Annotated in this window: 110 protein-coding genes, 11 pseudogenes and 1 other annotated feature (2 of these 122 cut by a window edge); of the genes and pseudogenes, 42 read left to right on the top strand and 79 right to left on the bottom strand. The window is 64.9% G+C overall.

Annotated elements, in window-relative coordinates:
- The 4 genes in view from OHB21_RS13610 to OHB21_RS13595 are tightly spaced (each overlapping or abutting the next) and all read right to left on the bottom strand, a layout consistent with a single transcriptional unit that may run on beyond the window.
- On the bottom strand, positions 1-940 hold the 5' portion of the coding sequence (locus tag OHB21_RS13610) for a DHA2 family efflux MFS transporter permease subunit (protein WP_195142484.1). Its footprint begins 638 nt before the window's first position; only the first 940 of its 1,578 coding nucleotides appear in the window; the start codon lies at positions 938-940; the stop codon falls past the left edge of the window.
- The gene (gene lspA / locus OHB21_RS13605) at positions 891-1,421 is read right to left on the bottom strand and encodes a signal peptidase II (protein ID WP_195142485.1); all 531 of its coding nucleotides are present in this window, start codon (positions 1,419-1,421) and stop codon (positions 891-893) included. The genes OHB21_RS13610 and lspA overlap by 50 nt, the downstream gene beginning before the upstream one ends.
- On the bottom strand, positions 1,418-3,382 hold the full coding sequence (locus OHB21_RS13600) for a heavy metal translocating P-type ATPase (protein ID WP_006902503.1): 1,965 nt from the start codon (positions 3,380-3,382) through the stop codon (positions 1,418-1,420). The genes lspA and OHB21_RS13600 overlap by 4 nt, the downstream gene beginning before the upstream one ends.
- Positions 3,379-3,768, bottom strand: coding sequence for an ArsR/SmtB family transcription factor (locus tag OHB21_RS13595; protein WP_019290696.1), 390 nt, complete (start codon positions 3,766-3,768; stop codon positions 3,379-3,381). Before OHB21_RS13595 ends, OHB21_RS13600 begins: the two co-directional genes overlap by 4 nt.
- A 208-nt stretch (positions 3,769-3,976) precedes the next feature.
- Between OHB21_RS13595 and OHB21_RS13590 the strand changes: the two genes are divergently transcribed.
- Both OHB21_RS13590 and OHB21_RS37495 read left to right on the top strand, forming a co-directional pair.
- Positions 3,977-6,136 (top strand): MMPL family transporter, encoded by a 2,160-nt coding sequence (locus OHB21_RS13590; protein ID WP_228815669.1) that lies wholly within the window; start codon positions 3,977-3,979, stop codon positions 6,134-6,136.
- Positions 6,137-6,268: 132 nt separating this feature from the next.
- Positions 6,269-6,832 carry a MerR family transcriptional regulator gene (locus OHB21_RS37495; protein ID WP_407675240.1) on the top strand — a complete coding sequence of 188 codons (564 nt, stop codon included), beginning with the start codon at positions 6,269-6,271 and terminating at the stop codon, positions 6,830-6,832.
- Between the two features lie 273 nt (positions 6,833-7,105).
- Here the strand turns inward: OHB21_RS37495 and OHB21_RS13580 are convergent, their stop codons facing one another.
- Positions 7,106-7,483, bottom strand: a complete 378-nt coding sequence (locus tag OHB21_RS13580) for an ArsR/SmtB family transcription factor (protein ID WP_005179587.1) — start codon at positions 7,481-7,483, stop codon at positions 7,106-7,108.
- Positions 7,484-7,607: 124 nt separating this feature from the next.
- Between OHB21_RS13580 and merA the strand changes: the two genes are divergently transcribed.
- The 3 genes from merA to merB all read left to right on the top strand — a co-directional run bounded on the left by merA (position 7,608) and on the right by merB (position 10,204).
- Positions 7,608-9,044 carry a mercury(II) reductase gene (merA, locus tag OHB21_RS13575; RefSeq protein WP_195142487.1) on the top strand — a complete coding sequence of 479 codons (1,437 nt, stop codon included), beginning with the start codon at positions 7,608-7,610 and terminating at the stop codon, positions 9,042-9,044.
- Positions 9,045-9,068: 24 nt separating this feature from the next.
- Positions 9,069-9,491 carry a MerR family transcriptional regulator gene (locus OHB21_RS13570; RefSeq protein ID WP_195142488.1) on the top strand — a complete coding sequence of 141 codons (423 nt, stop codon included), beginning with the start codon at positions 9,069-9,071 and terminating at the stop codon, positions 9,489-9,491.
- 71 nt (positions 9,492-9,562) lie between these two features.
- Positions 9,563-10,204 (top strand): organomercurial lyase MerB, encoded by a 642-nt coding sequence (gene merB, locus OHB21_RS13565; RefSeq protein WP_005179592.1) that lies wholly within the window; start codon positions 9,563-9,565, stop codon positions 10,202-10,204.
- A 119-nt stretch (positions 10,205-10,323) separates the two neighbouring features.
- Here merB and OHB21_RS13560 read toward each other — a convergent pair.
- The 6 genes and pseudogenes from OHB21_RS13560 to OHB21_RS13535 all read right to left on the bottom strand — a co-directional run.
- A pseudogene (locus OHB21_RS13560) lies at positions 10,324-10,855 on the bottom strand (transposase); the annotation flags it as partial.
- Positions 10,856-10,862: 7 nt separating this feature from the next.
- Positions 10,863-12,395, bottom strand: coding sequence for a 2Fe-2S iron-sulfur cluster-binding protein (locus OHB21_RS13555; RefSeq protein WP_195142490.1), 1,533 nt, complete (start codon positions 12,393-12,395; stop codon positions 10,863-10,865).
- Positions 12,368-13,300 carry an FAD:protein FMN transferase gene (locus OHB21_RS13550; RefSeq protein ID WP_195142491.1) on the bottom strand — a complete coding sequence of 311 codons (933 nt, stop codon included), beginning with the start codon at positions 13,298-13,300 and terminating at the stop codon, positions 12,368-12,370. Before OHB21_RS13550 ends, OHB21_RS13555 begins: the two co-directional genes overlap by 28 nt.
- Positions 13,290-13,679 (bottom strand): hypothetical protein, encoded by a 390-nt coding sequence (locus tag OHB21_RS13545; RefSeq protein WP_195142492.1) that lies wholly within the window; start codon positions 13,677-13,679, stop codon positions 13,290-13,292. The genes OHB21_RS13550 and OHB21_RS13545 overlap by 11 nt, the downstream gene beginning before the upstream one ends.
- Before the next feature lie 176 nt (positions 13,680-13,855).
- Complete coding sequence (locus tag OHB21_RS13540) at positions 13,856-14,401, bottom strand: hypothetical protein (protein ID WP_195142493.1); 546 nt, start codon at positions 14,399-14,401, stop codon at positions 13,856-13,858.
- Positions 14,402-14,451: 50 nt separating this feature from the next.
- Entirely contained in the window at positions 14,452-16,899 is a 2,448-nt protein-coding gene (locus tag OHB21_RS13535) for a heavy metal translocating P-type ATPase (protein WP_328438965.1), read from the bottom strand.
- Here OHB21_RS13535 and OHB21_RS13530 point away from each other — a divergent pair.
- Positions 16,898-17,356 carry a heavy metal-responsive transcriptional regulator gene (locus tag OHB21_RS13530; protein WP_328438963.1) on the top strand — a complete coding sequence of 153 codons (459 nt, stop codon included), beginning with the start codon at positions 16,898-16,900 and terminating at the stop codon, positions 17,354-17,356. The genes OHB21_RS13535 and OHB21_RS13530 overlap by 2 nt on opposite strands.
- A 407-nt stretch (positions 17,357-17,763) precedes the next feature.
- On the opposite strand, the gene OHB21_RS13525 is transcribed toward OHB21_RS13530, so the two are convergent.
- The 4 genes from OHB21_RS13525 to OHB21_RS13510 form a co-directional block, all read right to left on the bottom strand.
- On the bottom strand, positions 17,764-18,105 hold the full coding sequence (locus tag OHB21_RS13525; RefSeq protein ID WP_195142495.1) for a DUF1707 SHOCT-like domain-containing protein: 342 nt from the start codon (positions 18,103-18,105) through the stop codon (positions 17,764-17,766).
- Between the two features lie 58 nt (positions 18,106-18,163).
- Positions 18,164-18,463, bottom strand: coding sequence for a glutaredoxin family protein (locus tag OHB21_RS13520; RefSeq protein ID WP_195142496.1), 300 nt, complete (start codon positions 18,461-18,463; stop codon positions 18,164-18,166).
- Positions 18,460-19,056, bottom strand: a complete 597-nt coding sequence (locus OHB21_RS13515) for a peroxiredoxin family protein (protein ID WP_228815652.1) — start codon at positions 19,054-19,056, stop codon at positions 18,460-18,462. The genes OHB21_RS13520 and OHB21_RS13515 overlap by 4 nt, the downstream gene beginning before the upstream one ends.
- 109 nt (positions 19,057-19,165) lie before the next feature.
- A complete protein-coding gene (locus OHB21_RS13510) occupies positions 19,166-19,912 on the bottom strand; it encodes a cytochrome c biogenesis CcdA family protein (RefSeq protein ID WP_456153869.1) in 747 nt (248 codons plus the stop codon).
- Between the two features lie 771 nt (positions 19,913-20,683).
- Here OHB21_RS13510 and OHB21_RS13505 point away from each other — a divergent pair.
- Positions 20,684-21,004, top strand: coding sequence for a DUF2752 domain-containing protein (locus OHB21_RS13505; protein WP_195142783.1), 321 nt, complete (start codon positions 20,684-20,686; stop codon positions 21,002-21,004).
- On the opposite strand, the gene OHB21_RS13500 is transcribed toward OHB21_RS13505, so the two are convergent.
- The 3 genes from OHB21_RS13500 to OHB21_RS13490 form a co-directional block, all read right to left on the bottom strand.
- Complete coding sequence (locus tag OHB21_RS13500) at positions 21,005-21,220, bottom strand: heavy-metal-associated domain-containing protein (RefSeq protein ID WP_195142782.1); 216 nt, start codon at positions 21,218-21,220, stop codon at positions 21,005-21,007. It lies immediately after the preceding gene.
- 14 nt (positions 21,221-21,234) lie between these two features.
- The gene (locus OHB21_RS13495) at positions 21,235-22,311 is read right to left on the bottom strand and encodes an urease accessory protein UreH domain-containing protein (protein WP_195142781.1); all 1,077 of its coding nucleotides are present in this window, start codon (positions 22,309-22,311) and stop codon (positions 21,235-21,237) included.
- 119 nt (positions 22,312-22,430) lie between these two features.
- Positions 22,431-22,916 (bottom strand): hypothetical protein, encoded by a 486-nt coding sequence (locus OHB21_RS13490; protein ID WP_195142780.1) that lies wholly within the window; start codon positions 22,914-22,916, stop codon positions 22,431-22,433.
- A gap of 148 nt (positions 22,917-23,064) precedes the next feature.
- Between OHB21_RS13490 and OHB21_RS13485 the strand changes: the two genes are divergently transcribed.
- The 6 genes from OHB21_RS13485 (at position 23,065) to OHB21_RS13460 (ending at position 26,373) form a co-directional block, all read left to right on the top strand.
- Positions 23,065-23,442: an ArsR/SmtB family transcription factor gene (locus tag OHB21_RS13485; protein ID WP_195142779.1), complete on the top strand. Its 378-nt coding sequence runs from the start codon at positions 23,065-23,067 to the stop codon at positions 23,440-23,442.
- Positions 23,439-24,536, top strand: coding sequence for an ACR3 family arsenite efflux transporter (gene arsB, locus OHB21_RS13480; protein WP_195142778.1), 1,098 nt, complete (start codon positions 23,439-23,441; stop codon positions 24,534-24,536). Before OHB21_RS13485 ends, arsB begins: the two co-directional genes overlap by 4 nt.
- A complete protein-coding gene (locus OHB21_RS13475) occupies positions 24,533-24,952 on the top strand; it encodes an arsenate-mycothiol transferase ArsC (protein WP_195142777.1) in 420 nt (139 codons plus the stop codon). Before arsB ends, OHB21_RS13475 begins: the two co-directional genes overlap by 4 nt.
- 30 nt (positions 24,953-24,982) lie before the next feature.
- Positions 24,983-25,651 (top strand): arsenate reductase ArsC, encoded by a 669-nt coding sequence (locus OHB21_RS13470; RefSeq protein ID WP_195142776.1) that lies wholly within the window; start codon positions 24,983-24,985, stop codon positions 25,649-25,651.
- 9 nt (positions 25,652-25,660) lie between these two features.
- Positions 25,661-26,071: an arsenate reductase ArsC gene (locus OHB21_RS13465; protein ID WP_195142775.1), complete on the top strand. Its 411-nt coding sequence runs from the start codon at positions 25,661-25,663 to the stop codon at positions 26,069-26,071.
- A 158-nt stretch (positions 26,072-26,229) separates the two neighbouring features.
- Positions 26,230-26,373 carry a hypothetical protein gene (locus OHB21_RS13460; protein WP_195142774.1) on the top strand — a complete coding sequence of 48 codons (144 nt, stop codon included), beginning with the start codon at positions 26,230-26,232 and terminating at the stop codon, positions 26,371-26,373.
- Here OHB21_RS13460 and OHB21_RS13455 read toward each other — a convergent pair.
- Genes OHB21_RS13455 through OHB21_RS13440 form a run of 4 tightly spaced genes read right to left on the bottom strand, consistent with a single transcriptional unit; the run spans position 26,363 to position 30,010 of the window.
- Positions 26,363-27,169, bottom strand: coding sequence for an alpha/beta fold hydrolase (locus OHB21_RS13455; protein WP_195142773.1), 807 nt, complete (start codon positions 27,167-27,169; stop codon positions 26,363-26,365). The two genes, OHB21_RS13460 and OHB21_RS13455, sit on opposite strands and share 11 nt — an antisense overlap.
- Positions 27,166-28,248, bottom strand: a complete 1,083-nt coding sequence (locus OHB21_RS13450; protein WP_195142772.1) for a flavin-containing monooxygenase — start codon at positions 28,246-28,248, stop codon at positions 27,166-27,168. Before OHB21_RS13450 ends, OHB21_RS13455 begins: the two co-directional genes overlap by 4 nt.
- Positions 28,245-29,474: an MFS transporter gene (locus OHB21_RS13445; RefSeq protein ID WP_324192325.1), complete on the bottom strand. Its 1,230-nt coding sequence runs from the start codon at positions 29,472-29,474 to the stop codon at positions 28,245-28,247. Before OHB21_RS13445 ends, OHB21_RS13450 begins: the two co-directional genes overlap by 4 nt.
- Positions 29,475-29,494: 20 nt before the next feature.
- On the bottom strand, positions 29,495-30,010 hold the full coding sequence (locus tag OHB21_RS13440) for an ArsI/CadI family heavy metal resistance metalloenzyme (protein ID WP_195142785.1): 516 nt from the start codon (positions 30,008-30,010) through the stop codon (positions 29,495-29,497).
- A gap of 96 nt (positions 30,011-30,106) precedes the next feature.
- On the opposite strand from OHB21_RS13440, the gene OHB21_RS13435 reads away from it, so the two are divergent.
- Together OHB21_RS13435 and OHB21_RS13430 are read left to right on the top strand one after the other, a co-directional pair.
- Complete coding sequence (locus OHB21_RS13435) at positions 30,107-30,466, top strand: Rv2640c family ArsR-like transcriptional regulator (protein WP_195142771.1); 360 nt, start codon at positions 30,107-30,109, stop codon at positions 30,464-30,466.
- 785 nt (positions 30,467-31,251) lie between these two features.
- Entirely contained in the window at positions 31,252-31,866 is a 615-nt protein-coding gene (locus OHB21_RS13430) for an AAA family ATPase (protein WP_195142770.1), read from the top strand.
- 26 nt (positions 31,867-31,892) lie between these two features.
- On the opposite strand, the gene OHB21_RS13425 is transcribed toward OHB21_RS13430, so the two are convergent.
- Positions 31,893-32,822: a dihydrodipicolinate synthase family protein gene (locus tag OHB21_RS13425; protein ID WP_228815810.1), complete on the bottom strand. Its 930-nt coding sequence runs from the start codon at positions 32,820-32,822 to the stop codon at positions 31,893-31,895.
- A 53-nt stretch (positions 32,823-32,875) separates the two neighbouring features.
- Positions 32,876-33,649, bottom strand: a complete 774-nt coding sequence (locus OHB21_RS13420) for a class I SAM-dependent methyltransferase (RefSeq protein ID WP_195142768.1) — start codon at positions 33,647-33,649, stop codon at positions 32,876-32,878.
- 116 nt (positions 33,650-33,765) lie between these two features.
- On the opposite strand from OHB21_RS13420, the gene OHB21_RS13415 reads away from it, so the two are divergent.
- Together OHB21_RS13415 and OHB21_RS13410 are read left to right on the top strand one after the other, a co-directional pair.
- Positions 33,766-34,269: an HIT family protein gene (locus tag OHB21_RS13415; protein ID WP_195142767.1), complete on the top strand. Its 504-nt coding sequence runs from the start codon at positions 33,766-33,768 to the stop codon at positions 34,267-34,269.
- Between the two features lie 232 nt (positions 34,270-34,501).
- Positions 34,502-34,861, top strand: a complete 360-nt coding sequence (locus tag OHB21_RS13410; protein ID WP_195142766.1) for a hypothetical protein — start codon at positions 34,502-34,504, stop codon at positions 34,859-34,861.
- Positions 34,862-35,019: 158 nt separating this feature from the next.
- On the opposite strand, the gene OHB21_RS13405 is transcribed toward OHB21_RS13410, so the two are convergent.
- The 11 genes and pseudogenes from OHB21_RS13405 to OHB21_RS37480 form a co-directional block, all read right to left on the bottom strand.
- Positions 35,020-35,721: an HAD family hydrolase gene (locus OHB21_RS13405; protein WP_195142765.1), complete on the bottom strand. Its 702-nt coding sequence runs from the start codon at positions 35,719-35,721 to the stop codon at positions 35,020-35,022.
- Positions 35,718-37,088: a DUF459 domain-containing protein gene (locus tag OHB21_RS13400; protein ID WP_195142764.1), complete on the bottom strand. Its 1,371-nt coding sequence runs from the start codon at positions 37,086-37,088 to the stop codon at positions 35,718-35,720. The genes OHB21_RS13405 and OHB21_RS13400 overlap by 4 nt, the downstream gene beginning before the upstream one ends.
- Before the next feature lie 24 nt (positions 37,089-37,112).
- Positions 37,113-38,807, bottom strand: coding sequence for a carbamoyltransferase family protein (locus OHB21_RS13395; protein WP_195142763.1), 1,695 nt, complete (start codon positions 38,805-38,807; stop codon positions 37,113-37,115).
- A 4-nt stretch (positions 38,808-38,811) separates the two neighbouring features.
- Entirely contained in the window at positions 38,812-39,837 is a 1,026-nt protein-coding gene (locus OHB21_RS13390) for a glycosyltransferase family 9 protein (protein WP_328438948.1), read from the bottom strand.
- A 122-nt stretch (positions 39,838-39,959) separates the two neighbouring features.
- Positions 39,960-41,234: a PLP-dependent aminotransferase family protein gene (locus OHB21_RS13385; RefSeq protein WP_195142761.1), complete on the bottom strand. Its 1,275-nt coding sequence runs from the start codon at positions 41,232-41,234 to the stop codon at positions 39,960-39,962.
- On the bottom strand, positions 41,231-42,223 hold the full coding sequence (locus OHB21_RS13380; RefSeq protein WP_328438946.1) for a cytochrome P450: 993 nt from the start codon (positions 42,221-42,223) through the stop codon (positions 41,231-41,233). The genes OHB21_RS13385 and OHB21_RS13380 overlap by 4 nt, the downstream gene beginning before the upstream one ends.
- Before the next feature lie 284 nt (positions 42,224-42,507).
- A complete protein-coding gene (locus OHB21_RS13375) occupies positions 42,508-43,617 on the bottom strand; it encodes a hypothetical protein (RefSeq protein WP_195142759.1) in 1,110 nt (369 codons plus the stop codon).
- Between the two features lie 14 nt (positions 43,618-43,631).
- Positions 43,632-44,606, bottom strand: a complete 975-nt coding sequence (locus OHB21_RS13370) for an NAD-dependent epimerase/dehydratase family protein (protein ID WP_195142758.1) — start codon at positions 44,604-44,606, stop codon at positions 43,632-43,634.
- Positions 44,603-45,016 (bottom strand): adenylyltransferase/cytidyltransferase family protein, encoded by a 414-nt coding sequence (locus OHB21_RS37490; RefSeq protein WP_407675239.1) that lies wholly within the window; start codon positions 45,014-45,016, stop codon positions 44,603-44,605. Before OHB21_RS37490 ends, OHB21_RS13370 begins: the two co-directional genes overlap by 4 nt.
- A 117-nt stretch (positions 45,017-45,133) precedes the next feature.
- Positions 45,134-45,958, bottom strand: a pseudogene (locus tag OHB21_RS37485) (bifunctional heptose 7-phosphate kinase/heptose 1-phosphate adenyltransferase); the annotation flags it as partial.
- A gap of 105 nt (positions 45,959-46,063) precedes the next feature.
- Positions 46,064-46,606, bottom strand: a pseudogene (locus OHB21_RS37480) (D-sedoheptulose-7-phosphate isomerase); the annotation flags it as partial.
- Between the two features lie 62 nt (positions 46,607-46,668).
- Between OHB21_RS37480 and OHB21_RS13360 the strand changes: the two are divergent.
- Positions 46,669-46,800 (top strand): hypothetical protein, encoded by a 132-nt coding sequence (locus OHB21_RS13360; protein ID WP_328438939.1) that lies wholly within the window; start codon positions 46,669-46,671, stop codon positions 46,798-46,800.
- Here OHB21_RS13360 and OHB21_RS13355 read toward each other — a convergent pair whose 3' ends face one another.
- The 4 genes from OHB21_RS13355 to OHB21_RS13340 all read right to left on the bottom strand — a co-directional run bounded on the left by OHB21_RS13355 (position 46,801) and on the right by OHB21_RS13340 (position 49,186).
- On the bottom strand, positions 46,801-47,595 hold the full coding sequence (locus OHB21_RS13355) for an SAM-dependent methyltransferase (RefSeq protein WP_328438937.1): 795 nt from the start codon (positions 47,593-47,595) through the stop codon (positions 46,801-46,803). It lies immediately after the preceding gene.
- A gap of 153 nt (positions 47,596-47,748) precedes the next feature.
- The gene (locus OHB21_RS13350) at positions 47,749-48,717 is read right to left on the bottom strand and encodes a nucleoside hydrolase (RefSeq protein WP_328438935.1); all 969 of its coding nucleotides are present in this window, start codon (positions 48,715-48,717) and stop codon (positions 47,749-47,751) included.
- Complete coding sequence (locus OHB21_RS13345; RefSeq protein ID WP_068048176.1) at positions 48,695-48,976, bottom strand: hypothetical protein; 282 nt, start codon at positions 48,974-48,976, stop codon at positions 48,695-48,697. The genes OHB21_RS13350 and OHB21_RS13345 overlap by 23 nt, the downstream gene beginning before the upstream one ends.
- A 6-nt stretch (positions 48,977-48,982) precedes the next feature.
- Positions 48,983-49,186, bottom strand: coding sequence for a hypothetical protein (locus OHB21_RS13340; protein ID WP_043737910.1), 204 nt, complete (start codon positions 49,184-49,186; stop codon positions 48,983-48,985).
- A 200-nt stretch (positions 49,187-49,386) separates the two neighbouring features.
- Here OHB21_RS13340 and OHB21_RS13335 point away from each other — a divergent pair, with 200 nt between their 5' ends.
- Both OHB21_RS13335 and OHB21_RS13330 read left to right on the top strand, forming a co-directional pair.
- Entirely contained in the window at positions 49,387-50,166 is a 780-nt protein-coding gene (locus OHB21_RS13335) for an aminotransferase class IV family protein (protein ID WP_328438930.1), read from the top strand.
- Between the two features lie 66 nt (positions 50,167-50,232).
- The gene (locus tag OHB21_RS13330; protein WP_084537811.1) at positions 50,233-51,168 is read left to right on the top strand and encodes an SUMF1/EgtB/PvdO family nonheme iron enzyme; all 936 of its coding nucleotides are present in this window, start codon (positions 50,233-50,235) and stop codon (positions 51,166-51,168) included.
- A gap of 29 nt (positions 51,169-51,197) precedes the next feature.
- On the opposite strand, the gene OHB21_RS13325 is transcribed toward OHB21_RS13330, so the two are convergent.
- Both OHB21_RS13325 and OHB21_RS13320 read right to left on the bottom strand, forming a co-directional pair.
- Entirely contained in the window at positions 51,198-51,491 is a 294-nt protein-coding gene (locus tag OHB21_RS13325) for a hypothetical protein (RefSeq protein ID WP_043737905.1), read from the bottom strand.
- Positions 51,492-51,529: 38 nt separating this feature from the next.
- Complete coding sequence (locus OHB21_RS13320; protein ID WP_147265986.1) at positions 51,530-52,348, bottom strand: hypothetical protein; 819 nt, start codon at positions 52,346-52,348, stop codon at positions 51,530-51,532.
- 480 nt (positions 52,349-52,828) lie between these two features.
- Between OHB21_RS13320 and OHB21_RS13315 the strand changes: the two genes are divergently transcribed.
- On the top strand, positions 52,829-53,710 hold the full coding sequence (locus tag OHB21_RS13315) for a helix-turn-helix domain-containing protein (RefSeq protein ID WP_197986986.1): 882 nt from the start codon (positions 52,829-52,831) through the stop codon (positions 53,708-53,710).
- Positions 53,711-53,712: 2 nt separating this feature from the next.
- A complete protein-coding gene (locus OHB21_RS13310; RefSeq protein WP_051047393.1) occupies positions 53,713-54,123 on the top strand; it encodes a DUF397 domain-containing protein in 411 nt (136 codons plus the stop codon).
- A 116-nt stretch (positions 54,124-54,239) separates the two neighbouring features.
- Here the strand turns inward: OHB21_RS13310 and OHB21_RS13305 are convergent, their stop codons facing one another.
- The 3 genes from OHB21_RS13305 to OHB21_RS13295 are packed head-to-tail and all read right to left on the bottom strand — an operon-like array spanning position 54,240 to position 59,707.
- Positions 54,240-57,287 (bottom strand): glycine--tRNA ligase, encoded by a 3,048-nt coding sequence (locus OHB21_RS13305; protein ID WP_328438920.1) that lies wholly within the window; start codon positions 57,285-57,287, stop codon positions 54,240-54,242.
- The gene (locus OHB21_RS13300; protein WP_051047388.1) at positions 57,284-58,678 is read right to left on the bottom strand and encodes a radical SAM protein; all 1,395 of its coding nucleotides are present in this window, start codon (positions 58,676-58,678) and stop codon (positions 57,284-57,286) included. The genes OHB21_RS13305 and OHB21_RS13300 overlap by 4 nt, the downstream gene beginning before the upstream one ends.
- Before the next feature lie 24 nt (positions 58,679-58,702).
- Entirely contained in the window at positions 58,703-59,707 is a 1,005-nt protein-coding gene (locus tag OHB21_RS13295; protein ID WP_043737901.1) for a PqqD family peptide modification chaperone, read from the bottom strand.
- A 401-nt stretch (positions 59,708-60,108) separates the two neighbouring features.
- Between OHB21_RS13295 and OHB21_RS13290 the strand changes: the two genes are divergently transcribed.
- The 5 genes from OHB21_RS13290 (at position 60,109) to OHB21_RS13270 (ending at position 64,157) form a co-directional block, all read left to right on the top strand.
- Complete coding sequence (locus OHB21_RS13290) at positions 60,109-60,663, top strand: hypothetical protein (RefSeq protein ID WP_328438916.1); 555 nt, start codon at positions 60,109-60,111, stop codon at positions 60,661-60,663.
- 75 nt (positions 60,664-60,738) lie between these two features.
- Positions 60,739-61,647, top strand: a complete 909-nt coding sequence (locus tag OHB21_RS13285; RefSeq protein ID WP_328438914.1) for an IS5 family transposase — start codon at positions 60,739-60,741, stop codon at positions 61,645-61,647.
- Between the two features lie 140 nt (positions 61,648-61,787).
- Complete coding sequence (locus OHB21_RS13280; RefSeq protein WP_195142877.1) at positions 61,788-62,696, top strand: IS5 family transposase; 909 nt, start codon at positions 61,788-61,790, stop codon at positions 62,694-62,696.
- A 115-nt stretch (positions 62,697-62,811) separates the two neighbouring features.
- The gene (locus OHB21_RS13275) at positions 62,812-63,426 is read left to right on the top strand and encodes a hypothetical protein (RefSeq protein ID WP_328438912.1); all 615 of its coding nucleotides are present in this window, start codon (positions 62,812-62,814) and stop codon (positions 63,424-63,426) included.
- Entirely contained in the window at positions 63,423-64,157 is a 735-nt protein-coding gene (locus tag OHB21_RS13270) for a glycosyltransferase family 25 protein (protein WP_328438910.1), read from the top strand. The genes OHB21_RS13275 and OHB21_RS13270 overlap by 4 nt, the downstream gene beginning before the upstream one ends.
- Before the next feature lie 13 nt (positions 64,158-64,170).
- On the opposite strand, the gene OHB21_RS13265 is transcribed toward OHB21_RS13270, so the two are convergent.
- From OHB21_RS13265 to OHB21_RS13255, 3 genes are read right to left on the bottom strand one after another with little or no spacing between them, the layout of a single operon-like run.
- Positions 64,171-64,788 carry an acyltransferase gene (locus OHB21_RS13265; RefSeq protein ID WP_232110915.1) on the bottom strand — a complete coding sequence of 206 codons (618 nt, stop codon included), beginning with the start codon at positions 64,786-64,788 and terminating at the stop codon, positions 64,171-64,173.
- A 41-nt stretch (positions 64,789-64,829) separates the two neighbouring features.
- Complete coding sequence (locus OHB21_RS13260) at positions 64,830-65,594, bottom strand: alpha/beta hydrolase (RefSeq protein ID WP_232110914.1); 765 nt, start codon at positions 65,592-65,594, stop codon at positions 64,830-64,832.
- Between the two features lie 42 nt (positions 65,595-65,636).
- Positions 65,637-66,227, bottom strand: a complete 591-nt coding sequence (locus OHB21_RS13255; RefSeq protein WP_456153868.1) for a HalD/BesD family halogenase — start codon at positions 66,225-66,227, stop codon at positions 65,637-65,639.
- Between OHB21_RS13255 and OHB21_RS13250 the strand changes: the two genes are divergently transcribed.
- Positions 66,139-66,438 (top strand): transposase, encoded by a 300-nt coding sequence (locus tag OHB21_RS13250; protein WP_195058841.1) that lies wholly within the window; start codon positions 66,139-66,141, stop codon positions 66,436-66,438. The two genes, OHB21_RS13255 and OHB21_RS13250, sit on opposite strands and share 89 nt — an antisense overlap.
- Before the next feature lie 2 nt (positions 66,439-66,440).
- Entirely contained in the window at positions 66,441-67,322 is an 882-nt protein-coding gene (locus OHB21_RS13245; RefSeq protein ID WP_195142960.1) for an IS3 family transposase, read from the top strand.
- Here the strand turns inward: OHB21_RS13245 and OHB21_RS37740 are convergent.
- From OHB21_RS37740 to OHB21_RS13235, 3 genes are all read right to left on the bottom strand, one after another.
- Positions 67,298-67,651: a HalD/BesD family halogenase gene (locus tag OHB21_RS37740; RefSeq protein WP_456153867.1), complete on the bottom strand. Its 354-nt coding sequence runs from the start codon at positions 67,649-67,651 to the stop codon at positions 67,298-67,300. The two genes, OHB21_RS13245 and OHB21_RS37740, sit on opposite strands and share 25 nt — an antisense overlap.
- Before the next feature lie 17 nt (positions 67,652-67,668).
- Positions 67,669-68,607, bottom strand: coding sequence for a phosphotransferase (locus OHB21_RS13240; protein WP_051047385.1), 939 nt, complete (start codon positions 68,605-68,607; stop codon positions 67,669-67,671).
- Positions 68,608-68,795: 188 nt separating this feature from the next.
- A complete protein-coding gene (locus OHB21_RS13235) occupies positions 68,796-69,350 on the bottom strand; it encodes a GNAT family N-acetyltransferase (protein ID WP_195142878.1) in 555 nt (184 codons plus the stop codon).
- 360 nt (positions 69,351-69,710) lie between these two features.
- Between OHB21_RS13235 and OHB21_RS13230 the strand changes: the two genes are divergently transcribed.
- The 3 genes and pseudogenes from OHB21_RS13230 (at position 69,711) to OHB21_RS13220 (ending at position 73,120) form a co-directional block, all read left to right on the top strand.
- Positions 69,711-70,505 carry a site-specific integrase gene (locus tag OHB21_RS13230; protein ID WP_232110913.1) on the top strand — a complete coding sequence of 265 codons (795 nt, stop codon included), beginning with the start codon at positions 69,711-69,713 and terminating at the stop codon, positions 70,503-70,505.
- 54 nt (positions 70,506-70,559) lie between these two features.
- Positions 70,560-70,901: pseudogene (locus tag OHB21_RS13225) on the top strand (tyrosine-type recombinase/integrase); the annotation flags it as partial.
- A 77-nt stretch (positions 70,902-70,978) separates the two neighbouring features.
- A complete protein-coding gene (locus tag OHB21_RS13220) occupies positions 70,979-73,120 on the top strand; it encodes a tyrosine-type recombinase/integrase (RefSeq protein WP_054814846.1) in 2,142 nt (713 codons plus the stop codon).
- Between the two features lie 94 nt (positions 73,121-73,214).
- Here OHB21_RS13220 and OHB21_RS13215 read toward each other — a convergent pair.
- From OHB21_RS13215 to OHB21_RS13200, 4 genes and pseudogenes are all read right to left on the bottom strand, one after another.
- A pseudogene (locus tag OHB21_RS13215) lies at positions 73,215-73,340 on the bottom strand (recombinase family protein); the annotation flags it as partial.
- A gap of 138 nt (positions 73,341-73,478) precedes the next feature.
- On the bottom strand, positions 73,479-74,006 hold the full coding sequence (locus OHB21_RS13210; protein ID WP_051047383.1) for a PaaI family thioesterase: 528 nt from the start codon (positions 74,004-74,006) through the stop codon (positions 73,479-73,481).
- A 21-nt stretch (positions 74,007-74,027) separates the two neighbouring features.
- Entirely contained in the window at positions 74,028-74,471 is a 444-nt protein-coding gene (locus OHB21_RS13205) for a universal stress protein (protein ID WP_043737890.1), read from the bottom strand.
- Positions 74,468-75,991: an MFS transporter gene (locus OHB21_RS13200; RefSeq protein WP_210747209.1), complete on the bottom strand. Its 1,524-nt coding sequence runs from the start codon at positions 75,989-75,991 to the stop codon at positions 74,468-74,470. Before OHB21_RS13200 ends, OHB21_RS13205 begins: the two co-directional genes overlap by 4 nt.
- A 188-nt stretch (positions 75,992-76,179) precedes the next feature.
- On the opposite strand from OHB21_RS13200, the gene OHB21_RS13195 reads away from it, so the two are divergent.
- Positions 76,180-76,827 carry a TetR/AcrR family transcriptional regulator gene (locus tag OHB21_RS13195; RefSeq protein WP_043737888.1) on the top strand — a complete coding sequence of 216 codons (648 nt, stop codon included), beginning with the start codon at positions 76,180-76,182 and terminating at the stop codon, positions 76,825-76,827.
- Between the two features lie 19 nt (positions 76,828-76,846).
- Here OHB21_RS13195 and OHB21_RS13190 read toward each other — a convergent pair.
- The 4 genes and pseudogenes from OHB21_RS13190 to OHB21_RS13175 form a co-directional block, all read right to left on the bottom strand.
- A pseudogene (locus OHB21_RS13190) lies at positions 76,847-79,862 on the bottom strand (Tn3 family transposase).
- Between the two features lie 223 nt (positions 79,863-80,085).
- A complete protein-coding gene (locus tag OHB21_RS13185; protein ID WP_195142877.1) occupies positions 80,086-80,994 on the bottom strand; it encodes an IS5 family transposase in 909 nt (302 codons plus the stop codon).
- Positions 80,995-81,122: 128 nt separating this feature from the next.
- Positions 81,123-82,229: a DUF4238 domain-containing protein gene (locus tag OHB21_RS13180; RefSeq protein WP_157227746.1), complete on the bottom strand. Its 1,107-nt coding sequence runs from the start codon at positions 82,227-82,229 to the stop codon at positions 81,123-81,125.
- A 64-nt stretch (positions 82,230-82,293) separates the two neighbouring features.
- Positions 82,294-82,728 carry a GNAT family N-acetyltransferase gene (locus OHB21_RS13175; RefSeq protein WP_068049986.1) on the bottom strand — a complete coding sequence of 145 codons (435 nt, stop codon included), beginning with the start codon at positions 82,726-82,728 and terminating at the stop codon, positions 82,294-82,296.
- Positions 82,729-82,864: 136 nt separating this feature from the next.
- Here OHB21_RS13175 and OHB21_RS13170 point away from each other — a divergent pair.
- Positions 82,865-84,006, top strand: a protein-coding gene (locus tag OHB21_RS13170; RefSeq protein WP_086007605.1) for an IS3 family transposase whose coding sequence is annotated in 2 segments (ribosomal slippage) — positions 82,865-83,132 and positions 83,132-84,006 — 1,143 coding nt in all. Because the reading frame shifts where the segments join, the coding sequence is not laid out codon by codon here.
- A 60-nt stretch (positions 84,007-84,066) separates the two neighbouring features.
- Here the strand turns inward: OHB21_RS13170 and OHB21_RS13165 are convergent.
- The 4 genes and pseudogenes from OHB21_RS13165 to OHB21_RS13150 all read right to left on the bottom strand — a co-directional run.
- Positions 84,067-84,935 (bottom strand): annotated as a pseudogene (locus tag OHB21_RS13165) (IS3 family transposase); the annotation flags it as partial.
- Positions 84,523-84,654, bottom strand: a sequence feature (AL1L pseudoknot). (Overlaps the previous pseudogene by 132 nt.)
- A gap of 167 nt (positions 84,936-85,102) precedes the next feature.
- Positions 85,103-86,143 carry a BtrH N-terminal domain-containing protein gene (locus tag OHB21_RS13160; protein WP_043737843.1) on the bottom strand — a complete coding sequence of 347 codons (1,041 nt, stop codon included), beginning with the start codon at positions 86,141-86,143 and terminating at the stop codon, positions 85,103-85,105.
- A complete protein-coding gene (locus tag OHB21_RS13155) occupies positions 86,137-87,315 on the bottom strand; it encodes a cytochrome P450 (RefSeq protein WP_178128353.1) in 1,179 nt (392 codons plus the stop codon). The genes OHB21_RS13160 and OHB21_RS13155 overlap by 7 nt, the downstream gene beginning before the upstream one ends.
- Before the next feature lie 38 nt (positions 87,316-87,353).
- Positions 87,354-87,884 (bottom strand): PaaI family thioesterase, encoded by a 531-nt coding sequence (locus OHB21_RS13150; RefSeq protein WP_051047376.1) that lies wholly within the window; start codon positions 87,882-87,884, stop codon positions 87,354-87,356.
- 220 nt (positions 87,885-88,104) lie between these two features.
- On the opposite strand from OHB21_RS13150, the gene OHB21_RS13145 reads away from it, so the two are divergent.
- Positions 88,105-88,761 (top strand): TetR/AcrR family transcriptional regulator, encoded by a 657-nt coding sequence (locus tag OHB21_RS13145; protein ID WP_195142885.1) that lies wholly within the window; start codon positions 88,105-88,107, stop codon positions 88,759-88,761.
- Between the two features lie 476 nt (positions 88,762-89,237).
- On the opposite strand, the gene OHB21_RS13140 is transcribed toward OHB21_RS13145, so the two are convergent.
- The 5 genes from OHB21_RS13140 to OHB21_RS13120 form a co-directional block, all read right to left on the bottom strand.
- On the bottom strand, positions 89,238-89,981 hold the full coding sequence (locus OHB21_RS13140; RefSeq protein WP_051047375.1) for a TetR/AcrR family transcriptional regulator: 744 nt from the start codon (positions 89,979-89,981) through the stop codon (positions 89,238-89,240).
- Positions 89,982-90,087: 106 nt separating this feature from the next.
- The gene (locus OHB21_RS13135; protein ID WP_014349817.1) at positions 90,088-91,119 is read right to left on the bottom strand and encodes a ferredoxin--NADP reductase; all 1,032 of its coding nucleotides are present in this window, start codon (positions 91,117-91,119) and stop codon (positions 90,088-90,090) included.
- A 45-nt stretch (positions 91,120-91,164) separates the two neighbouring features.
- Positions 91,165-92,022: an SDR family NAD(P)-dependent oxidoreductase gene (locus tag OHB21_RS13130; RefSeq protein WP_014349816.1), complete on the bottom strand. Its 858-nt coding sequence runs from the start codon at positions 92,020-92,022 to the stop codon at positions 91,165-91,167.
- On the bottom strand, positions 92,019-93,617 hold the full coding sequence (locus tag OHB21_RS13125; RefSeq protein WP_083888066.1) for a flavin-containing monooxygenase: 1,599 nt from the start codon (positions 93,615-93,617) through the stop codon (positions 92,019-92,021). Before OHB21_RS13125 ends, OHB21_RS13130 begins: the two co-directional genes overlap by 4 nt.
- A 197-nt stretch (positions 93,618-93,814) precedes the next feature.
- Entirely contained in the window at positions 93,815-94,801 is a 987-nt protein-coding gene (locus tag OHB21_RS13120; protein ID WP_014349814.1) for an AurF N-oxygenase family protein, read from the bottom strand.
- Positions 94,802-95,057: 256 nt separating this feature from the next.
- Here OHB21_RS13120 and OHB21_RS13115 point away from each other — a divergent pair, with 256 nt between their 5' ends.
- From OHB21_RS13115 to OHB21_RS13105, 3 genes and pseudogenes are all read left to right on the top strand, one after another.
- A complete protein-coding gene (locus OHB21_RS13115; RefSeq protein WP_014349813.1) occupies positions 95,058-95,393 on the top strand; it encodes a DUF4873 domain-containing protein in 336 nt (111 codons plus the stop codon).
- Between the two features lie 54 nt (positions 95,394-95,447).
- Positions 95,448-97,085 carry an MFS transporter gene (locus tag OHB21_RS13110; protein ID WP_051047379.1) on the top strand — a complete coding sequence of 546 codons (1,638 nt, stop codon included), beginning with the start codon at positions 95,448-95,450 and terminating at the stop codon, positions 97,083-97,085.
- Between the two features lie 182 nt (positions 97,086-97,267).
- A pseudogene (locus tag OHB21_RS13105) lies at positions 97,268-98,323 on the top strand (integrase core domain-containing protein); the annotation flags it as partial.
- Positions 98,324-98,850: 527 nt separating this feature from the next.
- Here the strand turns inward: OHB21_RS13105 and OHB21_RS13100 are convergent.
- From OHB21_RS13100 to OHB21_RS13055, 10 genes are all read right to left on the bottom strand, one after another.
- Entirely contained in the window at positions 98,851-99,684 is an 834-nt protein-coding gene (locus OHB21_RS13100) for an alpha/beta fold hydrolase (RefSeq protein WP_084538232.1), read from the bottom strand.
- A gap of 105 nt (positions 99,685-99,789) precedes the next feature.
- Positions 99,790-100,425, bottom strand: a complete 636-nt coding sequence (locus OHB21_RS13095; RefSeq protein ID WP_228815885.1) for a hypothetical protein — start codon at positions 100,423-100,425, stop codon at positions 99,790-99,792.
- Positions 100,426-100,457: 32 nt separating this feature from the next.
- Positions 100,458-101,294, bottom strand: a complete 837-nt coding sequence (locus tag OHB21_RS13090; RefSeq protein ID WP_228815887.1) for an MlaD family protein — start codon at positions 101,292-101,294, stop codon at positions 100,458-100,460.
- Positions 101,295-101,410: 116 nt separating this feature from the next.
- On the bottom strand, positions 101,411-102,415 hold the full coding sequence (locus OHB21_RS13085; RefSeq protein WP_043737836.1) for an MlaD family protein: 1,005 nt from the start codon (positions 102,413-102,415) through the stop codon (positions 101,411-101,413).
- 77 nt (positions 102,416-102,492) lie between these two features.
- Positions 102,493-103,596: an MlaD family protein gene (locus OHB21_RS13080; protein WP_043737862.1), complete on the bottom strand. Its 1,104-nt coding sequence runs from the start codon at positions 103,594-103,596 to the stop codon at positions 102,493-102,495.
- Between the two features lie 2 nt (positions 103,597-103,598).
- Positions 103,599-104,561, bottom strand: a complete 963-nt coding sequence (locus OHB21_RS13075) for an MlaD family protein (protein WP_051047371.1) — start codon at positions 104,559-104,561, stop codon at positions 103,599-103,601.
- 65 nt (positions 104,562-104,626) lie between these two features.
- Entirely contained in the window at positions 104,627-105,646 is a 1,020-nt protein-coding gene (locus OHB21_RS13070; RefSeq protein ID WP_043737834.1) for an MlaD family protein, read from the bottom strand.
- A complete protein-coding gene (locus tag OHB21_RS13065) occupies positions 105,643-106,695 on the bottom strand; it encodes an MlaD family protein (RefSeq protein WP_195142912.1) in 1,053 nt (350 codons plus the stop codon). Before OHB21_RS13065 ends, OHB21_RS13070 begins: the two co-directional genes overlap by 4 nt.
- A 6-nt stretch (positions 106,696-106,701) precedes the next feature.
- Positions 106,702-107,568 carry an MlaE family ABC transporter permease gene (locus tag OHB21_RS13060; protein ID WP_043737831.1) on the bottom strand — a complete coding sequence of 289 codons (867 nt, stop codon included), beginning with the start codon at positions 107,566-107,568 and terminating at the stop codon, positions 106,702-106,704.
- Positions 107,569-108,405, bottom strand: a complete 837-nt coding sequence (locus OHB21_RS13055; RefSeq protein ID WP_043737830.1) for an MlaE family ABC transporter permease — start codon at positions 108,403-108,405, stop codon at positions 107,569-107,571.
- A 605-nt stretch (positions 108,406-109,010) separates the two neighbouring features.
- Here OHB21_RS13055 and OHB21_RS13050 point away from each other — a divergent pair.
- Positions 109,011-110,012 carry an IS481 family transposase gene (locus tag OHB21_RS13050; protein ID WP_328435373.1) on the top strand — a complete coding sequence of 334 codons (1,002 nt, stop codon included), beginning with the start codon at positions 109,011-109,013 and terminating at the stop codon, positions 110,010-110,012.
- Positions 110,013-110,368: 356 nt separating this feature from the next.
- Complete coding sequence (locus OHB21_RS13045; protein ID WP_267464434.1) at positions 110,369-110,500, top strand: hypothetical protein; 132 nt, start codon at positions 110,369-110,371, stop codon at positions 110,498-110,500.
- A 597-nt stretch (positions 110,501-111,097) separates the two neighbouring features.
- Here the strand turns inward: OHB21_RS13045 and OHB21_RS13040 are convergent.
- Both OHB21_RS13040 and OHB21_RS13035 read right to left on the bottom strand, forming a co-directional pair.
- Positions 111,098-111,998 (bottom strand): annotated as a pseudogene (locus OHB21_RS13040) (NAD(P)/FAD-dependent oxidoreductase).
- Positions 111,995-112,585 (bottom strand): annotated as a pseudogene (locus OHB21_RS13035) (cytochrome P450); the annotation flags it as partial. The pseudogenes OHB21_RS13040 and OHB21_RS13035, both read right to left, overlap by 4 nt.
- An 81-nt stretch (positions 112,586-112,666) precedes the next feature.
- On the opposite strand from OHB21_RS13035, the gene OHB21_RS13030 reads away from it, so the two are divergent.
- Together OHB21_RS13030 and OHB21_RS37475 are read left to right on the top strand one after the other, a co-directional pair.
- Positions 112,667-113,808 (top strand): IS3 family transposase gene (locus OHB21_RS13030; protein WP_086007605.1). Its coding sequence is split into 2 segments (ribosomal slippage): positions 112,667-112,934 and positions 112,934-113,808, totalling 1,143 coding nucleotides; the frame shifts between segments, so codons are not numbered across the junction.
- A 239-nt stretch (positions 113,809-114,047) separates the two neighbouring features.
- Positions 114,048-114,784 (top strand): annotated as a pseudogene (locus OHB21_RS37475) (recombinase family protein); its annotated part runs 352 nt beyond the window's last position; the annotation flags it as partial.

Below are 114,784 nucleotides of genomic sequence, written 5' to 3'. Positions count from 1 at the left end.
CGAAGGCGTCGTGGTAGCGCAGTATCTGCAGGTATTGCGGCAGCACGAACAGCACGCCGACCAGGGTGAAGGTGCCCGCGGTTGCGGCCAGGGTGGGCCAGGTGAAGGCCGGATTGGTGAACAGTGCCAGATCGACCAAGGGGTCGCGGGCACGGCTTTCCCACACCAGAAATCCCGCGATCAGCCCCACACCGGCCGCCAGAGCCGCGAGCACGACGGGATCGGTCCACCCGTACGCGGGAGCCTGGATGATGCCGAATACCAGCGCCGCCGTACCGGGCACGGCGGTGAGGATCCCGAGCCAGTCCAACGCCGGTGCATGCGGGTCGACCGATTCGGGCAACAGCACCACACAGGCAACCAGGGCGGCGACACCGACCGGGACGTTGATCAGAAACACCGAGCCCCACCAGAAATGCTGCAGCAGCCAGCCACCGACGATCGGCCCCAGCGGCAACCCGACACCCAGTGCACCGACCCACACCGCGATCGCGCGGCGACGCTGGTCGGGGCCGAACAGGGTCGGCAGGATCCCCAGCGACAGCGGCACGATGATCGCGGCCCCGATGCCCATGACCGCGCGGGCGGCGATCAGCGAGCCGGTGGACCCGCTGAAAGCGGCCCAGGCTGAGGCGGCGACGAAGGCGACCAAACCTATCAGCAGCAGCCGTTTGCGACCGTAGCGGTCACCGAAGCCGCCGGCGGGCAGCATGAGCGCGGCGAAGACCAGGGTGTAGGCGTTGACGATCCACTGCAACTGGGTGGTGCTCGCGCCGAGGTCTTGGGCCAGGGTGGGCAGGGCGACGTTGAGAACCATCAGGTCCAGCCCGACGGTGAGCAGGGCGACGACCAGCGCCGCCAGCCCTGCCCACCGACGTGACGGGCCCGGCTCAGTTCCGGTCGTCGGCGTGGTGTTCGGGTGAGAGTGGTTCTCGCTCATCGGAGTTTCCGATCAGAGTGGCGTTGATGAGGGCGGTCGCGCCGAGCACGATGAAGGTGTCGGCGAGGTTGAAGGTGGGCCACCAGCCGGTGTGCAGGTAGTCGGTGACCACACCGTCGGGGGCCCGGTCGATCACGTTGGCAACCGCGCCGCCCAGGATTGCGGCGAGCGCGACGCGAGTGAGCAGGTTCGCTCGCGGCGCGACCACCCATCCGCCGACCGCGACCGCGGTGGTGATCACGGTGGTGATGGTGAGCATCACCCAGCTCGGTGCGTCGGCGGCGATCGAGAACGCGGCGCCGGGGTTGAACGCCAACTTAAGGTCCACCGGACCCGCCTCGATCGGGGCCCCGGCCAGCGTGGTCTGCGCCCACGCTTTGAGCGTGAGGTCGATACCGGCCAGCGCGGCCGCGGCAGCGACCCACCGCAGTCGCCGCCCCCACCGCGACACGGTGGGAGCAGACGACGCGGTGGCGGTCACGCGGGCGCTCCGGCCAGTACCGGTGCGGGCTTTGCCGCCGAATCGGTCAGCGAGGCCAGGGGTTTGGTGCGTCCGGCGCGGACACCGTTGGCGATGACGACGATCTCGGCGAGTTCGTGCACCAGCACCACCGCCGCCAACCCGAGAATCCCGAACAGCGCGAGCGGGATCAAGATCGTGATCAACCCCAACGACAAACCGACGTTTTGCAACATGATCCGGCGAGCCCGACGAGCGTGCTCGAGAGCCCGCGGCAGGTGCCGCAGGTCCTCACCCATCAACGCCACATCCGCGGTTTCGATAGCGACATCGGTGCCCATCGCGCCCATCGCCACACCGAGGTCGGCGGTTGCCAGTGCGGGGGCGTCGTTGACGCCGTCGCCGACCATCGCGGTGAACCGGTCGCTGCGCAGTTCGCCCACGATGTGGGCCTTGTCCTCCGGGCGCAGATCCGCGTGCACGTCCTCGATCCCCGCCTCAGCGGCCAGAGCGGCGGCGGTGCGGGCGTTGTCACCGGTGAGCATCGAGACCCGGATTCCCAGCGCGTGCAATCGGTCGATGACCTCGTGTGCCTCGGGCCGCAGTTCGTCGCGCACAGCGATCGCACCGATCACCTGGCCGTCGAGCTCGATCAGCACCGCGGTCGCCCCCGCGTGCTGCATCCGTTCCACATCGGCGGCCAGAACACCCGGTTCGATCCAGCCCGGACGGCCCAGCCGCGCCCGGCGTCCGTCGACGCGGCCGGTCAACCCGGCACCGGTGACCGCCTCGACGTCGGTGGCGGGAGTGACGGTGTCGACGGCGGCGAGGATGGCGCGGGCGAGGGGATGTTCACTGCGCGATTCCAGCGCGGCCGCGACCGCCAGCACCCGGTCCCCGTGCACACCGCCGGTGGCGGCGATCTCGACGACGGCAGGCTTGTTCGCCGTCAGCGTGCCGGTCTTGTCCAGCGCGACCTCGCGCACCCGGCCCATCGCCTCGAGTGCGGCACCGCCCTTGACCAGCACACCCAGCTTGCTCGCCGCACCGATCGCGGCGACCACGGTCACCGGCACCGAGATCGCCAGCGCGCACGGTGAGGCGGCGACCAGCACCACCAGCGCACGTTCGATCCAGGTGACCGGATCCCCGAAGAGCGCGCCGATCACCGCGATGGCTGTGGCGGCGATCATGATGCCGGGCACCAGCGGTTTGGCGATCTTGTCGGCCAAGCGTTGAGCGTCGCCCTTGCGGGCCTGCTCGGCCTCCACGATCCGCACGATCCGTGCCAGGGAGTTGTCCTCGGCGGTCGTGGTGACCTCGACGGTCAGCACACCGGTGCCGTTGATCGCCCCGGCGAACACCTCCGCGCCCGGCCCGGCCTCTACCGGTACCGATTCGCCGGTGATCGCCGAAACATCCAGCGCGCTACGCCCGTCGACGATCACCCCGTCGGTCGCGACCCGCTCACCGGGGCGCACCAGCATCCGGTCCCCGACGCGCAGCTCGGCAGGGGCGATGACGGTTTCGGTGCCGTCGCGTAGCACGGTGGCCCGGTCCGGTACCAGGTTCAACAGGGCGCGCAGCCCGCGGCGGGTGCGCGCGACCGCGTACTCCTCGAGGCCCTCGCTGATGGAGAACAGGAACGCCAGCATGGCGGCTTCGCCGACCTCGCCGAGGATCACCGCGCCGATCGCGGCGATCGTCATCAGCGTGCCGACACCGATCTTGCCCTTGGCCAGCCGTTTGAGCGTGGAGGGGACGAAGGTGTAGGCACCGACGAGCAGTGCGGCGATCTCCAACCCCAACTCGACGGCGCGTGGGCCGCCGGTCCAGCCGACGATCAGTGCCGCGACCAGCAGCACTCCGGCGACCGCGGCGGCGCGCAGTTCACTGACTTCCCAGAGCTTTTCGGGTTCGCGTTCCTCGGCCTCGCCGTCACCGGCGGGTTCGTCGTGGCCGCAGCCGCATGCGTCGCTCATGCTCGTACCTCCGCGCTCTCCGTCTCGGTGGTGGAGTCGGTGCCGTAGTTCGGGCACAACGCCACCGCATTGCCTGTCGCCGCGAGCAAGGTCTCTGCCGAGGCGAGTAGGTCCATCAACTCCGGGCGGGCCAGGCTGTAGAACACCTGCCGCCCTTGCGGGCGGCCCACGACCAGCCCGCAGTCGCGCAGGCACGCTACGTGCGCCGATACCGTTGACTGAGCCAGTCCGAGCCCGGCCATCAGGTCCGAGACCCGCGCTTCCCCGCACGCCAGCCGGTGCACGATCGCCAACCGTGTCGCATCGGAGAGGCTGTGGAACAGGGCCACCGCCGGATCCAACCCCTGCGTCTCGACGAGGCAACCCCCGCCATCATTAATCGCCATAAAGCGATGATAGCGGCGAAAGCTATTGATATCGAGTGAGAGTGTGATTAATCTCGTTTCAACGATTACATCGTGATATGACGATCAATTCGTGGTCGCTACGGAGGGAGAACGCGTGAACCAGCAGAAGTCCGCCGTCGTCGAGAACTCGCCTCAGCAACCATCGCCGCCGGGCTCGCCCGGAGTGCTATATCGGTGGGGCGTTCTGATGGCCCGGCGCAGACGTGCGGTCCTGGCGGTCTGGGGACTGCTGCTGGTGGTGTGCGCGGTGGCCTACCCGCTGCTCGAGAACCGGCTCGGTGCGATGGATTTCGGTGTCGAGGGCTCGGAGTCCACCGAGGTGGATCGCCTGGTTACCCGGCACTTCCCGCAGTTCGGTACGGAACAGGCGGTCATCGTGCTGCAGTCTGGCGCGGTCACCGCCACCGACGCCGAGTTCCGTGCAGCGGTGGCTCGCACGATCACCGCCGCCACCGCGGTCGAGGGCGTGGTCGACGTCGTCGGCCCCTACGACGGGCTGCCCGGATCCCAGATCTCGGCCGACGGTCACGTCGCGATCGCGCTCGCCGGCATGAACGGCGACATGGCCGAACGCGCGAAAGTCGCGCGCGACCTGCAAGACGCCATCGCCACCACCGGCGACGATTCCATCGACGTGGGGGTCACCGGGTACTCGGCGGTACAGAACGCGGCCACCGAACTGCAGAACGCCGACCTGGCCCGTGCCGAGGCAATCGGCATCCCGGTCGCGCTGGTCCTGCTCGTCCTCGCCCTCGGCGCCCTGGCCGCAGCGGCGGTCCCGATCGCAGTGGCCATCGCCGGGATGCTGACCGCGGTCGGAGTGTTGTTCACCCTCACTGCTGTGACCGCGTTCGACTCGCTGACCGTAGCCATGGCCACCATGGTCGGCCTCGGCGTCGGTATCGACTACGCGATGTTCATCGTCAGCCGCTTCCGCGAAGAACTCACCCACCACACCGGGCCAGACCATGCCGCGATCAGCGGCGCCGTCGGTCGCTCCCTCGCCACAGCAGGCAAAACGATTCTGGTCTCGGGCTTGGTGGTGATGATCTCGCTGTGCGCGTTGATCATCATCCAGGCACCGATCTTCCGTGGCATCGCCATCGGCGTCGCCACCGCCGTCACCAGCATGCTCACCGTCGCCGTCACCCTGCTACCCGCCCTGCTCGCCGCCTTGGGCCCGGCTGTCAACCGCGGTAGTCTCCCGGCCCGCTGGCGCCCTGCCGACAGCGCCACCGACGCTCCCGGCGTTCTCGGTGGCCGCTGGGCGCGCTGGGCGTATCTCGTCATGCGCCGACCCGTCCTCTTCGGCACCGCGGCCGCAGCGGTGCTGGTCCTCGCCGCGCTGCCGGTATTCGGGATCCGCTACGGCCTCGACATGGGCACCACCGCCCTCGACGACAGCCCGACCGGACGCGCCAGCACCGCATTGACCACCAACTTCCCGCCCGGAGCACTCTCCCCGGTCGAGATCATCGCCACTGGCCCCGGCGACACCCCACTCACCGCAGACGCCGAAGCACGGGTCAACCGATTCCTGACCGAGATCGACGGCGACGCCCGCATCGACACCGTCCTGCCCGCCCAGCTCAATGACGGTCGAATGCTCGCGATGGCGATCCCCTCGGTCACCTTCGACTCGATGGCCGCCACCGACCTCGTCCGCGACCTGCGCAACACAGCCGCCGGCGCAGCCGGAGCCGAGATCCGCATCGGCGGCAGCACCGCCGAATTCGTCGATCTCTCCGACGAAATGACCACCAAACTTCCGCTGGTCGTAGCCCTGGTGCTGACCGCCTCGCTGGTCTTCCTCATCGCCGCTTTCCGCAGTATCGCCTTACCCCTCAAGGCCATCGCGATGAACCTGCTCGCCACCGGCGCCGCCCTCGGTATCACCGTCGCGGTGTTCCAGTGGGGTCTGGGCGAGAACGTCCTCGACTTCACCAGCCCCGGATTCGTGCAGGTCTACCTACCCACCGTGGTGTTCGCGCTACTGTTCGGGCTCTCGATGGACTACGAGGTGTTCCTGATTCGTCGCATCCGCGAATACTGGGACGCCAGCGGCGACAACCAGCGCGCCGTCGCGGCCGGGCTCACCCACACCGCACGCCCCATCACCGCGGCCGCCGCGATCATGATCGCCATCTTCGCCAGCTTCCTCACCGCCGACATCCTCGAACTCAAACAACTCGGACTCGCCCTCGCCGTCGCCGTCGCCATCGACGCCGTCCTCATCCGCCTCGTCCTCGTCCCCGCCCTCATGCGCCTGCTCGGCGCGTGGAACTGGTGGCTGCCCTCCCTCAGGTTTCGCCCCAACACTCGCGCACCACGGGCCGCCGCTGAGTAGCGCGGCGATCAGGCCAGGTTGATTCGTCGCGGACACGGGACCGGCCGCCGGGGCCACACCGCCCTCGGGGGCAACCGTCACGGCCGGTCTGACCTTCGAGTCGAGTCGAAGGTTCAGGGTCGCGGGGTGGTGATGATGCGTATTTCCCAGCTGGCGCGGCGGAGCGGTGTCCCTGCCACCACGCTGCGGTTCTACGTCGGATCTGGCCGAGTTCGTGGAGGCCGGACCGTTCCTGGAAGCGTTCCTCGTGTTGATCGTCATCCCACTGACGCTGGCGTGGCTCACCCCAGGTGTACCGCGCCGAGACCGGGCAGTCGGTCTCGGCGCGCGGTGAGCACCGGCGATGGCGCCATTGACGGCTACGGTGCTGATCACCGTGGTGGCCTCGCAGGCGCCAAACTCGGTGACGGCCTGAGCCAGGTCGCGGCGGTGGTGCGGGCCGGAGTGCCCGCGTCGCCGGAAGGTGTGGCTGCGCAGCCCTCATCGCAGCCGCGGGCGCGAGTCATTGGCGGGACCAGATCAGTCCGAGGAGCCCGAGTCCGATGGGCGAATCCGAGCGGTTGGAGCCATGACAGGCTCACCAGCAGCGTGCCGCTGCTCAGTGCTACGGCCGCGATCAGCAGCGGGGCACCACCGCGCAACAGCCCAGGCAGCAGTGCCGCGGTCCCGATGCAAGCCCGCCAGCGGCGTGTCTAGGTCGCAGCAGCCACAACGGCCTCCCCCGCAGCTCGCCGAGCCACCGCTGCCTGGCGCTGGGTTCGGTGTCGATGGGACAGGGCAGCAGGGGGGATTCGCTGCACTCGAGCAGGTCTTCGCGTCCGGCCGCCAGCGCGGCGGCCAGGGTGTCGCCGGACCGCGGTGAGTTCGGCGAGCTCGGCATCGACCTCGGCGAGCTTGACACCCAGTCCCAGCCGCGGTGAACCCGCCGACGGTGAGCGGCTGCCGAGACGTGAGGGCTGTCGAGGGCGTTCATGTCCGGTCACCGTCCGGTACCTGGTCGATGCGGGTGCAGCACGTCAGGGCGGCGGCGTTGTCGGCCGCGAGCAACCGGGCGAGCAGCACCAGTTCGGCCACGCGCGGGTCTCCGACCGTGTACCGCAGCTTCTTGCCGTCGCGGCGCGCGACGATGTATCCGCAATCGGCCAGACACGACAGGTGCACCGACACCCGCGGCTGGGAGATGCCGGCGTGGGCGACGCAGTCGGCCGAGGTGCGTTCGCCGGCGAGGATGTATTCCAGCAGCTTCAACCGGGTCGGATCCGACAGGGCGCGAAAGAACTTCGCCGTCGTATCCAGATGTGTGCACGCCAGCTCGTCGCCGGGCACGGCGGTCGTGGACCGGGACATGGGGCACCTCCACACCACTTGAACTATTCGCTTAAGCGCATAGTATGAGCCCTGTAGGTATTCGTCAATGCGAATAGCAACCGTTGGCTGGCGACGCGGTTGCTCAACCCCTCAGGAGGCAGGCGTGGCCACGACACAATCCCGTCCGGATCTGGCGATCGTCGGGTCCGGTTCGGCGGCGTTCGCCGCCGCTATCGCCGCGGTCGGCCACGGCAGGTCCGTGGTGATGATCGAGCGCGACACCGTCGGTGGCACCTGCGTGAACGTCGGGTGTGTGCCGTCGAAGACGTTGCTGGCCGCCGCGGAGGCCCGCCACGCCGCAGCCGCCGCCGACCGGTTTCCCGGCCTGGGTGCCGCTGCGGTGCCGCTGGATTTTCCGGGCCTGATCGCCGGTAAGGACGCGCTGGTCGCGCAGCTGCGGGCAAACAAGTACATCGAGCTGGCGGGCGAGTACGGGTGGGAGATCGTCTCCGGCACGGCAGTGTTCGACGGCACGAGTGCGGCGCCGGGGTTGCGGGTCGGAGCGAACGACGGCGGGACCCGGGTGATCGAGGCTGGCCATTACCTGATCGCGACCGGTGCGACGCCGTGGATCCCGCCGATCGACGGTCTGGTCGAGGCCGGGTATCTGACCTCGACCACCGCCATGGACCTGAAGCGGCTCCCGGAGTCGCTGATCGTGATCGGCGGCAACACTGTCGGGCTCGAACAAGCCCAGTTGTTCGCCCGCCTCGGCACCCGGGTGACGGTGATCGAGGCCCTGGGGCGGCTGGCGCCGGGCGAGGAACCGGAAATCTCGGCCGCGATCGAGGCTGTCTTCGCCGATGAGCATATCGCCGTGTTGACCGCGGCCACCGTCGAGAAGGTCCTGGCCGGTGGCGGCCACAAGCTGGTGAGCGTGCGCACTCGGGCCGGGGTCAGCGAGCTGCGGGCCGAACACGTGTTGGTCGCGACCGGTCGCCGCCCGAACACCGCGGGGCTGGGCCTGGAGGCGGTCGGGGTCGGTGTCGACGGGCGCGGCGCGGTGATCGTCGATGACCGTCAGCGCACCGGCAATGCCCGGATCTGGGCGGCCGGGGACGTGGCCGGGGGCCCGCAGTTCGTGTATGTGGCCGCCTCGCAGGGAACGCTGGTGGCCGACAACGCGTTCGCCGACGCGGATCGGGTCCTGGACTACGCCACAGTGCCGCGGCTGACGTTCACCAGCCCCGCCCTCGCCGCCGTGGGGCTCACCGAGGCCGAGGCGGTGACGGCCGGATACCGGTGCCGGTGCCGGACGCTGGCGTTGTCGAGTGTGGCGCGGGCGCTGGTCAATCGCGATACCCGTGGCCTGGCCAAGATCGTCGCCGACGCCGATACCGGCCGGATCTTGGGCGTGCACGCGCTGGCCGAGGGTGCCGGAGACCTGATCACCGCCGCCGGATACGCGATGACCGCGGGTATGACCGTCGACCGGCTCGCCCACAGCTGGGCGCCGTATCTGACCATGGCCGAAGCGTTGAAACTGACCGCCCAGACCTTCACCACCGACGTGACGAAACTGTCCTGCTGCGCAGGCTGACGATCTCCTCCAGGAAAGGCCGAGATGAACGGGCACATGACGATCGGCGTGTTGTCGGCGCGGACCGGGGTGAGGGTGAAGGCGTTGCGTGAATACACCGACCTCGGGCTCATCCACACCCTGGGGCGCAGCGCGGCCGGCTACCGCCTCTACACCGATGACGCACTGTGGTGTGTGCGGTTCATCGGCGAGCTGCGCGGGCTCGGGCTCACCATCGCCGAGATCTGCCAGCTCACCGATGCCGCCGTCGATAGTGGAGACGGAGCGGTCGGCGCGCGTCTGGCCGAGCTACTGGAGCGGTCGCGACAGCGGCTGCACCGCCGGATCAGCGACGCCCAGCAGATCCTCGACCGCATCGACGACTTCACCAGCATCCACCGTGCGCGGTGGGCCGCCGACGATGTGTGCTGGACCGAGGTCCCGTGCCGATGCCCGAGGCGGGCTTGACTCTGCCCCCGGGGACAGACCCTACCGTCATCGACATCGCACCCGACGCATTCTCGGAAAGGCTGACTCTCATGAGCACCGACTCCATTCCCGCCGACGTTTTCGCCACGATCGCACCAGCCGACCGTGACCGGGCGCTGCTGCGGGCCGCGCTGCGGCTGCTGGCCCACGGAGCGCCGGTCACCGTCACGGAGTTGGCGGCCGCAGCCGGTGTCGACGCCGGAGATCTCGAAGAGACACCGATCGGCGCCGACATCGAATACGACGAGCAGGGCCGGGTCCTCGGGTGGGGATTGACCCTGAATCCGACCCCGCACCGATTCACCGTCGCAGGCCATCAGCTCTACACCTGGTGTGCGCCCGACACGCTCGTCTTCCCCGCCGTGATCGGGGCGAGCGCACACGTCGAATCCGAGTGCCCGGTTACCGTCAGCGCCGTGCGATTGACCGTCGATCCAGTCACGGGAGTCACCGACCTGCAACCGGCCGCCGCGATGGTGGCCTTCGTCGACCCCGCCGGGATCCGGGGCGGGCAGGTCCGCGCCACCTGCTGCAATCCGCAGATGTTCCTGGCCACTCCCGACGCCGCCGAGCAGTGGCGATCCGAGCATCCTGGGATGACCGTGCTACCGGTCGCCGACGCCTACACCCAGCTCGCACGCCCACTGGCCGAGGCGCTCATCGACCCGGCCGGCGAGGCGCCGTGCTGCTGACTCAGAACAGGGTGTCGCGCACCCACAAGGGCCGGTACCCGGTCGGGCCGAGCTGGGCGAGTTCGGCGTCGATATCGGTCTTGAACGCGCCGAAGAAGACCTCCGATCACACCAAGAGGTCAAGCCGCGATCTCGAAGGACGCGTCCTGAGCGGGCCCGAACGCCTTGATCGGGTCGTAGTGCTGACCGGTTTGCAAGCAGTAGTGGAGCTGCCCGAGGAAGCGGTCGAAGAGGTGCCGAAGCGCAGCGGCGTGCCGATCGCCGCGGTCGCGTCCTCGGCGTTAATGGTCTTGGGGTGCGCCGGCTTTCGCCATCGCGGCGAACGCCCAAAGGAATCCTGCAGCGTTGAGTCGGTTGTTCTTCACCACGCGGCGGGTAATCGAGATGCTGCGCCCGGAGGCCCGCGTGATCAGCACAGAACCGGCGTAGGTCCTTCAGCGAACGGGCGTCGGTGAACCGCTCGCGGTCGTCGCCGATCTCGCCGAGCACCCGAGCGCCGGAGAGGTCAGCCAGGCCAGGAAAACTGGTGATCACCGCGTAGTCGGGGTGCTGCTGGAATGCCTTGGTAGTGGCCTCGGTGAGCTGATCCACGGCGGCGCATTCAGCATCGACGCTACCCAGCAGCGCGAGGGCCTGGCGGCCGAAGGCATCCGCTGATCTACAGATCGAGAGTCAGGGTGGCGGTGCGCGCTCGAGATACGCACGGGTAGATGACGTCGCGGCGGTCGCGTTGCCCAGGAGGGAGCACGGTGTCGCGGTGGTCGGGGACGCCGTCCAAGACCGGGGTCTCGCAGCTGCCGCAGAAGCCCTGCTCGCATGACGACGACACCGCTCCCGGCGCTGCGTCGCGCAGGACGCAGAGCAGGCTGCGGTCGGCCGGAACCACCAGGTTCTGTCCGCTGCGCCGCAGTTTCACCGTGAACTCGGTGTCCGGGCCGACGGCCGTTACCCGTGGTTGCCCGCGACCGAACCGTTCGGTGTGCAGAGGGCGGTCGGGGAATTCGGTAGAAATCAGATTCTCGAGCGCTGTCAGCATCGGCTCGGGCCCGCAGGCATAGATCGCCGTTTCGGGTGAGGTGGCGGACACTGCCGCAGCGAGATCGGGCAGCCCAGCGATATCGGCCGGAACCAGCCGGACTCGGTCACCACCGAAAGTGACGAGTTCGTCGGCGAAGGCCATGGCCGAGCGAGACCGGCCTCCGTACACCAGACGCCATGGCAAGCCCGCGGATTCGGCGGCGCGGACCATCGGCACGATCGCGGTGATGCCGATACCGCCGGCGACGAACAGGTACTCCTGGGCCAGCACCAGCGGGAAATTGTTTCGCGGGCCGCCGATGTCGATCCGGTCGCCCGCCCGCAAGGTGTGCACCTCGGCCGAGCCGCCGCGACCGTCCGTGACGTGCAGGACCCCGATGCGATACGACCCGGTGGCGGCGGGCTCCCCGCACAGTGAGTACTGCCGGATCAGGCCCGACGGCAGGCACACGTCGATATGCGCGCCCGGCGCCCACCCCGGCAATGGCGCACCGTCCGGGTCGGCCAGGTCGAGGGCGACCACACCGTCGGCTACTCTCTGCACTGCCTGAATCTGCATCGACTGTGTTCGGAGCCGAGCTGTTTGCGCAGGAGGCGCCGTGCCGGACCGGGCTGAGGAAATACCACCGTCGTTTCGGCGCCCGACCAGTAGACGATAGATGGCAAGGAAGGCGATCGACGCGACCAGGGCAAGCGCGGTCGCGCGTACGAGAGTCCGGTCGGTCCCGGCGGTGAGCGCGTGCACGGTCGCAAGGGCGAACAGCACGAACGCGGTGGTGTGTACCCAGCGCCACCACCGATGCGGGATACGTGACCGCAGCAGCGACGTCACCTGTACCGCGCCGAGCAGATACACCGCGATCACACCCCACCCGACGGCGACGGGCCGGTACTGCGAGGTGAACGGGACCAGCACCTCCAGCACGCCGAGCCGTACCCAGCGATCGGTCAGCAGACCGGCCAGATGCAGCCCAAGAAACACCAGCGACAGCACCGACACGAACCGATGCAGGTCGTACAGGCGCGCGGGCATCGCCCGCGGACCGAGTACCCGGCTCGACATCAACAGCCCCCACACCACCGTGGCCGACAGCAGCCACCAGGAGACCAGCCCCCCGGAACGGGCTATGTACCAGGACAGTTGGGAGCCCACGTCACAAACCTTTCCCACGGGCCGGCGCGATGCCCTGACCCGTCCTCGGTCACGATCAACCCCGCGACACCCCACTTCTCCAGCACGGCCGTCCCGGCCGCGATCCCCGCGATCAGCGCGGCCTTGGCCAGGACCTCGGCCCAATATGCCTCGCCCGCAATCACCGTGACGGCGTCGACGCCATTGCTCGTAGAGGTCCCGGTGCGTGGGTCGATCAGGTGGTGGCGGTCGCGCCCGTGCTGCTGCCAGCGCCTGCGCAGCCGAGTCGATGTCGCGACCGCTCCCTCGGTCATGGCCACATGAACAAGGTCGGATTCGGGGGCGGTTTCATCGGCGACCGCGACCCCCCACGGCTGTGCGCCGGGCGCGACTCCTGCCACGCGTAGGTCACCCCCGAGGTTTACGCTGACGCCCTCGGCGCCGGCCGCGATCAATTCCGCCGCGATCAGATCCGCCGCGTAACCCTTCCCGATGCCGCCGAGATCGATCCTCACCCCCCGAGGCAGCCGGACCATGTCGCGCCGGAACTCGATCCCCGCGCACCCCGGTGCCGGCACGGGCATCGGATTGGCAGGTGAATCCGGCTGTGGCGCACCGAAACTGCGGAGGTAGCCGACGGACTCCAGCGCGGGTAGCACGGTCGGATCGAAGAGCCCGCCGGTCACCTCCCAGGCTCGCACCGCAAGCGATGCCAGTGCGAGCGTGGGGGGCGAGAGCCGAATCCAGCTGCCCGCGGCCGCGTTGAGAGCACACAGTTCACTACTGGATCGGAACCGCGACCAGCGTGCCTCGCACTCCTCGAGCCTCTCGCGTGCGATGGTGAGCAGCTGCGGGTCGCCGACCACGATCAGGTGCCCGTCGCTGCCCATCACCGGGAACCGTGACTCCGCGTGCTCAGCTGCCATGGCTGCGCGTCATCGGAGCAGGCGGTGTCGCCTGCCGTTGCGGCTGGCCCGGCGCGGCGGCCGACGGTGCGGCAGCCGTTGTCGGGACCGTCGGTCCGGTCTCGGCTTCGCCGCCACCACAGCCGCTGCCGCTGCTGCGTGTCATCGGCGCAGGCATCGTGGCTGTGCTCGGTGCCGGGGTGGCCGTGGTGGGCACTGGCTGGCCCGCCGAAGCGTCGGCGGTTACCGCGACCGCCAACGGCGCAGGATCGGACTGTTGGCCGTTGGTGATCAGCACCGTGGTCACCGCGATCGCGCCGACTATGCTTGCAGCGCCCACCCCGATCCGCGTCGCGATACGTCGGTCCTGTTCGTCGGCCTGATCCGGCTGGTCAGCCATCACTGCCTGCCTATCTCGCGATAGTCACGGTGCCGGGCCACCACGGTGGCCCGGTCGTCGAGTGCCAGCGTGGCTCTGTCGCCGGGGGAACCGATTCTGTGCATGTCAGCGGCAACCTCTCTCTGGGCGGGGCACTGTGGGTGGTTCTGGTCAGTTCTGTCCGAGCGGCGGCATGATCACTTGCCGTTCGTCGTGCCATCCGTCGCTCCGGTATTGCCGTTCATGCTGCCCATCCCGTTCATGCCACCCATGCCCATGCCCATGCCCATGCCCATGCCGCCGTTGTTCATGCCCATGCCCATGCCGTTGCCCATACCCATCCCGTTGTTCATGCCCATGCCGTTGTTCATGCCGGGATTCATCCCCATTCCCATTCCCAATCCGGTCTGCATGCCCATGCGCATGGCCTCCAGCCACATCTGCATCTCCATCGGGGACATGCCGGCGGTGCCGTTCGGAACGACCGGCGTTGTCGGAGCGGGTGTGGCGGCCGGTGCTGGGGCTGGCGCGGTGGTGGGCTGCGGGGCTGCCGGAGCGGGTGTACTGGTCGGAATCGTGTTGTGTGACGGCATGTCGGCGGTACTCGTCGCCGCGGCGGTGGTGATCGCTGGGGTATCGGGTCCGGAGCTGATCGCCACTCCGGCGACGACGACAGCGACGCCGACCGTCACGACTCCGGCCGCGATCGCGAGGGCGGAGCGGTGTTTGATGCCATTGACCATGTTCTTGTCTTCCTTGTCTGTGGTTTCGGGGGTTGTTTGCGGGTGGGCTGTCACTGTTTGCGCAGCGGCTGGAATCGGCGTAGTCGCAGGCTGTTGGACACCACGAACACCGAGGAGCTGGCCATCGCGGCCCCGGCGATCAGTGGGTTGAGCAAACCGAGGGCAGCCAGCGGCAGAGCCGCGACGTTGTAGGCGAACGCCCAGAACAAGTTGCCCTTGATGGTCGACAGGGTTTTGCGGGCCAGCCGGATCGCGTCGACGGCGCCGAGCAGGTCACCCTTGACCAGGGTGAGGTCCGCGGCGGCGATGGCGGCGTCGGTACCGGTGCCCATCGCCAAACCGAGGTCGGCTTGGGCCAGCGCCGCGGCGTCGTTGACGCCGTCACCGACCATCGCCACCACCTTGCCCTCGGTCTGTAGCCGCTTGACCTCGGCGACCTTGTCTTCAGGGTGGACCTCGGCGATGACCCGCTCGATGCCGACCTCGGCGGCGACGTGCCCGGCGGCGGCGGTGTTGTCACCGGTCAGCAGCACCGGGGTGAGCCCAAGCGCCTTCAACTGCGAAACAGCTTCGGCGCTGGTCGCCTTCACCGTGTCGGCCACCTCGAACGCGGCGCGAACATAGCCATCCCACGCCGCGAAAACCACGGTGCGCCCGGCCTTCTCGGATTCCCGCTGGGCGCGCAGCAGCGCCGGGGGGATCTCCAGATCCCGGTCATCGGCCAGCCAGCTCGCCCGCCCGGCCAGCACCTCACGACCGTCGACGGTGCCGGAGACACCGCGACCGGCGTGGTTGACGAACCCGATCACCGGCGCCAGGTCGCCGGTCTCCTGCACGGCTGCGGCGGCGATGGCCGCCGCGATCGGGTGTTCGCTGGCGTGTTCCACCGCGCCGGCCAACCGCAAGACCTCATGACGATCCTCACCCTCGGGCAGGACCACGCCGACCAGGCGCATCCGACCCTCGGTGACGGTACCGGTCTTGTCCAACACGATCGTGTCGATGCGGCGGGTCGATTCCAGGACCTCGGGGCCCTTGATCAGCAGACCGAGCTGGGCACCGCGACCGGTGCCGACCATCAGCGCGGTCGGCGTCGCCAAACCCAGCGAACACGGGCAGGCGATGATCAGCACCGCGACCGCCGCGGTCAACGCCATCGCGGCGGGGAATCCGAGGATCAGCCACGCGAACAAAGTCTCAATCGCCAGCAGGATCACGACCGGGACGAAGATCTCGGAGATCGAATCGGCGAGCCGCTGCACCTCGGCCTTACCGGTCTGCGCGTCCTCCACCAGCCGCGCGATCTGCGCGAGCTTGGTATCGGCACCCACCCGGGTGGCGCGCACCACCAGACGGCCACCGGCATTCACGGTCGCACCGGTCACCGGATCACCCGGACCGACCTCCACCGGCAACGATTCACCGGTCAGCAGCGACTCATCCACAGCCGACGAGCCATCGACCACCACACCGTCGCTGGCGATCTTCTCACCCGGCCGCACCACGAACTCGTCGCCGACCACCAACTGCTCAATCGGAACTCGCGTCTCACGACCGTCACGCAGGACGGTCACGTCCTTGGCGCCCAGATTCATCAGCGCCCGAATCGCCTCGCCGGCCCGGCGGCGGGCCCGTGCCTCGAAGTAGCGGCCGGCCAGGATGAACGCCGTCAGCGCGGCCGCGACCTCGAGGTAGATCTCGGCCTGCCCGGTCGCCCCGGCGTGCGGGAGCAGCGAGAAGCCCATGCTCATGCCCGGTTCGCCCGCACCACCGAAGAACAGCGCGTAGATGCTCCACAGCCAGGCGGCCAGCACGCCGAGCGAGACCAGGGTGTCCATGGTCGCGGCCTTGTGCCGCAGGTTCAGTGCCGCCGCGCGATGAAACGGCCACGCACCCCACAACGCCACCGGCGAGGCCAGCGCGAACACCAGCCACTGCCAGAACCGGAACTGGAAGGCAGGCACCATCGACAGCAGCACCACCGGCACCGTCAGCGTCACACAGACCACCAGCCGATCCCGCAGCGCCCGCACATGCCGTGCCTCGTCGTTGTCGGCACCCGCACCGGCATCATTGCCCGCCGATTCGGCGGTGGGTACGGGAGCCGGAACGCTCGCCCCGTATCCGGCGGCTTTGACCGCGTCGATGAGATCCTGTGCCGCGAGATCCTGTGGGCCCTCGACGCGGGCGCTGGCCGTTACGAAGTTCACGGTCGCGGTGACATCGGGCAGCTTGTTCAGCCTGCGCTCGATCCGCGCCGCGCATGACGCGCACGTCATCCCGGTGATGGACAAGTCAATGGTGCGGGCCGGTGCTCCCGAGCCGGATGACTCGGCAGCAGGCAACTCGATGGTGGTCGTCACTGCGGGGATGCGCCCTTTCTGTCCGAAGCCGTGCACACCGCGCGGCACACAGGTGCTTCTCGGCGCCGGGCAACTCCCGGGCTCACAGAAAGGGTTACACTTCCAGTCGACTGGAAGATCAAGGGGAAATCGCATGAGAATCGGTGAAGTGGCCGAACTCACCGGAGTGAGCACCAAGACCATCCGCTTCTACGAGGAATCCGGCCTGGTCCCACCCCCGGGCCGCACCCACAGCGGTCACCGCCGCTATGGCAAGGACACCGTCGACCGGCTGCGATTCATCCGACGCTGCCAGACCGCGGGCATGTCACTGACCGAAGTGCACGAGATCCTCGCCCTGCACGACCGCGGCGAAATGCCCTGTGGTCAGGTCGAGCAGACCCTCACCGATCGGCTGCATCACGTGCGCGCCCGCATCGCCGAACTCGAGGTGTTCGAAACCTACCTGGCCACCCTGCTCGCCCACGCCGCCAACGAAGGCCGATCCGCGCACCAAGCCGGGGCCGAAGTGTGCTGGATCCTCGAAAGCGCCCCCGAGCCCGCGCCGCCCCTCGGCCGGTCCGCCGGCAGCGGTCTCACCGAATTCCGGTAATGGCTACGTGCCCGGAACCAGCCGACGAGCACCGTATGTACCCGATCATCCGGTCGCCACGGTGGCAGCTCCCTCGACGGGCAGCCGGTGCGCGACCGAGTGTTGCGCTGCCAGGCTGAAGCTACCTGCGGCAGATGCCGCTCGTCGAGCCGGGTCGGCGCGCCCGAAGGGGCGCCCGTGCAGACCGGCAACCCCGTCCGGCCACGCCAGCCTGGCCGGTCGCCGTACGGACCGACCGGCCAGGTCGTGACGTCACATCATCGGACAGCAGGACCCCATCGCACGGCATAACATGTCGCAGATCATCTGCAGGGGATTCATCTGGCTCACCCCCTTTCGCGTTGCGGCCCCTAACGGGGACTTGCTGAATACGACAACCAACGATGGTCGCGTCGAGTGTATGTGGATCAGGCGCAGCCGAATCCCCATGCACTCATCAGAGGGCCTGCGTAGGCCACCGAGGCAGCGCCCAGACCCGTCACGGCCACCGCGACAGCGATGGCGGCCGAGACACCCAACAGTGAGCGCGCCGACCAGTTCGCGGTGAGTCCGGCGGCGCGGGGCGGCGCGAGCGCCGGCAGATCGCTGGTGATCACCGACAACTCGCCCATGGTGCGCGCCCTATAGGCAGCCGCGACCCGCTCGGAGAATTCGTCGAGTGTCAGCCGCCCCGCACCCGTGTGGCTCGCCAACGCCGACGCCACCCGCTCGCGGTCGGCGTCCGCGGCGCGAATATCAGCCGGAGTCATCGCCATACCTCCTGTCAACGAACCTCATTATTCAATGGGGTATCCGTGTGGCTATCACTCAATCCGGCGATCTTGTGGCGCGGACGCCGGTGTCAGTCCGGCTTCTGCGGGCGAGGACACGGCGTAGCCTGCGCTCGGACAACCGGCCGAAGGAAAACGGTGCACCGTCGACAAGGACGCCGGGGGCGAACAACACACCCGCCCCTTCGGCGAGTCGGCGGCCTTCTTCTAAGGCCAGATCGATCTCGGTGATCCGCAGCGGGTAGTCGCGGCCCACTCGCTCCAGCACCTGTTTCGCCTGATCGCAGTAGGCGCACGCGTGCTGGGTGAGCAGGGTGATCTCGATCGGTGCGGTCACGAGATACGTTCCTTGCTCAGGTCGGCGAGCATCTTGTCGGTCGGCAGGAACATGGTGTAGTCCGGTGCGCCGCCATAGTCGGCGCGCCAGGTGATGGCGCCGTCCGGGCCGACCAAAACGAAGCTGTGTCCGGCCATCTGCCCCTGCATCATTCCGTACTTCTGGGCGTCGTAGGCGCGGATGACCTGCTGGGAGGGATCGGACAGGATCGGGGTCGACAGGTTCTCGTCGGCGGCCTTGCGTGCCTGCTGATCCACCGAGTCGTGCGAGATCGACACCACTGCATCGATCCCGGCCGCTTGCAGCGCGGCGGTGTTGGCCTCGAGGTCGGCGATCTGGGCCCAGCACGGCTGACACATCAGGCCCTCCTGGAAGTAGAGCAGCACACTGCGGCCGCGGAAGTCGCTGAGCCGCACGGTTTCTCCCGTGGTCGAGGTCAGCGCGAAATCCGGGGCCGGGGCACCGATACCGGGTTCGCCAGCCACATGCCGGTAGCCACTACCGCCGTCGGTGGCGTTCCGGGCACCCTGAGCATTCTGGTAGATGAGGAACAGCACCCCGAGGGCGAGGACAGCCAGCATCGCGACGATCATCGGCCACCGCCGCGACGTGGATCCGCGCGACGACGCTGCGAGGCGCACCGTTCGATGCCGCCGGTCTTTGGCCCGATCCCGCTTACCGTGCGGCGGCGTAGTGGCGGTCTTACCGCTGCTGGCGTTCATGTCGATTCTCCTCCACGGACTCCGGGCTGAACCCGGAGGCGTCGTTGTCGTGGCAGCACCTGGGCGCCGCGTTCTCGGTGAACGTGACGGAGGGTGCTGGCCTTCGGATAGCGCGGCGGATGAGGACGGCGAGGCCGAGTAGCAGCAGCGCGGCGAATACCCAGCCCGGCAGCCAGGACACGGCGTCCTGAATGCGCGTGCTGGCATGTTGTAGCCACGCGCTGACCTCGGATTGCCAGCCACCGGCGTTCATGCCCGCACCGGTGAAAGCCAGCAGACCCGACAGCAGGCCCATGGCGATCAAGAGTGCGCCGCTGAGGGCGGTGCCGACTGCCAACGGGTGCTCCCAGCGCCCCACCCGCAGCCACAGCGTTCGTTCGGTCAGCAATCGGGTGGCGCCCTCGCGGCGGCGGTCCCAGACGAGCGCGATCAACGCCAGCGGCGCGACCATCCCGGCCACATAGGCCAACCCGACCGCGAGCGCCACCGGGAACGACGACGATGCGCCCGACAACACGGCCACACCGACCAGAACAGGCGCACAGCATGCACTGGCGACACCGGAGAACGCACCGAGTACATAGGCAGAACCGAAGCTGCCCTCCCGCGCCGCACGGGCACCGGGCATAGGCAGATTCGGTTTCCACCCCGACAGGACCGCGATTCCGCCGAGCACCATCAGTGCACCGCCGATCGAGAACAACCACACATGCTGTTCGATGAACAACCTGCTCAACGCGGTTGCCCCGAGACCGATCGGCAGAATCACCGTCGCCACCCCGGCCCCGAAAACCAATGTCGCGGGCACCACCCCACCCCGATGCCGGAACCCGGTCGCCAGGTACGCCGGCAACATCACCGACACACAACAAGGCGCCAACAGGGCTACCACTCCGGCGAAGAACGATGCCAACAGCGTCGTCCCGATCAGAAGTTCACCCATGGCGATTGTCCTTACTCGACCAAACGGAATCAGCCCAGCAGCGTTCCGTGATCGATGTGTACGTAATTGCTGTCAACGGCGGTCCTACAGCCGAACCATCGATCGGCACTGTCACGCTTCCGGCCCCGGCCTACCGACACGCTAGATACGAGGCGTGAAGATTCCGTGAAGGCGCCGTGTGCAAATCCTGTTGCCCAGGACGTGGCAGCGACCCCTCGTCGGCAAAGCGAGGTCGACAGCGGCGCCTCGACAATCGAGTTGACCTTCCATTCGACTGGAAGGTGCATGATGAGCGAGTGATCCGGAACTACCGGACGCCCATTTCGACGATGCAGCAGCCAGTAATCCGAGCTCGTGGTCATCTCGCCGTGTCCGGCAGCTCACCTACTGGTGTTTCGATATCAAGTACAAGTCACGGAGTCGACAATGTATGGCCGGTCTGTAGCCCCCGATATCGCCGCTCAGTCCGGCGGTGACCGCTTACAGTGGCTGACGATTTCCGCTCTTGCACTCTCCGTCGGTGCCGCGGCACTGCGGGTCGTCGGGGTGCCGACGGTGGACCTGCACGGCCCCCTGCATTACATCGGGATCATGGATCCGTTCTGCGGCGGGACCCGGGCCACGTTTCTGCTGCTCACCGGTGACGTTGGCGAGTCGATTCGCTACAACCCGGGCGTTGTCGCGCTGGCAGGCGTTGTCGTCGTTGTGCTCGTTCGAGGTGCAGTCGGTGCGCTCACCGGATGGTGGCTACACATCACACTGCGTCCGCGACTGCGCCGACTGCTGCTGATCGGTGTGGTGGTCGCCGTGGTGGCGCTGTGGGTGCGTCAGCAGGTCAACGCGGACCTGCTGACGCAACCCTGGCCGGTCGGGTAACTATTCCACGACCGCGGCGGTGTAACCGAGTTCGGTGATCGCGGCGATCACATCCTCGGGCGTGTTGACCGCGAGGTCGAGGTCGACGGTGCTGCGTGCCTTCTTCATCGAGGTCTGCGTGGCGCGAACGCCAGGAAGGTCCTCGAGGGCGTCGTCGATGAGCAGCGCGCAACTGCCGCAGTGCATGCCGTCGATACGGAAGACGTGCGTTGTCATGCCGATTGGTCCCTTCAGAGAATGGTGATCATGCCCGAGTACATGCCCATGCCGCAGGTGTAATCGAGGCGGCCGGGCTGCAAGGTGCCCAGGTCGATGCGGGTCTCGCCGCTGGTCGGCAGCGTTTTGGTGATGCCGAGGCTCGGGAAGACGATCGACCGGATACATCCTTGGGTTCGGTCGGTCTTGACCACCAGCGTGGTCGGCATGCCGGAGGTCGCCTCGATGTTCTTCGGGCTGTAAGAACCGGTGTTCGCGTTGATCGTCAGGGTCTGGACGCCGTTGACGATCGTCGCGGCTGAGGCATCCGCCGCCGGCGGTTCGAATCCGACGGACTCCGCCAACCGGCTGGCCGCGAGCGGAGATCCGGCCAGCTCCAAACCGCCGTTGAGGGTGTAGAAGCCCATGGCCAGCACGACAAGCCCGGTGGCCAAGGCCAGTCGGCCCCGCCACGCGGTGGCCGCGACCCGAGCGGCGTATCCGAGTACCGCGAACAGCGGGCTGGTACCGAGCACGAATACCGCCATGATCGCCGCACCCCACCACGGCGACCCCGACGCCAGCGCCAGCGCCTCCACCGACAGCGTCACGCCACACGGGATCAGGATCGTCAGCACACCCAGCACCGCAGGCGCCAGCGCAGCCTGGGAACGCGCCCGCTTGCGCAGCAATCGCATCCACGAGGCGGGCGGTTCGACCACAATGCGCCGGAAGCCCGGCACACCCAATTGCGCAAGACCGAACACGATGATCAGCAACCCGGCCCCGATCTGCAGCCAGGTACGCGCACCCGTCGACAACTGCACCGCACCACCGAGCGCGCCCAGCACCGCACCGAGCACGGTGTGCGACGCCAGCTTCCCGGCGAGGAACCCCCCGACCGGTGCGAGATCGTCGGCGACGCGTTGCCGCCATCGCGGCTCGACCGCCGTCATCACCGTCGCGCCATCGCCCGGCCCCGCAGCCGACGTATCGGCGACGGTCGCGGCCCGCTGACGGCTGATCAGACCAGTGAGCAGGCCGCCCTGAACAGCAGCACAAGAAACGCCTCCGGCGAACAAGCCGGTGACAAGAACAGGAACAAGATTCACAAAGACTCCTGCGAGTGGAAGGACAGAGAAAGGGCATGAGTAAGTCACGCCGGCATTCCAGACGCCGACGCGATACCCGAGACCGTCGCAATACCCGACACGTCCCGGGCGCCCGCTCTCTATGTCCGCAACACGCAGAGTTCAGCCAAAGTCGGTGCTCGGGGCAGCACCGACCGCACCCCCGTCATCTCCGCGTCCTGAACCAACCGCACCCGATGGGTGAGTCCTCCCCGACGCGGTAGCGCGAACGCCGCCAGCAGCGCTAGGAACACAGCCAGGCAGGCCATCACCAGCCCAGCAGGAAACACCGGCTCGGGATCCTCGGCGACCTGCACGGCCATCGGCGCATCGAGGCCAACGGCGACCATTCCCGAATCGTGCCCATAGTCGGCAACGTGCCCTGCCCCAGCATCGACCGGCACCACACCGCACTGGTCGCTCGTCGCGCCGTCGATCGTGGCGAGCGACTGTGCCATCGCCATGCCCATCGGCATGCCGGCCTGGCACTGCGCCCCCTGAATAAGCGCGATCCCGACGAACGCCGACACCACGACCGCGAGCCGCAGCAGCACGACTCGTCGCGGAACCAGAGGCGCGAAGATCACGTGGCGATACTACTAATCGTCGTCGTAGATCGCACGCAGGGCCTGGAAACCCGCTTTCAGCGACGCAAGCTCGCCAGCCAGCCTGGCACTGGCTTGTTCACCACCTGTTCGCTTGCCGCACCGGTTAGATAGCTGTCAATATCGATTGATGTCGAAGTCGCAGTTGCGAGTAATACCCGATGATGCCTGCAGCCCCGGGTTGCAGGTGCGTGAGCCTTTATCAGCGGAGGCAGCGGTGGAGTTGGCGGCGGTGTTCAAGGCGCTGTCGGACCCGATCCGGCTGCGGCTGCTGAGTTCGATCGCCGCCCACACCGGCCAGGAAGCCTGCGTATGCGACCTGTCCGAAGGCATCAAGCTCACCCAGCCGACCATCTCCCACCACCTGAAGGTGCTCCGTGAAGCGGGACTGCTGACCAGCGAACGCCGAGCTTCCTGGGTGTACTACCGGGTCGTGCCCGAGGTATTGACCAAGGTTTCGCACACATTGCTGGCCGAAAGCGACGCGACCGCCGAGGTGAACGCATGACCGCCACCGACACCCCCACGTCCGGCGCCGAGCATGGTGTGGTCGGGAAGCTGTCGACGCTCGACCGATTCCTGCCGGTCTGGATCGGCATCGCCATGGCCGCCGGGCTGCTGCTGGGCCGACTCATCCCTGGCCTCGGAGACGCGCTGGCGGCAGTGGAGATCGACGGAATCTCGCTGCCGATTGCGCTCGGGCTGCTGATCATGATGTACCCGGTGCTGGCAAAGGTCCGCTACGACCGCCTCGACACCGTCACCGGCGACCGGCGCCTCCTCGTCGGATCGCTCGTGCTGAACTGGGTGCTCGGCCCGGCGCTGATGTTCGCCCTGGCCTGGCTGCTGCTGCCCGATCTCCCGGAGTATCGGACTGGGTTGATCATCGTCGGCCTGGCGCGCTGTATCGCCATGGTGATCATCTGGAACGACCTAGCCTGCGGCGACCGCGAAGCCGCCGCTGTCCTGGTGGCGCTGAATTCGATCTTCCAAGTCATCATGTTCGCGGTCCTGGGCTGGTTCTACCTCTCGGTACTGCCCGGTTGGTTGGACCTGGAACAGACCACGATCGAGGCGTCGCCCTGGGAGATCGCGAAATCGGTGCTGACCTTCCTCGGCATCCCGCTGCTCGCGGGCTATCTCACCCGCCGGCTTGGGGAACGCACCAAGGGCCGCGACTGGTACGAATCCACCCTGATCCCGCGGATCGGGCCGTGGGCACTATACGGGCTGCTGTTCACCATCGTGGTGCTGTTCGCTCTCCAGGGCGACCGCATTACCTCCCAGCCGCTGGATGTGGTGCGGATCGCGGTGCCGCTGCTGGCGTATTTCGCGATCATGTGGGGCGGCGGCTACCTGTTCGGGGCGGTCATGGGTCTCGGCTACGAGCGCACGACCACGCTGGCGTTCACCGCGGCAGGCAACAACTTCGAGCTCGCCATCGCGGTCGCGATCGCCACCTACGGCGCCACCTCCGGCCAAGCCCTCGCCGGTGTGGTGGGCCCGCTGATCGAGGTCCCTGTCCTGGTGGCGCTGGTGTACGTGTCGCTGGCTCTGCGCAACCGATTCGCACCGGTTACCTCCGAGGCGGGACCGCGATGAGTACGACTCCAACGGTGTTGTTCGTGTGCGTGCGCAACAGCGGCAAATCGCAGATGGCAGCCGGACTGATGCGCCAGGCCGCCGGGCAGATTGTTGCGGTCTCGGCGGGCACCGACCCGGGTACGAATCTCAACGCGCTGTCGGTGGCCGTTCTCTCCGAGGTCGGGGTCGATATCAGCGGCGAGCACCCGAAACCGGTGGATCCATTGCTGCTGCCCACCGTGGACCTGGTCGTCGTGCTGGGCCGCGAAGCCCAGCTCGACATCCCGGACAGTGTGCGGGTGCTGCGGTGGGACACCGATGAACCCTCGGAGCGCGGGATCGAGGGGATCCAACGGATGCGGTTGGTCCGTGACGATATCGCCGCCCGCGTCCAGACCCTCGCGGCCGAATTCAACTCACCCATCCAATCCTGATCCATCCTTCTCGAGTATCGGACAACGGATATGACCGAATCACCCCTCCCCACCGCCGCGTTGCGTGCGGATCTGAGTATCGACCAGCATGTGGCGTTGAAAACTGCTGCGGCCCGGTTGCAGCGGGAGTTCGATGGCACCTTCGGTGTGGAAACTATCGAACGATTCCTGCGCTCCTCCTACGAGCAGTTCGCCGGCCGCGCCACCGTCGTGAACTTCCTGCCCCTGTTGGCCGAGCGGTTCGCCCGCCAACGCCTTCAGGCGTTGGCCAAGGTGGAAGGGCTCCACCACACCGGGACTCCGACCGTGCTGTTCCTGTGCACCCATAACGCCGGCCGTTCCCAGATGGCGCTCGGCCTGTTCACCCACCTCGCCGGCGAGCACGCGATCGGCTGGTCCGGCGGCAGCGAGCCGGGCGAGGAGATCAATCCTGCGGCGGTCGAGGCGATGGCCGAGATCGGGATCGACATCACCGGTGAGTACCCGAAGCCGTGGACCGAGGAGATCCTGAAAGCCGCCGACGTCATCATCACAATGGGCTGCGGCGATGCCTGCCCGGTGTATCCTGGCCGCCGCTATGAGGATTGGGATCTGCCCGATCCCGCCGGTCTGGATGTCGCCGCGATCCGCCTGATCCGCGCCGAGATCGAAGCCCGCGTGCGCGCGTTGCTCGCCGAACTCGACGTCCCCATCGTCTGAAAGGCCGCTGTGACCGATAAGCCGAGTGTGTTGTTCGTCTGCGTTCACAACGCCGGCCGTTCCCAGATGGCGGCCGGATTCCTCACCCACCTCGCGCACGGGGCGATCGAGGTTCGGTCTGCGGGCAGCGCTCCCGCTGATCAGTTGAACCCTGCTGCGGTGCAGGCCATGCGCGAGGTCGGTATCGATATCACCGACCAGGCCCCGAAGATCCTCACCCTCGACGCGGTGGAATCGTCCACGGTGGTGATCACCATGGGTTGCGGTGACACCTGCCCGGTGTTCCCGGGTATCAGCTACCGCGACTGGGACCTCGACGATCCCGCCGGGAAAGGCGTGGAGTCGGTGCGCCCGATCCGGGACGAAATCCGCGCACGGGTCGAGGCACTCATCGCCGAACTGCTGCCCACCCACGCATGACTTCCCCGCAGTAGACCGAGGTCGCGGAAGGAGGATGGCCGCCGCCGCGACTGTACCGAGCCCAAGAGTCGGGGCTGCCGCGCGATATCGCACGGAAGTGCTCGGCACCGGGATGCTGACGGGGGCACCCGGGTTTTCTCGGCAATCCGGCCGTGGTCATGGGTGCGGTCGTGCTGGGATTGAATCCGGTGTCGACGTTGGTGATCGCGGTATGCCAACTGGGTGGTTGCCTCATCGGCTACGGCCTGGCGACCGCGTGGTGGCCCGACACCGGCCATCGCCTCGATACCCTCACTGCCTGATCAGGGCCTCGGCCAGGGCGCCTGGGTCGACGTGATGGCCCTGCCCCGGAAGGGTTTTCAGGGTCGGGGCCGGGAGCGCGGCGGTGAGCTGGTCGGCGGCGTCGAGGAGGTAGTCTGCGCTGGTGGTGCCGGTGATCACCGTGGCCGGCGCGCTGATCGCACTGTAGCGGCCCACCTCCGGATCCAGGTCGGCCAGCACCCTCGAGGTCGCGACCAGAGTTGGGGCCTGGGCAACCTTGTGCCACCACAACGGATCGCTGCGCAGCGAGGCCAGCTCAGCTGGGGAGAACCCGCCTGATGTGGCGGAGGCGTCCAGGACCAGGCGCTCGTAATCCCCGGCCGCTATCGCCGTATCCACTGCCGCGAGATCAGGGATCGGGTAGGTGACCGGCAAGGGTGGTTCATAAACGGCCAGCCGTGGCACCTGTTCCGGTGCGCGTAGCGCGGTTTCCAACGTCAATACCGCGCCGAACGAATAGCCGAACAGTACTTCGATCGGCCCGACTGCGTCGATCACGGCGGTGATGTCGGCGACCTCGTGCGTGATGTCCGGCGCCGACTGCGGGGTGCCGGAGGTACCGTGGCCGCGGCAGTTCATCGCCACCACCGTGTAGTGCTCGGCGAGGTGACCGGAGAGCGGCAGCATGCTCACCGCGCTACCCAGCCCACCGTGTACTGCCAGCAACACCGGCCCCGCACCCTGGACCAGGTAGGTGATCGGGGTGCCGTCGGCGGAGACCACGTGTCCGCCGCGGACCAGTATCTGTGCGGTCGTGTCCGCTGGTGTGGTGGTCATCGTGCGTGCTCCGGGTGCCGTGCGGTCGCGGGCCGCAGATGCCGCACCAGATAGGCCGCGTCGCGTCCGACCCCGCGCAGCGAGTTCGACGACGGGGTCCGCTGCCATTCCAATCCGAGGAACCCCAGCCCGGGGTGGGTGAGCGACACGCCCTGACGGTGTCGCGGGGCCCCGGCATCGGTGAGCGCCCCGGTTCCGGCGAGATAGCGCAGGTGCGGGCGGTAACCGGTGGCGAAGACGACCGTATCCACCCGAGCGCGGGTGCCGTCCGGCCACACCACGCCATCGGCGGTGAAGGCGGTGAACATCACTCGTCGCTGCGGTTTCCCGGTCGCGAGCGCGGCGCGGTAGCGGCCTTCGTCGAGCACCGGCTGCGTCGGCGCCTGTTTCACGATCCGGCCCAGCGAGGCGGCGTCGAATCCTGTGAGGCCGAACCAGAAATGGACATCCCGGCCCAGCGGGCGCTGCGGCACGAACTTCACCGGCGCCCGGCTAGCCAACACGGTCTCCGCGTGTTCGGCCAGCTCAGCGGCAATCTGCACTGCCGAGTTCCCTCCCCCGACCACGACCACCCGTTGGCCCACGAACTCGCCGGGGTGGCGGTACTGGCTCGCGTGCAGAATCCGGCCCTCGAACTCGTCTTGTCCTGGCAGCGCGGGCAGAAACGGGGAGCCGAAGGATCCGGTCGCCGCGATCACCCGCGGTGCGGTGAAGACCGTCCCGGATGCGGTGGTAACCGTGAATCCGTCGCCGCTGTTCGCGGTGACGGTCTCGACGGGAGTGCTGGTGTGGATATCGGTGTCCAGTCCGGCGGCGTACGAACGTAGGTAGTCGATCACCTCGTCGCGGTGCGGATACCGATCCGGGTCTCCGGGGAACCGGCGGCCGGGCAGGGCGCTGTAGCGGGCCGGGGAGAACAGGGTCAGGCTGTCGTAATACCGCGGCCAGGAGCCGGTCGCCTCCGGCGCGGCTTCCAGCACTACGGTGCGCTGACCGGCACCAGTGAGGTGGTAGGCGGCAGCGAGGCCGGACTGGCCGCCGCCAATGACCACCGCGTCGTATGCGTATTCGCTTGTCACAACATCTCTTTCGTCGATCGGGTAATTCCGGTCAGAGGAGCGATCACCGCGGCAAGGGCGGCGATCACACCGAGGACGAGATAGGCGTTCGCGTAGCTACCGGTGGCCGCCGACAGCACGGTGCCCGCCCACGGAGCCAGTGCCGACACGATGACCACCGGCGCGGACAACAACCCGTTGAGGCGCCCGTAGTGGGTCGCGCCCCACCGGTCGGTGATCGCGGTCGCCTGAATCAGCGTGAAGACCCCGCGCACCAACCCAGCGCCGATCGCCACCGCGATCGACACGACGACCGTCGACACCACCCCGAGCAACGCGGTCGAGGCGGCCAGCGCGACCAAGACCAGCACTGTGCGCGGGGTGACGTCGGCGTTGCGGGCCAGCGGCAGATACCCGATCCGGCCCAAGACCTGTCCGGCGCCGCCGAGCCCGAGCGCGGTAGCGGCCAGGCTCGGGCTGAAGCCGTGTTCTTGAAGTAGGGCGACGAGGTTGAAGATGCCGGCGAAGCTGGCGAACGCCGCCAAGCACATGGTCACGACCAGCGCGGCGAAACGCGGGCTGCGCACGATCTCGCTGTGGTCGGCATGCGCGGCCTCGGCGGGCGGCGGTGGGTTCGGCCATCCGGCACGCAGCCCGAACCAGTGCACTGGCACCGTCAGCACCGCGAGGACGGCAGCGAGGACGAGATATGCGGCGCGCCAACCGGTTTGCGTGCCCAGGGCGGCGGTGACCGGTGCGAATACCGTGGACGCCAGGCCACCGGCCAGGGTCAGGATCATCAGCGCGGTCACACTCTGCGTCCCCCACCAGCGGGTCAATGCCGCGAACGCCGGCGGATACAGGACCGCCCCCATCGCCACTCCCGCTGCCAGCCAACCGAGATAGAACACAGGCAGGTTCGGTGCGGCGGCGACCACGATCAGCGCGACCACTCCGAGAACGGATCCGGCGGTCATCACCCGCCGCGGGCCGGTCCGGTCGATGAGCGCGCCGACCGGGATCCCGGTGAGCGCTGTTGCGAGCTGGCCGATCGAGAATGCCGCGGTGATCACCGGCGCCGACCACCCGGTATCGACGGTAATCGAGGTCGACAGTACCGGAAACGCGTAATACAGAATCCCCCAACTCGATATCTGCGTCAGGCACAGCACCGCCAGTACTCGGCGCCGCTCGGCCCGCGGCAACCCGTCTACCGCGACCACGGGCGCGGTCGTCGTACCGGTCACGTCGAGGCACTCGGGCCGTTTTATCGAGCGGCGGCGGGCGCGCAGCACGCCACCGTCGGCCCCGCCTCGGCCTCCTCAGCGGTGGTGTCGCCACGACCGTCGGTGCCGCAGCACGCCTGCACCGCCTCCGCATCGTCTTTCCCGACGAACCGGGGTTCGGTGCCGAAGTGCTCGGTATCGGCCAGCACGGTGTAGACCTCCCACCGCTCGGAATTCGGGCCGGTGACCCACACCTTGTCCTGGGTCGCGAAGCAACAGGTCGTCGCGATCTGCTCCTCGGTGAACACACCCGCCTCCGACAGACGCGCGATCTCGGCATGCACCTTCTCCGAGGACTCCACCTCCACCCCGAGATGGTTCACGCTGCCGCCCTGGCCGGGGTTCTCGATCAACACCAGCTTCAGCGGCGGCTCGGCGACCGCGAAGTTCGCATACCCCGGCTTCCGCTTCGCCGGCTCCACACCGAACAGGGTCGAGTAGAACTCGACCGCATGCTCCAGATCGTCAACGTTGAGCGCGAGCTGAACACGTGACATCATGACCACCACCTATGTGACGTATATCGAAGGGCTGACAGCGGCTAGTCTGCCACCTTTTCGACATATGTCAACATCATGAGTAGGATTGATTCCATGCCCAAAGCGCTGCCCGTCATCGACATGACCACACCCCTGTGCTGCCCACCCGTAGCCGCCGGCCCGGTCGACGACGAAGCCGCCCTGCACGTCGCACTCCGACTGAAAGCCCTGGCCGACCCCGTGCGAGTCAAACTGATGTCGCTGTTGCTGGCCAGCCCCGAAACCGGCCGCAACGGCGGGGAACTCGCCGACGCAGTCGGACTCTCCGAATCCACGGTCAGCCACCACCTCGGCCAGCTCCGCAAAGCCGGGCTGGTGAACTCTGAACGCCACGGCATGAACGTCATCCACCGCGTCCACCGCGACGCCCTCGCCGCACTCTGCGTTGTCCTAGACCCCAACTGCTGCCGGTGACACTGGAAGCGTGCCTGTATCTACCGGGCCAGGAGCGCTCAACATAACGTCGGCGGCAATATCCCCAGAGTCGGCACCGACGGCGTCACCGAGGCCGCGCCACACCCAGTAGACACCGACGGTTCGGTCGCAAAGCAGGCTGGGCGATACCGCCGGGGACAGCGGAGCAGCGTCGGACAACCGATGGCGGCGCCGAGCCCGAACAACTGCGTGTCGCGGCCGTCTGCAGATCTACATACTGGAAGCCTTGTGGCCATGTCCCGAAAGAAAAACCGCGTAGGCCGACGTAACCAGTCCCAGGCCCCGAAGCGGAATGCACTTGGACCGCCCGAAACACAGTTGTCCGCTCCCGAACAGCCGCCATTTGCGACACCGGCCGAGTTGTCGGCATGGAGCGCGTCGCTGCCCTCGGTCGTTGGGTCATCGTTCGGGTTGCAGCCGGACGGTTACGTGAATGTTCCGGACCGGCCCGACATTGTGGCTTTGGCCGAGCGGATCAAGGCGCGACGGAAGGAATTGGGGTTGAGCCAGGCAGGTCGCGCCATGCGGGGCGGTCCTTCCGCCGGAACGATCGGCGAGATCGAGCGATGCCGAAACCCCTTCCGCTCCCTGAAGCACTGGACAAGCTCGATCACGCACTCGGCTGGGAGCCGGGTACGTCCGACACGATCCTCCGTGGCGGCGTTGCTGGGCATGTTGCCGAGGCCGCCGCTGCTCGCGGGAGACTCCGGTTGATCCTCGCCACCAGCTGATCGTGGCGTACAGAGCTGTGGTGGACTGCGGGCATGAGACACGAGCAGCAGCCGATCCCGTTTCCCTCCACGGTACGTAACCAGCTCCATCAGGTTGCGGAACCGATCCAGACGAAGGGCGCTCTCGTGATCTGTGGTTTCCCGGCGTCCGGAAAGTCCTCGGCGGCACGGTTCCTTGCCGCGCGTATGGGTGCGGTCGTGCTCGACAAGGACCAGCTCGCTCCCGTGTTGGAGGAATCCGTCATGGGGCGACTGACAGGAGACCCGTTCGATCGGGACTCCGATATTTACCGCGAGGTCGTGGCGCCCGGGATCTACGACAGTCTGATCCGCACCGGCCTCACGGTGGCCGCCCGCCACCCTGTGGTGCTGGATGCTCCGTTCCTGTCGACCATGCGCGCGGCCGGCGCCGCTGGCCTCCCTCTGGGAGTTTTCATGCGTCAACACGCAGAAGCGGACACAGAGCTCCCGGTCGTGACCGTCTGGATAGACACGCCCACCGAGCAGATCCGGCAGCGGATGATCACGCGAGGTTCAGCACGCGACGCGCCCAAGCTGGCGGACTGGCCTGCGTATCGGTCCAGTGTTCTCGATTCAGGAGCCAGGGAACTCGGTCGCACAGTGTGCGATCTCGTGATCGACAACTGAACCGGATTCTGGTCAGCTCCGGGCCGTCACCGGCGGAGCAGCGGGAGGAGCGATCCCATGAGCGTGTGGACCTCGCGGATCTGTTCGTGCGACGCCCCGGTCAGCGGTGACCGAACGTGGCTCGGAAACCCGGGCAGCCGGGCCGATACCGCGGCTTTAGCGAAGGCGATATCGCTGATCGGGAGTCGTTTACGGGCGTCGGTGTAGCGGTCGAATTCGTGCTGCCGAGCCTCGGCACGCCCGGTGTCGCCGGCCGCCACTGCCGTTGCGACCGCTACCGGCAGCTCCACGACCGGCCCCCCTGCGCCGGTGACCACACCAGCCGCCCCGATCTCCGCGACCCGGGCCCCGATCCGATCGTCACCGAGATACACCCGGAAGTCGGCGCCAATCTGCTGATACTCATAGGTCAGCGCGCGGTCCTTCCCAGAGTCCTTGATCCCGGTCAGCTGCGGAAACTCTCTGGCCAGTTGCGCGGCGAGCCGTGGTGGGATCGGTGCCTGGGTGTGGCGGGGGAAGTTGTACAGCAATGTCGGCCGCTTGCAGTGCGGCAGCACCGCGCGGAAGTAGGCCCCGATCCCGGCTTCGGCGGTCTCGGCAAAGAAGAACGGGTTCATCACCGCCAGCGCATCGGCGAAGCCGCTGGCGTGGCGCGCCAATTCCACGGCATCACCGACCGCGCACGCACCGACGTGCACGATCAGGACACCGCCCCACCTGCTTCGGCAGTGTTCGGCGACCTGGATCCGCTCGCGCACCGTCAGACTGGCGAATTCCCCGGTGGTTCCGTTGACCAGGACCGTCTCGACTCCCGCAGCCCCGATCAGATCCAGATAGTCGCTCACCGCCGGAAGGTCCAGGTGACCGGCACGTTGGTACGGCGCTACGGTAGCGACAATCGGACAGGAGAAGCATTCGGTCACAGCCCCCAGCTTCCCACGCTGTCCGCAGCACATCGTACGGACGAGAGGCTCGGCGAACACCTCGGGACGTAAGCCGTGCGGAGCATCTACTGTGAGCGGGCTGCGATGAGGTGAAAGAACCGTGCGGTATGGGTGTACGGAGCGCGGTCGGCCAAGGCGAGTTCCAGCCGCTCGAGCTTGCTGTAGAAGTCGGGGGCGGACTTGCGGGAGTCGTCGACGATGAGGTCGCAGACACAGCGGATGCCGTACCTCCCGATAACGGTCAGCTCCGCCGTGCGCAGGTCCGCCGATACCTGGTCGATATAGCAGGCGTGAGTTCTGGTGTCGTACGCGCCGCTGTACCGGGTGGGGCTATCCAGCAGCCGCAGCGCCTCATCCAGATCCAGGCCACGCACCGCGCTCAGCAGTGGGTCGGCGTCAGCGTTGGGCGCAATCAGCGACAGCACCCCAGCCGGCCGAAGCTGGTCCGCCAGCATGGTCACGGTGCGATCCCGCTCCGGAAGGTACTGAATCACGTTGTGTAGCAGCACGACGTCGAAGCCGTCCCCGCCCAGCGTGGCGCCGAGGGAGTCGATATCGGCCGGGTGTGTGGTGATGCGGTCGCGGAGGCCGCTCTCGGAGGCGATCGAGTTCGCTTCGGCGAGGGACTGAGGTGAGGGGTCGGCGATGGTGACGTGGTGTCCGCGTCGAGCGAGTTCAACCGCTTCCACACCATTGCCACCACCGACGTCGAGGATCTCCAGTCCTCGCTCGGCGGGCAGGTGCCGGACAAGGTTCGCCATCGCCACCGTGTACCGCAGCCTGCCCCATGGGCTGGCCTGCCACTGCTGGAACTCGCCCAACTTGTCGTCGAACATCATTCGATCGGCCCCTTCTGCTCACCGCGACCACCCCGTCAAGCGGCATTGCCACGTCGCGCGTAATTATCGTGCCGTTCCGACGCCTTCGTGAGCAGGATCGGCGCAGAATCGCTGTCATGGAACGTATCTCGTTCGACCTCGACGACTACGAACGGCGGGTTCGCTCGAAACCGTGCTTCATCTGCGCCATCGTCGCGGGACAGCACGACTCGAAGCTCGAGCAGATCATTGCTGAGGACGATGAGAACATCGCGTTCCTGTCCCGGTATCCGACCCTGCCCGGCTACGTGCTCGTATCCCCGAAACATCACCATGAGCATGTGGTTGACGACCTGGACGAAGACGAATATCTGCGGCTGATGAGAATGGTTCACCGAGTCGGGAAAGCCCTGCAAACGGTGGCCCCTACCGAACGGCTATATATCGCCAGTCTCGGCAGCCAACAGGGAAACGCTCACCTCCACTGGCACGTTGCCGCCCTACCACCGGGAGTGCCCTACCGCGAACAGCAATTCCATGCCCTGATGGCGGAAAACGGAGTACTGCTCTGGTCTCTGGAGCAGGCAGTCGAACTCGCCGGCCACATCCGCGCCGCCTTGGCTGCCGACGGCACTAATTGAACCACCATGCGTCGAGGAATTCATATCCGCAGGCGGCTGGGTAGGTACCAGCTGTAGGACCAATGCAATGGTTCCGATGGGCTCGCGAAAAATATTGGCGTGGAAATCCTTTCGCTGAATTCCCTATTGAGCGTCTCCGGGCGCACATATAGCGTCGTATCCGCCGGAATTGAAACGCCCCGGCTGGTGGGCCAACACCAGACCGGGGCAGGTACGGAGAAAGGGCTCCGCAATGCAAAGTGTAATCATCTCGGTCGGGTCCGAGGTGGAAGTCGAGGCACCATATGACCGCCGTTTCCATGACGCGGCGGACGAACTCGGTGGCACGCTCGCCTCGGATGGTGAAGCGTGGCGTTTCTCCCGTAATGACGAAGAACGTGTCCGCCAACTGTGCAGCACCATTTTCGGAGAAGACCAGGGCACGACCCCGGCAACGGACCAGTCGCTCGACCGCTCCGAAATCAGCACCAGCGAGACTTCGGAACTGCCTGGGGTGAGCACCCATCAGCGGCGGGCGGACCTGCTCGACCGCCTCGACATGCTGCTCGACGAGGTCGCTGAAGTACATTCCGCCCTGCAATCGCTGAAGTAGGGGCTGGCCTGCCACACAGAAATCAGAGGGCTTCGACCGATGGCCCGATCAATCCACCGGCCATCGGTCGTCGGCTCTCTTCTGATGCTTCGTGTGCTTGCTGCTGCTCGGTTGGAACGCTCCGGTTTGCATTGGGCAGCAGGTCTACGGTGGCTCGTTCAGACGGACAGCTCTTCCAGCCGATATTGGGTCCATTCGATGGCGGCACCGCCGCATCGTTCGAATGCCGCGCAGTTGTCGGCGCGGTCGTCGATCAGGAGTGCCTCGCTGAAGGAGCGCCCCGCGGTGGTCAGCCAGGAGCCGAAGAAGGCGGCAGGGTCTTCGGATTTCAGTACGCCGGTGTCGCTGGAGCTGATGATGTCGTCGAACACGGTGGCGGCCCCTCCCAGCGTCGCCTGACCTGACAATTGCTCGTTGTGGCCGGACGTGATCGCTTGGAAGGCGCTGGTGAACGCGTCGATATTGTCGGTGGCCAGGACAATGGCCGCGTCGGATCGGGCACCACGCAGGGCTTGGAGCAGGGGCTGGTATACGGGCATGTGGGCGATGTCGTGTGCGAGCTGGGTCAGGAGCTGGTCGATGTCGGGGCCCGGGTGCGCAGCGGCGAGGTTGGTGAGGATGTCGCGGGAGCTGCGTTTTCCGCGCATCCATTCGCGGCCCTCCCGGTTGCCTGTCGTGAACAGCCGGTCCAGTTCTCGATTCAGGACGGCATGCAGGGGGTGACCTGGATTGTCGGTAATGCTGTGCCAGAACGGTTTCCGGCACAGCACTCCGTGCCAATCGCAGAAGACGACACGAGGAGGATCCGCACCGCGCATCACGTCTTCGATCGTCTTGATCGCCGGGTGGGCGAGGGTCACTGGATGTATTTCCGAGCCGCGGTCGCGCGGTCGAGCCTGTCGAGGGTGAGCAGGCCATCGAGGACTTGGTGGCTGGTGATGGCTTGGTCCATGGTGTGCCGGACGGTTTCGTCGCCTTGTTCGGAGAGGTGCACTCCGTCGGCCCACACGCTGGGTGCTTCGGCGGCTGGGGCCGTGGGGGTCGCGGGTGACCATCCGAAGCAGGTGGCGACGTAGGTGATGTCGTCCCAGATGTCGACGAAGACCGCGTCGTGGTCGGCGGCGGCGCGGCGGGCGCGCTGGTTGTATTCGGTCAGGTCGCGGTTGGCGGCGGGGACGTCGATGGTGGGGTCCCAGCCGATCGGGGGTTCACCGATCACGACGATCCGGCGGGCGCGGGTGGTGAGGAGTTCGAGGGCGGTGCGGAGGTTGGTGTCGTATTTGTCGATGCCGACTGCTTCGCTCATCCGGCCCTGGTGGTGTCGCCAGACGTCGTTGAGGCCGACACCGAGGACGGCGAGGTCCCATCGGCCGCCGGCGTCGACTGCGGCTCGGAGGTTGGTCAGGACGTCGCGGCTGGTTGCGCCTCCTTCACCACGGTTGTCGGTGGTAATGGTGATCCATGGGTAGCGGGTGGACCATCCGGTGGTCAGGGCGTGGACGTAGCCGCGTTTGCGCCATTCGGTGACCGTGATCTGTTCGCCGATCTCGGGGAGATCGGCTTGGACTGCGAGGCGGGGGTTGTGGGCTTCGTAGTGTTCCATCAGGGAGGTTCCGAACCAGCCGATCCGCAGTTCGGTTCGGGGGTGTTCGGGGTCGAGGGGGCCGGGGTGGCGGGCGGTGACGCGGGCGGGCGCGCCGACGGCGGTGGTGTTCGGCGGGATGGATGCGGTGACGACGGCGTTGGCGCCGATGCGGGCGTTCTGGCCGATGGTGACTCCGGCGGTGATCGAGACTTTGTTCGCGACGATCGCGCCGGGTTCGATGGTGACAGGGGCGGTGTCGAATCCGCTGGCCCACGGGGTGATCGGCTCGCCAGGGGTGAGGGTGTCGGGGGTGCGGGCGCGGTGGTTGTGGTCGTGGATGTCGACCATGTTGGAGATTCCTGCACCGCGTCCGATGTGGATGCGGGTCATGGCGGACAGGACGACGTTCTCGCCGATCGCGGTGTCGTCGCCGATGATGATGTGTCCACCGGTGTTGGCTTGCAGGGTGGTGCCGCGGCGGATGCTGACACGGTCGCCGATGGTGATGGTGGCGTCGGTGTCGACGACGAAGTCGACGTCGTCGGCGATGTCGCAGTCGGCGCCGATGTGTACCGCGTCGCCGTAGCGGGCGCGGACTCGGTCGGTGAGGGCAATCGAGTCGGTGTCGGTCACGCTGGTCATGATCCCTTTCTCAGGTCGGATCTGTTAGCGGTCGGGTGTCGATGGTGGTGCGGTGATGAGGTAGTCGCCGATCACGATGGCGTCCAGGCCGAGCCGGGCGCCGCTGGCAAGCGCCTCGGCTGGGGTGTTGACGATCGGTTCGCCGGGACCGTTGTAGCTGGTGTTCAACACGACCCCGATCCCTGTCTCGGCTTCGAGGGCGTGCAGGAGTCGGGCGTATTCGGGTTGGTGGGCGGGGTCGACGTGCTGTGGGCGCAGTGTGCCGTCGGCGTGGACGACGCCGGGGATCTGTTGGCGTGCTCGGGGTGTGGCGTCGTGGGCGACGATCATGAATTCTGCCGGGCCGTCGGGGGTGGTGGTCCAGCCGGTTGGGTCGAGCATGCTCGGCGCGAGGGGCCGCCAGAGTTCGCGGTGTTTGATGTCGCGGTTGATGCGGTCGCGCAGTCTGGTGGTGCGGGGGTCGGCGAGGATGCTGCGGGCACCGAGTGCGCGGGGACCGGCTTCGGCGCGGCCCTGGTGCCAGCCGATGACCTTGCCCTCGGCTATCAGGCGGGCGGCGGTCGCCGCGATATCGGGTGGGGTGGTGAAGTTCGCGCCAGTATCGTGCAGGGCGGTCTCGATGGCGTGGTTGTCGTAGGCCGGACCCAAGAGGGCGTGTGCTTGGCGCGGGCTGGGCACTGTGTGGTCGCCGCGGCGGTGCGCGACTTCCAGTGCTGCGCCGAGGGCGCATCCGGCATCACCGGAGGCCGGTTGCACGAACAGGGTGTCGATGTCGGGGGTGCGGGCGAGGATGCCGTTGGTGGTGCAGTTGAGCCCAACACCGCCGGCCAGGCACAGCGCGGTCGCGCCGGTTTCCTCCAAGACGGTAGAGGCGACGCTGATCAGGCAGCGTTGCAGCAGGAGTTGGGCCGACGCGGCGAGGTCAGCGGCGAGGCTTTGGTGAGCGTCGTCCGATCTTGGCGCTTGGACGGGGATTCCGGCGTCGGTGAATGCCTTGTGGTAGGCGCGGCGTAGGGCTCGGTAGTAGCTGAGGTCGGTGTAGCCGGCGGTGTGGTCGGCCTCTGGCGCGAGGCCGTAGGGGGTGAGGTCGAGGTGGTAGCCGTCGCGGGTGGGGTGCAGGAAGTTCAGGTCGATGCTCGGTCGTCCGTAGGCGGCCAGGCCCATCAGTTTGCCTGCGTGGGTCCAGTCGCCGAGCCCGGCGTGTTCGGTGGCGAATTGGTAGAACCAGCCCAGTGACTGTGTGAACGGGAAGGTTCGCAGGCATCGCAGACCGGCTCTGGTTCCGTGATGGATGCTGGTGGAGACACCGTCGCCGGAGCCGTCGACCACGATGACCGCGGCATCGGCGACACCTGCGGGGTAGAAGGCGCTGGCGGCATGGGCGAGGTGGTGGCCGACGATGGTCAGTCGCCGTGGCCTGTCCGGGCCGGTACCGAGCGGTCCGAGGAGTTCAGCGATCAGATCCGGGTCGGTGATCTCATCGGCGGGGTTCGGCCAGTACGGGTTCCACGCCACCGCGATCTCGTCGATATCACCGCTCCGGATTCCGGCCTGGGCCAGGCACCATGCGGCTGAGGCGGCGGCCGAGCGGGAATCGCGGTGATGCTTGATTCGGGAGAACCGTTCCTCCTCGGCGAACGCGACGGGTTGGCCGTCGGCGACGAGGCAGGCGGAGGCGTCGTGATGGTAGGGCCCGCCGAGCCCGAGCACGTATCCCACGCGGTCAGCCCTCCCGCACGGCGGCTGTGGACAGTGAGTTGCGGACCGCGCCATGGACGTCGGCGACCGTGATGGTGTCCATGCAGCCGCCGATCCCGCCGCAGGTGACCTGGTGTGCGCACGGGGAGCACGGCAGAGTCGACCGCAGCGCGGTGACATTGTCGGCGTGTTTGGGGATGACTTCGGCGCCGTTGCTCGGGCCCAGGAGCAGCACCACGGGCAGGTCGTAGGCGAGGGCGAGGTGGAATCCGAGGCTGTCGCCGGTCACCATCGCGTCGCAGAAGTCCGGGACCGCGGCGAATTCCTGCAGGGTCATGGCGTCGTGACGCACTCGGCCCACTCCGGTGTCCAGTTCTCGTAACAGCTGGTGGCATGTGCGGGCGTCGGCGGGGCCTCCGGTGATGACCAGCCGGTGTCCGTCGTCGAGCAGTCGCCGCCCGAGGTCGGCCCAGCGCCCGGTGGGCCACAGCTTTGTCGTCTTGGAGCCGCCGACGTTCAGGCAGACCCAAGCTCCGCTGGTACCTAGCCGCGCGGCGACGCGGGCTTTGGCCGCGTCCGGCACCGACAGCTGGTAGGGCTCGCCGGTGTAGACGTAGCCGGCGACCTCGAAGTACAGCTCGGTCCACGTCTTACTGTTTCCGCTGGTGCGGAAGTCGTTCCAGGTGTTCATGGCGAAGAAGTGCCGGGCCGGGTCACCGAGCGGATAGAGGCTGTTGTTCTCGCCGCCGTAGGCGAGGCCGGCGTGGTGCTCGGCGCTGATCCGGGGCACGAGCCCGGCCACGGCGGGGTGGCGTTCGAAGCTGTAGACGGCGTCGTAGTGCTCGGCGAGCACGGTGTGGGCGGTGTCGGTGTCCCAGGTCAGGATGCGGTCGACGTGCGGGATCATCTCCACGATGGGTGCGGATTCGGCGCCGACGAGCCAGGTGATGTGGGCGCCGGGGTGTTCGGCTTTGATGCGGGCCGGTAGTGGGGAGGCGATGAGCATGTCGCCCATCCGTTTGAGCATCACGATCAGGATGCGGTGGGTCACCGGGTCATACAGTGTGCACCCTGGGCAGGGACGCCAGTGCTGGCAAGGCAGGCCGCCGATGAAATGACGACAGTCGGGTCGCCAGAAGAAGTCGCTGGTGGTCAGTGGCAGATCAGTGGCGTTCATGAAGTCCTCTCTTCCTGCCGCCACCCTCGGCGCAGCACCTCCTGCGCCGTATGGTCGGCCGCAGCGGCGTCGCCGATGCCGTAGCGGATGCGCAGGTCTGCGATGTTGCGGGCGACCTGTTCGGGGTGATCGCGGTGGATGAGTACGCGCGCCATGAGCGCGGCGAGTTCGTCGAAACCCGCGGCGTCGAGTCCGGCGAAGGTCAGTTCCTGTGCTCCCAGCCGCAGGCCGGGCTCGGGCAGGTAGGGCAGCGGGATGGCGTTGACGACGATCCCGGCCTCATACAGCAGCCGTGAGGCAGTATCAGCCGGGCACGTGGGAGCGATGTCGATCCACACCTGGTGTGATCGGGTGTATCCGTGGTCAGCCGCACACACGGTGAACCCCTCTGCAGCGAGTGTGTCGGCAAGGCGGCGGGCGTTGGCCACGGTCGCGGTCGCGTAGTGGGCGGCATGGGCGGTCATCCATGCCGTCGAGATCGCCAGCGCGGCGACATCGGCGGGATGATGGTGCGATATCCATCCGGCTGCGTGGATGTCGATCTGGTGGGCGAGGTTCGGGTCGTTGGTGGCCACGATGCCCTTGCCGACCGGACCGGGCCAGGTCTTGTGGACGCTGCCACCGAGGCTGTCGGCGCTCTCACCCAGGGGGTTCTGGAACGCGCCGCCCGCGATCAGGCCGAGGGTGTGCGAGCCGTCGTAATGGATCACCGCGTCCTCGCCGACCGCGGCCCGGATGCCGGCGATGTCATGGGGGAACAACGCCATGAACGAGTCGAGGTACACCAGCACGGGCCCGCTGGTCCGGCGGGCCTGGGAGGCCAGCAGCTCGAGGTCGACGCCCATAGTGGCTGGGTCGACGGGCAGGGGCTGCCAGTTCAACCCGAACCTGTGCGCGACGAACTGTGTCGAGCCGTGACCGCCATCGGCTTCGGCGAGGCTCAGCACGGTGTGTGCCGGCCCGGCCAGCGCCGAGAGCGCCACCGTCATCGCCGACAATCCCGAGACGGGTTTGGTGTTCACATGCTGGGCGCCGAGGAGTTCTCCGATGGCGTGGGCCGCTACCGATTCCAGCTCGGCGAGTTCGTCGCGCCCAGGCCACGCCCAGTGCGTGTCCTCGGCGCTGCCGAAGCAGTAGCGGACGGCGGCAGCGCTCACATACGGCAGCCGGGCGTCGGCGGGCATCTGGTTCTCGCTGGCGATCAGATGAAGCCGGGCTGTTGTCGCGGTTTCGAACCGGGCGAGCCGGTCGACGATGTCGTCGATGTTCACCGGCCAGCCACCTCCTTTGTGCGTATGCGGGCTTCGACCGGCCCCGCTGGCGCCCGGACCGGCTGGAATCGGCCGACCTCTGGTCGTCGGGCCGGCAGGTCGATCCAGTGTTCGGCCAGCACAGCCGCCGCCAGCAACAGCGTCGTGGCCTCGGCGAACCCGCGACCTGCACAGGCGTGCGGGCCGCGTCCGAACGCGAGCAGCCCCGCCGCGCGGCGCCTGCCCTCGGCACCGCGAAAGCGTTGCGGGCAAAACGCTTCCGGGTCCGGATATTCCTGCGGTAGAAGGTGGGTGGCGGGAGCGCTGTAGGCGACGTGCCAGCCTGCTGGGACCAGATAGCCGCCGAGCGTCACCGGCGTAGTGGCCCGCCGGGTCGCGATCGTGTTGGGTGTATGGACTCGGGTGCACTCGGTCAGCACGTGCCGCAACTGCGGGATAGCGCCGTGCTGGAGCACCTGCAACGGGTTCTCGACCAGACTGCGGGCTTCAGCGGTGAGCGCGGTGGCGAGCTGGTCGTCGAGCGCGCACTCGACCAGCAACCAGGTAACCAGGCAGGCGGTGGTTTCTCGCGCGGCAATCAGCAAGGCCAGCAGATGATCAGCCAAGCTTCCGCCCGGGGCGTGACCGGCGGCGACCAGCTTCGAGGTCACCGACTCGGCCCTGCCCTCTATGCGCACTGCGGGCGATTCGAGCAGGGCGCGCAGTTCCTCGGCGGCGGCGAGTGCGGCGGCGTATGCCGGGTCGCTGCCGGTCGTGCGGGTCGGTGGGAGTTCGGTTCCGGCGACGAATCGGTCGAACAGGTCCGGCACCCGCTGTGCGATGGGGTCGTCGACGGCCAGGCCGAGGATCGCGGCCAGGCACACTGCCATCGTGTAGTCGCGCGCCGCCTGATAGAGCTCGATGGTCGGCAGGGTGGCCCATTGGGCGACATGGCGGTGCGCAATAGCGCCGATTGTCGGCAGGTAGGCGGTGACCGCACCGTGGCGCAACCCGGTCGACAGGAAACTGCGCGCCCGCAGGTGTTCGGCACCGTGGAGGGTGAACACCGCTCTGCGGAACAGCGCCTGCACCGCCGCAGTGTTGTACACCCTCAGTGTGCCTGCGCGTTCCTGGTCGAACATCTCCCGTACCGAGTTCGGCCCGATGCAGAACACCGTCGGCGGCCCCGTCGTTGAGCCGACACCGAAGATGGGGCCATGCCGAGCGTGCGCAGCAACCAGAATCTGCGGCAGGTGCGACCCTGGTGGTGGTTCGGCGATGGTGGGTAGCGGTTTCATGGGGTGGCCTCGCCGACGTCGAGGGCTGCGGCGGTGCGGGCGAGGATCGCGTCGTGATCGAGGTCGACCGCTCGTATGTCAGGCCGGCAGTCACAGGTGACGGGCAAATCGGCGAAGTCACCGGTGACGCTGTAGGACACCAGCCCGTCGACGATGCCGTTCGCGCAGCGCTCGCAGGAGTCCGGGTACACCGAGTCGAAATCGGTGCCGCGCATGTTGATACAGGCCACCCGCACCGCCGCTTTGGCGTGCGCGCCGCGCACGGCGTCGACGACGGTCCACAGGTTCGGCGCCTGGTAGTGCCCGCGTTGGTAGAGCCACCACGCCACGGTGTTCGGTGCCAGCCTCGTCGGGCACACGGTGACTCCGCCGATGCCGAGCGAGGCCACGTACTCGGTGGAGGAGATCACGTCGGTGATGGCCTCGCCGTCGGTGAGGAACGGCGGCTTGATCATCAGGTACACCTTGGGAATTACGTGGTGTGCCTGCATCAACGCCACCGCGTCTTCGAACGACTCACGGGTGATTCGGGTGTTGACCAGGGTTTCGCGGACCAGCCGGTCGGCCGATTGCAACCCGATTCCCACCTCGAGCTCGACATCGCCGAGGGCCTCGACGAAAGGTGCCAGGGTCTCGGGCGTGAGGAATTGGGGCAGGCTTTCGACGACCAGGCGGCGCACACCAGTGGCCGCGACGCGGCGGGCGATATCGAGCTGGACCTCGGCCGGTACCTCGCGGCGGGCGAAGAACGACCCGTCGTTGTAGAGGGCGAGCATGTCGTAGTCCGGCTCGTCATCGGTGCGTGCCAGCAGCGTGGCGACCTGCTCGCGCAAGCCCCGGGGGTTCGCGCCGTGCAGGCCGAAGTTGTTGTAGTTGGTGAACGGACACATGGTGCACGTCGGCACCGAACAGCCGCCCGACATCAGGATCGCCTTCTTGCGGCCGTAAGTGGTGCCGTCGGCGTCGCGGACGGTGTCGTAGCCGACGTAACGCGGCCTCTGGAGGTGCTCGATGGCGGTCACCTCCCGCAGCGACCGCGACAACGCCGTGATCCGGTGCCGTAGCGCCTTCTCTCGCGTGAACACGTCGGTTGTGTTGGTAGACATCGCGTTTCCTCCGATCACAGGGACTTCACAAGCTCTGCGGCGCTGCGGGCTTCGGCGCGGGTGTGGTGGAAAAGGTCGCGGGCGTAGTGCCGGATCACCTCGGTGCTCACGGGTTCCAGGGCGGGTAGCGCTGCCCGCAGCCGCCGCATATCGGCGCAGGTCCAGTACTGGTAGCGGTCACGGATCGGGTTCGGCACCGCCACCATCGGCACCGGCGCACCGGCCCATTCGGAGCACCAGCCCAGCAGGGTGTCGAACCGGATCGCCGTTCCGGATCCGAGGTTGTACACGCCCGCGACCTGCGGGGTATCGAGCAGCTGCATCAGCGTCGACACCAGCGCCTGGACCGGCAGGTAGTCCCGCGCGGCGGTCAAGGTGTCATCGAACAACCGCACCGGTCGTCCGGCTGCTGCGGCGGTGACGATCTGCCACAGGATCGACGCCATCGCGCCCTTTGATTCCTCGCCGGGGCCGAAGACGTTCGTGTAGCGCAGTCCCACACAGTCCAGGCCGAATACGGCGGCGCGGCGCAGCATCGATTGATCCAGGACGAGCTTGGATTTCGCGTAGGCGTTCAGTGGGCCCGAGCAGCGCCCACGGTCGTCGGCGTCGGATTCGCGTGAGGACACCCCGTGCGGCACAACGCCGTACACGCTGCCCGAGGAGGCATAGACCAGCCGTGTCCCGGATTCGGCGCACGCGCGGGCGAGCCGCAGCGGCACAGTCGCGTTCGCCCACCGCAACCGCTCGCCGTCCTCGGCGAGGGTGTCACTGACCGCGGCCTGGTGCACCACCACCGCGAACTCCCCACCGGTGATCCGAGCCAGCAGCGTCGGGTCGGCGGCGTCGGCGGTGATCGACTCCCATGCCCCGGCCGCCGCTGGATTCTGGTCGACCCCGGTCACCGTCCACCCGGCTTCGTGCAGACCGGTGGCCACGTGTCCGCCGATGAACCCGGCCGTGCCGGTCACCAACACTGTGCGGTTCATGACTGCATCACCCGCCCGGCCACAGCACGCTCGATGAGTTCGCTCGTCGACACCCCCTCCAGGTACGGGCCGACCACGAGCTGGCCGCCATGACGTTGCACGACGGCGGTCTCGGGTAGTTCGATGGCACCGTAGTCGCCGCCCTTGACCCACACATGCGGACGCACCCGCTCCAACAGCTCGGTGGGTGTGTCCTCGTCGAACACCAGCACCGAGTCCACGCAGGAGAACGCTGCCAGCATCGCCGCCCGCTGCACCTGCGGCACCAGCGGCCGGTTCGGGCCCTTCAACCTGGCCACCGACGCGTCGCTGTTGAGCAGCACGATCAGGCAGTCCCCCATTGCGCGGGCGGCCTCCAGCAGCTGGCGGTGCCCGTCGTGCAATACGTCGAAACAGCCGCCGGTGGCCACCACCCGGCCACCCGCCGCGCGCACCCGATCGGCCACGGCGAACCCGTCACTCTCGCCATCCAGTCGCGGGCGGTTGCCCGCCGTAGCAGGATGCCCGGCAACGTAATCGGCCGCCGCCGTAACGGCGCGCTGCACGGCTGTCGACATTGTGCGATTGCCGATCAGTTCCTCGAGCAACGAAACACCGAACCGGTCACCCGCCCCGCAGGTATCGCCATGCTCACGGCGCGGAGCCGGGAATACGTGCGCGGGATCGGTGTCGGCGCCGACCAGGACTGCACCATCGGCGCCCCGGGTGACCACGGTGTGGCGGCATCTCCACCGTGATCGAAGGCTGCGCGCCCGGCGGACATCTCTGTCGAGGTCACCGGCAGCTCCGTCCTCGGCAGTGAGCAGAGCGGCTTCTTCCGCGTTCGGGACGATGACGCTCACCCCGTCCGTCGGTGCCGGACCATGACGATGGGGATCCCACACCACCGGCACCCGGCGTGCCACGGTCGACAGCAGCGCCCTCAGTCGTGGTTGGGCGGCTACCCCGCGCCCGTAGTCGGCGACGAGTACGCCTTGTGCCTCGACAAGGGCGTGCGCGACCTCTGGGGGCGGATCGCCCACCGGCACCGCCGGATCGGAGTCGTCGACCATGACCAGGGTCTGTCCGCGTGCCCGCATCCGGATCTTCACCGGGGTCGGCGCCTCGATGCCCAGATCGATCACCGACACCCCCGCCTCGGTGAGGTCGCTGAGAATCCGCAGGCCGGGCTCGTCGGCGCCGATCGCGGTCACCAGCGTGACCTCGCAGCCATCGTGGGCGGCAAGGATCGCGGCCAAGCCTGCCCCGCCTGGTCGCCACTGCCGTGACACCGCGCTGAGCACCGGCACTGGCGCTTCCGGCGATACCCGCGTGACCTCACCGCACCAGTCACAGTCGGCCAGCACGTCACCGACAATCACCAGGCGCCGAGCGTGCTCAACCGTCGTCGGCGGGACGGACTCGGCGGTCTCTGCGCCGGCCGGCTGCGACGTCGACGGGGCGGATGCCAAAGCCGCATCGACCGCTGCACACAGTTCGTGCGCGATCAGAAGGTGGCATTCCTGAATGGTTGAGGTCGCCGACGAATCGAAAGACACCACCTCGTCGCATACTCGCGCCAATACGCTGTCAGCGGGACCGGTCAAGGCGAAGGTGAGCATCCCTAGCTCGTTCGCCTCTGTGGCGGCAGCGATCACGTTCGTGCTGCACCCGGAAGTGGAAATCGCGATCAACACATCGCCCTCCCGACCGTGTGCACGGACCTGCCGGGCATACAACTGGTCGAAGCCGTAGTCGTTGCCGATCGCAGTCACCACCGCGGAGTCAGTGGTGAGCGCGAGCGCAGCGAGTGGGTTGCGCTCCGTCTCGAACCGGCCCACCAACTCAGCAACCAGGTGCTGCGCCTGCGCGGCGCTTCCACCATTTCCGACGGCGAGCACTCGCCCGCCGCGCCGTAGTCGGCTGGCTACCATCTGGCCCCACGACCGGACCTTGTCCAGATCGGTGCGTTCCAGGGCTTCGGACAACTTCGCGACGCGATCCGCGCCGGATTCGTTCATCGGTCTCCCCGACTCGATCATGGTTACGGATCTCCTTGTCCATCAGCACATTTGATGCTCATATGGGTTGGCGTTCGCCGGGGCTCACCTCGTCATCGCAGTCGCCCGACGGCGGCGCGGCAGCACAGGTCGTCGGCCTGCGGCGGCTCCCAGCCGAGGTTGCGGGCACGACGCTGGTCGACGTCGTGGGGTGATCAACAACGGTGTGGCGCAACCAGCCCAGGTTCGACGAGGTCATAGCCGGCCAGCAGTGCCGCGACCTCGTCGCGACTGCGAGAACGGAATTCGATGCCGAATCCGGCGTAGATATCTGCCGCGCGGTCGACGGGGCCGGGATCAGCGTCACGTGTGATATGGCTGAGTGCCAGGAACGAGCCGCTCGGCAGCATGGTCGTGACCGCGTCCACGACCATGCCCGGGTCGGGCAGGAATTCGGCGACGAACGACAGGCACACCGCGATCGGCTCGCTCGGATCCATGGCAGCGGTGATCTCGGCGACGAGGGCGTCGGTGTCGCTCAGATCGGCGTGGACGAATTCAGTTTGTTCGTCGGCGAGAAATACTCGGCCGTGGGCGGCGACCACCGGGTCGTGATCGACGTAGACCATGCGTGCGGTCGGCGCGCAGTTACGGGCTACCTCGTGCAGGTTCGGCGAGCATGGGTAGCCGCTGCCGAGTTCGACGAACTGCCTTACCTGCTGTTCACTTGCCAGGTACCGCACGGCCCGCAGCAGCCACAACCGTGTCGCGCGGGCCGCGACCAGAAAGGCGCGGGAGTGGGTGATCAGCTTGTGACCGGCCTCGAGGTCCACCAGATAGGCGTCTTTGCCCGCACCCAACAGGACGTCGTGAATGCGTCCGCTGTGTGCCTGAGACGGATCGAGCACGATCGCCTCATTGTCTGCGCGATGGGGGCTAGTCATCGGGGCTCGCCTCTCCGATTTCACTGGCCGCAGTCCCGAGCTGTTCATCGATTCGGTTGCGGACACCGCAGCTCGGTGAGCAGTACTGGTGCAGCGTCTGGGCATGCAGGGCCTGGCCGTAGGTCAGTGCGCCGGGGTCGGCGAAGCAGTCGCCCATATTGGATTGGGTGTGTGTCAAGGTGGCCGGGTTCAGGTGCCCTCGCACCAGGCTGTCGGCCATTACCGGGTACCGATCGGCAGGGCGTGCCCGGTGGCCACGGGTCGGGTGTTCCCCGGCTTATGCCCGATCAAGGCGGGGTCGTATCGCATCCCGACCTCGAGAGCATGCTGCACCACCGTGGTGACCCACGCCCGAAACGCCGCATAGTCCGCCGCCACCGACATGGACAGGGCCACACCGTCGGGGTTGTCGTACATGCGCGCGTCCGGCGCCACCGTCACGTGATGGGTGGCGAACTCGACGAAGCCGATCCCGGCCGCAGCGGTCACGGTCAGCGGGTCGGCCGCCATCGACGCGGAACGTTCCCCGGCGAACCAGCGGTCGTAGCCCGCGGCGACGAGTTTCGCCCACTTCGGCGCGTTGGCCGCCGCGAGCAGCTGATACACCTCGCTGTCCGCGTCGATCGCGGTCTCGGGGGTGAAGGTGACATCGGAGGTCACCAAGGCGACGTCCAGATCGGGCGCGGTCAGCACCGTCCGGGCGCTTGCGGGGTCCATGCGCAGGTTGTGCGAGGCACGATCGGGCCGTCTGTACAGATGGGCGAAGCCGCCGCCCATCTGCATGATCGTCAGCCGCCGCGCCAACCCCGGTGCGTCGGCGTAGAGGTGGGCCAGGTTGCTCATCGGTCCCTGACCGATCCACACCGCACGCCCGGCCTCGCCCAGCACCGCGCGCACGGCATCGATTACCGACCCGGTCACCGGCGCCGAGACTGGCGGGAATCCGGCGGGCACCAGACCATCGCACACCCATCGCGCTTGCGCGCCCTCGATTTCCGCGCCGGCGACCACCACGACCCCGGTCCGCCCGCACAAGTTCAGCAGGAACCGCGCCAGCCTCGCGCGTTGACCGCCGCCGAATTCGTCACTGGTCACCACCAGCCGCAGCGGCAGCGCCGCCGCAGCGAGGATGAGCGCCAGCAAATCGTCCGGGTCGTGCCCGACATCAGTGCAGATAATGGCGGGCATGCGGTCCATCGGCCGCATGCCAGGCCGCATCGGTGCTCGTATCGAGTCCATCAGTGTGGTCATCCCTTCTACTGGGTAGGAAAAGCCGCTGGTACGGAAGTTGTTTCATCTCGTCGGTCGCCAGATCGTCGACCGTCACACGCGCCAGTCCCTGTCGTGTTGCTTCGGCGGCGAATGCCTCTGCGGCACACCGCTCTGCTCGGTAGTGCTGTACCGGCACTCCCGGGATGTCGAAGTCAACGACCAGGCGGCGCTCCATGGCGGATCAATCGGCCGCAGGGTCGCCGGTCCATAGCGGTAATTGCTCAGCGACCCGTCGCATCGTCGCCTCGTCGCACGAGAACGACCGCGCTAGCGGGCCGCCGGACTCGTCTCGGGCGACGATGACCGTTGCCAGCGCCTCGCCCAGCCGCTCGAAATGCGTGGGCAACGTCGCTCCTGGATTACGCTGCGGCAGATCGTCGGTCATCACTGAACCCCTTGCGCATGTATCGAGCGGCCCGGCCGGGCCCCGAACCCGGCTCTGCCCTCGGTGGTTTCCATGAACCTCAGAATCGGTGTGCGGGCGCTTGGCCGGAACTGTCGCTTCACGGCGTTCCACTGACGTTTCGCTGACGTTGAGCACCCAGCGCTGCTTCCAGGCAGGCCGGTCGATGACAGACTGGCCCCATGGAACTCAACGGGTCGCCGATCACCGAGTCCGATCTCGCTGCATTGGGTTTGGTCGGGTACGGGCACTTCACGTCCATGCGGGTCGAGAACCACGCTGTTCGCGGACTCAGCCAGCACATGGACCGACTCATCCGCGACTGCCGCACCGTGTTCGACACCGAGCTCGACCCCGACCGGGTACGCGAACTCATCCGTCACGCGCTGCCGGACACGGCGTCTCCGGTGGTTGTTCGCGTCACTGTGTTCGACCCGCACCTCGGGCTCGGCACACCTGGCGCCGACGCCGACCCGCAGATCCTCGTCACCTCGCGGGAGGCTCCCGCCGTCCCGCAGGCCCCGCTGACTTTGCGGTCGGCCGTCTACACCCGCGACCTGCCCAAAACCAAGCATGTCGGGTTGTTCGGCAGTCTCTACCAGCGTCGCCTCGCGCAACGCGATGGCGCTGATGACGTCCTGTTCACCCTCGCCGATGGGACCATCACCGAGATCGCGACCTCCAATATCGGTGTGATCTCCGATGGCCAGCTGATCTGGCCGCAGGCCGAGGTACTTCCCGGCATCACGATGCGCCTGCTCAGCCAGACCCTCGATGAGGACGTCGTCGTCAAACCCATCACGCTGGCCGAACTGCCGCATGTCGACGGCGCGGTCGCGACCAACGCAGCGGTCGGCGTTCGAGCCATCGCCCGCATCGACAACGTCGACCTGCCCGTCGACCATGAGATGATCGCCAGGCTCCGGACAGAGTACGAATCCATTCCCCCGCAACGCATCTGACCTGCTTTGCGCCACTATTGTGGCTAGGCTCAGAACCCACCGCTCGGGGAAGGGAGCACACAGGCGATGGGCATCGTGGTCCGCAGCTGGACCGGCGCCGAAGCGCGCGCACTGCGAGACGCACGGCGAATGAGTATCACCGAATTCGCCGCACACATCGGCGTCAATCCTCGGCTGATCTCCCGCTGGGAGGCCGGCGGCAAGAACATCCGTCCCCGCCCGGTCAACCAAGCAGCACTCGACACCATCCTGGCGCGGCTGGGCAGCGACGAACTGACCCGGTTCGTCGAAGCGATATCCCCGGCCGTCCTCAGCGACGCCCGCGATACCGACGTACCTGAGCAACGCACCGACACCCGCCATCCCGCTGACGGCAAGCTCATGACCTGGATTCCCGAAGGGATCTACCTCGCGGGGCCACAGGACCAACCCGTATGGGTGGCTGGGTACTGGATCGATGTCTTCCCGACCACCAACGCGGATTACGCGAGATTTGTGGCGGCCCAAGGGTATTCCGCACCCCACCACTGGGGCGGTCCAGCTCCGGCCCGCGAGATCGCCGACCACCCGGTGGTCTGGGTGAGCCGGGACGACGCCGCCACCTATGCCCGATGGGCCCAGAAGTCCCTGCCGACCAGCCAGCAGTGGGAGAAAGCTGCTCGAGGTACCCGCGGCAACGTCTGGCCCTGGGGAAACCAACCGACCCCAGCCAAATGCAATATTCGCGGTTCCGGCCCTGGCACGACAACCCCTGTCGCGACCTACGCCAGCGGTGTCAGTCCATTCGGTGTATACGACCTCGTCGGCAACACCTGGGAATGGACCGCCACCGAAACCACCAGCGGCCGGTACGAACTCAAAGGCAGTGCCTTCACCAGCCCCTTCGACCGAGGCGAACCGTCGGCATTCAACGACGCCGCGCATTCGATGCTCGACGACGACACCGGATTCCGATGTGTCGCAACCGGCCTCGCGAACGAGGCGGACCAAGTCGACCGATAGCGGATACTCCGTGTGGCCCGCGAGAGATGTCATCGGATCTCCCGCAGGCGATCGGGGCGCGATATCAACCGCGTCCTGCCTTCACCCTGGGGCCAGCACACGCCCCGATCGACCGACCACACCTCAGCTGTGCGCCGGGCGGCGGGAATCCACGCGCCCAAGTGGGCTTCCGACGGAATCATCACCAAATCGACCGAGTCGGGCAGATTCGCGAGCAGCCGGACCAAGCCTTCGCTGGAGTCGCGAAACACGATCTCGTCCAGCTGGATGCGGTGCACGCGCGCCAGCGCCCTGATCCCCGCAGCCACCGTTTCGGCCGCCACCCCCGCGATATCGCGACGGACGATCCCCAATGCCCGCCTCATGATGCTCGCCCCGCCGCCAGCGGTGACTGACCAGGCTCGATCGGCAGCCGGATCCAAGAGATTCGGGCGCCCCCGCGTAGCGAGCGTCGGCCAGCCGCTGCCGGGCCAAGTACGTCGGGACCGATCGGTTCGAGAGAAAGCATCGGCGACCGAAGAACCTGCACCTCCAACGCCGGGCCCCGAAGCAACAGCCACACCGTCAGAACGATCGACTCGGTCAGATTCGGCAGCGTGGCTGTGAGATCGGCGAAGATCGGCGGATTGCCGCCGCTGTCTGCGGGTATGAAGTCGGACAGAGCAGATAGCACGAAGTGTTCGACGTCGTCGACCATGTGCCGCAGCCTGGCTCTCGACAGGGTATTGAGGATGTCCATGCGGGCCTCCTCCACTACAGTCACCGAACCGGTCCGCAGCAGGAGTCGAGCCAACGTGCGCTCACGCGGCAGGACGACGCTGCGGCGAAATCCGCTCAGCACAACCGACCGGTTGCTCAGGTCCAAACACCACACACGCAAGCCGTCGACGGCATCGAGATCGTGGAGGAACTTCGTCCGCTGCTGACTACGGCCCGCAGTCAAATGCGCTTCGGACGGAACGGCGACATCGCGGGCACCGGTCGATTCGATGGCCCGCATCAACTGCCACAACGCACCGGTCCCCGCGCCCGTCTCGCAGAAGAGGGCCGCGATATTGAACCCGTTCAGCCCAGCCAGATCCCGCAGTCGATGTTCGACATCGCTCTGGTGGTCACCGAGCAGTTCCTTGCGCAGGTACCCGTACATCAACGACGGTTCTCGGTCCGCGTTCGACAACACCCGCGCTCACCTCCGCTCGCCCGGTAGCCAGATCCGCGCACGACGCGGTGGGAGATCAGGAATGGTGCAGGTGACACCCAGTACAACCGCGAGTTCATGGACGGTCAGCCCCAGCGCGTCAGCACCGAAGCGGATATCTCTCCAGCGGGGATCGCCGGGTGGAGGCGCAGCCTGTAGTGCCTCACCCGCATGAACAGCCGCATTCGCGGCCAGGGTGTCCACCGTCCTGCCCTGCATCCACGGCAACGTCCACGACTGTTGCCCGACATACCACGCGGACAGCCGGTCAGTATCGGCTCCAGTTACAAGTTGCATGGCTGATCACTCCTGAGATCACTCGAACACTCGCTGAGTGCGCGGTATTGATGTGTTACTCATGCCACGACATTGAGAGTAATGTAGCTGGTATATATACCAGCCGCAAGGGATGGGGCGATCCACCCTGAGAGGCGGGATAGGGTGCTAACGCACGATCGATGAATGGAGGCCGCGATGACGACGCCAGGATGGGACCGGTCAGATCCGAATGCCCTGCGGTTCCTCATCGGCCGGGAGTTACGCGACGCTCGGGAACGAGCCCGCATGTCACAGCGCCAGGCCAGCGAACACCTCGGCTGCACCCAGACAAAGATCAACTACCTCGAATCGGGCCGTAATCAGCAACAACCTGACGAGGTAACTCACCTACTCAAGCTCTATGGCGCCGACGACGTCCACATCACACGCCTCGCCGCGCTCGCGTCCCAGGCCGACCAGACAATCTGGTGGGCGCCGTTCGGCGACGCCTTCCCGAACTGGTTCCGCACCTTCGTCGGACTCGAAGGGCTCGCGACCTCGGTATTCACCTACGAACAGACACTGCTCCCAGGACAGCTCCAGACACCCGAGTACGCAATGGCGCTTCTTCAGGGGAACCTGAGAGTTCCGCCGATCGATGCACCTCAGGTTGTGGAGGCGCGGATGGCACGACAACGCCTCACCGCAGCAAACAACCCGCTGCGGTATCGCGCCGTCCTGGAGGAAGTCGTACTCGATCGCCTGGTCGGCGGTTCTACGGTGATGCGGCCGCAACTCGAGCGCCTACTCGAACTGCAGGAACTCGACAACGTCGAGCTGCACATCATGCCGCTCAGCGTCACCGTCCACGACGGACTCGACGGCGACTTCATGCTGCTGAACTTCGACAATGCCCAATCGATCGGATATGTCGAATACCCGGCTGGCGCCCTGTACATGCAGGAACAGGACCAGGTGCAGTTGTATAAAATGGCAGCTGACCGGCTCTGTGAGGCAGCGCTGTCGGAGTCCGACTCCGCTGAAGTCATCAGAGCCCGAATCAGCACCCTGACAGACAAGGAGTGACGGTGAACACCGGCACCCGCCTCGAATGGCGGACATCCAGCTACAGCAGCAACGGCGAGAACTGCGTCGAGGTCGCCCCCTCCGCCGGCTGGCGGACATCCAGCCACAGCGGGGCCGGTGAGAACTGCGTGGACGTCGCCCCCCGCGATAGTCGCGTCTACCTGCGGCACAGCAAGCACCCCTCGCACGGCACGATCACCTTCGATCTCCACGCATGGACCGCGTTTATCGACGAATCGCGCAGCGGCTCGCGCAGCGCCAACGGCATCGTCAATGTCCGCAAGGACGGAGCGGACACCCTCGTCCAGACTGCGGATGGCGCGATCAGGCTCCGCTTCGACGATGGCGAATGGACCGCCTTCGTTGCCGGAGCCCGCGACGGCGAATTCGATTTCCTGCCGAACACGAATTGACGGCGGCGGCCCGCGCGGCGGCAGCGGTAACTCATGACGGAAGCTCTGACCGTCTGACAATGACGTCGCGATCCGCCATGGCTCCAGCCGCCTGCGCGGTGCCGGGTCGATGAGTGTCATCCATCCCGCTTCTGCAGCATTTGGTGGACTTCTCGCCAGTCGATTCCGGCTGGAGCTTTCGCCAGGATCGCGGCCAGTAGACCCAGCCGTGCGGTGCGGTCGGCGGGGTCGTCGGCCATGACCAGGACATCGTCGAAAAACGTGGTCAGTGGCTCGATCAGGGTGTGGCCGTGGGGGATCCATTCGGTCAACGGCTTGCCATCGGCAACAGGCACCGAACCCATCACGGTCAGGAGCTGCTGCTCGGCGGGGCCGATGAGCCTAGCGGGGTCGTAGGTGGTGGGCGCGGCGGCAGGCAGGATCCGCATGATCCGTTGCAGTCCTTCCACAAGGTCGGCGAATCGGTTGTCCTCGCTGGCTTCGCTGATCTGGTCGATCAACATGTCCGCGCGATGCGGGGCCTCGGCGGAGGGACGGACTGCGGCGATGAGTCCTGGACCGACTGCTTCGTCGCGGAGTCGCTGCTCGTAGCGGGTGGTGATCAGTTCCTCAGCAGTGGACAGGACCGCGGGGTCGATGGTGAGGCCCTGGCCGCGGAGTTGGTCGGCGGCGGTCCTGAGGCCGATTGGGATGGTGACGTCGGCGAGTTCGGGGTGGTCGCGCAGGATTGCCAGGATTCCGGCTGCCGCGCGGCGCAGGCCGTAGGGGTCGGCGTTGCCGGTGAGTTTGGCGCCGACGGCGAGCATCGCGACCAGGAGGTCGAAGCGGTCTGCCAATGCAAGGAGCGCGCCGGGTGTGGTGGTGGGGAGGTCGTCTCCGGACGAGCGGGGCAGCTCCATTTCCCACAGTGCCGTGGCCACTGGTTCGGATTCGCGGGACTTGGTCGCGTATTCGCGCGCCATAGTGCCGGCGAGGGAGGTCATTTCGATCACCATTTGGGTGGCGAGGTCGAACTTCGCGAGGGCACCAGCGCGGGTCAAGGTGGCCGCGTCAGCAGCAGGGAGGCCACTGCGGGTGCCAAGTATGGAGGCCGCTGTGGCAATGCGGTCGGCGCGGTCAGCCATGGTGCCGACCTTCTCGTGGAACATGAGTGCCCCGAGCCGGGCCCGGAACTGGTCAGGGGCGATGGTCAGGTCGACATTCCAGAAGAACGCGGCATCCTCGAAGCGGGCGCGGAGCACGTTTTCGTTGCCGCCGCGGACGACGTCGGCGTCGCAGTCGCCGTTGGCCATCGTCACGAAGACCGGCAGCAGGTCACCCGCGCCGGAGCGGACCGGGAGGTAACGCTGATGCTTGCGCATCACAGTGATGAGGATTTGTTCTGGCAGGTCGAGGTATTTCGGGTCGAAATGGCCCAGGATACCGGTCGGGGATTCGACGAGGTTGGTGATCTCATCGATCAGGTCGGCGTCGCCGTCGACGTCGATCCGGCCGTTCGCGGCCTCAGCCAGAGCGGCGGCCGAGGACACGACGCGTGCGCGGCGCTCGACCGGGTCGACGACGATTCCCGCGGCCTCGAGTACTGGGAGATAGTGGTCGGCGGCAGGGAGATCGAACGTCGGTGTAGCGGACTGGCGGTGGCCTCGGGTGCTGCGGCCCGCTACCAATGTGCCGGCGGTGATCGGGAGGATCTGGTCGCCGAGTAGCGCGGTGAGCCATCGGATAGGGCGGGAGAAACTCAATTCCGGATCACGCCAGCGCATGTTCTTGTCCGCCCGCAACGACAGGGTGAGCCGGGACAGGACATCGGTGAGTACCACTGCCGCCGAACGGCCGGCGCGAGTGCTCTCGACCGCGACGTGCTCGGCACCGCCGACTTCGATCCGTTGCAGATCATCGGCCGAAACACCCTGCGCACGAAGGAAACCGGCGAGAGCCGGAGTGGATTTACCGTCGGCATCGTAGGCTGCGGCGACCTTCGGGCCCCGGCGCACGTTCACGCTGTCGGGTTCCCTATCGGCGATGCCCTCGACTCGCACGCCGATCCGGCGTGGGGTCGCCTGCACGGTGATCTCACCATGCGGCAGGGCAGTGGAATCAAGGAGTTCGATGAGTGTGGCGCGCACGCTGGAAATGCTCGCGGTCACGACATGCGGCGGTAGTTCCTCGGTGCCGATCTCGAACAGCAGCACCGATCCGGGTGCTGAAGTGATCGTGGCGGGATCGACGGGAGAAGTGGCCAGCGGCGGCGGGGCGTGTACTCCGCGCGGATACCCGGCCTCCGCACGTAAGTCGGTCCACAGGGCGGCGATCTCGCGGGATTGCTTGCGCATCACCGCGAACCACTTCGCGCGCTCGGCTGTACTCACCGCACCGCGCGAATCCAGAATGTTGAATGCGTGGCTGGATTTCAGGACATGTACATGCGCAGGGACCGGCAGCCGGGTGGTGATCATCCGGTCGGCTTCGGCCGAGTACGCGGCGAGCAGGCCACGGGTGGTGTCGATGTCGGCGTCGTCGAGGTAGTAGCGCGACATCTCGTACTCAGACTGGCCGAACACTTCGCCGTAGCTGACGCCGGGCGCGTAGGCGATGTGCTCGAAGTGTGTGACGCCCTGGATCGCCATCAGGATCCGCTCGAGGCCGTAGGTGATCTCGACCGGGATCGGGTCGAGGTTCTGTCCCGCGACCTGTTGGAAGTAGGTGAACTGGGTGATCTCCATACCGTCGAGCCAGACTTCCCAGCCCAGACCCCACGCCCCGATCGCCGGCTGAGCCCAGTTGTCCTCCACGAACCGCACATCGTGGGCATCGAGGTCGATACCGAGCGCGGCCAGCGAACCCAGGTACAACTCCTGCGGATCACCCGGTTCAGGTTTGAGTATCACCTGGAACTGGGTGTGGGTCTGCAAGCGGTTCGGGTTCTTACCGTATCGAGAGTCGTCGGGACGTACGGATGGTTCGACGTAGGCGACGTTCCAGATTTCCGGACCCAGCACACTCAGCAGCGTGGCGGGGTTCATCGTGCCGGCACCGACCTCGGTGTTGAACGGCTGACCCAGCAGGCAACCTCGCTGCGACCAGTACGCCTGCAGACGAAGGATCGCTTCCTGCATCGATACGGGGACGGAGGGGTTGTCGTTGTGGGCAGTTGCCGTGGTCATCCGGAAATCCTATCGGTGGCGAGAGCGGGCATTCCGAGCGCTACTCCGGTCGCTGGAGCGAAGAAGCTGGGCAGGTGGCAGCCGCCGCGGCAGGCGTCGGCGACTGCGCAACCGGTGCAGGTTGGCCTGGTGGCGACCGCTGCGTGCACGGCGTCGGTCAAGGCGGGCCATGCTCCGGCGAGGGGTTCGGTGTGCAGGGAACCGAAGTAGACGTTGGAGTGCGGACAGTTCCGCAATCGGCCGTCGTAGGAGACGCTGCCCCACACCATTCCCGATTCGCAGTGCCCGGATATCTGCGACAGCCGCAATCCGAGGGTTGGGTCGTCGGACCGTAACGGGGTGTCGGTATCGGAGGTGCACACCTTCTGCGCGCAGGGCCACGCCACCGTCATCCCGGGGCATTCGGTGGCAAGGAGGTGGTCGATGCGGGTGATCAGCGGCATGGTGACCGACACCGGAATGCCGTAGCGGTCGTCGTGGCGGCCGGTCGGGACGTAGCGCATGACGCCGAACTCGCGCACCCCGAGCGCATGCACATCGCGGATGACGTCCAGCGCACCGTCGATGTTGCTTTTGACCAGTGTCATCTCCGCGACCACGGTGATGCCGGCGTCGATCAGCAGTCGCATCGCGTCGATCGCGCGGTCATAGGCGCGGGGATGGCCGGTCAGTTCGTTGTGGGTGTCGCGGTCGCCGTGGATCGAGACGAGGACACAGCGCACGTTCGCTGCTGCCAGCCGCTTCGCCCGTTCGGCGGTGAGGAAGTGGCCGTTGGTGAACACCACCTGGTACAGGCCGCGGCGTCCACCGTGTTCGAAGATCTCCATCGCATCGGGGTGCAGCAGTGTCTCACCGCCGCTGTAGCGGATGACGAAACAGCCCCGGTCTGCGCATTCGTCGAGGATCGAGCATGCCAGCTCGGTCGGAATATGCTTTTCCGGCAATGCTTTTACCGCGCGCCGGACCTCGGCGTCGCTCATGTCCGGGTCGATCTTCCACACGTTGTAGCAGAATCCGCACGCCCAGTTGCATACGGCGGTGAGCTCGATTTCCAGCCGCAGCGGGAAGTCCAGCTTCGTGTCGAACCGCTTGTCGACGCCCAGCAACGATCCGCGGCCGTCGTCCTGGACGGCTGCTGGCTGCGGGGAGGTCAGGGTGGCGACCAGGTCGGCGGCGTCGGCGGCGACGCGTGAGGGGGCGGCGTTGTAGCGCTGCGCGATATCGCCGATGACGGTGTCGTCATCGGCGCCGGAGAACATCAGGGACACCATCGATTCGGCGACCGCGTTGCGGAGTCGATGGAAGGTGCCGGTGTGTGGGTCGAACAGCAGGCCGAGGTCGGCACGGTATCTCAGCTGCTGGGTCAGGGCCCGGGACAGGGTGGCGGGCATAGCGATGCTCCTCGCGTCGAGCGGTCAGGCGGGTGATAGCCGCGCGAACAACGTGGTGACGTCGTCGGCAACGCGCTCCGGCGGCACCTCATAGGTTTGGGCGAGCGTCTGCGTGATCTGCTCGAGGTCGAGACCCTGATAGGCCAGCTGTACTGCCTCCGCGGCGGTGGTGTTGACCAGTTGTTCGCAGCGGTCGCGTTGCCAGTCGTGCAGCAATTGCTTGCCCGGGTGATAGCGGTAGTGGCGCAGGATCCACTGCGGCGACCCGGTCGGGGCTTCGTCGATGGCCCGGTAGATCGCGCGGGCCTGGTCGATGTGGTCAGCGACCGACGGTCGTTCCAGCAGTCGACCCGCGTAGTCGCGCACGGTGGGGTCGTCGATGCCGATATGCCAGCCGCGGAGCTGCTGGAAGTAGGTCGACACCATCACATCCGCGAGCCCGAAGTCTCCGACGAGGAACGGACCGCCCGAACGGCGCAACAATCCGGACACTACATCGCACAGCCACCGTGCCTGCTCCACCGCGCCGGGCCCAGGAATGCCGGGGGCGGTACGGAGCGAGCGTGCGTAGGACGCGCCCTCGCGCAGGTACGGCAGGTCGTGACTCGCCCAGGCGGAGATAGAGCGGACCAAGGCCCGTTGGCGTCGCGTGGTGCCCATGAGGCTGGGACCGGAGTCCGGTGCGATTTCATCGAGGTATTCGGCGATCGAGACCACATCTCCGGCAACGGCTCCGGTCTCGGTGTCGGCCAGAATCGGGACCCGAGGCAGCAGCGACATCGCGGAGTCCTCCAGAATGCCTTCGACATCGGCTTCCGCGAGTTCGTCGGCATCACACGCGCAGCCGATACCGGCCTCGCGTTCGTCGGTCCCGTCGCCGGCGAACAGCACCCCGTCCGGACTTTCCCGGATCGGCCAATCCAGCTCCACGATCCTTTCGGCCACTGGAAGGCCCTTCTCGGCCACCGCGACTCGACCGCGCATCGACCATCCCGAAAAGTGGAGATCACCCACGTACAAGGTCAGCATTCGACCACCCCTTGTTGTTGCCGCCGGTCCCTGGCCGACCACACCGCGGCCGACCAGGGTTGTCATCTCAGTCGCACTGGCGGCTGATCATCGATTTCGTCTCCACCTTGGGGGCTTCGTACTCCCCACGCTCGGCCGTGGTGGTGGCGTGCTCCGACATGACTTTTCCCTTCCGTCGGTCTCCTGGACGGTGGCTGGAGTGCACGAATCCTGCTACTTCCGAACAGATTTTCGATCAGCCACGATTCGAGTGTCTGTCCACTGCGCTGTATGTGCTATCCCTGCTGCATCCCGAGTTTCTGGACACCCTGGACTGGAGTGGACATTTTCTGGACACAGGTAGTACGGCCGCTCGGGAAACCCGATGTCGCATTCGCCTTCGCTGGACATAAGGTGGACAGATGCTGGCGCCGCCCTCTATCGACCAGGTGAAGGACAGCTTGAGACGGGTGCGCCGCGGACTCGGATTGGCGCGGCCCACAGCACTGCTCACCATCATCGACGAACCTGTGCAGGCATATCTGTGCCGCGACTCCGACACCGAGCCTGGCTCTGCCGAACACATCGAACATCTCGCCGCAATCCTGCGTCAGGCGATCGGTCAGCTCACCGAGAGCGAGCGGGTCTACGCCGAAGTGGATTTCAACGTTCGACCTGACCACAGTTACCCGACGCTCACCGACAGGCAAGAGTCCCTGGCCCAGCACCTCAAGTGCGCGGTCAAGACCGTGCGCCGCCGTTCCGACCAAGCCCTCGACACCCTGGCTTATCTCCTGGTAACGATCTCGTCGGCTCCTGACGGGGCACAGACGCAGGCCATCGACCGCAGCCCGAGCCACCACGGCCGGGCCAGCAAACAGGATCCCTACGATGCTGTGCGCCGGTTCTGGGGCCTGCGTCCTAGAGCGTGTTTCATAAGCTCGATGGCGTGGGACCGAACCCGTTGTCCAGGTTGAGAAGTTGGTGATATGGCGAGGTCTCCGGTAGTTGGTTGAACGACCAAGCACAACCGGAAACCAACCGGAGACCTCTTGAACAGCGTAACGGCAACGTGCCGTGCGGATCTGACCGATGCCCAATGGGCGAAACTGAAACCGCTACTACCTGCCGGTATGAAACCAGGCCGGCCGCCACGGTGGTCGAAACGCCGGTTGATCGACGGGATCCGCTGGCGGATCCGGACCGGCAGCCCGTGGCGTGACATCCCGGCGGTTTACGGTCCATGGCAAACCGTGTACGGGTTGTTCCGCCGCTGGCAGCGCGACGGAACGTGGGAATCGATGCTGACCGCGCTGCAAGCCCACGCCGACGCGGGCGGCGAGATCGAGTGGACGGTCAGCGTGGACTCCACCGTCGCCCGAGCACACCAGCACGCGGCCGGTGCCCGCCGCGACCCGCACCGCCAGGCCGAGCCGGCGGGCGGATTCGATGACGAACCCGCCGACCATGGTCTCGGACGGTCACGGGGCGGGTTCACCACCAAGCTGCACTTGGCCGCCGACCAGGGTCAGCGGCCGTTGGCCCTGGTGGTCACGCCCGGTCAGTGGGCCGACTGCCCGCAATTCACGACCGTGCTCGGCGAGATCCGGGTGCCGCGGCTGAGCGTCGGTGGTACCCGGTCGCGGCCGGATCGGGTTCTGGCCGACAAGGCGTACTCTTCGGCGGCCAACCGTGCTTACCTGCGGCGACGCGGGATCAAGGCGACTATCCCGATCAAGGCGGATCAGGCCGCGAATCGCGCGGCCAAAGGCCATGCCGGTGGGCGACCGCCCGCGTTCGAGCTCGGTCTCTACGCCCTGCGGCACGCTGTGGAATGCACGATCAACCGCCTCAAACAGCACCGGGCAGTGGCCACCCGGTATGACAAACTCGCCGTCCGCTACCTGGCCACCGTCCGCGTCGCCGCGATCAACCTGTGGTTGTCAGGTCGCGGCTTATGAAACACGCTCTAGGCCGCGTTTCATAAGCCCGATGGTGTGGGGACGGAACCCGTTGTCCGGGTTGAGAAGTTGGTGATATGGCGAGGTCTCCGGTAGTTGGTTGAACGACCAAGCACAACCGGAAACCAACCGGAGACCTCTTGAACAGCGTAACGGCAACGTGCCGTGCGGATCTGACCGATGCTCAGTGGGCGAAACTGGAACCGCTACTACCTGCTGGTATGAAGCCGGGTCGGCCACCGCGGTGGTCGAAACGCCGATTGATCGACGGGATCCGGTGGCGGATCCGAACAGGCAGTCCGTGGCGTGATATTCCGAGGGTATATGGGCCGTGGCAGACGGTGTATGGGTTGTTCCGCCGCTGGCAGCGTGACGGCACGTGGGAATCGGTGCTGACCGCACTGCAAGCCCACGCCGATGCGGGCGGTGAGATCGAGTGGACGGTGAGCGTGGACTCCACGATCGCCCGCGCGCACCAGCATGCGGCGGGTGCGCGCCGCGACTTCGACGGCCAGGTCGAGGCGGCGGGTGGTTTCGACGACGAACCCGCTGACCACGGGCTGGGACGGTCTCGGGGCGGTTTCACCACGAAGCTGCACCTGGCCGCCGACCAGGGGCAGCGGCCGCTGGCGCTGGTGGTCACGCCTGGTCAGTGGGCTGATTGCCCACAGTTCACGATGGTGCTCGGCGATATACGGGTGCCGCGGCTCTCGGTCGGTGGTACCCGGTCGCGGCCGGATCGGGTCCTGGCCGACAAAGCCTATTCTTCGGCGGCCAACCGTGCTTACCTGCGGAAACGCGGGATCAAGGCAACCATCCCGATCAAGGCGGACCAGGCAGCGCATCGTGTGGCCAAGGGCAACGCCGGCGGCCGGCCGCCGGCGTTCGACCCTGGTCTCTACAAACTCCGGCACGCCGTGGAATGCACGATCAGCCGCCTCAAACAACACCGCGCTGTCGCCACCCGCTACGACAAACTCGCTGTCCGTTACCTGGCCACGGTCCGCGTCGCCGCAATCAACCTGTGGTTATCCGGCCAAGGCTTATGAAACGCGGCCTAGCGGTGGCGTCGACATTGTCTGCTCCGAAATCCCCGTGGACGAACGTCCAGAGTATGCGTCACCACAGGATCGGAACTACCTGCGGTATGCCAAGTTCGCTGACTTGGACACATTGATCTTCGTCCGCACCCAACTGGCGCAACTCGCTCCCACCGCGGTTGTGCGCGACTTCGCGCCCTCGGAGTACTTCGATACCCAGGTCGAGGTTCTCGTGGTGATCGGCGGCCCACCGTGGAACGCCAAATACCGGGAGTTCCTCCCTCAGTTACCCTTCTACTTTGATGCGAATCCGCTCGGTGAGGACGACCCGCTCGTCGTACCCGAACTGGACAACCTCTGTATGGCTCCACGGTGGACACCCGGTGGCGAGCTGATCGAAGACCTCGCCGTGCTCACCCGGCTCACCGTGCAGGGAACCACCGCGCTACTGCTGGGCGGGTGCCTCACCCTCGGGGTCCTCGGCGCGGCCCGCGCACTACTCGATCCACGACGACGACCCACCAATGTCGAATACCTCTCCGACCACGTCGGTCAGGATGACTTCGTCGTGGTCACCGAAGCCCGTCGCGTCGGCGGCATCACCGACGTCGCCGACCTCACCGTCATGGAGCCCCTGCTGCTCATGTCCCGCCCCCACGGCGCGAACTGGGGAGTCGTGATCGACAACACCAAACGCTTCACCTGCCATCACCGCTGCTCCCCCGGGCAAACGGCGTGACGAATCTGGACGACATCGCCACCTATGTCGTGAATCTGCCACGGCGGAAAGACCGCCGAGCATGGATCAGCGCCCGGCTACCTTCGGCAATGACGGTCACCTACACCTCGGACCTCGACGTGGTCATCGACGGCCGGCAACTCGCCACCAGCGACCTCCAGGCGCTTGGAATCAAGCTGTTCGACTGGCAAATCGACTCCGACAACCCGTGGTGGAATCGACCGCTCAAATACGGCGAAATAGGCTGCACTCTCGCTCATCTCGCATGCCGGAACCACGCCGAGAAGCACAGCGCAGCCCCGTACACTCTGATCCTCGAAGACGACGCGACCCTCCCACCGGAATTCGCACCACGCCTTCTCCAGACCCTGAACCTGATCGACGAAGTCGATATCGCATTCGACATGCTGTACCTCGGGCGCGACCTGCTCCGGCCGGACACCCCTACGCCGGTTCCCGGGATCGTCCACCCCGGCTACAGCCACTGCAGCTACGCCTATCTGCTCACTCGCAGTGGCCTGCGTACCGCACTGTCCACCGAACTCACCGAGGCCATCGTGCCGGTCGACGAGTTCCTTCCCGCCCTCTACACACCACATCCACGACCCGATGTGCGGGCACGGTTCGCACCGCGACTCACCGCGCTAGCGTTCGATCCGCCGCTGGTCACACAACGACCGAAGGACGACGCCGGCAGCGACACCGAGAATTCCGACTTCATTCGGTGGTGATGCGCGGCTTCGATCACCGCATCGGTCGCGGTGCCGTCCAGTGTTCGATCAGCGCCGAAAGACGTTTACCGGGCCACTCGCCGATCGGCGTGTGAACATTGACGCCGGTGACGACGTGCTCACTCGGCACGTTCTTGGTCACGACCGCGCCGGCCGCGACGTAGCTGCGAGGCCCGATCCGGACGCCGCCGACCACTCGTGCACCAAACCCGACCACCGAATCCGCCTCGACCACGGGCGGTTCTTCATCCACTCCCCACCAACCCAGATGCGGACTCGTGTACTCGTGGACCAGCTCGCCCATCACGGTCGCGCGGTCACCGATCACCGTCGCATCGCAAACGAACCCAGCGACACACGCGTCCGCGCCGATCGTGACGCGATCACAGATGTAGGCGCCGTGGACGACCCGGGTCCGGTCGCCGATCACACACCCGTACCCGATCCGTGCCCGGTCTTCTACCACGCACTCCATGCCAAGAGCTGTGCCTTCCTGGATGATGACCTGGTTGAACAGCAGACTCCGATCTCCGATCACGACAGGAGTACCCGCCGACCATCGCCCACGTTGAGCTTCCCGCAGACGCGTTTCCTTCGGGCATCCCAGAACGCAGTGCTCGCCGATGATCACATCATCACCGAGCCGAATCGGCCCGTGCAGGTCCCTGGGAGTCACGAGGCGGGCGCGACCTGGCCGACCAGCCAGTCAACCGTCTCCGAGATCGCCTGATCTTCGCGCTCCCGCGAGTCGAAGCCGTGATCCGAACCAGCGATGGTACGCAGCGCCGTATTCGGCCTCGACATCGCGGCCCGAGCGGAAATCTCGTAGGAGACCGCGGTGTCACGGTCTCCATGGACGATCAGCGACGGCACGGTGCTGTCGAGGAATCGTGCCAGTGGGTCGTAGTGGGCGAACTCGCTGAACAACACGCGGCCGAGTTCGAATTCCCCGTCGACCACCAGGACTCCGGTGTCGTGCAATAGTTTGCGCTGCGACGCGCCGAAGTTCTCTTCACCCCACGCCAAATCCGGCTCCAGGAACGTATGCCGCAGGTCGAGGACAGGATTCCACAGCACCAACCGATCAAGCCCATCAGCAAGCCACGGCAGCGACAGCACCGTGGACACGGCCCCGAAACTAGCCGCCACAATCGAAAACCGGCCCGGAAACCGCCCCTGGAGGAACTGCACCGCAGCCTCCAGATCCAGGCACTCGCCAGCAATGGTCACTCCGCGTTGCGTCCCACCGCTGTTTCCATGCCCCCGGAACGAGAACCGCACGACATCAAATCCCACAGCGGTCAGTCGCTCGGCCAAGCGGACGAACATCCCACCGCCCTCGTCCATATCCACAGTGATCCCGTGCACCAGCAGCACGACCCCCTTGGCCGGAACGGATGCCATATGGACCGCTGCGTCGAGCCGCACACCGTCCACTGATCCCAATGTGACGCTCTCAACCGGCAAGGTTTCCTCCGCTCAATCCCCAGGCTCGGACCACAGTGCGTCCATCGTCTCGTGCGATACGGGCCGCGACAATTCATCCTCCGCCGCGAACGCCATGTTCACAATCGTGCGGCGGCCCCGCCGAATCGGGTGCACCCGATGCAGCGTCGTACTCGCCCGCATGAGATACACCTGTCCCGGACCGGCCTCCAGCCGGTGGATCGCGCGATCACGAAGTACCTGCTCGATGCCCGGCTGCTGCTTATCCCACACCGTGCCCGGGACACACTCGACGAATCCGCCGTCAACGGTGTCCGGGCATTCGGCCACCCACACCAGCGCGAAACTGTAATCGTCCCAATGCCATCCATGCGTGTCACCCACCCGGTCCAGCTGGGTAACCACGAACTGTTCGGGCTCATACGGGCATGAATACACAGCTTGACCGGCCACGGCAGCCACAACCTCGGTGAGGTTCCCCCGCTTCCTTGGAGGGCTCTGAGCATGGTCCGATAGGACCGGGAAGGAGCCCCACGTGGCAGCACCGAAGAAATACCCGGACGAGTTGAAGGCCCGAGCGGTCCGGCTGTATTTGGAGTCGGATCCGAAACCGACGATCCGCAAACTCGCCCAGCAGTTGGGTGTGCATCATGAGGCCTTGCGGAACTGGATCCGCCAAGCCGATACCGGGCAGCGACCGGAACCAGCAGACACGGATCTGGCCGAGGAGAACAAGCGCCTGCGTAAACAGGTCGCTGAGCTGGAGCGGGTCAACGACATTCTTCGTTCTGCGAGTGCGTATTTCGCCTCGGAGCTCGGCCAGACCCGGAGGTGATCGTGCGGTTCGTCAAGGACAGCCGGCACCCGGTCGAGCTCGTATTGCGGGTGCTCGGGATCGCCTCGTCGACCTATTACTGGTGGTGCAAACGCCTGGAACAGCCCTCGTCGCGGCAGCTCGCGGACGAGGCGTTGCTGGCCGAGATCGTCGATATCCATACCAGCTCCGGCGGAACCTATGGTTCTCCGCGGGTGCATGCGATGCTGGCCCGCCGCGGGATCTCGGTGGGCCGCAAAAGGGTGGAGCGGGTGATGCGTGGCGCCGGGTTGCAGGGCGCTTTCCTGCGGAAACGATGGCGGATCGCCTCGACACGGTCCGATCCGCGGGCAGCGCCGGCACCGGATCTGGTCGAACGGGTCTTCACCGCGGATCGGCCGAACCGGTTGTGGGTGGCCGACGCGACCAGGATCCCTTGCGGTCAGGGCGCGTTCTGGCTGGCGGCAGTGCGGGACGCGTTCTCCAACCGGATCGTAGGATGGAAAACCTCGGACCGCTGTGACACCGAACTCGTACTCGGTGCACTCGAGTTCGCGGTCTGGAGCCGTGACATCCGCGACGGTGAGTTGATTCACCACAGCGACAGAGGCTCGACCTACACAGCGATCCGGTTCGCTAACCGGTTGGCGGACAATGGGATCGCGCAATCGATGGGATCGGTCGGCGACAGCTACGACAATGCGTTGATGGAGAACTTCTTCTCCACGTTGAAGACCGAACTGGTTTATCGCCGGGCCTGGCGGACCCGCGACGAGGCCGAGAACGCCCTGTTCGCCTATATCGATGGCTGGTACAACAGCCAGCGCATCCAGAAGAAGCTGGGTTGGCGATCACCGGACGAGTTCGAAGCGAGCTACCATCACCCGGTTCCGTCCGGAACCTGATTACTCCGCCCTCCAGCAATGCGGGGGAACCTCACGGCGACCTCGGGTGATGCATACGTCTCCCGGATCACAACTCCGCTCTCCGCGATCTGCGCCCGCCTCACGTTCCTCATCCGGCGAGGCGTGAAACCTGTCTCGGCGAAAGCCAAGTCCCGACGGACGCCCAACTGCTCCGCCAACCAGATGGCCTCAGCCGCAATCGCATACCGAACTGACGCGGGAAAGAGCCAGGACACCACCGCGGCACCGTGCCGCTCCAGGTCGTCATGCGCGGCGGCGATCCGCTGCGCATGTTCGACTTCGTACCTCGTGTTCACACCACCGGTCATAGCGGACCGCGCTGCGCTCACTTCCACCCGACCCGCCGCTGCAACCACGCAACCGTTGCGCGACCTGACTCGGCGCGGTGCCGACGCAGAGCCACCGACTGCGACCCTCCAGGCCGACGGCTCTCTCGGATCCAGTACCCCGCCAGCGCGCACACCAGCGCAGAGATCGCATCAGGATCGACGCCCCGGGTGAGGGCGTGCGAGCCCAGGATCGGTTCGGGATCGACCCCATGCAGGGCGAAGGCGGTCGCCAGGAACACCAGATCCACCCACGCCGCACCCACGGATGGCCAGGACCAGTCCACGATCATCACCGTGCCATCGGGGCGCACCAGCATGTTGTCGGCGCGAAGATCGGTATGCAGCAACGTCTGCCCGACCGTGGCACGCTCCCACCCGGATTCGAGAACAGCGAGCCGATCCACGTTCCGGGCCGACCACTCGTCCAAGTTACCGGCCAGCTCGCCGCCGGCCAGCTTCCGCCAACCTGATAAGTCCGATCCGAGATCATCGGCCAGGGTCGGTACGTCCGGTAGTGGGTTCGGTGTCAGCATCCGTGCCATGTCCTCGACCACGGCGAGCACCGCCGCCAATTCCGTAGGCTGGTCGAAACGGGGATGGCGACCGGTGACGTCGTCGAATACCAGGACTCGCCACCCGTCGATTTCCAGCATGAACCTCACCGCTGGTGCCGGGATCTCTGCTGGGAGCTGAGTCGCGGTGTCGCCTTCGATCCGGTACCGGTGGGCGAAACGGTCTCTGATGGGGATTGCTTTGGCAAACACCGTGCGACCGTCCACCATCGCTAGCCGGGATGCCATTCCGCGGCTGAATCCGCCCGGTTGGGTCGATCCCGAACGCACTCCCGCGCCCAAGCGACTCTCGATCTCGCCTCGCACCGAGATGGGCAGCTCGCTCCACGCGATCCGGGACACCGGGATTTCGATCTCGGTCATCGGACAATAGTGCCGCGCGAACAGCGGCCTTCACCAGCTAATTTCCCGCTCGGCAGCCCGTCCGGGATGATCGTCGTCCCGGGCGATAGCGGGTCATAGTAGCCCTGACCGAGTAGGAGGCCGTCATGGTCGTAAGCGACGGTACCGAATCTGGAGGTGCCCACCGAGGTCAGCCAACAGGCGGCCGATCAGGACAGATCAGAACCCAACATCGAATACATGATCATGTCCCGACGCTCCTCGCCGACCAGCTGCCAACTGCGGAGCAGGCCCTCACACTGGAAACCCACACGCTCAGCCGTCCGCTGGGATGCGGCATTCCAGGGCTCGACATATAGGTGAAGGCGGCGGATCTTCAGGTCAGTAAGGGCCCAGGCAGTGACCGCTCGAAGCGCTTCCGCAGCGACCCGCTGACCACGAGCGGACTTGACCACCCAGTAGCCCAGCATCGCACGCCCCTCGTCCAGGTCCCGCAACCACAGACCGACCGACCCGAGCGGCCGACCGTCCTCAACCCGCACGATGACGAACGGATACCCACTGCCGGTCGATACACGCTCCCACTGCCGACGCACGAAGGCTTCGCCTGCTTCTCGCGAGTACACCGCCGGAACGGTCGTGATCAACGGGATGTGATCGTCGCTCGACGCCTCTCGAACCAGAGGCAGGTCGCTGATCTCCCAGGAGCGGAGCACAAATCTGTCGTTTGCAGTCAAACGCGGGATATCCAACGGGGCAACCATGCTCGCATCCTGCCGAGATGCCCACGCAGGCGCACGCCCATTTCACACCCGAGATCTGCGGGTTCGGCCAACGGAATGGCTTCACCGCCAAGGTGCGGGACGGCGGTGGGACCACGATCGAGCAATGGCGCCTCTAGTCGATCCAGTACCGTCGCATCGTGCTGCCGTCGGCCCAAAGCTCGACCCCCTCCAAGACCCCGCCGCAAGCCTCGATGACGTATTGACTGAACTAACTTCGTAATCCTTGCAGGTCAGCTTAGGTTTCTGCTAGCTTTCCTCGCCATGTGCGAAGAGGGCGGCGAGCGATATCTGTCGAGACTCGTTGTGCCGGACGTCGGTCGGCTCCAAAGGACCGGTGACGTGTGGGAGCCATACCAGCTTCTCGACGCGAACGGCGCGGTCATCGAACCCGCGGCGAGGTACTTCGCCGAGCTACAGGCCACCGACAAGCAGCCGTCGACGATCCGGTCATATGGCAGCGATCTGCTTCGCTGGTGGCGGTTCCTCGCCGCGATCGGCATGTCGTGGGACAAAGTAACGCCAATGGAGGGGCGCGACTTCGGACGATGGAGGTTGTTGGCGGACAAGCCGATGAGAGTTCATTGGCGGCACCGGACCGACGGCCAGTTGCCCGGTTTGCCCCGCGGCCGCCCCAGCCAGGTCGTCAATGCCGTCACTGGCAGGCCGAGCCCGGGACCGAAGTACTCGCCAGCGTCGCGGGCGCACGCCGAGACCGTCTGGCGGGCGTTCTACGACTTCCAGCTGGAACTCGGCAAAGGCCCATTGATCAACCCATTCCCGCTGGACCGCTCACGACGCTCAAGGCGGGCTCACGCGCACCACAACCCGATGGATCCGCATCGGAAGGAGCGGGTCGGCCGCTATCGGCCGAAGGTTCCCAAGCGGATCCCGAAGAAGATCCCCGACGAGCAATTCAACACGGTGTTCGCGGCACTGAAGTCGAACCGGGACCGCGCCCTGCTGGCGCTCTGGGTGTCCACCGGCGCCCGCGCCGAAGAACTACTGTCCGCCTGCCAGGGCGATGAGGATCCCGGCCAGCAACTGATCACGGTTACACGAAAGGGTTCTCGCAAAGCTCAGCAGTTGCCGGCTTCGCCTGATGCGTTCGTCTGGCTGCGGCTCTACCAGGAATAACTCTGGCGCAAGGGCGCTTCCCGCGGTCACCGCCATCCACTCTGGTTCACGCTACGCCGACCTTGGCGGCCGCTGTCCTATCACGCGGCCCGAGCAATGTTCACCCGCGCCCAGGAAGCGCTCGGCTCCAACTATCCGCTCCACGCCCTTCGGCACACCGCGGCCTACCGCATGGCCGATGACCCGGACATGGACATCACCGACGTCCAGTGGATCCTTGACCACGCCGATCTGACGACCACGCAGCTCTACACCACCCCTACCCACGGTGAGGTGATCACGGCTGCGCTCGCCCACCACGCGCGCCAGAACGAGCGCGCGGCAGCCCCACCGGAGCCGCCAGCGTCGGGTTACGACCCACGTTCTCTCGACGTCATATTCGGCAGGACGCAGTGAAATCATCGACAACCACAGCGACGGCTGAGGTCGGTTCGACCAGCCGAAAGCAGGAACTGACGCGCGAAGCGCGTGGAGTGCTCGCCGAGACCATCCTGGATCAATTTCCCGCTCGACCAGTGCTTTCCGCTTCGCGTCAGGCCCTGACCGTCGAGAAAACCATTGAACGGCTCGAGGGGTTACGGCTTCCTCCGGTGTCGGACGATATGCGCTTTCGTCGCAGACTGTGTGTCAAGAGGCTGCTCGGCAGGCTGGAGATCTTCCCTGGCGAGACCTGGCAGCAGCGATGGCAGGCCAGCGGTGCCGAAACCGCTGAGCCGCACTGGACTGCGGCCGCCGCGGAATGGCACCGGGCACACGGCCGGGTAGGCGACAAGTCCCAGCTGCTGACCGCGCTGATGCTGCTGTCCATTGCAAGGATCATCTGTCCCAGCCCGACATTCCTGCTTACTATCAACCGAACCGGAACCTGGACGACTAGGATCGCCGAGTATCGCGATCCGTCGGGTTTCGGGCTACTCAAGACGGCGATGACGCCCGAAATCCGGTCGAGCACCTGCCTCCCCGTCATCCGATGGCAGCTCTGTGTCCTGCTGCTGACCAAGGGCGGCGGCGTTCGCGACATCACCGTCGGAGACTGTGTCGAGTTACGCAAGCAGGAGATAGCCATCGGTTTGCCCGGAAAGGGGCGCTATCTGTTCTACACCCTGCTCGAGGCTGCGGGATTCCTTCCGCAGGGTGCGCCGGTGACCCTGCGCGCAATCATGAACTATGGCGGACGATCCAGCATCGAGCGACTCGTGGATCGGTATCACGTCGCTGATCCCGAGGTCCGCAACCTGCTGGTCAGCTACCTGGCGGAACGGCAAGTCGCCCTGGACTACACCACACTCGACTCGTTGTCGCGGGTGCTGGTTATGAATTTCTGGACGGATCTGGAAGCACACCATCCAGGCATCGACTCGCTCGACCTCGACCCGAAAGTGGCGCATGCGTGGAAAGAACGCCTCCGCGTCAAGATCCAGAATAAGCGCCTGCCGGACGGGACCACCGTCGAGGTCACCGTCCCACGGGTGAACTACCTCCAACTCCTGACCACAGTCCGGGCGTTCTACCTGGACATCGCGCAATGGGCTACCGAGGATTCTGCGCGATGGCCGCGATGGGCCGTTCCGTGCCCCATCCGCGCGTCGGAAACCGCGCACTCGACCAGGAAGGTCAATTCGCGCCGAAAGGCGCGCATGGACCAGCGGACCCGCGAACGCCTGCCCTTGCTGCCAGTTCTGGTGCGGACCGCCGAACGCCGCACCGAGGAGGCCCGCCTCCGACTGGACGCAGCGTTGAATTCTGAACCCGGCAAGCCGTTCACCGTCTTCGGCGAGACCTTCACCAGAGTCTCCGCACGCAGAAACGAAAATCAGCGGCTCAGTATGGTTACGGGCGTCTTCGACTCGACCGGCCGCCGCCGCCACCTTCGTGCCGAGGACCATCGTGCCTTCTGGGGTTGGGCAGCAGTCGAGTTTCTTCGGCACACCGGCGTCAGGGTCGAGGAGATGCTCGAAACGAGCCATCACAGCATCATCCAGTATCGACACCCCCAAGCAGGGCAGATCATCCCGCTGCTGCACGTCGCGCCGTCCAAGACCGACGAGGAACGCCTCCTCGTCGTCAGTCCGGAGCTGGCCGATGTCATATCCGCGATCATCGCCCGAGTTCGGCAGAAGGACGGAGCCATTCCATTGGTCCCCTTCTATGACCTCTCCGAACGATGCTGGGCCACGCCGGCTCCGCTGCTGTTCCAGTGGAACAACGGCAGCCATACGCGAGCCATAGCGGCGTCGACGATCCGCAAATGCATCAGGGAAATACTCGAGTCGACGGACATAAAAGACGCCGGCGGCCAACCGCTCTACTTCGTGCCCCACGACCTGCGCAGAATATTTGCCACGGACGCAATTCTGAACGGGATGCCCCCGCACATTGCGCATGCTGCTGGGTCACAACGACATATCCACCACCATGGGTTACAAGGCCGTCTACCCACAAGAAGCAATCAACGGCCACCGCGCGTTCATCACGCGGCGCCGAGGAACGCGGCCGAGCGAGGAATACCGCACCCCTACCGATGCCGAGTGGGAGGAATTCCTGGGCCATTTCGAGCGCCGCAAGGTTGCGCTCGGCGAATGCGGGCGCGCATACGGAACTACCTGCCAGCATGAGCACTACCTGTCGCTCGTCGATGGCCGCTGCGGCGGAGGTGGCGGCGGCGAGTGCGTTGTCCAGGCCGGCCCGGTTCTTGCGGGTGGTCCCGGAGAACCCTTTGTCGATGAAGATCCGCTCGCGCGGCGCTCCGAGCGCCAGTAGTTGTTCGGTTTGGATCTCGACGTCTTGTTCGTCGGTGGAGCAGCGGCAGTATCCGATGCGGAACGGCTCACCCATGCCGAAAGTGTTCCAGATGGCGGGGGTTGACCGGCACAGTTTGCGGAACACCTCTACGGAACACCGGTGTGCTGGGCCGATGTTCGTTCTGCGTGGTGTTCCGGTGGACGATCGGGTTACGGAACAGGTCAAGGGGTGTTATCGGTGTGTGGGGGTTTGTTGTGGGGTGAGGAAGTGGTTGACGTCGACGATGAGGAACAGTGCGGTGGCGGTGGTGACCACGTGGGCGTGGTCGTTTTCGATGGTGGCTTTCAGGTGGAGTTTGCGGCCGTCGCGGGAGTGGATGTGGGCGCGGAGGGTGTAGGGGGTGTCGAGCAGGATCGGGGCGAGGTAGTCGATGGCGAGGTGGCGGGTGACGGCGGGTTCCCCGACGGTGTAGAGCAGGAGTCCGAACAGTTCGTCGAGGACGGTGGCGACCGCGCCGCCGTGGGCGATCGCTGGGGCGCCGACGTGGCGGGAGTCGAAGCGGTGGTGGGCGTAGACGCCGTGTGTGTCGCGTCGGGCGCGTAGCTGGTGGCCGTGGGGGTTGGCCGGTCCGCAGCCGAGGCAGTGGTCGTGGTGGGGCGGCAGGTCGGCGGAGTCGGGTGCGTGTACGGGGAAGGCGGGGATCCAGTCCGGGACCTGGCGGGGCTCGGGTGTGTGGGTGCTGGGTGTGTTCTCGGTCATGGGTGCTTTCTGTGAGTGTGTTTAGGCGGTGATGAGGATGTCGCAGTGGGTTTTGCGGGCGAGCTCGATCGGTGGGGTGGACAGCAGCTGGGCCAGCAGTGGTGACCGGTGGGGGTTGGCGGTGACGATGAGGTCGGCGGCGGTGGCCGCGGCCAGGTGCAGCAGCGCGGGTAGGGCGGGTTCGTCCAGGATGTGGGTGTCGACGTCGGTGGCGCCGTGGGCGAGGGCGTGCTGGTGGGCGATGCGCAGGACGGTGTCGGCGGGGGTGCTGCCGTGCAGCGGGGAGGTCTCGGGTCCGGGCCGGTCGAGGTGGGCCTTGGGTGTGTGTTCGTCGATGCGGTGGCGAGCGCAGACGATCAGTAGCCGGGCGTGGGTGGCGTGGGCGAGTTCTGCGGCGTGCTCGACCACACGGTAGGAGCGGTCGGATCCGTCGGTGTCGACGATGATCGTGTGGTAGGCCGTCATGACGGGCGTCTTTCACGAGGAGAGGCGTGTGAGGAGGGGGGAGAGGTTCTCATGTGCGGGCGTGGCGTGCGGCCGGGGGCCAGGACGGCCAGCACGATCGCTGTGGCGGTGGTGAGGGCGGCCAGTGCGAGCGCGGCCTGGCCGCTGCCGTGCACGAACGCGGCTTGGGCGAACTCGGCCAGCGGCGCGGCTACCGGTCCTGCCTGGTCGGCGACTTGCAGGGCGGCGGCCAGGGAATCGGCGACCGGGCCGCGGGCGGGCTCGGGTAGCCGGGCCAAGGCGGGCTGGATGCGGTGGGTGTAGCCGGCGGCGAGGACGCTGCCGGCCACGGCGATCCCGATCGCGGCGCCGATCTCGCGGGCGGCGTCGTTGACCGCGGCGGCGACCCCGTGTTTGGCCTCTGGGGTGTCGGCGACGATGGCATAGGTCGCCGGGGCGGTGCACAATCCCAGGCCCGCGCTCATGATCAGCAGCGGCCACAGCAGGTCGGGATAGTTTGCGGCGAGGGTCAACCGGCTCACCAGCACCAGCCCGGCGGCGATGGTGAGCAGGCCGGTCACGGTCATCACCCGTAATCCGACCAGGCTCGACAGCCACGGCGCGATCACCGAGATCGCGACCAGCGGCACCACCATCGGTGCCAGTGCCAGCGCCGAGGCCAGCGGCCCGTAACCGAAGATCAGCTGCAGGTACTGCACCAGCAGCAGGAACACTCCGAAGGTGACCAGGAACTGGATGGTCACCGACAGCGACCCGGCACCGAAACCGCGGCGGGTGAACAACCGCACGTCCAGCAGCGGCGCCGCGCTGCGCAGTTCGACGACCACGAACGCCACCGCCGCGGCCACACCGATCCCGGCCGCGGCGGCGACGAGCGGGTCGGCCCAGCCGCGTGCGGGGACCTCGATCGCGGCGAACACGATCGCGGCGACCGCGACCGCCACCGTGCCCGCGCCGACCCAGTCCACCGGCGGATGCTCACGGTGGCGGGATTCGGCGATGGTGCACGCCAGCACCGCCAGCACCGTCCCGGCCACGGTCAACCCGACGAACACCGAGGGCCACGACCATCGTTCGAGCAGCACCCCGGCACCGAGGATCCCCAGCACCGCCCCGGATCCGGCGACCCCGGCCCATATCCCGACCGCCCGGCCGCGATGAACAGGGGCGAACCCCGCGGTCAGGATCGACAGCGTCGAGGGCATCACCAGCGCCGCGCCCGCCCCGGCCAGGGCGCGCGTCGCGATCAGCCACACCGGCTCGTCCAGCAGCAGCGGCAGCGCCGAGGCGGCGGCGAACACCACCAATCCCGCCACCAGCACCACACGTCGCCCGTAACGGTCACCGACGGCGCCGGCGGGCAGCACCAGACACGCCAGCACCAGTGTGTAGCCGTCGACGATCCAGGTCAGCTGAGCTTGGGTGGCCCCGGTCGCGACCGCGATCTGCGGCAACGCCGAATACAACGCCGCCATCGCCGCGACCACCAGCGCCACCGCCAGGCACGACACCGTCAGCATCCACCACTCGGCCCGGGTCCACCGGGCGATCTCGACAGTGTCCGTCCCAGGCGTGTCCACCGGCACCTCCCGACTTTAGAGACCGATAGTCTCTGTGCGAGACCATTCGTATCATAGGGGTCGGGGTGTGGGATAGAGTCCACTCACACCCACAGCCGCACGGCACGAATCCGGAGGAACACGCGTCCATGACCGACCCGCACCCCGCGGACGACGAGCAGGCCGATCCGCGGCTGGCACGCTCACGCAACCGGTTGCTCGACGCGGCCACCCATCTGCTGTCCACCGGCGGTGTCGAGGCGGTCACCGTCGAAGCGGTCACCCGCGTATCGAAAGTCGCGCGCGCCACCCTCTACCGGCACTTCGGCAGCACCACCCATCTGCTCGCGGCGACCTTCGAACGGCTGCTCCCCCACGTCGACGCCCTCACCGGCACCACCCCGGTACGCGAGCAGCTCCTCACGCTGCTCACCACCCAAGCCGACCTCATCGAACAGGCCCCGGTACAGATGACCACCCTGGCCTGGCTGGCCATGGGATCCATCGACGACAACCACACCGACCCGGCCGCGCTCACCTCACTACGCGCCCGCGTCATCGAGCAATACCGCCGACCGTTCGACCAGATCCTCACCAGCCCCGACGCCCGCGCCACACTCGGCGAACTCGACACCACCTTCGCCATCATCGAACTCCTCGGCCCGATCGTGTTCGCCCGCCTCACCGGACTACGCACCATCGACCACGACGACTGCGCCCGGCTCGTCGACAACTTCCTCACCGCTCACTCAACAGCCACCGCATCAACCAGCCCGACCGGCACCGGCAGGCCGTAACCACAGATCGGCCGCGCAGTCAGAACAAGGTGTCACGCACCCGCAGCGGCCGGTACCCGGTCGGGCCCAGCTGGGCCAGCTCGGCGTCGATGTCGACCTCGATCGCGCCGAAGAAATTGATGTTGGCACTGTGGGCCGGGCTGATGTGGGCCAGGACCTCGTCATCGATACGCTGCCCGGCCCGACGCATCTGATCGACAGCGAGCCCGTAATACTCCGTGGTCCAAGCGATCACAGCGTTGGTCGCCAAGGTCAGGCACCAGGCTTGCTCGGTCTGGTCCTCGAGATGGCGTGCCCGAATCATCCCCTTATGGGCATAGAGCAGGTCGCGCCGCAGCGCGTGCAGCGACTCGCCCTTGTTGAGCTGCCGCGAGATCTTGCGCCGATAGTCCGGATCGGAGAGGTACCTCGCGGCGTAGATGGTGCGCCGCAGCGCCCCGTACTCCTTGAGCGCCGCGGCCAGAGTGTTCTGCCGCCCCGACGCCGAGAGCTTGCCGACCAGCAGCGACGCGGTGGCGTGCCCGAACTTCAACGATCCGGCCAACCTGAGCAGATCGTCCCAGTGCTCGGCGATCAAACCCGAGATTCGCTTTGCGGGTCATCAGCGGGCCCGCGTGCGGGAACCGGGCCTCGGCCTGCGCGCGCGGGCCCGGCCGGTACAGGGTGATCCGGCCCAGATCCCGGATCCGCGGCGAGAGCTGCATCCCGAGCAGGTCGAACAACCCGAAGTTGACCAGGGTGACCCCGTGGGTGTCGGTGGCGTGCTCGGTGATCGGCAGATCCGCTGCATTGCCCAGGATCTCATCGAGCACGTAATGGGCTTCACGTTTGGTCGCCACGATCACCTTGGTGCCGTAGGTGGCATGCTGATCGGTGACATGGGTGTAGGTCGACAGGCCCTCGCTGGCGAAATACCGGCTCAACGGCCTGGCCGTGGTTGATTTCCCACGCGTCGGGAACCGCTGCCCATCGCTCGACGACAGCGTTCCGGCACCGAACACCGCGGTCAGCGGCAGCCGCTGATGGTAGCCGATCAACACGAGGTTGGCCGCGCGCAGGGTCTCCTCGCGCACATACCACTCATCGGTCCAGGCCAGGATGTCGTAGGTGATCCCGCACGCCTGCGCCATCCGGGTCAACCCCAGGTTCGTCGAGTGCGCCAGCAGTACCGCGATCAGATTGCGTTTGAGCTCCGGCGTCCGGGTGGCCTGGCCGCCGGCGTGGGTGAAGCAGTCCAGGTAGCCGGTGCGCTTGTCCAACTCGATCAACAAGGAAACGATCGGCGCGAACGGCAGCATCTCGGTCAGCTCGGCCTTGAGCGCGATCGCCTCGGCGGGAACATCTTCCGCGCTCAGCGGCGAGATCACCAGATCCCCGCCCTCGTCCACCCTGACCGGGCCGTCCCCGCCGGCCAGCACCGCCTCCAGCTCACCGACCGCATCGTGCAGTTCGGCGACCACGGCCGCCAGCGCGACGCCCGGATCGGCGGATCGCCCGACCAGGCGGCAGAACTCGCCGCGTTGCGGTTCCCACTGCCCAGTGGTGATCAGGTAGGCGGCCGGGTCGGCGTAGCGGCGCGAGCCGGGCACGAACACATCCCCGCTGCGCAGCCCGTCGCGCAGTCCGAGCAGTACGCACAATTCCCAGTAGTGCCGGTACGCGGTGGCGCTACCGGTCTTTCGGGCCTCGTCGAGGTAGCCGCGCCATTTCGTCGGCACGAACCCGGTCGGGGCGTCGTCGAAGACCTTGCGCCGCCCGGTCGCGTTCAGCTCGCGCAGCATGTTCACCGCGATCAGCAGCTCGGTAGCGGCGGTGCCGCCGGCGAAGCGCACCGCTTCAAGCACTGCGGGGGTGAACTGGCGCAGGTAGTTGTAGGAGGAATCCAGCGCTGCCAGATGCCCGTGATCACGCGGCAACCTGGGTTTGGCCTGGGCGATCGCCGCGCGCAGGCGCTCCCACCCGATCTTCTCGCCGCGGATCAGCGCGCCGATCTCCTCATCAGCCACCGTCGGGTCGGTGACGATTTCCAAGAGATCGTCCAGCAGCGCCTGGCGGTCCTCGCCGGTCTTGCCGCGCTCGGCCAGCTGCTGCTGCATCTTCCGTTCGGCGGCACCGAACTTCGCCGAGATCGCCTGATCGAACAACACCACGACCTCATCGAGCACATCGGTGCCCGACTGGGCCAGCACCGTGAGCAGGATCGGATACCGGCGCTGCGGATCCCGACGCTCCAGGGCTTGCGGACTCAGACGCCGGCCCATCGTGGCCAAGAACCGGCGCCGCTCGGCGGGCAGCACCGACAGATCCAGCCGATCAGCACCCAAACCCCGCAGAAACCCCAGCTTGTCGACCTCGGCGCGGACCGCAGCCGCCGACGCCTCCACCGGCCCGGTCGACAGCCACCGCAACCGCGAGATCCCCAGCGACGCGTCCGTGACCAGCAAGCCGTCCAACTCCGCACACCGCGCCGCAGTGAACTCGTGAGCGAGCCGGTCATAGGTTTCGGTCTGGGCCTGGTGCCGGGCGTGGGCGACCCGCTCCACCACGGTGACAGGGCCCGGCCGGATCACCTTCGCCGAGATCAGATACTCACACGCCAGCCGGAACAACAGAGTCGGGGAATCGTGCTCCATCGCCCGCGCGAGCAGGAACTCGTCGAGCTCCTTGAACTCCAGCGCACCGGCCGCACGCCATCCCAGGTACCGCGCGGCCAGGCGCACATGCTCGGTGCGGGTCTTGGCTCGCCTGCCATAGGCACCGATCACCACCGGGTCGACCCGCAGCTGCTCGGCGAGGCGGGCCACCGCCCCCGGTGGGGCCGTGACCAGCCGATCCGGCACGAATCCCAGCCACGGCAGCGTACACAACGCGATCGCCAAGCCCAGCCGTTCGGCCGGTCCCCTGCCGCGGCCCGGATCCACGAACGCCAGATCCGCCGACGTGAGCGTGAAGTATCGAAACAGCTCCTCGCGGCTGATCTCCGGGAATCCCCGCAGACGTTCCAACTCCTCGTCCGCGAACATCCGCGTCGCCACGAACCCCAGCCTCCACCAGCGCCGACCAACACCAACACCGGCAGCCAAGCACCAACCAGCCGACAGCGCATGCCGAACCCGAAACCCGATGCCTACCAGGCGGCTACGCCATATCCGCCTGATTTTCGGCGGATGCTACGGCTACCCCTTTAGGGGATCGATAGGTGGTAGCGCCGCCGACTCCGGTGGCCAGGGTGTCCGCATCGTGCTCCTAGGCCGCGTTTCATAAGCCTTGGCCGGATAACCACAGGTTGATTGCGGCGACGCGGACCGTGGCCAGGTAACGGACAGCGAGTTTGTCGTAGCGGGTGGCGACAGCGCGGTGCTGTTTGAGGCGGCTGATCGTGCATTCCACGGCGTGCCGGAGTTTGTAGAGACCAGGGTCGAACGCCGGCGGCCGGCCGCCGGCGTTGCCCTTGGCCACACGATGCGCTGCCTGGTCCGCCTTGATCGGGATGGTTGCCTTGATCCCGCGTTTCCGCAGGTAAGCACGGTTGGCCGCCGAAGAATAGGCTTTGTCGGCCAGGACCCGATCCGGCCGCGACCGGGTACCACCGACCGAGAGCCGCGGCACCCGTATATCGCCGAGCACCATCGTGAACTGTGGGCAATCAGCCCACTGACCAGGCGTGACCACCAGCGCCAGCGGCCGCTGCCCCTGGTCGGCGGCCAGGTGCAGCTTCGTGGTGAAACCGCCCCGAGACCGTCCCAGCCCGTGGTCAGCGGGTTCGTCGTCGAAACCACCCGCCGCCTCGACCTGGCCGTCGAAGTCGCGGCGCGCACCCGCCGCATGCTGGTGCGCGCGGGCGATCGTGGAGTCCACGCTCACCGTCCACTCGATCTCACCGCCCGCATCGGCGTGGGCTTGCAGTGCGGTCAGCACCGATTCCCACGTGCCGTCACGCTGCCAGCGGCGGAACAACCCATACACCGTCTGCCACGGCCCATATACCCTCGGAATATCACGCCACGGACTGCCTGTTCGGATCCGCCACCGGATCCCGTCGATCAATCGGCGTTTCGACCACCGCGGTGGCCGACCCGGCTTCATACCAGCAGGTAGTAGCGGTTCCAGTTTCGCCCACTGAGCATCGGTCAGATCCGCACGGCACGTTGCCGTTACGCTGTTCAAGAGGTCTCCGGTTGGTTTCCGGTTGTGCTTGGTCGTTCAACCAACTACCGGAGACCTCGCCATATCACCAACTTCTCAACCCGGACAACGGGTTCCGTCCCCACACCATCGGGCTTATGAAACGCGGCCTAGTCAGTGGTCCATCGAGATAAGGGCCACTGCGGCGAATGGGGCGCGTCGGTCCATCGGGTCGGCAGGAGAACGGCGCGAGCGAACTCCGGAGCGGAGGTGATGCTACTTGACCAGTCCTGCTTCTCTGGGTAGTTGGGGATCTGAATCTGCGATGCGATCGAGGTTCCGCTTTTTTCGAAAACCAGCCGATTGCAGTTGTAGCAGAATTCGCGATTTAGAAACTTTGCCTCAGTCGAAGATAGTTCGAACGGGGGCTTGATCTTCACATTCTTCCGGCTCAGAATTAGGAGTCGATTAGGACTGATCGGAAATACGATTATTTCAGAATTTCTTATCGAGACCGGAAACTGGCGAGTGTTTCGCTTCGTTGGAATTCCGAGTACGGGTTCATCGCAGGTCAATAGATCGCCTGTGGAGCTTGCCAGCCAGTAGTCTCGATCGTTTTCAATCAGCGGGGCGAGAACGTTCTTCCAGGCGCCGATGGCTGCATCGATTGCCTTGGGCTTGGTTTCGCTGCTGACGGCCCGCTTGGCGAGTATCTGATTCACGATAGCCTGGTGTCTCGCTTCTGAGTACTCAATGCCGTACTCGCGACATAAGATCGGAAGCAGGCCGGTAATGTTCAGAATATGGCTGGCTCCGTAACGGTTCACTGCTGCGTCGATGCCCACGTCGGTCTGTCGCCCACGCTGGGTGCGCTGGCTTTGTAGGCTGATGTATACGGCTAGGTTGGAGATTAGGTTTTTATCCTTGATCCTCCCATCGGGCTGACCGTCGAGCGCGCGAAGCCAGTTCGCGGCCCGGCCCTCTATGCGTCCCATGTGGGTCTCGAACCACATGTCTGGATTTGCGTCGGCATCGATGTCGGGTGCCGATATTTGATAGAAGTTATCCTCGACGGCTGTCGATTCTATGGGTACGCAATTTGATTCTTTGGTGTCAACGTTTGTGACCTGAATTTCCCCGCTACCGTCGGTAGTCCACCGCTTGAGATACATTCTTGGCACGTAGTGGTGTCGGAATGTGGTTTGGGCGTTTTTACGAGTCTCTTCCTTGGATTTTTCGATCTCGACGTCGGTTAGCCAACGATTGACGGTAGTCACAGTCTGCATTGTAGGTCGCGCAGCCGCGAGCGACTCAATTCGGCAGTGCGACGAACTCTGGCAGTCAATGAAGCCCAGACAGTTCAGAGAAGATCCGTCGCGATCCGAGATTCGAATCGTCGCAGGTGAGCAGTATCCGGTCGATACCGATCGACCGGGCAACGACGATACTGCGGCGGAGAATGGCGCCACCGTACCCACGCCGCCTGTACTGGGGCAGCACGGCATACCCGATGTGCCCGCCTCGTCGACGTAGGCCCTCGTTGAGGGTGTGTCTGATCGAGGTTCGACCGACTACTTGGCCGTCAACAGTTGCGAGCAGATATGTGGAGGCCACGATGCCATCCGGCAGATTGGCACCCTGCCGCTGTTCCTCCCGGGCGCGGAGATAGTCCGCCCAGCTCATATCGGGTTCAAGACCCAATGCAAACGGAAAGCTATCGCCCTCGGCCAATTCGAGATGCGCGGCGCGGACAACTTTTTCGTCCGTTTCCTGCAACGCGCACGGCGGCGGATCCGAGCACTGTGTCGTGCTCCTCAGCGACGAACATCGTGACCCGTCCCCCATGGATGCGACCAGCCGGAATTAGAGTCTCGTTGGCCCTGATCAGGGGTTAGAAGGGACTATGGGAACCATGGCTGGACGGAAACGGCATTCCGCGGAGGACATCGTGCGCAAGCTGCGGCGCGCCGATGAACTGGCCGCGGAAGGCTTGACCGGCGAGCAAATCGCCGCTGACCTGGGAGTCTCGGCGGCGACACTCTATAACTGGCGTCGCCAGTACGGCGGCATGGACACCGACGCCGCCAAAGAACTCAAGGAACTGCGGGAACAGAACGCCCGATTGAAGCGGCTACTCGCCGACGCGGAACTGGAGAAAGACGCGCTGCGCGAGATTTCGAAGGGAAAATTCTAGGCCCAGCGGCCAAGCGCCGCGCCGTGGACATGCTCAGCGAGGTCATGGGCATGTCGCAACGGTTCGCGTGCAAGGTCGTTGGGCTCGCTCGGTCGACATACCGCCGGTGCCCTGCCACGCAAACACCGGCAGACCCCGACGCCGGGACGCGGGCGTGGCTGCGGAATTATGCGGCCAAGAACCCGTGTCATGGGTTCCGCCGGGCCTGGGCAGTGCTGCGGTTCGACGAAGGCCACCGGATGAACATCAAGAAAGTCCACCGGCTCTGGCGGGAAGAAGGTTTGCAGGTGCGGGCGCATCACCCGCGTAAACGGGCCGGCACCTCGTCGGTGCCGGCGGTGGATGCGGATGCGCCGAACGTGGTGTGGGCGCTGGATTTCCAGTTCGACTCTACCGTCGACGGGCGGGTGGTGAAGATCGCGTCGATGATCGACGAGCACACCCGCGAATCCCTACTGCACCTGGTCGAGCGGTCGATCACCGGCGAGCATCTGGTCGCCGAACTCGAGCGGGTCTTCGCCGTCCACGGGGCGCCGAAGGTGCTGCGCCTGGACAACGGGCCGGAAATGATTTCGGCAGCACTGCAAACATTTTGCCGAGACCGGGTCGGGATCTCGTATATTCCGCCGGGTACCCCCTGGAACAACGGGTACGTGGAATCGTTCAACCGGCGCCTGCGCGTGGAATGCCTCAACCGCAACCACTGGACCAGCCTGCTCGAAGCGAGGGTGGTGATCGCGGATTTCAAGCACGAGCACAACCACCGGCACCGGCATTCGGCGCTGGGCTACCGCACCCCGGCCGAGTACGCTGCGGCCTGCACCCACACCCACCACCCCGTGGGCTGCGACATCAACTGAACACCGACCGAACGACACCGACTCTGAAACCGGGTGGTCGCGTTATCGGGGACTGGCCACGAGCACCGAGATAACCAACGGTGTCGTCTTCGACGACATAACCCGCCAGCCCAAGATCCGTCGCGAATACACGTCCACGCAGAACGCGGTGTAACAGAACCCGGCCAGAGTCCAGCAGTAGGTGAAATCGGCAACCCGCCATTGATCTGGACGCATCGGCGTCGACCAGGCGCGCCCGATCAGGTCCGGATGCCGCGGCGTCGACGCGGGCCCGGGTTCGGTGGTTCTCGTGGTCCGTCACCCGCGCACAACCCCGTCTATCCCGGTCAGCCGCATCAGCCGCGCTACCTGGTCGCGGCCGATATTGTGACCGGCGCGGCGGGCGGTGTGCCAGAGTTTGCGCACCCCGTACAGGCCCCGATTCGCGCTCCACAGGTCGAACGACACGTTCGCGGTGTGAGCATCGGCCCAGGTGGCGTCGCTGATACCGCACTGTTTGGCGGCATAGTAGGTGGACGGGGCGATCTTGAGCCCGTGCTCGGTCAGCACGCGGCAGATCGGGTCAACCCCGAAGCAACCCTTGTGGTCGTCGATGTAGTCGACGATCACCGCAGTCGGCGGTCGACCTCCGCCGCCGCGAAAAACGCACTCGCTGTCCGCAAAAGCTCGTTCGCCCTGCGCAATTCGACTACTTCACGCCGCAGAGCCCTCAACTCCGCATACTCCGATTCCGCCGCGGCCGCCGGCCCGGTCTCGCCCTGCTCGGCGCGGGTGACCCAGTTCCGCAGAGTCGCCGGGTTGATATCCAGCAGCGCACCGACATGCCGGCGCGCACCGGCCATCGAGTCACCGTGCTCGCGGATCCGATCCTGATACATCCTCACCGCCCGAGCGCGGGTTTCCTCGTCGAACTTCCGTGGTGCCGCCATGGCTGACAGTCTCCCTTGCTAAATCAGGAGTCTCCAGCCAGTCCAGGACGGTTCACGTCGTCGGCCCGGTCCCGGGCCACCGCCTGGGGCTACCCCATCCCCCACAGGCGCACTTCACCACCGGTCTCGAAGCCGTAGCGGATGTACCTGTCTGCAGACAAGCTGGTTCAGAGTGAGTTGGCGGCGGCGGCGAGAAGATCTGCCAAGGTTTCCTCCAACTCTGGCAGCACGGCGGCATGCCGGGCTACCTGAACCGAGCGTCGCGATGGGGTTTCATCGGAGACGGCGATTTGGGCGAGCCTCGTCCAAGACTGTGCGGCCAGCCGTGCTGCGCGTGCGGCCGCGTGAACCTTCGGATTGCGCGTGTAATCGGCGAGATCGACGCACCCTTGAGCGATGAGGCGTCGAAACAGACCGCCTCCGGTACCCGCTTTTTCGATGAAGGCAGCGAGTGACCTGAGCACAGCCTCGAGGTCTTCGTCTCCGAAGATGTCGGGCCAACTGGAGACGTCTTCAGCGAAGCGGCGAACGCCGTCGAGCCCGGTGCCGGAGACACCGTTCGAGGCCGGCGCGGCAATCGAACTGGGGCCCCCATGTTTCAGGGTTGCCGCCGATTGTTCGAGCGCTGCGGCAGCCATGGACGGGAGGTCAGGCACGTCGGACGGCCAATCGACTATGTACGTGGCGTGGCGTGTGGGTGTCGGGAACCCCGTGGAGGCTCGTGCCCGTGCCAATGCGTCATACGACACCGTCTGGATCTCATCGCGGTCGTTGTCGACGATATACGCGTCGCGAGCCTCGTCATCATAGCCGACGATAACGATGTCGTGGCGGCTCATGCGCAGTCGTACCCGCAGGTATGGGAGTTCAGCGATGTCGGCCCAGACCATGACGGGCCGTCCGGAGTCCAGTTCGGTCCTCACCCATTTCCAACCGAGGTCGGGATCCTCGGTCTGACGTAGTTCGGTCTTCGCACCGAGGCGCCTCAACAGGTCGACCTCCAAATCCCCACCACGCCCCACCAGGTATATCGGAGGATTGATCGCATCGGCGCGCAGGTAAGCGAAATCGAGTGCGCCGCCGAGTGTGAACACGAGTCCTTCGCTCAGCTCGCCGTCCCAGCCAAGCCCGGCCCAGGACATAAGATCGCGCAACGCACCCGAACCACAATGGCCGCCCTTCAGGTGCGGGTAAGGCTGGATCAGCATCCGGTGACCACCTTCAGACTCGACAGCCCGCGAAAGGACAACCCCGTACGCCAGCGAGGTTGTTCGACGAGCCTAAGACCGGGAAAACGCGCCGTGAGGAGTGGGAACAGTACGGCTCCTTCGAGCCGCGCCAACGGCGCGCCAAGACAAAAGTGAATGCCGGCACCGAACGATAGCGGCGGGGTCCCGGTTCGGGTGATATCGAGGCTATCGGGGTCGCAGAATCGGTCCGGGTCTCGGTTGGCCGCCCCGAGCAAGGTCAATACAACCTGGCCAGGATCCAGGTCGACTCCTGCCACCCGTGTTGGCTCGAGCACCGTGCGCCCATTGGTCTGGACCGGCGAGTCGTAACGCAACAATTCTTCGACGGCGTTGCTCGCCAGATCGGGCCTGGCCCGCAATAGGTCCATTTGGCTGGGATGGGCGAGCAGTGCAGCAACGCCGTTACCGATGAGGTTTGTGGTGGTTTCGAACCCTGCCGCGAACAACAGTATCGCGGTGCCAACGCATTCGTCGTCGTCCAAGACGTCGTCGCCATGCGCCACGGCGAGACGGCTGAGCAGGTCGTCGTCCGGGTGGGCGCGTTTGGCCGCCAGGAGGTCTGTGAAGTACGTTGCGAGTTGGTCTTCCGCTTCACACGCGGCAGTCAGCGCCGCGGCGTCCGCGCTGGGCTCGAGCGAGGCGACCAGGGCGCGTACCAGAGGAGCGGCCACGGCTCGATCGGTCACTGGCACTCCAAGAAGATCGCCTATTACATTCACGGGCAGCGGGAGGGCGAGATCGCTGATGATATCGGCGGAACCCTGGTCCTCGATGACATCGATCAGATCACGGATCTGCGTGACAACGCGGCCGCGCAACTCGTCGATGTGCCGAGGGGTGAAAACGTCAGCGACCAGCCGACGCAGCCGGTGGTGGTCAGGCGGGTTGCGGAACAGCATGGTGCGCCGGAATCGATGCATAGCCTGACGTTGCAACTCTTCGGGAATCTCCGACAAGCCGAATCCCAGCGACTCGTCGGCCTTGCCGAGGCTACGGTTACGGAGCGCAGCTGCGCAGTCGTCGTAGCGACTCAGTACCAGGACCCCCGATCGCGTGACAAGCACGGGCTGAGTCTCGCGCAAGCGTCGGAACGCCTCGTAGGGGCCGGCTGAGCCGTGATCGGTCAGCAAGACGTCGAGGAGTAGTTCCCTCTCAGTTGGTCCAGCAGTCACGCCTGCCTCCGAGCCTTCGCCCGCGACTGCAGGAAGTGTTCGGCCTCGACCACGATGAACACGGCGGTTGCCGTAGTGACCGAGCGCCCTTCTAGATCCTCCATCCTGGCCGCGAGATTCAACTTACGGCTATGCCGCGACCGTACCTCGGCGTGCAGCGTGTAGGGGGTATCGAGCAGTACCGGGGCGAGATAATCCATGTCGAGATTCCGGGTCACGGCGAGTTCGCCGACCGTGTACAGCAAGAAGCCGAACAGGTCGTCGATGACGGTCGCCACCGCGCCACCGTGCGCGATCCCCGGCGCTCCGACATGACGCTGGTCGAAAAGATGGTGAGCAACGACGCCGCCCCCGCAACGCCGCACCGATAGGGAATGTCCGTGCGGGTTGGCCGGCCCACAACCAAGACAGTCGGGATGGTGCGGCGGCAACTCTGGCGATCCGGATTCCAGGAGCCGGAACGAGCGCACCCAGTCCTCCACGCCTGGGTCAGACAACCTACTGACCGCATCCGAAGCCTTGTCCATGGCCAGACCTCTCTGTCGACTAACGCGCGCCCAACATCAGACTCGAGCAGGACCGCGATACAACTACATTGGAGACAATCAGAACCATTTTGTCAACAATTGATCAGATCTCCGCTACTTGTCGCGCATAGCTCGCGATCAAGCAACGCGCGGACATGACGAAGTGTCCGGGAGTTTGTCCACTCATGAACAAAACCCACGTTCTGTTACCATCCGAGGGGTGGTGGAAGAATCGGTGAGGCTGTCGTTCAGGCGACACCTCCGCGAGGCAGCAATCCGCGCCGCCCGCGCCCTGACGGTCGAGAAGGGCTGGGAACGTGTACGATTCGGCGAGGTAGCCGGTCTGATCGGAGTATCACGCGCCACGCTGTATCGAGAGTTCGGCGACAAGCAAGGGCTTGGAGATGCACTCGTTCTGCACGAAGCGGAGCAATTCCTGACCGGGATCGAGGATTTGCTTGCTTCCAACCGCAGCGCGTTGCCTGAATCGATCCGAGCGATAGTTCGCTACACGCTCGACGAGGCTGCAACCAGCCCCTTACTCAAAGCCGTCCTGACTACACCCGGTAGCGGCTCGCGCGATGAAACCGGCGTCCTCCCCCTGTTGACAACCTCTGCCTCCATGCTTCAACTCGCGTCCGAGCGACTGGTCACCGCGTTCCTCCACCACTACCCCACCATCGACGCCAATGACGTGGCCGACGCAGTCGATGCGCTCATTCGATTGACGATCAGCCATCTCGTACTACCGGCCAGCGACAGCGCCGAAACGGCACGCCGGATCTCCGAGATTGCCCTACGTTATCTCGGGGTGGGCTCTGCGGGTCTCAGACCAGATGCCTCAGCTGCATGCCACAACGCGGTACCGAGCCATTGAAGCAGCGGTACCCTCGCTTCCCTTGATTCCACAGCAGCTGGTTCAACGACAAGTAGGCGGCGACGCTCTCGAAACGTAGCTCGGACTCGGCCGGAGGAACGTCGAGCGCGAAGTGGTCGCCAGCGGTTGCGGGCGGTCTGAACCAAGTTCGCGTCGGATCCATCGATTCGGGTCCGCAGGTTCGCACGAAAGCAATCCCGAAACTATCAAATGACACATGAGCTGTCATGCACAAGCCGGGCAAGCCCAACCAGCTGCTGCGTTGGGTAGAGCAGCACCGACGACGCTGACGCACCGAGCAATCGATGCGGACCAGGCCGATCGGCGGTCGTCCCGCCCACCGGCGATGGCGCGACAACGGCATTGCTCACGGGTCTTTTGCCCCGCGGGGATGCAATCCGGCAGTGTCACCGCGCTATGGCAGATAAGCTCATCCCGCGTCGTCTTCGACCGGCGTTTGGCTCGAATTCGCTCATCTAAGCCTCGATCAGTCCAATATTCTCAATCCGCAAAGTCGAATCCGGGTCTATCCGGATTCCACGAGCTCGCGCCGAGGAATCGATAATCCCCCAAATGATTGCGCTGAGATGCTCGACGAAAGCCTTTCTCGGCATAGCCGAGGTCGGATCGGATTGCGAGTTTATCCACCAATCCGTCGCGGAGAGGCTCGCCCCTACGATCGACTGCACCACCAAGTCTATGCCCGACGTGTCAGCCCCAGCGGTTTCCAAAACCGTGACGAAATGATCCGCAATGAAACCTGCCAGTTCACGTGCGTTCTCAAGAGCTGGATCCGATCCCGATGAATTGTCGCTAAAATGACTACGAACGAGAAACTGGAAGACGTTCTTGTGCTCGTCGACCAGCTGCGCGTATTGCTCGACGAGCTGATTCATCACATTTCGAATCGGATCGGATCCGAAATCAACGGTAGCAAGCACATTCGACCACATGAGTTCCTTCGCACGTTCGATAACAGCTGCACGAAGGCCCAGTTTGTCCTTGAAGTGGCGATACAGCTTGGGTTTTGTCGCACCCGCCTCCCGAGCGATGTCGTCCATGCTCGCGTCCGGACCGTACTTGCCGAAGGCACGGTACGCTGCGTCGACCAGTTCTGCTCGAACCAGGACCCGGTGCTCTTCCCATCGGCTCGAGCGTGCGTCAATTCGCCGAACCACCGAGCTACCGACCTCCCGAATCCGCTTTTGTGCGCCCGCCATCTGGCCGAGTATACGCTATCGGACAAATGACCGATATCGCGGGCGGCGATTGCGCGCTGGATCGGGCGAGCATGAACGCCGTTACGGGGCCTACGCGAACGCATGGTCAGTCGAATGTCACAGTCACCGAATTGGTGGCGGGTACCGACTGGCATGCCAGTCGATCACCTTCCTCGATATCATCATCATCGAGTACCTCGTTTACTCTCATCTCTATATCGCCGTCGATAACCTTGCACACACATGCACCGCATCCGCCTTCCCGGCAGGAATACGGAGGCGAGTACCCCTCGTTCAACAAGACCTCGACGAGGGTCAAATCTTTCGGCCATTCCAGCTCGGCGCGATCACCATCGAGATATACTACTAGACGGGCTTGTTCGTTCGTCATTGATTCCTTGACGTAGTTCTCCACGTCGAAGGGATCGGAGTGCAGAGATTGGAATACTTCTCGGTGTAGGTTCCGGTGCTGCACGCCGGCTTCGCGCGCCGCGTCTACCACCAAATCCATGAACGCCGCCGGCCCACACAAGAAATACATCCGATTTCGGTACTCACGGCAGATTTCAAGGATTGCGCTTCGGTCCGGTAGCCCACGCTCGCTCTCCAGCCACTCGATGAGAGTCAGTCGCTCGGGAAACTGCTTGGCGAGGTAACGGAGGTCTTCACCGAAGATGACGCTCTCGGCATGCTGGTTGGCATAGAAGAGAACGAGATGGCCGCCGCCTTCGAGCAGAGCCGACTTGACGATGGATAACACCGGGGTGATTCCGCTACCAGCTGCGAACAGAACCATGTCCGCATCCAGGTCTTTCGGTGTGAAGTGCCCGGTGGGCGGCAGAACGGTTACCTCAGCTCCAACCTTGATGTTGTCGCACAGCCAGTTAGATCCGTACCCGCCCTCCGTGCGTTTCACTGTGACAGCTAGCGAGTCGTCTGCATGCGGGGAACTCGAGAGCGAATAGCATCTGGCCACATATTCCCCGTCACCGGCTCCGGGAATACGCAACGTAAGAAACTGCCCGGGGTCGTAGGCAAATACGCCCAATTGCTGCTCGGGCACCTCGAACCAAATGGACACCGCATCCGCTGTTTCCTGCACTACACGGGAGACCGTGAGTTCACATGGCATGCTCATCTTCCAGGATATTCCTTCTCTATTATTCCGGCCCGTGGCCCAGATTCAACTGTCGCGCTTGACAAGGCCGTAACGACGGCCGATCGCATAGCCGACACGGGCCAGCGGAGCGTTCAGGTCCTGATACCTCGGCCCCACCGCGCGGGCGACGAAATCGAAACCCAGGGCATCGGGTCCGATAAGGACTCGAGGTTTGTTCCGTCGCACGCCCTTCAGGATCGTTTCGGCGGCGCTTTCCGGAGTGGTGAGCGCTATACGATCGAAACCGGCGACAATCTTCTCCTGATCACCCATCGCGCCGACACCTCGAGCTCCGCGCACAATATTTGTGCGAACACCACCCGGATGCACGCATGTTACGCCCACCGGTAGCCGGTTAATTCGCATCTCCTGGCGCAACGCCTCGGTAAAGCCTCGGACGGCGAATTTGGAAGCATTATATGCGCTCTGACTGGGAATGGCCATCAGTCCGAAGACACTCGACACGTTGACAACATGGCCGTCGCCCGAGTCGATCAGATCCGGAAGAAATAGTTTCGTGCCGTTCACGACTCCCCAGAAATTGATCGACATCAACCATTCGAAGTCGATCCATTGCATATCCAGTATGTCGGCGCCGAGTGCGACCCCGGCATTGTTGATTACCATACTGACCGAACCGAAGTCGCTGAGGACCTGACGACGATATTCCGTGAATGCGCTACGATCGGCCACATCGAGCTGATAGTGCTGGCATTCGACACCCAGCGCGGTACACATGGAGGCGGTTTCGCGGGCCCGTTCGCCGTCGATGTCGGCAATGGCCAGCCGCGCGCCCTCGCCGGCGAGTCGAATTGCAACTGCACGGCCGATTCCTGAACCTGCCCCGGTTACCGAGACGACTCGGTCGCTGAACTCTCTCATCTCGGCAAGCTACCCTTCTTGATCGAATTCGGAAGGAGGTCGCCGCTTCGATCACCTGTCGACTCGCCGACCAACGCGAAATCAGAGTCCGCGACATTGCGGGTACGCCGCCAATACTGCCAGGTGAAACCTGGCCAGACCGTCCGATTGACACCCTGTGCATCGAGGTACCAACTAGTGCACCCCCCGCTGCTCCAGACCCCGTTCACCAATTTCCGCTGGATGTCCGAGTTGAATTCCCGCTGAACGGGTTCACGCACCTCGAGCGCAGCTGCGCCGCGTTGCTTCGCGAGCCGAATCGCGCCGATGATGTACCTGATCTGGCATTCGATCATGAATACCACCGAGTTGTGACCAAGCCCGGTGTTGGGGCCGAGCAGGAAGAACAAGTTCGGGAAACCTGCGGTGGTGATGCCGAGATGGGTTTGAATCCCTTCGTCCGACCATACGGAGGAGAGTTCACGACCGGACGCACCCTTGAGCCGGAGGTGGTCGAACCCGTCGGTTACGTGGAAACCGGTGGCATAGATGATCACGTCGACCGGACGCTTGTCACCGGACTGGGATATGATGGCGTCCTCGGTGATCTCGGCGATCCCGTCGGTGATGACGGATGTAGTGGGCCGATTCAGCGCTGGGTAGTAGTCACTGGAACCGAGGATTCTTTTGCACCCGATGCGATACGTGGGGGTGAGCTTCTTGCGCAGCGCGGGATCATCAATTCCCCGCGCTATGTTCCACTTGGCGACACTCTCGAGCGGACGCATGAAATTGATATGTCCGTTCAGTCCTATCGACAGTGACTCCGCTGACCAGTAGATGGCAGTCCGGAGGGCTTTGGCGAGGATCGGCGCCCTCGTGAGCAGGGCTTGGATCACCTTCGGGACCTTGACGTTCCTACGGGGCAGTACCCACGCCGGCGTCCGCTGGTATAGATGCAGTTCATCGGCTACCTTGGCAATTTCCGGAACGAATTGGATTGCGCTCGCACCGGTCCCGATAACAGCGACCTTCTTGCCATCCAATGTGCAGTCATGATCCCACTGCGCCGAGTGAAATGCTGCACCAGCGAACTTCTTCTGCCCCTTGATCTGGGGGATATTCGGTATATGGAGTGCGCCTACGCCTGAAACCAGGAATCGGGCGACGTACTCGTTGCCGTCGGAGGTCGCAACATGCCACGCGGAATCACTAGGATCCCAGTATCCGGATTGCAAGGCCCGCCCGAAATGCGTGCGGCTATAGAGATCGTACTCGCGTGCGAGACTCAGGAGATACTGCTGAATTTCATCCTGTCCTGCCCACAAGTGACTCCAATCCGGCTTGGGCTCGAAAGAGTACGAGTACATGTGAGAAGGGACATCGCAGGCACAGCCCGGATATGTATTGTCGCGCCAGGTTCCGCCGATTTCGGAATCCTTCTCGATTATCAAGAAGTCATTCATTCCCGATTTCAGCAGTTGAATCGCCATTCCCATGCCGGAGAATCCGCTCCCGACTATGAGGACCTCTGTTGTGTGCACCCTCTCGCTCGCTGCACGACCTCCCGAACCATTGGTCTTTCCCGTGTATTTGGCAGAACGGTTATTACTCATCGATTTCCTCTGAACGTTGGCTCACGTGCGGTACAGGTGGCCACAATTTTCGATAGCTACTCAGCTACTGCGGATATGTCGGACCGGGGGCGGGACCGAGGAGTTCGCGGGATTCGACGAGTGCCCGCCGCAACATATCACGGCGCGACTTGCGCTTAGCAATATGCGTGGTGCTGTTCACGCCGGTCCGAGTCTGTTCACCGCCGGGCGATATCGTCGGGGAGGCTCCTCGTCAGGCGCCAAAGGAACATGGTGAAGCGACCTTCCATCATTCCTGCCTCATCGAAGAATCGGATCATCGGCTCGGACATGAACTGCAGGTTCTCCCGGTAGTGCGGGCCGAATTGGCAAGCGAGGAACCCCCGCAGAGGATGCACGCCGACAGCACGGTACAGCTTGGGATTGATCAAGATCGGGTAGGACAGGTTCGCGACAACTGCGAGGACGCCGCGGTGCCATGCCCGCGAGATCCGGCCTCGCGACCGCATACCCTCGACAAGCTCGGAGCGCGCGAACGTGATGTGGCGGGCCTCCTCGAGCACGTGAATTTTCATCAACTGCCGGACCTGCGGTTGTAGGCGTTCGTCGTTCATCGCTTCACGCTGTGCCCGATCGAGAATCTCCTCGATCAGCAAGGTCGCGCCCTGGATCGAGGGCCCGAGCGGGACGAAATGCAGGATCTTCGCCAGCGACAGAAACCCCGGCGGAAGCTTGTAGGGCGGGATCCCCGTTTTGGCGATCAGACGCGCGAACATTGTGGAATGGCGGCTCTCGTCGCCAACCTCGGCAAGTGCGTATAGGGCCTTGTTGTCGACGAGATCACCCGTCGTGTTCAGCCGTAGCAACGCCATACTCAGCAAATTCTCGGCGTAGATCCCGAAGCTGAGGATGCTCACCAACTCATGTTTGCCCAGGTCGATCTTCTGTTCCTCGGAAAGCCGGTTCCACAGACCGGTGCCGTAGAGGGACAGGCGATGCTCGGGGAACCACGCCTTATCCGGCAGCCACGGACTATCCCAGTCGATGTCGACTTCGGCGTCGTAGAACTTCTCTACGGAAGTCTTGAGCAGTCGTCCGGCCGATCGTTGCAGGTCAATGGGTCGCCGACCGCTCACGCGCGCCATACCGTCGGTGGTTACGGCAATCTGCCCGTTGGTCTCGGCCCTGACGTCACTGGTCGTCATCTGTCGCTCCTTTGAGACTCGATCGATGACTCTGCATCGATACATCCTGTCCGGATCAACGTCCGGTGGCAGTAACCCGGTATCCGCTCAAGAGTGCAATACGGGCAGTAGCGGATACTTGGGGTATGAGGTAACTTTGACCCCGGCGGCGCGGCTTGTCAAGGGCCGGCCCCGATCCCGACGCCGGGCTACTTGGCCCCAGTGCCGGGCGATCCGATCGCTGGCGTCGACTATCGACCAAACGGAGGAGTTCACAGTGAAGTCTCAGAGTCCGCACGATGCCTCTGACTACATCGGGCCGGCCACAGTGGTGATCGCAACCGACGACGTCGAGGTGCAAGTCGAACTGCGCGGCTATTTCCAACCCATCGACGGCCGCTTCAGCTGGTACGGGCGCATCCGCCAGAACGACGAACTCGACAATCTGTTAGGGGGACGCCGACGTTCCGTGCTGATCCGGACCAGTACGGGCGAGGCGCCGGCGACCATCGGCGATCGTGACTTCTGGGGCCGCTATCGAGTTCAGGGCAGAGGACGACCGCCCTATCACGTGCCGACGACGCTGGAGGAAGTAGAAGCTACGCAAAGCTGAGCCGTAGGACCTACGCGAATGCCGACGACGCCCCGAAGGGACCAGGATACCGACATGATCAGCTTTGGAGACCGGCTTCGCGACCGCAACTCCGCGGCTTGGACGCTGGCCATAACCTGTGCCGCAGTAGCATTGGTTGTTGCGGCCATGGCAGCGCTGTACACCGCTCTGCCTGCCCTTGCGCTCGACATCGGCGCAGATCAAAATGCTCTCACTTGGATCGTCGACGGATACACGCTGGTCCTCGCCTGCTTGGTTTTGCCCGCTGGCGCGATCGGCGATCGGTATGGGCGCCGACGCGTTCTAATCGTCGGCCTGGCGGTCTTCGCGGCCGCTTCAGTTGTGCCTGTATTTCTCGATACTCCTGCGGCACTCATTGCCTCCCGGGCCTTGGCGGGCGCAGGAGCAGCTTTCGTCATGCCGGCGACCCTCTCGCTTCTGACAAGCAACCTCCCAGTGGAGAAGCGGTCGTACGCGGTCGGAGTCTGGGCCGGGATCGCCGGCTCGGGTGGCGTGATCGGCATGGTGGGATCCGGTCTGCTTCTTACCCAGTGGTCGTGGCATTCGATCTTCGTCGGTCTGACCGTCGTCGCACTACTACTGCTGGTTCTGGCCTTCACCGTGCCCGATTCACAGGACGCCGAACTCCCGCCGTTCGATCTTCTCGGCATGTTCTGGGTCGTGCTCGCCATCGGCACGTCGGTGTTCGCGGTCATCGAGGGTCCGTCGCGCGGCTGGACGGATGTCCGGGTTCTTGTCGCAGGTGCGGCGGGAGTAATCGGCACCGTGGCATTTATCCTCACCGAGGTGCGTGCCGAGCACCCGCTACTGGACGTGAGCCTGTTCCGCCGCCGGGGCTTCTCAAGCGGCGCGCTATCGATAACCATCCAGTTTCTCGTGACTTTCGGTGTGATGTACCTACTGGTACAGCACTTCCAGCTCATCCTCGGGTTCGATGCCCTCGGCTCGGCGCTGGCGCTGGCGCCGATGGTCGTTCCGCTCATCGTGATGTCACTCGTGTCGCCGGCAATCGCTGCATGGGCGGGATTGCGGGTGACGACAGCGACCGGTCTTCTGACCATCGCCGTCGGCTTACTCGCCATCCTTCGCCTCGACACCGGTTCGTCGTACTTCGACGTTCTCTGGCCCCTGTTGATCATGAGCGCCGGGCTGGGCTTGTCGGCCGCCCCCGCGACCAACGCGATCATGCTCGACACACCGTTGGAGAAGCACGGGGTATCCGCTGCGGTCAACGACGCGACTCGCGAAGTCGGCGCGGCCATCGGCATTGCCGTCTCCGGTAGCATTTTGTCCGCGAGCTATACCTCGAGGATCAACGAGGTGCTGGACCGCCTTCCCGAGCCCGCGCGCGCTCCGGTCCGCAGTTCCCTGGCCGGTGCCCTTGAAGTCGCTGAGCGTGCCGGTAATGTAGGAAGACCTCTCGCCGACTATGCGAAGGATGCCTTTTGGAGTGGGGTGGAACATTCGGCGCTCGCGCTGGCAGCGATCACCATAGCCGGGGTTCTGATCCTCGTCCCACTTTCCCCTCCACGAAAAGCCGCCGAAAGCGGTATCCGACGGCGCCGCCGACGTCACCTCCCCTGGCCTACACACGCCGCTCGAACCAGTCGATCGGATGCCCACGCCAATGACCGATCGATGGCATCAGTGCGGCGAACACTCGATCCATAGTCAGTTGCGTTGTCCCCAATGCATCGCATAGCGACCCGTAGGTCGAATGGGCAGTGTCTGATCATCGAGGATAGGTAGGTTCAAGTGGTGCGCGCTTTGCGAATTCGTCTGACCTGACCCGATGAGATTTGGTCCGGCGGCTGTGAGAGCATTGCCGCCCACGTAGTGGGCAGGAACGCTCGATGACTATGGCGACACGAAAAGGGCACACACCTCCACAGGCCGTGCGCAAGCTGAGCAAGGCCGTCCACCTGCTGGGCGAGAATAAGGAAGTCGCCGTCACTGCAGATCACCATGGCCACCTACTAACGGTGGCGCAACCAGTTCGGCGGGCTGAAGGCCGGCGACGGCAAACGGTTGAAGGGCCCCGAACGCGAACACTCCACTCTGAAAAGTCTTCTCGGCGAGGCGAAGCTAGAGAAAGCTGCATTGAACGAGATCGCCAAGGGAACCTTCTAGACCCGGAACGCCGGCGGGCGGCCGTGGCGCACCTGGTGCGGGTGCTCGGGGTCCGCGAAAGGTTCGCCTGCCGGTTACCGGCGAACATCGAAGTATACAACGGCGCGTTCGAACCACCGACACCAATGCACATCCCGATGCGGCTTTGCGTGAATGGCTGCGTGCCTGGACGAAACCCATCCACGGCAAGGATTCCGCCGCGCCTACCACGGCGCCCGCAGCGAGTGCTGGACAGTCAATCACAAGAAAATCCAACGCCTCTGGCGCGACGAGGGATTACGAGGGCCGCTGCGGCGCCGAAACGCCTGGAAACCACCACCACCACGGAGGCAAAGGCACCCAACCGTGTATGGGCAGTGGACTTCCGATTCGATGCCAGCGACGACGCACGCCCGGTCAAGATCGTCTCCATCGTCGATGAAACACACCCGCGAATGCTTGGGCCGGCTGGTGGAACGATCGATCACCGCCGACGGACTCATCAACGAATCGCTGTCGATCGCAGCTACCCCGCCGCCCTGCGCTGCGGCAACAGACCAATTTCGCGTGCCAGGCGACTGGGCGGCGGAACGGGTCTGCTCAGCGTTCGTCACACTAGCCGACCCTGCCGCAACGGCTACATTGAATGGTTCAGCCGCCGCCGACGCGACGAATGCCCCAACATCAACAGCTTCTGGTCGTTGACCCAAGCCCGCGTCGTGATCAGCGACTGGAAGGAAGAATACAATCACCGCCGAAGAGATTCCGGCCTGGGCTGCAACGCCCCAGCCGGATACGCTACAACCCTGCATCCCCTACAACCGGTTCTCACACGCGGCGGACCGACTACCGGGTCCCGTCACCGCTTAGGATACTCCGACCCGGTCGGCGCAGAACTGGTTGCAGGGCAACCGAAATCATCTCCCGACCGTTGTCCAACCTAAAACCGGGGCGGCGGACCGATGATGGTGACCAGCATGTTCTGTAGCTCGGTACCTGCCGCCGGGCACAACCTTGAACAACAGCTTCGCCGAGACGTTCGACAACAAGGTTGCGAACCCGCGCGCCGGGCCGCAACCGCTGAAACAGCCAGCTGGAACCCGCATTGAAATCGGTGGCTTCAAAGCCGACCACAACTAGCGGCACCGGCAGCCGACGCTGGACTATACGACATCGGCCCCAGCGCGCTGCGGCTGCACCCACTACCCTGACAGTCATCATCCGGCTGTTGAGAAAGGGCGTTCCGCGGTTCCCGGACCGATATCAAGCTCTGATAGCGAACTATTCGCCTATCGTTACCCTCAGCGTATGACGACTGTTAATGCCGCTATGCGACGGTTGCTTCGCGTATGCGCGCTTCCCGAGTCAATCCGAGGAGATGGACGGCCACCTCACCGCTGCGTTCGTAGGGCAGGTAGTGCCCAGCCTTTTCGAAGATGACCAAATGACTCCCTGGAATACGATGCCGAAGCGCACGCGAGTGATGAACGGGGGTCAGGCGGTCACGAGACCCGACCAGCACGACGACGGGACAGCTGAATCTGCCCAGCACGCCGTAACGTTTGTGAGAGAGTATCGAACGGGTCAGCTCCGCGACATTGCGAGAATTGCTCTTCGCGAGCTGCAGCACAGCACGGTTCATATCGTGCCGACGAGGACGCGCTCCGAATAGGATGCCTCGTGTCGACTGCCGCATCAGGAAAAGCGGCCGGGAAGGAATCCTGATATAGGGTAGCGCCTCCAGACCCAGCATTATCAGCCTTCGCCAGAATTTGCTGCGCATCATATTTCCCAGAATATCGCCCGCCCCTGTCGACACCAACGCGACGCCGAGGATTCTCGGTCCGAGCACCTCACTGTGACGTTCAGCCAAGGCCATGAGAGTCATCCCTCCCATCGAATGACCACCCAATACGACCGGACCCGTAGGCACAGTTTCCGAAAGAATAGTCGCAAGATCATCCGCAAGAATCTCGAGGCTGGCCGGAGCCGACTCCGAATCCCCGTGTCCCCGATGGTCGTAGGTGACGACGCGAATAGTCGGGTCCGCAGCGATCACAAGCTGAGCAACGTCCTCCCAACTCTCGTGCGACAACGCGAGTCCATGGGTCAAGACCATAGTCACTCGCGGGGTCTGCGAGCCCCATTCGGTGATCTGCAATGTCGGACCGTCGTCCCGTGTGAGAGCGAGTCGGCGGCAGGGAACACCCGCGCTGGAAATCGAAGTCATTATTCCAAGCTCCTCAACGTCGAAAAACCCCGGTGACTATTTGGCCGGGAGTGCCGAGTCGACACCACCGACATCTGTTACCTTCCAATCCAGATTCTTGTCAACTGTTACGGTATAGGTAACAGTCGTTTGCGCACCCTCCGGTATCTGCGCACTCTTCGATGTCACATTCAGGAACACGTTGACGACGTAGACACCCGATCGTTCGGAGCGCACTGTCGCCGCGATGGGAACTCCACTAGAACTCCACTTCAGTGGCAGCACAATTTCTTTCAGCTGCGGAGCAGTGGCATCGAACTTGTTTGCAAGAACGGGCGAGACGTTGGACTTCAAACCACGAACCCACTGGTCGAAATTCTGATAGTCGATATTCGAGGCTCCGACTGCATACTCAGACGCTACTTCTTCGGCGCGCTTCTCCGAGGCTACGACAGCGTCCCGATCTTTCAACTCGCTCCTAGCCGAGAGCCACAACGGAATCGAAACGGCCACCGCGACAACAAGGAGGGCTACTGCGGTTCCCAAGGCCAGAGAACGCAGGCTTATCGAGAACGACCTCTCCGACCCGCGTGCGCTCGAGCCACCCTTGACCGACGTCCGAGGCACACCCGCGTCAACCGGCTTTTCTTCCGCAGCTTCGCGGTCAGTATCATGAGAATCTTCTGTGGGCATAATCAGCTCCGGTGTCTCTCGTTCTTTCACATCTATTTGACAGCGATCCGCATTCGCAAAGCACCGTCCCCCGTGACACTGAGTGCACGATCTATCAGGTCGCTTATGTTGATTTGCGCCATGGAGTTCGACGCGCTTTCCGCCAGTGGCTGTACCGCCGGGACCAGATCACGAAGATCGGGGCCGATCTCATTGATGTAAGACGTCACTTTATCAAGGAAGGGAATAAGTCCGTTTCCTTCGATATAGTCCCCGGGCATATTGCCGATTCGAGACAGTCGCGCCAGAGAGTCCGCGATGAGTGCGCCCCACGCTCCGGCTTCCTCCCACAGAGGGCCGGCGGCGGTCATCGACTGCTCGGCCCACTCCATATCAGCACCCATTGTTTGCAAATTCTTCAAGATATTCCGGATTTCGGGTGACCTACTCAGAATCGTTTCCGAAAGCAGCGTTGTCGATGCCGCCAGACGCGGCATCACGGCTTCCGTCCCCGACAACGTCTGATCCAAGGTCTTGACGATATTGCTGATCGCCTGTGGGTTCAGTTGCTCGACCAGATGGGTGACAGTATGCGCCACATCAGGTATCGAGCGGGGTAGAGCCACTTCAACCGCGTCGATACGCTGACCGTCGGCCAGGTAGGGCCCGGCATCAGTATTCGGTACGAACTCGATATAGGGCTCCCCCAACCCCGACAGGTCCTCAACAGTAGCGCTGCCGGTCGCAGGAACCCTGTACTTGGGATCGAGACTCAGCACCAATTCGACACCACGCTCGGCCTTGTCGATAGAGTCGATCTCTCCTACCTTCACTCCTCTCAACAGGACCGGGGAACCGGGTAGCAAACTCCCGGTCCTCGGCAGAGCCATGGTCACAACAGTCCTGCCAGAAAACCAATCAACTCGAAGCACACCGAATGTTAGGTATGCGGTGCCCAAGACCAGCACGATTCCGATCGACACCAGGGATAGCACGGAACTTGGCTTCATCGAACCACTCCGATCATCCGCAGCGACGCAAGAATACTGTCTATCCGATCGTCGTCCGATATGGGGCCGACGCCTTCAATGCCTACAATATCAACCTTCGGACCGCGCTCAACAAATGGAATAACCTTTTCGCGCAAAATGGCCACGGCTTTGTTCAAATTCGAGGGGGCGTTCAGATCAAGCGGGCGGCGAGTGAACAATAGCGGCACGAAGGCACGTGCGGCCTCATTGCCCGATTGCGCCAGGGGGCCGACCCACCGGAGAGATTCTGTGAGCAATTTGAATCCGTCGTACAACGTGATCAACCCGATCATGGAAGTCATCGAAGCAGCGGCCTGGCTCACCCCCGACTCGGTCAGCAAATACTCCAGTTCAGGGGTTCTACGCTGCACCACGTCCGTGTTCGCGCGCAGACCGTTCAGCATTGCGTCGACGGCATCCAGGTGGTTGGCCAGGTCAATGATATCCGCACCGACTACCTCGGATATCGAAGCAGTCTGCCGAGTGTCGATCGGCAGCACCCCGTTCACGCGGTTCATTATCTCCTGAGCCTGTTGAATCCCTCCTCCTTGGACGAAGGTCGCGAGTACGTTCATGGTGTCCTCAACCTGCAGCAGCGGCTTCGTCTTGTCCAATCCGATGGTGGCGCCCGGGGGAAGGGCATCCTGCGTGCCGGTCGGCGGAGTCATCAGCGCGATGGAGACATCGCCAAGTATCGTCGGCTGGCGGAGTTCAGCGGTGGTGCCGACCGGCAATCGAACCGACGCCATCAGGTCGACATCGACGGCAACATACCCGTCGTGGTCCTTGCCCGCGTCGACCAGTGACACATCGCGCACGACCCCTGCTCGCAGACCATCGACTGTAACCTTCGCTCGCGCTGGCAGATTCAAGGCGTCAGCGAACAGAATCCGGATACCGTACCGGTCTCCAGAAATTCCGGTCCCCGGAACGGGAACCTCCGCGGGATCGAATCCACATCCGGGAACTATGCACACCATTGCCACCGCGGCCGCAGCGATGAACCGACCACCACGCTCACGAGCAGATCGCGCCCATACGACTCGTCGCAGAACCATCACCGCGCACCTGCCGTCCCGAATATCAACGGAAGAACCGAAACCTTCTCCAACCCGTTCTCAGCGGACTTGCAGCTACCTGGCACGACACGCTCGATGGTCGCGCATACCCGCTCTGCGTCCGCCGGCGGCAGCTGAGCCACCGGCGCCGCGTAAGTCAAGATCGGTGAACCACCCTCCTGCGCCGTCGCCCTCTGAAAAGCCTGCACCAGCGGTGGCGTCAGGTCGATTATTTCTTGTACCGAGCCGATATTCGCACGGGCGAGACGCGCTAATGGGACTGTCGCGTTCAGCGCTTCGAGAATTTGGTCACCAAACATTGAAGTAATCTCGTTCAACCATGGCACAATGATCCGCAACGAATCGATAATCGACACGGTGCGCTCAAAGATGCCACGATCGATCACTTCGAGACCTGGAGCCAGACGAGTGATCATGGCCTTGATATCGCCCCATCCGCCGGCCATGCTGTCCGATAATGATCGCAGTGAGTCGATAAGCGCACCGATATGCCCGATAGCAGCATTGGGGGAATTGAGAGCACGACCCAACTTGAGGATCGTATCATTCATTTCAGGTCCTGTTCCGGATAATGCGGCATCTAAGGCCGCGAGCTCATCCGCAAGCCTTTCACGCTGTGTCGAACCATTTCCATCGGTGATCTCTGCAGCGAGGTTGCCCAGCGCATTCATAGTCTGCGACATGCTCTTTGGTGTCAGTGTACGGGTAATGCACTGTCCGGAATCCCATTCATGCTCGGCTTCGCTGTCATCGAGTAATGCAAGCGATCGATCCGCGACGATTGTGTCGGATACGGTAGTAGCTGACACCTGACCGCGGGGCGAATGGTTTACCTCTACCTCGAATTCGACACGGACCATGTCACCATGAGGTTCGATACGCGTCACCGAGCCGACTCTGACCCCTCGCATGGTGACATGGTTCCCGGCGTACAAGCCGATTGCATCCGGCATATTCGCGCAGTAGCTACGCATCCTCTTGGGAGGCTCGATGATCACGAAGTATCCGACGATCAGAATTGCACATACGACCGCGACACCGAGAACGGACATGAGACCCCGGGACGCCAAGAGCTTATTCATCGTCAGCACTCCTTTCCGGGGACCGGAATACACACCGACGGCACCGGGACAACTGTCGCGGATTGGTCGACCACGAGCCCTTCCTTCGACGACGCGATCGGCTGGAGCCGCGCCAGTAGGTCGCGCGTATTCGTGACAACCTGTCCCATCTCTTCACCCAGACTTTCCAGCTCAGGGATGACGTCGGCCAGGGCTCGCGCAACGGATTGCAACCTGGATCGATACGCCGGCTCGAGGCCCGCGATACGCGCGAGAAGCTCGTCCATCAGCCGGACGGCTTCGTAGATCTCGGCCTTTTTGTCGAGGCCCACTGTCTCCATCAGATTGACGCTGTCGATCATTCCGCCGAGTGTCGCCTTCGACTCGTTGATCGCGCCGAGATACTCGTCCGCCATCGCGAGCGTGTCCGAAATGTCACGGTTCTGGCGGTCGAGGATGTCGACCAGAGATCCGAATGCCTCCGTTGCTCGGCGAATGCCGGACGGTCCACTGGCAATCGCAGCGTTCATGTTCGTCAAATTCTGACGCAACGTATCGCCATCGATATCATCGATCGGCCGAATCGCGTCCTCAAAACTCCGACCCAGGCTGTACGGAAGATGGACCCTCTCGGCGGGAATGGACGAATGTAACGCAGAATTCCCCGCCGGTGTCACCGCGAGGTAGCGGCCGCCAATCAGTGTCAGCATACGGACATCGAGACTCGTCTGGTCACCGATGAAGATGTCGCTGTCGACGGTGAAGCTCATTCGAACGTTTCTTCGGCTCAGCTCGATGGACTTCACCGCGCCGACCGGCACACCCGCGATTCGGACGTCATCGCCAACCTTGACCGAGCCCACTTCCGGCATTTCCGCCCAGTATGTGGACTCGTCGAAAGGTACTACGTAGACTACTACGCTCGCCGTCAAGACCGCTCCCATCACTGCGGCCCCGACGCCAGCCCAGCGCAATTCTCGGTCCATGCTTCGAAGAGGAGCACTCACCGACTGCAACGCGGTTCCTCCGCGAACACGGAGTAGCTTACTGATCACCGCTCGCATATCGAGATCCTTTGCCCACTGATCAACATATGTAACGGCGCCGGAACTTCAGCGTTGCCGTTCGAGCAGTTACGATTGATGACCGGTCCATCGGCGGGAACCCACGCATTCAGTGTCTCGAGAACGGCCGGCAGCTTCCGCAGCACCTCGACCGCCTGTTCCGGGTCCGGAAATACTGCCCCCAACAGGGCATCGGCATCGGCGTTAGGTCCGGTCGTCAAGCCGAAGGCCTCGAGAAGGCCGTTCAATGGCGCGATCACGTCTGGTGCCATGAGGGCGAATTCGACAATTCCATCCACCTTGCTACGCAACGTGGACACAACCGAGGCCAGCTCCGAGACAAGTCGGACGAGATGCGAGGATCGGCCACCGATATGGTCGGATATCTCTTTGAGATTTCCGACCAGAACGGTGACTACCGCTTGCCTGTCCAGCGCATAGTTGGACAAGGCTTCGATAGAGTCGAGGACGGAACCGACGCCCGCTCCGTCTCCCTCGATGACAGCGATCATGTTCTCTGCGAACTTGTTCACCGCTTCGGGCGACAGCTCTGCGAGTACCGGTTGTAAGCCGTTGAATAGATTCGTAATGTCGAACGACGGGATCGTGTTGGCAATATCGATCTTATGTCCGGCCGTCAACTCCGCTGTGGTCGGCGATGATTGTTGAACATCGAGATATCGCTGTCCTACGAGGTTCTGATAGCGAATCGCCAGCACAGTGTTCTCGTAGATCGGGTGATTGCGCTGGACCGCAAATCCAACCACCGCTCGACCCCTGGCATCCAAGGTAATCGATCGTACCTCGCCAACTCGGAGACCATCCATACGAACATCGTCGCCGGCCTTGAGGCCGTTCGCGTCGACGAATTCAGCCGAGAATTCTACCGCGTCTCCAGATACGGGGCGTTGCACCGTCTGAACGATGATTGCGAGCAGCACAGTGATCACGACGGCAGACACAATAAGTTTTGCGCTGGTCGCCAGAAGACTACGCTGTCTTGTCATCGGCCACCTCCGATGTTGGATGTAGGCGGAAGAAGCCCCGGCAAGAACGCGGTGAACGGTGGAACCATATCGAGAACCAACTCGATGTTCAGAATCGGACCGTCTGGAGTCGACGTGAATGATCGGTCTAGACGTGATAGGAGTTCAGTGAGCTGCGTGCTCGAGACGCCGGGCGTAGGTACCATTCTGCTGGCCGTTGACAGAACCGGAGCGAGCATAGCCGCATAGTCCGACAGATGACCCTGAGCCGCGAATAGAGTTTCCGCCAGCCCAGGAAAGAACTCCCGACCTACAGTATTGACAGTCGTATCGAACAGCTCACGATCCGTATTCAAGATCTCGATCGTGGTGAGCCGATTTATGAGGCCGACCGTACCGTCGATCATCGATGCAGTCCCGACTAGCATGGAACCGTATTGGTCCAGCAGCTGCGATATCGGCATCGTCTGGGTTTCAGCAATGTTCCGGCTGGATACAACGATTGCCTCCATGAGAGGTGTGAATTGCCGGGCTATTGTCGCGCCCCGTGTCAGGATCTCGGTCAATTCCGGGACGAGAATGTCTCCAGTTGCTTGAGCCACGCTGCGGATGAGAACACCCATCGTTGCGTCTCGTTGCCGGTCTGCTCGCGGCCCCGTCAAATCGACGATACTGCCATCCCGTAATGGAGCCCCACCATCACCTGGTTTCAGCGCAATTTCACTGATGCCGAACAAGTTCGATGGCGAGTAGTCGACGAATAGCCCGTCCGTGAGACCTGCCGATTCGGCGCTTTCCAGTCTGAGAATCAATTGTTTCGCCCCACCGTCCGATTCGATCCCCGAAACATCACCTATCTCGATACCGTCGAATCGAACGGGTGTTCCGACGGTGATCCCGTCGCCGATGGACTCGGTACGCAGCAGTACCACTATTCGATTATCATCCTGGAGGGCCATCACAACAGTCCAGGTCAAGGCTACTACGATCACTATGATCACGGCGAGAACACCCAGCATGACCGATGACCGCTTCGATGTCGACACACCCGGCGTTTCATAGCGAGACATCGTTTCTCACCCCGTAAATTCGATGGAGGAGTTGACGCCCCACAAGAGGAGGGTCAACACCATATCCAAACCGATGATTGCCACAAAGCTGGCACGGACAGCACGTCCAGATGCGATTCCGACGCCTTCTGGCCCACCAACGGCGAAGAACCCATGATAGCTGTGGATAAGAATCACAGCCGTCCCGAATACGAGAACCTTTATCACCGAAGCCGTCACATCCCAGCCGCTGATGAATTGATAAAAATAGTGATCGTAGACACCGGCGGCTTGGCCATGAATTTGCACGATCACCGCGCGACAAGCGGCATAACTCAGGATCAAGGCGATCAAGAATGTCGGAATGATTGCCACGGCCCCGGCTATGACCCGGGTGGTCACAACGAACGGTATCGATCGCAGTCCAAGCGACTCGAGTGCATCGATCTCCTCGGAGATCCGCATAGCGCCGATTTGGGCCGTAATACGGCATCCGGCTTGTGCGGCGAACCCGACGCCCGCAGCAATCGGTGCAAGTTCCCGTGTATTGGCAAAGGCCGAAACGATGCCGGTCACCGGCCCCATGCTGATCAGGTTGAGAGTGGTGAAGGACTCTACACCGACCGAGCCTCCGATCACCAGACCGAGTACCACCAGCATCGGTACAGTTCCACCGCCGACGATAATGGACCCTTGGCCCCATGTCATATCCGTGATCACGCGCATAGTCTCGGCTCGATATCGCCTGATCGTGAACGGGATCGCGGACAGCGCCTCCCAAACGAACGCGAGTACGAAACCGATCGACTCCAGGGGCGCGATGCGCGCTCCGAACGGCGCTATTCTTCTCCTGAGCCTCGCCAGCCGGGGTGGAGTAACCTTTACCTCCGACATCTAGGCCAGCCTCGTCGGAAGGAATATCGACACCAGCTGAGTAATTATGAGGTTCGTGATGGCGATGGAAACTACGGAGAGAACTACAGCCGCGTTCACGCCATCCGCCACTCCACGCGGACCGCCTTTTGCCTCGAGCCCCCGCTGGCACGCGATCACGACCACGATGAATCCGAACAGCACGGACTTGGCTATCGAGACACCGATGTCCGCGACGACGGTGAAAGAGCCGAACGTTCCCCAGTAGCTGCCGGGGGTCACTCCCTGGGGGCCGATTGCGACCGCATATCCAGCTATCACGCCCGTGAAGATGATCAAGATATTGAGCATCGGCGCGACGAAAACCATCGCCACCATCCGAGGAATAACCAGTCGGTGCAAGGGGCTGATGCCCATCGTTCGCATGGCATCGATTTCTTCGCGAATGTTACGTGCACCCAGATCCGCCGCGATTGCGGCCGCTCCGGCCGCACCCAGCAGCAGCCCTGTTGCCATGGGGGCGCCCTGTTTGATCACACCCAATCCACCAGCGGCACCGAGCAGGGAGTCCGCCCCGATTTGATGAATCAAGTTTCCGACCTGGACGGAAACGATGACACCGAAAGGCACGGCCATCAGGATGGCCGGAATCGCAGTAACCGTGATCAGATACCAAGCTTGATTCAGTGCCTCTCGCCACTGGAATCTCAAACGAACGATATCGCTTACTGCTCCCGCAGCCGACTCAGAAGCCATCTGCGTCGACCGGCCAAAAGTTCTGAGCGCCGACACTACGGTTTCGGAAAAGTTTTCCCTGAGCAACCTCGTCGACGTCGATAGCGCGCTACGTTCAGGCATTACCACAGATTCCCGTCCCAACCAAGAGTATCGCTCCGCAATGCAACTGGCGCGCCCGCTATGAAAGTGTCGACGATCCGGCATAGCTCGTTCTCCGAATGATCGGAATGGCTTCGCCGGTATGACGTACCTCGTCGGGTCATTATCGAGCGCACCCTGCTCACGGCACCTCCTTGTGCACTACTGCAAGTACCAGATACTCAGGGTATGAGTATGTGGTGCTGCTCACGCAGTGTCAATAGAGGATTTCGATCGATCCCGGGACGCGCGAGCGGCCCTCTGGCAACCGAGCGATATCGCCCCGGCGAAAGTCGGGCCGATAGCAACCGCGACGTGCGACGACACCATCCACATGAGCAGTCTCGCCCATCTACGGCCGAGGAAGGTGCGGTTGTGGTGCAGGGGCGGGTTGGCAGGCATCGGCCACCGAAGATACTCCCTCGGTCACTACTCCGGCTGCACTTTGCTCCGCGCTTCCGTCGCTAGGTGTTGCGGGTCATGAGGTTGTTGACGCTGGGGCAGGGGTGAGCTGAAGGGGGACGGATCTCCCGGCGGCAGGATGGAAAACGCCAATCCCCCATCCGCCCCAGCCGAAAGATCCGTCCGTGACCCACCGTAATGCCCCGCTGTCGATCGAAGGCCGCCGCCGTCTCGTGCAACGCTGCCGAACCCGCCCGATCGCCCATGTCGCCGCCGAGATGGGCATCTCGCGGCAATGCGCATCGAAGTGGGTCAACCGTCACCGTCAGTTCGGTGAGGCCGGGTTGCAGGACCGCTCCAGCGTTCCGCACCACCAACCGAGGGCCACCCGACCAGAAGTCGTGGTGCGGATCGAGAAGCTGCGGCGGGACAAGAAGTGGTCCGCCCGTCGGATCACCACCGAACTCGCCACCGACGATGTCGAGATCGCTGTGCGGACCGTCGGCCGGCAGTTGAAGCACCTGGGACTGCACCGGCGCCGGTTCATCGACCCGAACGGCGAGAACAACCGGAGACCACGCCGGATCACAGCCCGCCGGCCCGGTCACATGATGCATCTGGACGTGAAGAAGGTCGGACGGATCCCCGACGGTGGTGGCTGGCGCGTCCACGGCAAAGGATCAGCGCAAGCCAGAACCGTCGGCCGCGCCAAGAAGAAGGGCGCGCGAGCCGGATACGTCTACCTCCACTCAGCGGTGGACGGCTACTCCAGACTGGCCTACACCGAAGCACTCACCGACGAGAAAGCTGCTACAGCAATCGGATTCACTCACCGCGCCCGGGCGTTCTTCGCTGCTCACGGCATCAGGTTCATCGAACGGATCGTCACCGACAACGGGTCCTGCTACCGAGCCCACGACTTCGCGACCGTGCTGCACGGTGCCCGCCACCAGCGCATCAAGCCCTACACGCCCCGCCACAACGGGAAGGTGGAACGCTACAACCGGATCCTGGCCGAGGAATTCCTCTACGCCCGCGAATGGACCTCCGAACGGCAGCGCAGCGAGGCCCTCGGGATCTGGAACGTCCACTACAACTACCATCGGCCGCATACTGCTGCCGGCGACCGACCCCCGGCCAGCCGCCTCGACACCGGCGTCACCAACGTCATGGCCTCATACAGCTAGGTGGCGCCGTTTCGCACTGCCTGCTTCGGCATTGCCACTCCACCCATAAGCCCTGATCGACGGGAATGATCGCGACCAGGTAGCCCCGGCAGATGAACCGCCCGGGTATGGTGCCCACGCATTTCGGCGGGATGAAAGCGGTCTCTGCGAGGCTCGGAGCGACCCGTAAGCCCTGCGCAATTGGGTGCGCCGCGCCGCGGTCGACACCGGCGGCGCCGAAGGCGTGTCGACCGAGGCAGCGAGGGAGATTCGCCAGCTGCACTGCACGAATAGGGAATCCGAGGAACGATCGGAATCCGCGAAGCGGCAACACCTTTCTTCGTGCGACTAGCGACCCGCGATAGCAGTGGCTGATCGTGCGCGGCAAGAAGGTCGGCATGACCAAACCGAACCAGGCCGCGTCGAGAGCGACCGACCTGGCGGACCGGCAGTTTCGGGTTCTGGCGCAGAACATGCGGCTCATGGCCGATTCACCTACATCCGCCTGATCACCGATGTTCGTCTACCGCGTTCGTCGTCGATGCCTACGCCGGCTGCGTCCTCGGCTCGGAATGCTCGACCAGCGAAGACGCCACGTTTGCGGAGAAGGCGATCCGGCCCGCGGTGGCTCTGCGGGCTCGCAAAGGTCTTCCGGTCGGTGGAGCGATACATCATTCCGATGTGAGGTCTCGATACACCGCAGTGAAACTCGTGGAGACACTGGCGGTCTCGGATCTCCGACGGTCGATCGGGTCGGTCGGGTCGGCGGTGACGCCTACGCCAACGCGTAGGCAGCAACCACGATGCGGCTCCACACAACCGACGCGATCCCCAGCGATTCCTGTTTCGGCGCCGATCCGCTCACCCGGCTCGACGACGTCGAGCTCCTCAGCGAGGACTGAGTCGGCTGGTTAAGTCCCGAATCGTGCACTGCTGGGGCTGCAACCATCGGCCGAACACGAGACGGGCTGCTATGCACTGAACGTCGCGCAATCGGCTGAGGGTTGGGCAAAACCGGTGCATCGAAGCAAGAGCGGGTCAGCCACCGCTGAGCCGGCCTACGCCCCACGCACTGCCGCGTAGCCATCACCCAACAGACCGTGGCCTCAGGCCGAGCCGGCGAGCAACAGTTCGTCCCGGTTGATGTGGAGTTGCTGCGTGATTGCCCGCTTACTGAATACGAAGTCGCGGGGGCGGTTGATACAGTCGGCGGCAACGAGCTCGCCGGCGCGGAGGTAAAAGCAGGTGAAGTCGCGGTCCCCGGATGGGTCCCCGCTGAGGACGACTTCGTCGTATCCGGTGTTGAGGCCGGCGATCTGGAGCTTGAGATCGTATTGATCCGACCAGAACCACGGAAGCGCCGCTATCTTCCTGGACTTCCCGTTGATGGTCGCGGCTGCGACCTTGGCCTGCTCGCTGGCGCTCGGCACCGACTCCAGGCGTATACGGCGGCCATAACGGGCCATCCGGTGACTGGCGCAGTCCCCAGCCGCGACGATATCGGGGTCCCAACGCTCGCAGGGAGGCGGCCGTCTCCAGTCCGATGTAGCCGCCGCCGACGATCACGGCCCGCCGCCCGGGGCGGGCAGCGGCTCGGATCATCTCGACATCGGCGGCGGTGCGTAGGTAGTAGACCCCTGCCAGATCGGCGCCCGAGGTGGCGAGCCGACGAGGGCGGGCACCAGTGCACAGCGCGAGCTTGTCATAGGGCAATGCGTCGCCAGTGCTCAGTGCGAGGCGACCAGCCGATCGATCGATCGCCTCTACTGTCGCATCCACGAGTTTGATTCCCTGCTTGCGATAGAATTCCGCGCTGCGGATCGCGAGCTCGTCAATTGTGCTCTTCCCGGCCAGATAGGCTTTCGACAGCGGAGGGCGTTGATAGGGTAGAGTCGGCTCCTCACCGATGAGGACGACCTCGCCCGTCCACCCATCCTGGCGCAGACTGGCCGCGAGTTGGACTCCACCATGGCCGGCCCCGACGATGAGAGCTCGCTGTACACTCATACGTCTGCCTTCGGAGTGAGGCGGACCATCATCTTGCTGATGCCCCGCACGAAGTTGGACTGCACGTACTCGTGCTCCCCCACGACCTCGATATTCTCGAAGCGAGGAAGCAGCTCCTCCCAGAGGATCCGAAGCTGCAGCTCGGCCAGCCGGTTGCCCATGCAGCGGTGGACGCCGAAGCCGAAAGCGATATGGTTGCGGGCGTTGGACCGGTCGATTATGAACTCGTCCGGTCGTTCGAACACGCGCTCGTCGCGATTGCCCGAGGCATACCACATCACCACTTTGTCGCCCTTGCGGATGAACTGGCCGTTCAGAATTGTGTCTGCCTTGGCGATCCGGCGCATGTAGGCCAGCGGAGTTTGCCACCGGATGATCTCCGAGACCATATTGGGGATCAAGCCCGGGTTCGCCTTCACCTTATCGAACTGGTCAGGGAAGCGGTTGAGTGCAAGCACACCGCCGCTCATCGAGTTCCGGGTCGTGTCGTTGCCACCGACGATCAGCAACAAGAGGTTGCCCAAGAACTCCATCGGGCGGTCGATCAGATTTTTGGTGTTCTCGTTGCCCTGCAACATGGTGATCATGACCCGTCCCCCATGGATGCGACCAGCCGGAATTAGAGTCTCGTTGGCCCTGATCAGGGGTTAGAAGGGACTATGGGAACCATGGCTGGACGGAAACGGCATTCCGCGGAGGACATCGTGCGCAAGCTGCGGCGCGCCGATGAACTGGCCGCGGAAGGCTTGACCGGCGAGCAAATCGCCGCTGACCTGGGAGTCTCGGCGGCGACACTCTATAACTGGCGTCGCCAGTACGGCGGCATGGACACCGACGCCGCCAAAGAACTCAAGGAACTGCGGGAACAGAACGCCCGATTGAAGCGGCTACTCGCCGACGCGGAACTGGAGAAAGACGCGCTGCGCGAGATTTCGAAGGGAAAATTCTAGGCCCAGCGGCCAAGCGCCGCGCCGTGGACATGCTCAGCGAGGTCATGGGCATGTCGCAACGGTTCGCGTGCAAGGTCGTTGGGCTCGCTCGGTCGACATACCGCCGGTGCCCTGCCACGCAAACACCGGCAGACCCCGACGCCGGGACGCGGGCGTGGCTGCGGAATTATGCGGCCAAGAACCCGTGTCATGGGTTCCGCCGGGCCTGGGCAGTGCTGCGGTTCGACGAAGGCCACCGGATGAACATCAAGAAAGTCCACCGGCTCTGGCGGGAAGAAGGTTTGCAGGTGCGGGCGCATCACCCGCGTAAACGGGCCGGCACCTCGTCGGTGCCGGCGGTGGATGCGGATGCGCCGAACGTGGTGTGGGCGCTGGATTTCCAGTTCGACTCTACCGTCGACGGGCGGGTGGTGAAGATCGCGTCGATGATCGACGAGCACACCCGCGAATCCCTACTGCACCTGGTCGAGCGGTCGATCACCGGCGAGCATCTGGTCGCCGAACTCGAGCGGGTCTTCGCCGTCCACGGGGCGCCGAAGGTGCTGCGCCTGGACAACGGGCCGGAAATGATTTCGGCAGCACTGCAAACATTTTGCCGAGACCGGGTCGGGATCTCGTATATTCCGCCGGGTACCCCCTGGAACAACGGGTACGTGGAATCGTTCAACCGGCGCCTGCGCGTGGAATGCCTCAACCGCAACCACTGGACCAGCCTGCTCGAAGCGAGGGTGGTGATCGCGGATTTCAAGCACGAGCACAACCACCGGCACCGGCATTCGGCGCTGGGCTACCGCACCCCGGCCGAGTACGCTGCGGCCTGCACCCACACCCACCACCCCGTGGGCTGCGACATCAACTGAACACCGACCGAACGACACCGACTCTGAAACCGGGTGGTCGCGTTATCGGGGACTGGCCAAATTTATCAATCCTGGACGAAACTACATAATTAAACTCCGGCAAAAGTTTGCCCTAACCTCCCCGATTCGCAAATACAACGGATCTCGAATCGACGACCGTCAGGGAATGTAACACCCTCTGTCGAATCATAATAATATCGATCGCGAAAATACCGTGACGTCGAGAATAAGGAATCTCCATGGTGAGCGCGTACGTAGGCCCGGGGAACGATGCGGATGACGACTTGGCATCCGAACTCCCATCACTGCCAGCACCTTTGAAGGCGGGCGACCGTGCTGTCATCTACCTACGTGTATCATCGCCAGGGCAGGTCAAGACCGACTATGACCCCGAAGGCATATCCATTCCCGCTCAACGTGTCGCCTGCCAGAACAAGGCAAATCAACTCGGCCTGACCATTGTCGATGAATATATCGAGCCGGGTCGGAGTGCGACTGAAATGTCGAAACGAGTCGAGTTTCAACGATTGCTCGCTCGAATTCGAAACCATCAAGACGTCGACTACGTCATCGTCTACAAACTGTCTCGTATGGCCCGAAACCGGTTCGACGACGCCATCGTCATGGCCGACCTCCGCAAGCGAAACGTCACCCTGGTCTCCGCCACCGAATCCATCGATGATTCGCCGGTCGGCCAGCTCATGCACGGCATCCTCGCCACTTTCAACGAGTACCAGTCCCGCGAGTCAGGCGCCGACATCTCCTACAAGATGGGTCAGAAGGCACGCAACGGCGGCACGCTCGGCCGTGCCCGGCTCGGGTACCTCAATGTCTTCGATCGGTTCGACGGCCGCGAGATCCGCACCATCGGTGTGGACCCCGAACGCGCTCCGCTCGTCCGGCTCGCGTTTCAGCTGTACGCCACCGGCGACTACACCCTCGACGAGCTATCCGAGGAACTCTACGACCGCGGGCT

The sequence above is a fragment of the Nocardia puris genome (assembly GCF_036051655.1).
In the GTDB taxonomy this organism is placed as follows: domain Bacteria; phylum Actinomycetota; class Actinomycetes; order Mycobacteriales; family Mycobacteriaceae; genus Nocardia; species Nocardia puris.
Note: the sequence above shows the minus strand (reverse complement) of the source record. Positions and strands in the feature narration are given on the sequence as shown.

Bases quoted from the DNA above. Each gene is read 5' to 3' on its own strand.
- OHB21_RS13600 (WP_006902503.1), bottom strand. From the start codon at position 3,382: ATGAGCGACGCATGCGGCTGCGGCCACGACGAACCCGCCGGTGACGGC.
- OHB21_RS13595 (WP_019290696.1), bottom strand. From the start codon at position 3,768: ATGGCGATTAATGATGGCGGGGGTTGCCTCGTCGAGACGCAGGGGTTG.
- OHB21_RS13590 (WP_228815669.1), top strand. From the start codon at position 3,977: ATGGCCCGGCGCAGACGTGCGGTCCTGGCGGTCTGGGGACTGCTGCTG.
- OHB21_RS37495 (WP_407675240.1), top strand. From the start codon at position 6,269: ATGATGCGTATTTCCCAGCTGGCGCGGCGGAGCGGTGTCCCTGCCACC.
- OHB21_RS13580 (WP_005179587.1), bottom strand. From the start codon at position 7,483: ATGTCCCGGTCCACGACCGCCGTGCCCGGCGACGAGCTGGCGTGCACA.
- OHB21_RS13570 (WP_195142488.1), top strand. From the start codon at position 9,069: ATGAACGGGCACATGACGATCGGCGTGTTGTCGGCGCGGACCGGGGTG.
- merB (WP_005179592.1), top strand. From the start codon at position 9,563: ATGAGCACCGACTCCATTCCCGCCGACGTTTTCGCCACGATCGCACCA.
- OHB21_RS13550 (WP_195142491.1), bottom strand. From the start codon at position 13,300: ATGGCAGCTGAGCACGCGGAGTCACGGTTCCCGGTGATGGGCAGCGAC.
- OHB21_RS13545 (WP_195142492.1), bottom strand. From the start codon at position 13,679: ATGGCTGACCAGCCGGATCAGGCCGACGAACAGGACCGACGTATCGCG.
- OHB21_RS13540 (WP_195142493.1), bottom strand. From the start codon at position 14,401: ATGGTCAATGGCATCAAACACCGCTCCGCCCTCGCGATCGCGGCCGGA.
- OHB21_RS13530 (WP_328438963.1), top strand. From the start codon at position 16,898: ATGAGAATCGGTGAAGTGGCCGAACTCACCGGAGTGAGCACCAAGACC.
- OHB21_RS13535 (WP_328438965.1), bottom strand. From the start codon at position 16,899: ATGCGATTTCCCCTTGATCTTCCAGTCGACTGGAAGTGTAACCCTTTC.
- OHB21_RS13525 (WP_195142495.1), bottom strand. From the start codon at position 18,105: ATGACTCCGGCTGATATTCGCGCCGCGGACGCCGACCGCGAGCGGGTG.
- OHB21_RS13515 (WP_228815652.1), bottom strand. From the start codon at position 19,056: ATGATCGTCGCGATGCTGGCTGTCCTCGCCCTCGGGGTGCTGTTCCTC.
- OHB21_RS13500 (WP_195142782.1), bottom strand. From the start codon at position 21,220: ATGACAACGCACGTCTTCCGTATCGACGGCATGCACTGCGGCAGTTGC.
- OHB21_RS13485 (WP_195142779.1), top strand. From the start codon at position 23,065: ATGTCGAAGTCGCAGTTGCGAGTAATACCCGATGATGCCTGCAGCCCC.
- arsB (WP_195142778.1), top strand. From the start codon at position 23,439: ATGACCGCCACCGACACCCCCACGTCCGGCGCCGAGCATGGTGTGGTC.
- OHB21_RS13475 (WP_195142777.1), top strand. From the start codon at position 24,533: ATGAGTACGACTCCAACGGTGTTGTTCGTGTGCGTGCGCAACAGCGGC.
- OHB21_RS13470 (WP_195142776.1), top strand. From the start codon at position 24,983: ATGACCGAATCACCCCTCCCCACCGCCGCGTTGCGTGCGGATCTGAGT.
- OHB21_RS13460 (WP_195142774.1), top strand. From the start codon at position 26,230: ATGGGTGCGGTCGTGCTGGGATTGAATCCGGTGTCGACGTTGGTGATC.
- OHB21_RS13455 (WP_195142773.1), bottom strand. From the start codon at position 27,169: ATGACCACCACACCAGCGGACACGACCGCACAGATACTGGTCCGCGGC.
- OHB21_RS13440 (WP_195142785.1), bottom strand. From the start codon at position 30,010: ATGTCACGTGTTCAGCTCGCGCTCAACGTTGACGATCTGGAGCATGCG.
- OHB21_RS13435 (WP_195142771.1), top strand. From the start codon at position 30,107: ATGCCCAAAGCGCTGCCCGTCATCGACATGACCACACCCCTGTGCTGC.
- OHB21_RS13430 (WP_195142770.1), top strand. From the start codon at position 31,252: ATGAGACACGAGCAGCAGCCGATCCCGTTTCCCTCCACGGTACGTAAC.
- OHB21_RS13425 (WP_228815810.1), bottom strand. From the start codon at position 32,822: ATGTGCTGCGGACAGCGTGGGAAGCTGGGGGCTGTGACCGAATGCTTC.
- OHB21_RS13420 (WP_195142768.1), bottom strand. From the start codon at position 33,649: ATGATGTTCGACGACAAGTTGGGCGAGTTCCAGCAGTGGCAGGCCAGC.
- OHB21_RS13415 (WP_195142767.1), top strand. From the start codon at position 33,766: ATGGAACGTATCTCGTTCGACCTCGACGACTACGAACGGCGGGTTCGC.
- OHB21_RS13410 (WP_195142766.1), top strand. From the start codon at position 34,502: ATGCAAAGTGTAATCATCTCGGTCGGGTCCGAGGTGGAAGTCGAGGCA.
- OHB21_RS13400 (WP_195142764.1), bottom strand. From the start codon at position 37,088: ATGACCAGCGTGACCGACACCGACTCGATTGCCCTCACCGACCGAGTC.
- OHB21_RS13375 (WP_195142759.1), bottom strand. From the start codon at position 43,617: ATGTCTACCAACACAACCGACGTGTTCACGCGAGAGAAGGCGCTACGG.
- OHB21_RS13370 (WP_195142758.1), bottom strand. From the start codon at position 44,606: ATGAACCGCACAGTGTTGGTGACCGGCACGGCCGGGTTCATCGGCGGA.
- OHB21_RS13360 (WP_328438939.1), top strand. From the start codon at position 46,669: ATGGGTTGGCGTTCGCCGGGGCTCACCTCGTCATCGCAGTCGCCCGAC.
- OHB21_RS13350 (WP_328438935.1), bottom strand. From the start codon at position 48,717: ATGCCCGCCATTATCTGCACTGATGTCGGGCACGACCCGGACGATTTG.
- OHB21_RS13345 (WP_068048176.1), bottom strand. From the start codon at position 48,976: ATGGAGCGCCGCCTGGTCGTTGACTTCGACATCCCGGGAGTGCCGGTA.
- OHB21_RS13340 (WP_043737910.1), bottom strand. From the start codon at position 49,186: ATGACCGACGATCTGCCGCAGCGTAATCCAGGAGCGACGTTGCCCACG.
- OHB21_RS13335 (WP_328438930.1), top strand. From the start codon at position 49,387: ATGGAACTCAACGGGTCGCCGATCACCGAGTCCGATCTCGCTGCATTG.
- OHB21_RS13330 (WP_084537811.1), top strand. From the start codon at position 50,233: ATGGGCATCGTGGTCCGCAGCTGGACCGGCGCCGAAGCGCGCGCACTG.
- OHB21_RS13315 (WP_197986986.1), top strand. From the start codon at position 52,829: ATGGAGGCCGCGATGACGACGCCAGGATGGGACCGGTCAGATCCGAAT.
- OHB21_RS13305 (WP_328438920.1), bottom strand. From the start codon at position 57,287: ATGACCACGGCAACTGCCCACAACGACAACCCCTCCGTCCCCGTATCG.
- OHB21_RS13300 (WP_051047388.1), bottom strand. From the start codon at position 58,678: ATGCCCGCCACCCTGTCCCGGGCCCTGACCCAGCAGCTGAGATACCGT.
- OHB21_RS13295 (WP_043737901.1), bottom strand. From the start codon at position 59,707: ATGCTGACCTTGTACGTGGGTGATCTCCACTTTTCGGGATGGTCGATG.
- OHB21_RS13290 (WP_328438916.1), top strand. From the start codon at position 60,109: ATGCTGGCGCCGCCCTCTATCGACCAGGTGAAGGACAGCTTGAGACGG.
- OHB21_RS37740 (WP_456153867.1), bottom strand. From the start codon at position 67,651: ATGACCGGTGGTGTGAACACGAGGTACGAAGTCGAACATGCGCAGCGG.
- OHB21_RS13240 (WP_051047385.1), bottom strand. From the start codon at position 68,607: ATGACCGAGATCGAAATCCCGGTGTCCCGGATCGCGTGGAGCGAGCTG.
- OHB21_RS13235 (WP_195142878.1), bottom strand. From the start codon at position 69,350: ATGGTTGCCCCGTTGGATATCCCGCGTTTGACTGCAAACGACAGATTT.
- OHB21_RS13210 (WP_051047383.1), bottom strand. From the start codon at position 74,006: ATGACCGAGAACACACCCAGCACCCACACACCCGAGCCCCGCCAGGTC.
- OHB21_RS13205 (WP_043737890.1), bottom strand. From the start codon at position 74,471: ATGACGGCCTACCACACGATCATCGTCGACACCGACGGATCCGACCGC.
- OHB21_RS13200 (WP_210747209.1), bottom strand. From the start codon at position 75,991: ATGCTGACGGTGTCGTGCCTGGCGGTGGCGCTGGTGGTCGCGGCGATG.
- OHB21_RS13195 (WP_043737888.1), top strand. From the start codon at position 76,180: ATGACCGACCCGCACCCCGCGGACGACGAGCAGGCCGATCCGCGGCTG.
- OHB21_RS13160 (WP_043737843.1), bottom strand. From the start codon at position 86,143: ATGCTGATCCAGCCTTACCCGCACCTGAAGGGCGGCCATTGTGGTTCG.
- OHB21_RS13150 (WP_051047376.1), bottom strand. From the start codon at position 87,884: ATGGACAAGGCTTCGGATGCGGTCAGTAGGTTGTCTGACCCAGGCGTG.
- OHB21_RS13140 (WP_051047375.1), bottom strand. From the start codon at position 89,981: ATGGCGGGCGCACAAAAGCGGATTCGGGAGGTCGGTAGCTCGGTGGTT.
- OHB21_RS13135 (WP_014349817.1), bottom strand. From the start codon at position 91,119: ATGAGCATGCCATGTGAACTCACGGTCTCCCGTGTAGTGCAGGAAACA.
- OHB21_RS13130 (WP_014349816.1), bottom strand. From the start codon at position 92,022: ATGAGAGAGTTCAGCGACCGAGTCGTCTCGGTAACCGGGGCAGGTTCA.
- OHB21_RS13125 (WP_083888066.1), bottom strand. From the start codon at position 93,617: ATGAGTAATAACCGTTCTGCCAAATACACGGGAAAGACCAATGGTTCG.
- OHB21_RS13120 (WP_014349814.1), bottom strand. From the start codon at position 94,801: ATGACGACCAGTGACGTCAGGGCCGAGACCAACGGGCAGATTGCCGTA.
- OHB21_RS13110 (WP_051047379.1), top strand. From the start codon at position 95,448: ATGATCAGCTTTGGAGACCGGCTTCGCGACCGCAACTCCGCGGCTTGG.
- OHB21_RS13095 (WP_228815885.1), bottom strand. From the start codon at position 100,425: ATGCCCACAGAAGATTCTCATGATACTGACCGCGAAGCTGCGGAAGAA.
- OHB21_RS13090 (WP_228815887.1), bottom strand. From the start codon at position 101,294: ATGGCTCTGCCGAGGACCGGGAGTTTGCTACCCGGTTCCCCGGTCCTG.
- OHB21_RS13085 (WP_043737836.1), bottom strand. From the start codon at position 102,415: ATGGTGTGCATAGTTCCCGGATGTGGATTCGATCCCGCGGAGGTTCCC.
- OHB21_RS13080 (WP_043737862.1), bottom strand. From the start codon at position 103,596: ATGAATAAGCTCTTGGCGTCCCGGGGTCTCATGTCCGTTCTCGGTGTC.
- OHB21_RS13075 (WP_051047371.1), bottom strand. From the start codon at position 104,561: ATGGACCGAGAATTGCGCTGGGCTGGCGTCGGGGCCGCAGTGATGGGA.
- OHB21_RS13070 (WP_043737834.1), bottom strand. From the start codon at position 105,646: ATGACAAGACAGCGTAGTCTTCTGGCGACCAGCGCAAAACTTATTGTG.
- OHB21_RS13065 (WP_195142912.1), bottom strand. From the start codon at position 106,695: ATGTCTCGCTATGAAACGCCGGGTGTGTCGACATCGAAGCGGTCATCG.
- OHB21_RS13060 (WP_043737831.1), bottom strand. From the start codon at position 107,568: ATGTCGGAGGTAAAGGTTACTCCACCCCGGCTGGCGAGGCTCAGGAGA.
- OHB21_RS13055 (WP_043737830.1), bottom strand. From the start codon at position 108,405: ATGCCTGAACGTAGCGCGCTATCGACGTCGACGAGGTTGCTCAGGGAA.